Raw genomic sequence first — 111,074 nt, forward strand, 5'->3', positions numbered from 1 at the left:
GCTCCGCGTCGCCTCCGGCTCCGCTGCGCGGCCCCCAGTCGCGCAAGGAATAGTCCGTGAGGGTGATCTCCTGTAGGGAGCATTTACGTGAGGCAATGGCTATGCCGCTCGGGAACATCGCTTAATGAGGCAACACGACGTCATGAAGAAACTCGCCAAGGCCGAGGAGGAATTGCTGGGCGTGGTGGAGGTGATGGCCGACGGCAAGCTATGGCTGCGCCCGGTCGACAAGCGCATCCGAAAGGACACGCCGATCAGCGATGTCGGCAACGCCAAGCCCGGCGATCTGGTGCTGGCCGAACCCCATGGCCGCCCGCCGCGCATTGCCGCGCGCGTCACCGACATTCTCGGCGATCCCTTCGCCCCGCGCAGTTTCAGCCTGATCGCGATCCACAAGCACGGCATCCCCCATGTCTTCCCGGAGCGGGTGGAGGAGGAAGCGATCACCGCTTCCGCCCTGCCGCTGCACGAGGATAAGCGCGAGGATCTGCGCCACCTGCCGATCGTCGCGATCGACCCGTCCGATGCCCGCGACCATGACGATGCTGTCTGGGCGACCCCGGACGAGGATGAGGGCAATGCCGGCGGCTATAAGGCGATCGTCGCCATCGCCGACGTCAGCTATTATGTTCGCCCCGGCAGCGCGCTGGACAAGGAAGCGCGCAAGCGCGGCAACAGCGTCTATTTCCCTGACCAGGTCGTGCCGATGCTTCCCCACGACCTGTCGTCCGACATGTGTTCGCTCCGCTCCGGGCAGGACCGGGCGGCGATGGCCTGCCACCTCACCATCAACGCGCAGGGCAAGGTCACCGCCTGGCGCTTCACCCGCGCGGTGATCCGCGTCGCGGCAGTGCTGGCCTATGAAGATGCGCAGGCGGCGATTGACGGCACGGAGGTAGACGCTGCCCCCACGCCCTCGCGCAAGCAGGCGGACGAGCTACTGGACGTCGCCCTGAAACCCCTCTGGGCCTGCTGGGCGCTGCTGCGCAAGGCGCGGGAGGCGCGCGATCCGCTGGCGCTCGACCTGCCCGAACGGCGCGTAGTGCTGGACGAGCATGGCAAGATCGTCAGCGTCGCCGTGCGCGAACGGCTCGACGCCCATATGCTGATCGAGGATTATATGATCGCGGCGAATGTCGCGGCGGCCAAGGCCCTGGAGGCCAAGAAGGCGCCGGTCATGTACCGCGTCCATGAAGTGCCCAGCCGCGAAAAACTGGTCGCACTCAAGGACTATCTCGCCACCTTCGATATGGATTTCGCGCTGGGTCAGGTCATACGTCCCTCCACTTTCAACGCCCTGATCCGCAAAATCGCCGAGGCGGAGGAGAAGGAGCTGATCATGGTGCAGATTCTGCGCAGCCAGACCCAGGCCTATTATGCGCCGCAGAATATGGGCCATTTCGGGCTGGCGCTGGGCAGCTACGCGCATTTTACCTCACCCATCCGCCGCTATGCCGACCTGCTGGTGCATCGTGCCCTGGTCGGCGCACACAGCCTGGAACTGCCCGTACCAAAGGGCGGGACGATCCCCGACCGCACTGCGCTCAGCCAGGATGATTATGAGAATATGGGCCGGGTCGGCGAACTCATTTCCGGCCATGAACGCCGCGCGATGGAGGCGGAGCGCGACACGGTTGACCGTTATGTCGCCGCCTTCCTGTCCGCCCATGTCGGCGAAATCGTGAAGGCGCGCATAACCGGGGTCCAGAATTTCGGCTTTTTCGCCACGGTCGACGGGCTGGGCGGCGACGGACTGGTGCCTGTTTCCACCATGGGCGGCGAATATTTCCACTATGACGAAGCGGGCAAGGCGTTGCAGGGGGCCGATAGTGGCGATCGCTACACCGTCGGACAGCGGCTGGAACTAAGGCTGGCGGAGGCCGATCCCATCAATGGCTCGCTGCGTTTCGAACTGCCTGATAGTCCCGCGCCCCGCGGCGGCCCGATGAAGCGCGACCGCACGCGTCCCGGCACCCATCGCGGGCGGCCGATGAATATCCGCCACCAGGGCGCAAAACGCGGCAAGCATAAGCGGTAATATCGACGATCAACTCAACCGGTCGATCGCCTCGCTATCCAGCCCGCCCGGAATGATCATGAGCGGGCAGGGCAGCTTGCCCGCGTCCGCGCCCGCAAAATGCGTCACCAGTTTCCCCGGATTGCCGCTGGCCGCAGCGCCCAGCACAAGCGCGGCGACATCGTCCATCTCGTCCAATGTGCCGCGCACCACTGTCACGGCGTCGCCCTGGCGCACGGTGATGCTGGGACGGATGCCCGATTCATCGGTCAGCGTGCCCGCTGCGCTCGTCACCAGCGCCTCGGCGCGTTGCAGCGCCTCATCCTCCATCGTGGCCTGGACGCCACCCCATTGCACGAACTCGGCCGGCGGGATCAGCGCCAGGATGCGGACCGCGCCGCCGGTCTTGGCTGCGCGCCGCGCCGCGAAGCGCAAAGCGGTTTCCGCTTCCGGCGATTCGTCCACGACGACCAGATATGTCCGCACTTCTTATCGCCCCTCGCATGCAATTAATGGAGCAGGCTATCGGTAAAAGCGCCCAACTAACCATAAGGGTGAAATGTGCGGGATAAAAGCCTCTCTGGCAAGGCGTCGCTTGACCGATCCGGCGAATGGGTGAAAACGGGCATCAAAATGACCAAAGCCGTAAAGCCAAGAAGAGGCCCGAAAGCATGAGCAAGACGATCCAGATGCCCGCATTGTCCCCGACCATGGAGGAAGGGACGCTGGCCAAATGGCTGGTCAAGGAGGGCGATACGGTATCGTCCGGCGATCTGCTGGCGGAGATCGAGACTGACAAGGCGACGATGGAATTCGAAGCGGTCGATGAGGGCGTCATCGCCAAGATCCTGATCGCCGAAGGGGCCGAAGGCGTGAAGGTCGGCACCGTGATCGCCATCATCGCCGAAGAGGGCGAAGATGCTGCGACCGTCGCCGCTGGCGGTGCCAAGGCGGACGCTGCCCCCGCGCCCAAGGCTGACCCCGTTCCTGAAAAGGCCGACGCCGCAGCCGCCCCGAAGGCGGACGCCGCACCCGCGCCCAAGGCTGAGGCCGCCGCGCCCAAGCCTGCGATTGCATCGGACGATCGCGTGAAGGCCAGCCCGCTGGCGCGTCGCCTGGCGCAGGCCAAGGGCGTAGATCTGGCCAGCATCACCGGCACTGGCACCAACGGCCGCATCGTCAAGGCCGATATCGAAGGCGCACAGCCCGGCGCCGCTGCGCCTGCGGCTGCCCCCGCCGCACCTGCCGCTACCGCCGCCGCGCCTGCTGCTCCCGCACCGGTCGCTGCCGCCGCGCAGGATTTCGGCATCCCGCACGAAGTTGTCAAACTCAGTGGTATGCGCAAGACGATCGCGCGCCGCCTGACCGAGTCGAAGCAGCAGGTGCCCCACATCTACCTCACCGTCGACATCCAGCTCGACAAACTGCTCAAGCTGCGCGGCGAACTCAACGCCGGCCTCGCCAGCCGCAAGGTCAAGCTGTCTGTCAACGACCTGCTGATCAAGGCGCTGGGCGTTGCGTTGGTGCAGGTGCCCGAATGTAACGTGCAGTTCGCCGGCGACCAGATGCTGCAATTCCAGCGCGCCGACATCAGTGTCGCCGTGTCGATCCCCGGCGGCCTCATCACCCCGATCATCACCGACGCGGGCGGCAAGGGCGTCGCCGCCATTTCCAACGCGATGAAGGATCTGGCCAGCCGCGCTAAGGACGGCAAGCTCAAGCCAGAAGAATATCAGGGCGGCACCGCGTCGCTGTCCAACATGGGCATGTTCGGCATCAAGCAGTTCGAAGCGGTCATTAACCCGCCCCAGGCGATGATCATGGCGATCGGTGTTGGTGAAAAGCGGCCCTTCGTGGTGGATGACTCGCTCCAGATCGCGACCGTCATGTCCGCCACCGGCAGCTTCGATCATCGCGCCATCGACGGCGCAGACGGCGCGCGCCTGATGAAGGCGTTCAAGGAACTGGTCGAAAACCCGATCGGCATGCTCGCCTGATGCCCTATGCCGACGAAACCCCGCCGGACATTAGTCCAGCGGTTCGGGTCATCGCCATGCCGACCGATACCAATCCCTATGGGGATATTTTCGGCGGCTGGTTGATGAGCGTGATGGACTCGGCGGCCGGATCGGTCGCCGCCCGGCACAGCCATGGCCGCGCCGTGACCATCGCGGTGGAGGGGATGACCTTCCTCCGCCCGGTCGTCGTTGGCGACGAGGTTTCGGTTTTTGCAACGCTCAAATCCGTCGGGCGCACGTCGATGAAGATCTATGTAGAAGCGTGGCGTCGCGCCCGGCATGATGACCGGTCCTATCGCGTGACCCATGCGACTTTCAGCTTCGTGGCGATCGGAGAGGATCGCCAGCCCCGTTCCGTACCGCCGCTTCCGGCGGAATAAGTTTAGAGAGACTGACCATGGCTGATACTTATGACGTCATCGTTTTGGGCTCCGGCCCCGGCGGCTATGTCGCCGCGATCCGTTCCGCCCAACTGGGCCTCAAGACCGCGATCGTTGAGCGCGAAAATCTGGGCGGCATCTGCCTCAACTGGGGCTGCATCCCGACCAAGGCGCTGCTTCGGTCTGCTGAAATCTTCCATTATATGCAACATGCCAAAGATTATGGCCTCGCCGCCGACAACATCACTGCCGACATCGAAGCCGTGGTGAAGCGTTCGCGCGGCGTCGCCAAACAGCTTAATCAGGGCGTCACGCACCTGATGAAGAAGAACAAGATCGCCGTCCATATGGGCGACGGCAAGTTGCTGGGCAAAGGCAAGCTGTCTGTCACCAAGGATGGCAAGACCGAAGAACTGACCGCCAAGAACATCATCGTCGCCACCGGCGCGCGCGCGCGCGACCTGCCCTTCGCCAAGGCGGACGGCAAGCGCGTGTGGACCTATCGCCACGCGATGACCCCGGCGGAAATGCCGACCAAGCTGCTGGTCATCGGATCGGGCGCGATCGGCATCGAATTTGCCAGCTTCTATAACGACATGGGCGCGGACGTGACCGTGGTTGAGATGATGGACCGCGTCGTCCCGGTCGAGGATGCCGATGTCTCCGCCTTCCTTGAAAAGGCGCTCAAGAAGCAGGGCATGACCATCATGACCGGCGCGGGCGTCGAAACGCTGGACGTTGGCGCGAACGGCGTGAAGGCCGCGATCAAGGGCAAGGACGGCAAGGTGGTGAATGGCGAATACAGCCATGTCATCGTCGCTGTCGGCATCGTCCCCAATACCGAGAATATCGGTCTGGAAGAGCTGGGCATCAAGGCCGAGCGCGGCCACATCGTCACCGACCCGACCTGCAAGACCAATGTCGATGGCATCTGGGCGATCGGCGACGTGACCGCCCCGCCATGGTTGGCGCATAAGGCCAGCCATGAAGGCGTGATCGTGGCCGAAGCTATTGCCGGCAAGCATCCCCACGCGATGGATGTGCGCAACATTCCTGGCTGCACCTATTGCCACCCGCAGATCGCCAGCGTCGGCCTGACCGAAGCCAAGGCGAAGGAAGCCGGTTACGAGGTGAAGGTCGGCATGTTCCCCTTCATCGGCAATGGCAAGGCGATCGCACTGGGCGAAGCGGAAGGCTTCACCAAGACGGTCTTCGACGCCAAGACCGGCGAATTGCTGGGCGCACACATGATCGGCGCGGAAGTGACCGAGATGATCCAGGGCTTCACCATCGGCAAAACGCTGGAGACGACCGAGGCGGAATTGATGCACACGGTCTTCCCGCATCCGACCATCTCTGAATCAATGCATGAAAGTGTATTGGCGGCTTATGGCCGTGCGCTCCATATCTGATCGGCGCACATTGACGCTGAAAGGCGCGGGGGCTTTGGCTCTCGCGCTTTTTTGCGTTCTGGCGATTGCGCTGATGCAGCGGGCTGGATGGCTCGACGGCCTGAACGTCGGGCTGATGACCGCGGCCGGGCAGGCGCGGGAAACGGCGATAGGCGGCCCTGTCACCATGGTCATGAGGCTCGCATCGGCGGTCGGCGGAACCGCTGGGCGCATGGCGTTGCTGGCTGCGGCGTTGCTGCCCCTATTATGGTTCGGGCGTTGGCGCGCGGCGCGATGGCTCGCCTTGACGATCGCAGGTGGGACGCTGCTCAACCTTGGCTTGAAACAGATTTTTGCCGCGCCGCGGCCCGACCTGTTCCCTCATCTCGATATCGTCCACACCTATAGTTTTCCCAGCGGCCATGCGGCGGGCAACATGATGTTCTTCGGCGCCATTGCGATACTGGCGGGATCGCGCGCCGGCTATGCCGTCGCCGCTGCCATCATCGCCCTGATCGGCGTCAGCCGCGTCTGGCTCGGCGTCCATTGGCCCAGCGACGTCACCGCCGGCTGGATCGAGGGGCTGGGCTGGCTCGCTCTGTGTCGAGTCTGGTTACCAGCGCGGGGAGGGGAGCAACAGGGCGCGGGCGATGCTTTCATGCGGCGGCATCCCGTCGCTGGTGACGAAGCCATGCACCCAGAAACTGTCGAACACGGTCGCGGCAGCAATCAGCAATAGCACGATCGCGGCAACGGCGAAGATCCGTTGCGCGCCGCGTATCGCGCTGTCGGGCGACAGGGCGATGAGCACCAGCGGCAGCAGCGGCAGGAAATAACGCCCCTGCGTCCCCTGAATATAGTCCGCGCCCAGCGGCGTCCCCGTCAGATACATGGCCGTTTCGATCAGCAGCGCAACGCCTGCCGCAACCGCCAGCCACCACAGCCGCTGGCCAAAGCCGAAGCGCGCGCCGCTGCCATTGGCGACGCCCGCGCCGAGCATCAGCAGCCCCAACGGATAGGCGAACAACGGCAACAGGATGGCGTTCCATCCGAAACGCCCGACGATTTGCAGCGCATAGATCGGCGCGCGCTCGACCACGCTGCTGACGAGGATGCTGACATAACCGACCGGGTCATGCAGCAGGATGGCAAGCTGATCGCGCAGCGGCGCGGTCATCATCGTCTCGCCCGTCTTGCGCGACTGGATATGATAGAGCGCCTGGCTCCCGCCAGAATAGTGCATCCAGCCGACGAAGACGATCGCACCCAGCACCATCGCGCCCAGGATCACGCCCGCGCGCAGGTCGCGGCGATCCTGCGGCCAGCGCAGTCCCGCCGCCATGATCGGCAGATAGACGCCTTTGCACAGCGCCAGCAGCGGCCCCGTTACCAGCAAGGCCGCCGATCGCGCCGGTGCCGCCCCCATGAACCCGGTGCGCAGCGCCAGCGCCAGGCCCAGAAAGCCAAGCCCGTTAATGACCGCATCGGGCGACAGCGATCCTGTTTGATAGGCGAAGGTCGGCAGCAAGGCGGTGGCGAGCAAGGCGTTTCTGCCGAACGGCAACAGGCGTAGCGCCGCGATCAGCAGCGCCAGTCCGGTCAGAGCATTGACCAGCCGCCCGACATAGAAAGTATCGATCCAGGGCAGGTCCAGCGCGCGCCCCAGCGTCAGCCCCACCGCACCCGGTGCATAAAGGCTGGGCGCATAGCTGGCGACGTTGGGAAAATCCGCAAAGGCCGTGCCCGGACGACCGGCGTCGGCGGCTGCGCTGTCGACGATCTGCGCCCGGTCGAAGCGTCGCGGCGTCGGCGGCACGTCGGTCGGAAAATCTACGCCATGAATATCCAGCGCCGCCCGAGGCAGTTCTGCACCGATCGCTTCGCCGCGCTGTTCGGACAGGACGATGCCCTGCGTCAGCGCCAACGCCTTCATATAATGCTGGTTCTCGTCCGGCGCCTGAAAGGGCGGGGTGACGATGGCGAAGAAGAACGTGGCGATGCAGACGGACGTGAGGAGCAGCGTTTCGATCACCGTCCATGGCGCCGCAAACAGCATGTTGGCCGTGCCGGTAAATCTGCTCCGCTCGTTCCGCATGGCCGCACCCTATGCGGCGCAGCTTAACATTTCGCGACCGTAATCCTTTATTGCTGGGAAGATAGCAGGGGAGCGGAGGGTCTTTACGCCTCCGCCTCTTCCCGCTCGACCGGTGGATGCAGTCGCAGCCGGGTCACGCGGCGGCCGTCGCTCGCGACGATCTCCAACTTCCAGCCGCTAGGGCCATGGTCCAGTATCTCGCCCGGTTCCGGCACCCGTCCCGCGAGGACGAACGCCAGGCCGCCCAGCGTGTCCACATCTTCCTCGACCTCGCCCAGTCTCTCGTCAATCTCCTCTGCCACATCGTCCAGTTCGGCACGCGCATCGGCTTCCCACAGGCCGCCGTCCAGCGGCACCAGCATCGCTTCGGGCGCATCGTCATGCTCATCCTCGACGTCGCCGACGATTTCTTCGACCAGATCTTCGAAGGTCAACAGGCCCTCTGTGCCGGAATATTCATCCAGTACGATGGCGAGATGGGTGCGCTTGGCGCGCATTTCGGCGAGCAGGTCGAGCGCCCCCATGCTTTCGGGCACATAGAGCGGCTGGCGGATCAGCGGTTCCAGCGTCTCCGGCACTGGCGACTTGCCGGCCAGGATCGCGAAAGCGTCGCGAATGTGGATCATGCCGACGATGGTATCGAGCGTCCCGCGATAGACCGGCACGCGGCTATGCCCCGCCTCGGCAAACAGATCGGCCAATTCGGCAAAGCTCGCCGTCTCCTCGATCGCGACAATGTCCGCGCGTGGCACGGCGACGTCATCGACGGTATGTTCGGAAAAATGGAGCAGGTTGCGCACCATCTGGCGCTCGATCGCCGACAGGTCGCCCTTGGCCGGCGCTGCGCTATTCTCGTCCTGTTCGTCCTCGTCATATTCGTCGAGCGCTTCTTCCAACTCCTTGCGGAGACTGGTTTCCTCACCCTCGCCGAACAGGAGCGACTTGATGCCGCTCCACAGGCCGCCCTCGTTGCTACTTTCCCCTTCTTTCGAAGCGGTGCCGTCCTTGGGACTGCCGTCAGCCATAATCGCGTCTATTCCCCTGTCAGAGCGTTTTCTCTCGAGAAAACGCGACCATCAAACGCCGTCGCGATCCCCATAGGGATCGGAAAGGCCCATGCTCAATAGCGCTGCAATCTCCAGCGCTTCCATTGCCTCAGCCTCATTGTCGTCCATATGGTCATATCCAAGCAAATGAAAAGTCCCGTGGACAATCAGATGCGTGGCATGATCGGCGACCGATATCCCTTTTTCCGCCGCCTCGGCGATGCAGACCCCTTCGGCCAGCACAATATCGCCCAGCAATACTTCGCCATCGTCGGTATTGGCGGTTACCTCCAGCAGGTCGTCCTGTACCATTGGAAAGGACAGGACGTTGGTCGGCTTGTCCTTGTCGCGATAGGCGCGATTGAGGCTGTGGACCTCCTCGTCGCTGGTCAGCTTGACCGCGATTTCATACAGCGCCTCGTCGCTGGCAAAGGCGGCATAGGGGCTGTGCGCGATGGCGGCGGCCACGGCGCGCTGGGCCAGATAGTCCCAATCGACACCGGGCCAGCCCTCCTCATGCAGGACGGCGACTTCAATCATTGCGTACAACTCCACCTTTCGGTTCGAGCTTGTCGAGAGCCCGTTCTCGACAGGCTCGAACCGAACAGCATTATTTTAGAACTATGCATCCGGCCCCTCATAGGCTTCCACGATGCGCCCGACCACCGGATGCCGCACGACATCGGCAATGCCGAACGGCACCATCGCGATCCCCTCCAAACCCTGCAACCGCGCGACCGCATCGGCCAGGCCCGACGTGCCCGGCTGCGGCAGGTCGACTTGCTTGGGATCGCCGCAAATGACCATGCGGCTGCCTTCGCCGAACCGGGTCAGGAACATCTTCATCTGCGCAATGGTGGTGTTCTGCGCCTCGTCCAGCACGATGAAAGCGTTGGCCAGCGTGCGCCCGCGCATGAAGGCCAGCGGCGCGATCTCGATCTCGCCGCTCGCGATCCGCCGTTCGACCTGTTCGGCTGGCAGCGTGTCGTGCAGCGCGTCGTAGATCGGGCGGAGATAGGGATCGACCTTCTCCTTCATGTCGCCAGGCAGGAAGCCCAGCTTCTCGCCCGCTTCCACGGCGGGGCGCGACAGGATCAGGCGATCGACGCTACCGGTGATGAGCTGGCTGACCGCCTGCGCGACCGCCAGATAGGTCTTGCCAGTGCCTGCCGGCCCCAGCGCGAAGATGATGTCGTTGCGATTGAGCGCCTCCATATAGGTGACCTGCGTCGCGGATCGCGGGACGATCGTCTTCTTGCGCGTGCGGATCATCACCTTGGGCGGTTCGGCGACGTCGGTGCGGATGATGCCGTCCAGCGTCGGTTCGGACGACATGGCGATCACGGCTTCCACCGCGCCTGTGTCGATTTCCTGCCCCGCGACGATACGGTTGTAGAGGCCGGTCATCACGTCGCGGGCGCGCGCGGCGGCTTGCGCCTCGCCTTCGATCTGCAACTTGTTGCCGCGCGCGGCGATATAGACGCCCAGCCGGTTTTCGATCGCCACCAGATTGCGGTCATATTGGCCGAACAACGTGCCAAGCAGATGCGGCTTTTCGAAGGTCACTTCCAGCCTTGCCCGTTCAGCCGCGGGCTCGCGATGATGTTGGTTCGGTTTCTTGCCCATGGTCAGCCCCTTTTCCCATCCGTCATGCTCGCGAAGGCGAGTATCCATCTTCCGCCGTTCGATCCTGGTGGACAGGGGCGGAGAGGGGTTCCTGCATATGCCGGAACGACGGTTTTTTGGTTCAAGCGGCCTGCCTCCTGCTGGGTTCGCCGGCCAGACTATTCGGGCCGGCGCTGATGATATCGACTTCGACCATGTCGCCGATGGCAAGATCGGGCACGGTGACATGGACGGACTGGAGCCAGGGCGTCTTGCCGATCAACTGACCGGGATAGCGGCCCTTGCGCTCCAAAAGAATGTCGGTGCTGCGCCCGATCGTGGCGGCGTTGAAATCCACCTGATGTCGGTTGATCGCCGCCTGCAACCGCGCGAGCCGCTCGTCCATCACCGCCGCAGATATCTGATGATCCATATCTGCGGCCGGCGTGCCGGGACGGGGGCTATATTTGAAGCTGTAGCATTGGGCGTAGCGCACCTGATCCAAGATCTTCAACGTATCCTCGAACTCAGCATCGGTTTCACCGGGGAAACCGACGATGAAGTCGCCTGACACCGCAATGTCGGGCCGCACCGCCCGCACGCGATCGATGATGCGCAAATAGCTGTCCACGCTATGGCTGCGGTTCATGGCCTTGAGGATACGATCATTGCCCGACTGCACCGGCAGATGGAGGAAGGGCATCAGCTTCTCCACCTCGCCATGCGCGGCGATCAGGCCGTCGCTCATGTCGTTGGGATGGCTGGTGGTATAACGGATGCGCTTGAGGTCGCCGATCTTCGCCAAGGCGCGGACCAACCCGTCCATGCCCTGCATCGCGCCCTTGTCGTCTTCCCCGGTCCAGGCGTTCACATTCTGGCCCAGCAGCGTGATTTCGCGCACGCCGCCATCGACCAGCGCCTTGGCCTCGTCCAATATGGCGTCCCATGACCGGCTGATTTCCGCGCCGCGCGTATAGGGCACGACGCAATAGGTGCAGAATTTGTCGCATCCTTCCATGATCGTCAGGAAGGCGGTCGGCCGGGCCTGCTTGGTCCGGGCGGGGAGCGCACCGAATTTAGACGCCAGTGGCATATCGGTGTCGATCGCTTCCTCACCGCGCCCGACCTTGTCGATCAGGTCGGGCAGGCGATGATAGGCCTGCGGGCCGACGACGATGTCGACGGTGCGCGCGCGCCGCTGGATTTCGCCGCCTTCTGCCTGCGCGACGCACCCGGCGACGGCGATCATCGGGCGGCTACCATCCTCGCGCACCATGCGGCCGATATCGGAATAAACCTTGTCCACCGCCTTTTCGCGGATGTGACAGGTGTTAAGGATGACGAGATCGGCGTCGGCCCCTTCCGCCGCCGCGGTCATGCCGCGCGTGCCCAGCATTTCGGCCATGCGCTCGCCATCATAGACGTTCATCTGGCAGCCAAAGGATTTGACGTGGAAAGTCGCCGGGGCAGTCTTCGCAAGCTTGGGAGGGGTATCGTTACGATTCATCGCCACGGCTATACAGGGGGCAGGGGCGAAGCGGAAGGGCGCTGATGCTTCAGCGCATTTTGGACGATGCTTTGCGCGATCCGCTCTCGCGCCATCGCCGCTATGACCTTCCGGTCGGCGCATCCGGCGGGATCGAACGGCTCCAAAAAGCGCAGCGTGACCGGCAACGTCCCCTTGCGTCCCAATATGCGCATGGCGTTGGCCCCGGCCGGTTCCTCGCCATGCCAGGCGATCTCCGCCGTCGCCGCGCCATAATCGATATGCACCGGCTGGATCATCACCGCGCGCGGCGGCGGCAGCAATACGGCCAGCAAGGCAGGCTTGAATGGCAGCAGACCGCTGCCGTCGTTCGTCGTGCCTTCGGGAAAGAGCGCCACCGGCTGATGCCCCAGCAAAGCCTTGCGCAGCGCGTCGATCTGCCCCGACAGCGCGCCGCGCCGTTCGCGCGCGACGAACAATGTATTATTTTGCGCCGCCAGCCATCCTATCACCGGCCAGCGGGCGATGCCGTCATGGGCGACAAACGCCGCGCCAGTCGCGTCGGCCAGCGCCAATATGTCGATCCAGCTGACATGATTGGCGAGCAGGAACATGTCGCCATCATAAAGCCACCCGTCAATCCGCACCTTCGCGCCGACCGATCGTGCGGCCAGCGCCAGGAAGCGTCGCGGCCAGGGCGACGGGCGGCGCGCAAAACGCCAGAGCAGGTGCGGGATCAGGCAGAAGAGCAGGCTGGCGATCAGTGCCGCAATGCGGATCGTCCGGCGTAGTCCGCGCAATCTGTCAGTTCTTCCGTTCGAGCGCGACGCCGTATAATTCCATGCGATGATCGACCAGGCGGAAGCCCAGCTTCTCGGCGATCAGCTTCTGTAGCTGTTCCAGTTCCGGGTCAACAAATTCGATGACATTTCCCGTCTCGACATCAATCAGATGATCGTGATGCGATTCCGGCGCCGCTTCATACCGGGCGCGACCGTCACCGAAATCATGCCGGTCAAGGATGCCTGCTTCCTCGAACAGGCGCACCGTGCGGTACACCGTGGCGATCGAAATGCCTGGATCGATCGCTGCGGAACGGCGATGCAATTCCTCGACATCGGGATGGTCGGTCGCATCGCTCAACACCTGGGCGATGACCCGGCGCTGCTCGGTGATCCGCAGTCCCTTCTCATGGCACAGGGCTTCGACGTCGATTTTGCGGTTCATGCAGGCTCGCTTAATGGCTTGGTGCGACAGGTTGGATCAAGCCTAGCGGCTTTTCCATATACAGGAAAGGGGCGCGTCGGCGACGCACCCCTTTCCTTGACGGCTTTTTGAAAGGCTGACGGATCAGCCAGACGTATTACTTGCCGCGCGGGGGGGCTGTCCGGCGACGCTTGGTGCCCAAGCCGATCTTCTTCGCCAGGTTGCGGCGCTGTTCGGCATAATTGGGGGCTACCATCGGATAATCGGCGGGCAGGCTCCACTTGGCGCGATAGTCATCCGGCGTCATCTGATAATGGGTCATCAGGTGGCGCTTGAGCATCTTGAGCTTCTTGCCGTCTTCTAAGCAGATAATATAGTCTGGCTTGATCGACGAACGGACCGAAACGGCCGGCTCCGGCTTGACTTCAGGCACGGGCGCGGTCTGGCTCAGGCCAGACAGCGCAGCATGAACATTCTGGATCAGCGTAGACACGTCAGAGACAGCGACGCTGTTGTTCGAAACATGGGCAGCCACAATGTCCGAGGTCAAAGTAATGAGCAACTCGCTCTGGGCCGATTCGATTTCCATTTTCCTGTTTCCTACAAGGCTATATTGTTCTGCGACCCGCCCAAGGATTTCGTTTCAGGAGCGGTATATGGTCGCTAGACGTTGGCGGACGATTTCGCAAGACCCTAGTGGTTCATGCCAGCATGTCGATGCGAAAGCTCAGCGCATCGTGAAGTTGACCATCATTACCGCGATAGTAACCGGGGCGGCGATGTACATATTCGAACCCGGTTTTCTCGTATAGTTTGACCGCCTTATTCGTGGCCCGCACTTCCAGGTTCATGGAAGTGATGCCCCGCTGGCGCGCAGTGCGCAGGCTGTGGCGCAACAATGTCTCGCCGATGCCTCGCCCGCGCCAGATCGGATCGACCGCCAGCAACAGCAGTTCGCACTCGTCGAGCACCGACCGCACCAGCGCGAAGCCCAGCGGCGCGGCGTCCAGGCGAGCGATCGTCAGCCAGGTGCCCGGCATCATCATCACCCCGGCCAGTTGCGGCAACGTCCAGGCCTCGCCGAATACGGGATCGAACGCGCGGGCCATGACGTCCATCGCATCGCCCAGCGCGTTGCGTTCACCCTCGTCATAGACGCTCATATGCAGGTCGGGGATCATGACGCAGCGCGCTCCGCCATGGTCATCGCGTCCGCACCACGGCCATAGATCGGGCTGGGGGGTAGCGCCGCAAGCCCGGCGATCAGCGGATAGTCGGCCGCGTCGGGATAGAGGGTGATCGCTGCGCCGCCGCCACGCGCGGTCACCAGCGCTTCGGCACCGGTGCCATACAGGATTGGCGCATCAAGCAATTGCGCCAGTTGCGCAATCGGCGTGGAGGCGATTGCGCTCGTGGCGGTCATCCCGTCTGCGGTGAAGCATTGCCAGAATAGTTCGCCATGGCCGCCGGTGATCGTGACGGCGATCGGGCCGCCATCATGTTCCTGCGCCGCTTTCGCCGCGATCAGCGCTGGCGCGCTATAGCCATGCAGCGGGATATCCCAGGCCAGCGCCAGCGCACGGGCGGCGGCAATGCCGATCCGCACCCCGGTAAAGCTGCCCGGTCCAACATCCACCACGATCGCGTCAGCGCGTCCCCCATCGGGCAAGGCGGCGATCGCGGGCAGCAGCGCCTCGGCATGGCCGCGCCCGACGACTTCGTGGAACCGGCCGATCGGTGCCCCGTCCTCCAGCAGCGCGACGGACAGGGCCTGGGTGGCGGTGTCGATCACCAGAAGACGCAAGCAAACCCCCTCAAGCATCCGCCCCAAGCATCCATGCTTTGCGGATTCGTCTTGCGGTTAGTCGATCCTTGGGAATTTGCCAAATATCGCAGGCAGCTTCAGACTGCGCGGACCTCGGTCACTTCGGGCACATAATGTTTGAGCAGCTGCTCGATGCCGTTCTTGAGCGTGGCGGTCGAGGAAGGGCAACCGGAACAGGCACCCTGCATCTTGAGATATACGGTGCCCTTGTCGAAGCCGCGATAGATGATGTCGCCGCCATCATTGGCCACCGCTGGCCGCACCCGCGTATCGATGAGTTCGCGGATCTGCTCGACGATTTCGGCATCTTCCGGGGCGTCGGTGAAACTGTCTGCGTCGGACGGCACGCTGATCCCGGCGGCCGAGCCAGGCGTGAACAACGGCATGTTAGCGGAAAAATGTTCCAGCAACGTCGCCAGCACATCGGGCTTCACATCGGACCATTCCGATCCCGGCGCGATCGTCACGGAGATGAAATGCCCGCCGAAGAACACGCCGGTCACATCGCCCAGACCAAACAGCGCGTCCGCCAGCGGCGATGCTTCCGCCTCCTCCGGCGTCGCAAAATCGCGCGTACCGGTGCCCATGACTTCGCGTCCAGGCAGGAATTTGATGGTCGCCGGGTTGGGCGTCAGTTCGGTTTCGATCAGCATAGCCTTCATGTGGCGATTGCCGCAGCCAAGATCAAGCGCTTCGGGAACTTCGATCGATCCTGGCGATTGAAACAGGCAACGCAACAAGGAGACAGGATGATGAGCGACACCAACGATATTCGAGAGCGTTTCTGGGCCGAACTGTCCAGCAGTCCCTTCTTGATGCTGGGCCTGCAAAATAGCGCGGAACATAGCGCCCCAATGACGGCGCAACTCGATCCCAACGCCAATCATTGCTTCTGGTTCTACACGTCGCGAGACAATCGGCTTGCCCCCGGCGGCCCGGCGATGGCGCAATATGCGGCGAAGGATCACAATCTCTTCGCCTGCATCGAAGGGACGCTCTCGCCCGAAACCGATCCGGCCGTCATCGACCGCTATTGGTCGAAGGAAGTCGAGGCCTGGTATCCGGGCGGCCGCAACGATCCCAATCTGCTGATGCTGCGCTTCGATCTGGGCACCGCCGAAATCTGGCGATCGGACATGTCGATCAAGGGCGTCTTCAAGATGCTGTTCGGCGGCGATGTGCGCGATGAAATGAAGGGCAAACATGCCGAAGTGGCGCTCTGACGCCCTTTCCTTCGCTTGAAAAGCAGCGGCCGCGGTGCATATCCGCGGCCGCTTGCTATTTACCTGCAACTTCGCCATATGCGTTGCAGCGCAGCAGACGGGCCGTTTCGGCCCCCTAGCGATTGGCAGCGTGATCGTCCGCAATCCCAATTGGCCTCATGGGTCAGGTGAGGACCACGGACCGGCCAATGAGAGTCTGCGCCAAGCTTGAGGCTTCCCTTTTCACGCGGGTCGTTTCGTAACCCGCCTCGCGCCCTTCCTGCGTCCGCAGAGCAAGTTGGCGCATGGCTGACTTGTGAGTTTTCTAAATGCAATTCAACGAACTTGGTCTCGCCGAGCCCATCATGAAGGCGCTCGCCTCCAAAAATTATGTCACGCCCACTCCGATCCAGCAAAAGGCGATCCCCGTGCTGCTGGAAGGCAAGGATCTGTGCGGCATCGCCCAGACCGGCACCGGCAAGACCGCTGCCTTCGCGCTGCCCAGCCTCGATTATTTCGCCCGCAACCCGCGCGTGACGCCGGTCAAGGGCTGCCGCATGCTGGTGCTGGCCCCAACCCGCGAACTCGCCGCGCAGATCGCACAGAGCTTCCGCGACTATGGCCGCTTCCTGAAGCTGTCGGTCGAAACCGTCTTCGGCGGCGTGCCGATCGGCAAGCAGATCCGCGCGCTCAGCGTCGGCGTAGATGTCGTTGTTGCGACGCCGGGCCGCCTGCTCGACCTGATCGATCAGCGCGCCTTGACCCTCAAGGATGTCGAAATCTTCGTCCTCGACGAAGCCGACCAGATGATGGACATGGGCTTCATCCATCCCTTGAAGCGCGTCGCCAAGATGCTGCCGGCCGATCGCCAGAACCTCTTCTTCTCGGCTACCATGCCTAAGGAGATCGAGGCGCTCGCCGCGCAGTTCCTCAACAATCCGGTCAAGGTCAGCGTCGCCCCGCAATCGACCACTGCCGAGCGCGTCGATCAGCAGATGTATTTCGTGAACCAGGGTGAGAAGCAGGCGCTCCTCCATCTGGTGCTCCAGAGCGAAGAGATCGACCGCGCGCTGATCTTCACCCGCACCAAGCATGGCGCCGACCGCGTCGTCCGCTTTCTGGAAGGTGCCGGCATCGACGCCTTCGCCATCCATGGCAACAAGAGTCAGGGCCAGCGCACCACCGCGCTCCAGGCGTTCCGCCAGGGCAAGGTGAAACTGCTGGTCGCGACGGACATCGCCGCCCGCGGCATCGACGTGTCGGGCGTCAGCCACGTCATCAACTTCGAAATCCCCAATGTGGCCGAACAATATGTCCACCGTATCGGCCGCACGGCGCGCGCCGGTGCCGACGGCATCGCGATCAGCTTCGTGGCGGATGACGAGCGTCCCTATTTGAAGGCGATCGAGAAGACGACCCGCGTGAAGCTGGAAGTCACGCCTCTGCCGGAAAACTTCATGGACGCCGTGCGCGCTTTGCCCAAGCCGGCGGCGCCCAAGAAGGGACCGAGCCAGTCCCCGCAGCAGCAGGCGCGCCGCGCCGATGGCCAGCGGAAATATCAGGACGGCCAGCGCCAGCAGCGCGGCACCCCCGATCGCGCGCATCGTCCCGAAGGCGACGCGCCTGCCAAGCGGCCGTTCAACCGTCGCCGCAGCGGTGGTGGTGGCGTCGGCGCGCACAAGGGTGCCGTCCAGCGTACTGGCGCACCGCGCTAAACCATGTTGCAGGTTGGGATGAACATATCCCGACAGTTTTGACGTGAATTAAGTGGGCGGGTGGCAACACCCGCCCTTCTTTGTCAGTGGCCATTCAGGAATATGCCGTTAGGCTCCCTTGCCTATGTATTTTATCCCCCGCCGTTCGGCCGCTTCGCTTTCTGTCATCGCCCTGCTTTTGTCGGGGGCGCCGCTCGCAGCCCAAACCGATTCAACGCCCGCTGTCAGGCAGGGGGCTATCAGCGGTCAGGCGCAGACCCGGCCATGGCTTTACGACAATAGCGATGTGCCGATCGATCCGGCCTGGCGTTTCGGCACGCTCTCCAACGGTCTGCGCTACGCCATACGGCGCAACGGCGTTCCGCCGGGGCAGGTGTCCGTCCGCCTGCGGATCGACGCCGGCTCCCTGATGGAGCAGCCCGAAGAACTGGGCTATGCCCATTTCATCGAACATCTCTCGATGCGCGGATCGCGCCATGTGCCCGACGGCGAATCCAAGCGCATCTGGCAGCGGCTGGGCGTGACCTTCGGCAGCGACAGCAATGCGCAGACGACCCCCACCGGCACCACCTATGCGCTCGACCTGCCGCAAGCGACCCCGGTCAGCCTGACCGAGAGCATGAAGATTCTATCGGGCATGATGACCGATCCCAATATCGTGGACAGCGCCGTCGATGCCGAACGCGCCGTGGTGCTCGCCGAACGGCGTGAGAGCGACGGGCCGCAAATGCGCATGTCCGACGCCAGCCGACTGCATTTCTTCGCCGGCCAGCCGCTCGCCGATCATGCGCCGATCGGCACCGTGGCGACGCTGACCGCCGCAACCGCTGCCAAGGTGGAGGCCTTCCACCAGCGCTGGTATCGCCCCGAAAATGCCGTGATTTCGATCGCAGGCGACATTGACCCCGCGCAGGCCGAACAGCTCATCAAGGATAATTTCGCCAACTGGACGGTCCCCGGAAAGGGCGCGCCGCTGCCCGATTTCGGCGCGCCGGATGCCAATCGGCCCGCAACGCGCGTGGTGGTGGAGCCGGGCGTGCCGCTCGGCCTGACGCTGGCCTGGCTGCGCCCCTGGACACCCCATGCCGACACCATCGTCTATAATCAGGACAAACTGACCGACATGCTGGCGCTACAGATAATCAGCCGCCGGCTGGAGCAGGCGGCCCGCGCCGGTGGCAGCTTCCTGCAAGCGGGCGTCGAGCAGCAGGATGTCAGCCGCTCGGTCGATGGCACCTTCATGACCATCATTCCGACGGGCGAAAATTGGGAAAAGGCGCTGGCCGACGTGCGCGCCGTGGTGGAGGACGCAAAGGCCACGCCGCCCAGCATCGCCGAAATCGAGCGCGAATATGCGCAGATGGATACTGCGCTCAATATCCAGGTCGAAAATGCGGATACGGAGCCGGGCGCCAAGCAGGCCAGCGATCTCGTCAGCGCTGTCGACATCCGTGAAACCACGGTCAGTCCCCAGGCCGCCGTCGACATCTTCCGCGCGGGCAAGCCTGCGATGACGCCGGAAAAAATCCTCGACTCCACGCGCCGTCTTTTTTCCGCAGGCGTATTCCGTGCGCTGATGGTGACGGGCAAGATCCAGCCAGGCCTCGACGCGAAACTCGCCGCCGCGGTCGCCGCGCCGGTGAAGGCGGCCACCAATGCACGCCTTGCCGACAAGGCGGTGACGATGGACGATTTGCCCAAGCTCGGTCCGCCCGGAACGGTCGTGTCGCGCGCGCCGGTTGGCCTACAGGGCATGGAAAGCATCGCCTTTTCCAACGGCGTGATGCTCACCCTCTTCGCCAATGACGCGGAAACCGAAAAGGTGCGGATCAACGTCCGCTTTGGCCATGGCCAGCAGGCTTTCTCGCCGACCAAGCCGGTCGCTAGCTGGGCCGGCGATTATGCGTTGGTGGCGGGCGGCATCGGCAAGCTGGGCCAGCGCGAACTGGACGACCTGACCAACGGCCGCCGCATGGGCATGGATTTCTCGATCGACGATGACGCTTTTGAGATGCAGGCCGTGACCCGTCCCGCCGACTATCGCGACCAGCTGCGCCTCTTTGCGACCAAGCTGGCTGAGCCGGGCTGGGACCCGGCACCGCTCGCGCGGGTGAAGACCGGCGCGATCGTCGCCTATGACGCGATGTCGCGCGCGCCGGATTCCGTGCTGGGCCGCGATCTCAACTGGCTGTTGCATGACAAGGATGTGCGCTTCCGCACGCCCTCGCGCGCCGAGATTGAAGCGCTCACGCCGCAGGCGTTCCGCGCGACCTGGGAACCGATCCTCGCTTCCGGTCCGATCGAGGTGCAGATTTTCGGCCAGGTGAAGGCCGACGAGGCGATCCAGGCCGTCGCCGCGACCTTTGGCGCACTGCCCGCCAGGCCGGACGTGCCGGTCCCTGCGATCAACCGCGCGATGCGCTTCCCGGCCCATGTCGAAACCCCGGTCGTGCTTCGGCACAAGGGCGACAAGGAACAGGCGGCGGCGGTCATGGCCTGGCCCACCGCCGGCGGATTCGCGTTGCAGAAGGAAGCGCGGCAGCTGGAAATCCTGACCCAGATTTTCAACGACCGCCTGTTCGACAAGCTGCGCTCGACCGAAGGCGCGGCCTATTCGCCCAGCGTCCAGAATAACTGGCCCTTCTCCTACGAAAGCGGCGGCTACATCCTCGTCACCAGCCAGGTCCGGCCTGACAAGGTCGCCTATTTCTATAGCGTGGTGAAGGACACGGCGGCCGATCTCGCCAAGACCCCCGTCAGCGACGACGAGCTGCAACGGGCGGTTGCGCCGATGCGGCAATTGCTGATGCGCGCCAGCACCGGCAATGCCTTCTGGATGAACCAGATGGAAGGCGCAACCCATGATCCGCGCTATATCGAGGCGATGAAGAGCATGTCGCCGGACATGCTCACCGTCACGCCTGCGCAATTGCAGGCGCTTGCAGCCAAATATCTGGTGCCGGGAAAAAGCTGGTCGACGGTCGTCCTGCCCGAAGGGGTGGCGGCACGCTGATCGCGCCACCCCCGCATCACGCTGGTTCGTGAATCTCCATCAATTGTTCGTAGAGGCGGACATATTCCAGATGGAGGTCGCGAATGGCGGGATTGGTTGATTGCGCTGCGAGTTCGCGGTTCCTTTCCAGCCGCGCTGCGAAATAGTTTCGGTCGAAACATGGCGTCGTCGTCATTCAGTGCCTCCCTTATGGTTGGGCGGGTAAATGGACCGGACATCAATAAGTTGCGACGTATTGGCACAGGGGATGCGGGCTGCGACAAGGCGTGACTGAGATGCGGCAGGAAGGCGAGAGTGGATTTGCGCTTGCGCAATGCTCGTCTGGGTCGCTACCCCCTTGTTATAAGGCGGTTCTGTCTTGTTATGCGGGACCGCCGAACCCATGACCCTTCCTGCCTTGACCCAAAGTTGCGGGACGGTTCGTGCTCAAGCCCATTCAGAGCGGCGGGCATGAGCCTGCGCCTCATCCTGTCGGTAGAAGCCCTGGAGCCGCGCTTGTCGGGTATCGGCCGCTACAACTGGGCGCTTGCATCCCGCGTGGCGAACATAGCCGGCGTCGATGAAGTCCGCTTCTGGCGCGGCGGCCACTGTATCGCTGATCCGGCGGCTTTGCTGGACGCAGGGCGGGGACCGCCGCGCGCCTAGCGGCCACGCTGGGTGCGCGATCTCGCGCAGAGTCGCTTTGGCCGCACCCATCTGTTCCACGGCCCAAATTATTTCCTGCCCGATTGGGCCGAAGGAGGCGTCGTGATGGTTCACGACCAGTCGGTCTTGCGCTATCCCGACATGCATCCGGCGGACCGACGTGCCCATTTCGAACGGCGCTTCGCCCGGTCGCTGGCGATCGCGGGCCATATCGTCATCGACAGCGAAACGGTGCGGCGGGAGGCGTTGCCACGCTGAAACGCGGCCGGTGCTGGCCCGCTACGATCTTGCGCCCGGCAGCTATGCGCTATGCGTCTCCACCGTCGAACCGTGCAAGCGGATTCCCGAATTGCTTGGCGCCTTGTCGTGGCGGGCGGCTATAGCTGGGACCGGTGCGTGCGCGAAACGATCGACGTCTATCGCCGCCTGGATTGAATCAGCGAACCCCGCGCAGCGCAGTAACGATCATCTGCGCCGTGCGGTGGACGGCGTTGCTGGCGGATAGGCGCGGCCGCGACACGCTGCGATGGCCCAGGCCGAACAGGCAGGCGAGAATCATTTCCTCCGCTGCGTCCAGCGCTTCGCCGGACAGCTTGTCATTGGCGGCGCAGGCGAAATAGCGAATGAAGGTGCGGAATCGCTGGCACATGGAGCCGATCGTGTCGGCGACGGCGGGGTTACGAAAACTTTCGGCCAATATGTCGAAGGATAGGGCTTCGTCCTTCTCGTCGATCGTGTGGAGCAGCAATTGCTCGAATGTTTCGTCTATCGTCAGTTCGTCCGAATCCAGCCGCGCCTGAATCTCCGCCATTTCGCGGCACCATTGGTCGGCATCGTCATGGACCAGCGCCTCAATGATATCGCCCTTGCTCTTGAACAGCCGATATATCTGGCCAACCGAAACCTGGGCCGCGACCGCCAATTCGGCCATTGCGGTCTGGTGGAATCCATGGCTGTCGAATAAGGTACGGGCGGCCGTCAAGATACGAATGCGACCATTTTTTTCTTGCTGCACTGCAACCACGTCCACCCCTTCGGCGTTTTTTGCCTCTTGAAATCCCATAGCCATGATCGTACCTGCGCGGCAAGCGGAATGAATGTTCATTCCATCTCTTTGATCCCTATTTCGAAACGGATATTCAAGCGATGCAAAAGGGGACAATCATCGGGCTGCTGGCGTGTGCGTCGGCATTGGCGCTGAGCGCGTGCGGTGAAAGCCCGCCGCCTGCGCCGCCGCCGCCCGCCGTCGGCGTGCTGACGCTCAAGGTCGAATCCGCGCCATTGGTGAATGAATTGCCTGGCCGAATCGTCGCATTCGAAACCGCCGAGGTGCGCCCACAGATCAGCGGCGTGATCCGTCGCCGGCTGTTTCAGGAGGGCGGCACCGTCCGCGCCGGTCAGCTTCTTTACGAAATCGACGATGCGCCCTATCGCGCCGCGCTGGCCCAGGCGCAGGGCTCGCTCGCCCGCGCCAATGCCGCGATCCGGTCGACCGGGTTGCAGGCGCAGCGTTACAAGGATCTGGTCGGTATCAACGCCGTCAGCCGCCAGGAATATGACGATGCCGACGCCACCGCCCAGCAGGCGCGTGCCGATGTTGCGGCGCAGCGTGGCGCGGTTCAGGCGGCGCAAGTGAATCAGAATTTCACCCGTATCCGCGCACCGATTTCCGGCCGGATCAGCCGCTCGCTCTTTACGCCCGGCGCCTTGGTGCAGGCGGGGCAGGCGGATGCGCTCACGACGATTCAACGCACCGATACTGTCTATGTCGATGTCTCGCAGTCGGCCGCACAGATCATCGACCTCAAGCAGGCGATGAAGAGCGGCGGCGTCAGCCAGGCCGATGGCGCGCGCATCCAGCTGTTGCTGCCCAATGGCAGCGTCTATCCGATCGAGGGCCGCCTGCAATTTTCCGAAGTCACCGTCGATCCGACATCGGGCGCGGTGACCTTGCGCGCCACCTTCCCCAATCCCGACGGCCTGTTACTGCCCGGCATGTATGTCCGCGCCAAGCTCGTGGAGGGGCAGCGGACCCAGGCGATCCTGGCACCGCAGCAGGGCATCAGCCGCGACGCGCGCGGCCGGGCGACCGCTATGGTGGTGGGCGAGGATAACAAGGTCGAAATCCGCCAGGTTAAGGTGGACCGCGCCGTGGGCGACAAGTGGATCGTCACCAACGGACTGAAGCCTGGCGACAAGCTAATCGTCGAAGGGCTGGTGAACCTGCGTCCCGGCACGGTCGTCAAGCCAGGCGCGCCGCAGCAGGTGACCGCCGCCCAGGCCGGTGCGCAAAGTGGCGCGCAACCGGCGCAGGGCGGGGCGAACTAAGCCATGGCCCGCTATTTTATCGACCGACCCATTTTCGCATGGGTCATCGCCATCGTCATCATGCTTGCCGGCCTGCTCGCCATGCGGTCCCTGCCGGTCGCGCAGTTCCCGGAAATCGCGCCGCCCGCAGTCACCATCGCGACCAGCTATCCCGGCGCCAACGCGCAAACGCTGGAAAGCACCACCACGCAGATTATCGAACAACAGCTCAAGGGCATCGACAATCTGCGCTATTTCTCCTCGACCAGCGACGGGTCGGGCAATCTGAGCATCAGCCTGACTTTCGAACAGGGCACCGATCCCGACATCGCGCAGGTGCAGGTACAGAATAAACTGTCGCAGGCGACGCCGCTTCTGCCGCAGGAAGTGCAGCAGCAGGGGCTGCGCGTCGGCAAATCGACGTCCAGCTTCCTGCTCATCATGTCGGTTTATGCCGATGACGGCATCCACGACCAGGAGGACGCCGCCGACTTTATCGCGTCCAATCTGCAAGATCCGATCAGCCGTGTGACCGGCGTCGGCGATACGCAGTTGTTCGGCTCGCAATATGCCATGCGCATCTGGCTCGATCCCTACAAGATGGCTAATCTGGGCGTCACGACTGGCGACGTGAAGTCCGCGATCACCGCCCAGAATGCGCAGGTTTCAGCGGGGCAGATCGGCGGATCGCCCTCGCCCAAGGGTCAGGCGCTCAACGCCACCGTCACCGCCCAGTCGCGCCTGCGCACGCCGGAGGAATTCCGCAACATTCGCCTGCGCAGCAACAGCGACGGCTCCGTTGTGCTGATGTCGGATGTAGCGCGCGTCGAACTGGGCGCGGAAAATTACGGCTTTGGGGTGAAATTCCAGGGGCATCCGGCATCGGGTTTCGGCGTCAAGCTGGCACCGGGCGCGAACGCGCTCGATACGGTGGAAGCGGTCAAGGGCCGCGTCGATCAACTGTCGAAGAATTTCCCGAGCTGGGTGAAATATGATTTCCCGGTCGACAATTCGACCTTCGTGAAACTGTCGGTCGAACAGGTCATCCACACCCTGTTCGAAGCCGTCCTGCTGGTCTTCGTCGTCATGTTCCTGTTTTTGCAGAACTGGCGTGCGACGCTTATCCCGACGATTGCGGTGCCAGTCGTGCTGCTAGGATCGCTGGCGATCCTGAGCGCGGCCGGTTTCACCATCAACACGCTGACCCTGTTCGGCATGGTGCTGGCGATCGGCCTGCTGGTCGATGACGCGATCGTCGTCGTCGAGAATGTCGAACGTCTGATTCAGGACGAAGGCCTCAGCCCCAAGGAAGCCGCGCGCAAGTCGATGGATGAAATCAGCGGCGCGCTGATCGGCATCGGCCTGGTGCTATCGGCCGTATTCCTGCCGATGGCCTTCTTCGGCGGGTCGACCGGCGTCATCTTCCGCCAATTCTCGATCACGATCGTCTCATCGATGATCCTGTCGGTGCTGGTGGCTTTGATCCTCACCCCGGCGCTATGCGCCACCATCCTCAAACCGGCCTCGCACGGCCATAGCTGGAACGGGCCGATCGGCTCGATCTTCGGCCGCTTCTTCGACTGGTTCAACCGCACCTTCGACAAGGGCGTGGTCCGTTATGGCCAGGGCGTGGAGAAAGTGGAGCGGCGTTGGGGCCGCACGATGCTGGCCTATGCTCTCATCGTTGTCGGCATGGCCTTCATCTTCCTGCGCCTGCCCAGCGGCTTCCTGCCGGATGAGGATCAGGGCATCATCATCAACCAGGTTTCGCTACCCGCCGGCTCTACGCTGGAGGAAACGGAGCGCGCTTTGGCTAGAATGCGCGACCATTATATGGTGGATGAAAAGAAGAACGTCTCGGCGGTCTTCACCATCGCCGGCTTCGGTTTTGTCGGCCAGGGTCAGAATGTGGGCATCGTCTTTGCCCGCATGAAGGACTGGAAGGATCGCAAGGGTGCCGATAACCAGGTGCCTGCCATTGCCCTGCGCGCCAACAAGGCTTTTCAGAAAATCTCGTCGGGCATGGCTTTCGCCTTCGTGCCGCCTGCGGTGCAGGAACTGGGCAACGCATCGGGCTTCGACTTCCAACTGCTCGACCAGGCCAATCTGGGCCATGAGAAGCTGCTTGCCGCGCGCAACCAGTTGCTCAGCATGGCGATGGGCGACAAGCGTCTGGCGCAGGTCCGCCCCAATGGGCTGGAGGATACGCCGCAACTGAAGCTGAACGTGGATCAGGCGGCAGCTGGCGCTCTGGGCATCGCCCAGGCCGACGTCAACGACACGATCAGCACGAATCTGGGCGGCGCCTATGTCAATGACTTCATCGATCGCGACCGGGTGAAGCGGGTCTATGTTCAGGCTGATGCGCCATTCCGCACGTCGCCCGACGCCATCAACGCATTCCATGTGCGCGGCAGCAGCGGGGCCATGGCACCGCTGTCGGCCTTCTCCACGACGCAATGGGTGCAGGGGCCGGCCCGTCTGGAACGGTTCAACGGCGTTCCGTCAATGAACATTCAGGGCGCGCCTGGTCCCGGCGTGTCGAGCGGTACGGCGATGCAGGCGATGGAGGAATATGCGGCTAAGCTGCCCGCTGGTATCGGCTATAGCTGGAACGGCATTTCCTATGAGGAACGCACCTCCGGTGGCCAGGCACCTTATGTCTATGCGCTCTCCATGCTGATCGTGTTCCTCTGCCTCGCGGCGCTCTATGAAAGCTGGTCGGTTCCGATCGCGGTCATGCTGGTGGTGCCGTTAGGCGTGCTCGGCGCGGTGATTGCGGCCAGGCTCGCGGGGTTGGATAACGACATCTACCTGCAAGTCGGCCTCATCACGACCATCGGCGTGTCGGCGAAGAACGCGATCCTGATCGTGGAGTTTGCCGAGGAGAAGATGCGTGAGGGGATGTCGCCGGCAAAGGCGGCGCTGGAAGCGGGCAAGCTGCGCCTGCGGCCGATCCTGATGACCAGCTTCGCCTTCATCTTCGGCGTGTTGCCCCTGGCCCTGTCGAAAGGCGCGGGCGCTGGCGGTCAGAATGCGATCGGCTGGGCCGTGGTCGGCGGCATGTTGTCTGCCACGGTGCTGGCGATCTTCTTCGTGCCCGTCTTCTTTACCGTCGTGAAGCGGCTGTTCCGGGAACATAAGAACCATGAAGCGGAAGGCGATCGGGCAACCCCCAACGCCCCGCAGGAGGCTTGAAGACCATGCGCAATGTAAGAGCGCTGGGCGCCGTCACTCTCTCGCTGGCGCTGGCCGCCTGCGACATGGCGCCCAAATATGTGCGGCCCGAACTGCCGGTGCCCGCGACCAGCCCCCAGGGACCGGCCTATGCGACCGGCGACGGGCAGGGCGTGGCTGTGACGGCCGACACCGGCTGGCGCGATTTCTTTACCGATGCTCGTCTGGCGCGCGTGATCGAAACCGCGCTCGCCAATAATCGCGACCTTCGCCTTGCGGTCGCGAATGTCGAGCAGGCGCGCGCGCAATATCGGGTGCAGCGGGCCGACCTGCTGCCAACGGTGGCGGGTACGGGTACGGCGACCTTTTCTTCACAGCCGCTCGTCCAGTTCGGTCAAAGCGACCGGTTGCGGCAGGACGTCTATCAGGCGCAGGTCGGCATTTCAGCCTGGGAAATCGACCTGTTCGGGCGAGTGCGCAACCTGACCAAATCGGCGCAGGAGCAATATTTCGCCAGTGTCGAAAATCGCAACGCCGCGCAGGTCACGCTGATCGCCGAAATCGCCAATGCCTGGCTCACGATGGCGGCCGATCAGGAAAGGCTGCGTATCGCCCGCGATCTCGAAAGCGCGTTCGGCAAGACGCTGGAACTGAACAAAGCCCGCTTTGCCAAGGGCATTGCGTCGGAACTGGACGTGCGCCAGGCGCAGACCAGCTATGACAGCGCACGGTCGGACATTGCGCAGGCGACGACGCTGGTGGCACAGGATCAGAATGCGCTGAACCTGCTGGCCGGCACGACCGTCCCGGCGACGGATCTGCCCGACGCCCTGCCGCCTTCCGACGCGACGTTGGATAATCTGCCGTCGGGCGTGGGTTCGGACATCTTGCTGCGCCGTCCCGATATCGCGTCGGCGGAACATCAGTTGCGCAGCGCCAATGCGGATATCGGTGCAGCGCGGGCGGCCTTCTTCCCGCGCATTTCTCTGACCGCCGCGCTCGGCACCGTCAGCACCGGCCTTTCGGGCCTGTTCGCCGCGGACAGCGAAACCTGGTCGGTGGCCCCGACGGCCAGCCTGCCGATCTTCGACTTTGGCAAGAACAAGGCCAATCTGCGCTACGCGAAAGCCATCTATGATGCGATGGTGGCCACCTATGAAAAGAGTGTGCAAACAGGGTTCCGCGAAGTCGCCGACGCCCTCGCCCGGCGGGGCACGATGAGCCAGCAGCTGGAGGCGCAAACCTCGCTGCGCGATGCGTCGCGAGTCGCCTACACGCTGTCCGAAGCGCGCTTCCGCTATGGCGTCGATAGCTTCCTGACCACACTGGATTCGCAACGCTCGCTCTACAGCGCGGAACAGAGCCTGCTCGCCACCCGCCTGACCCGCGCCAGCAACATGGTCGAACTCTATCGCGCCATGGGCGGCGGCCTGAAATAGGCTTTGGCCGCAAGCGGCGGGAAGCATCGCTGATCGATCTCCGCTATGGACATGGGTGCATAGCGGAGACGATGATGACCCTGGCCCATCGCATTTTTCTTTCGCCGGTCGGCGCACTGACGCTGGTGGCGAGCGACACCGGCCTCGTCGCTATCTTGTGGCAGGATGACGATCCCGCCCGCGTCCGGCTGGCCGCGCGTGCGGAACGCAGCGATCATCCGATACTGGAGACGGTGGCGGCGCAACTGACCGACTATTTCGCGGGCCGGCTTCAGGCCTTCACCGTGCCGCTGGACTTTCGCGGGACGCCTTTCCAACAGACCATCTGGGCGGCGCTACTCGACATTCCCTTTGGCGAAACGCGCAGCTATGGCGACATCGCCCGCGCCGTCGGCCGCCCCACCGCATCGCGCGCGGTTGGTGCCGCCAATGGCCGCAACCCCATCTCGATCATCGCCCCCTGCCACCGCGTCGTCGGTGCGAACGGCGCGCTGACGGGCTTTGCCGGCGGCTTGGAAACCAAGCGCTGGCTGCTGGACTTCGAACAAAACATGTCGGTGATGAGATAGCGGCATCGCACATCGAACCCGTCAGGGTTCGTAAGGCCGAACGGCCGCCCGATCTTATGCGAGGATAGCCAAGCGGGCGGATGCCCGCGCCTACGCCTAAGGACTAAAAAAACTGGTGCACCCAACTGGATTCGAACCAGTGGCCTTTGCCTTCGGAGGGCAACGCTCTATCCAGCTGAGCTATGGGTGCATGACGCTGGTCAGGAGGGGCGGGTAGCAAAGTCCACCGCGCTGCGCCAGCGTCAAAATCGCCCTGAAGCGATTTCTAATCAGATGGAATCATCTGATGACTCGGAAATCGCGTATAAAAGCCCACCGATCTTATTTCGGCACCTTCTCCATCGGCTGGAATTGGCCCAGGCCGCAACTGGCACCCTGCTGTAATCCGGGGCCACCATTCCACAGCACGGTTATGATGTCGACGGAGCAAAGCTGCGACAGGCTGGTCTTGTAGAGGAACCGCTTTTCGAAGCCCAGGCTGGGGCAACTGTTGGGCAGTATGTTGCGATAGGCCTTGTTGCCATTCATGATGAAATCGATTGTGCGGTCGTCGCGGACATTGGTCGACCGGATCGACTGGATCTGGACGCAGTTGATCGGCTCGCCCTTCGCCACATAGGGGTCGGGCTTGTCCTTGGCGGTGGCGGGCAGGGCGGCGCAGGCAAGCGCCAGGCCCAGCGCAAGCCGGGCAGGGGCAACAACGGACATGGCTTCTCTCCTCATATCACGCCGAATCGACGGCACGACGCGCGTATTTCCGTCATGCTCCTAACGGACCGTGGCTGAACAGGAAGAGAATGGATGCCCGCTCAGGCAGCCTTGGGAGCCGCTATTTTGGGCGCGGGCGTCTTGGGCTTGAACCGGCACAGGTCGGCGACGATACAGCGCCAGCATTCGGGCTTGCGCGCCTTGCATACATAGCGGCCATGCAGGATCAGCCAGTGATGCGCGTCGCGGCGAAACGGCCCTGGCACATGCTTGTCCAGCTTCTGCTCCACCGCCAGCACGGTCTTGCCCGGCGCAAGGCCCGTCCGGTTGCCGACGCGAAAAATATGGGTGTCGACCGCGAACGTCTCCTGCCCGAAGGCGGTGTTGACCACGACATTGGCGGTCTTGCGCCCGACGCCGGGCAGGGTGGTCAAGGTGTCGCGATCCTCCGGCACTTCGCCACCAAAATCGCGCACCAATATCTCCGACAGGCCGATGACATTCTTCGCCTTGGTATTGAACAGGCCGATCGTCTTGATATGCGCCTTCAACTGTTCTTCGCCCAGGTCGACCATCTGTTGCGGCGTCTGGACCTCTCGAAACAGCGCGCGGGTCGCCTTGTTGACGCCGACATCGGTCGCCTGCGCCGACAGCGTCACCGCAACCAGCAACTGATAGGGGTTGCCATATTCCAGCTCCGTCACCGGCGCAGGATTGGCTTCGGCCAGCCGACTGAAAAAGTCGAAGATATCGGCCTTTTTCATCTACAGCCCCAACACGCCCTTCATGTCGTAACGCCCGGCCGGTTGCCCCACCAGCCAGCGCGCCGCCTTCACCGCGCCGCGTGCGAAGATGCTGCGGTTTTCCGCGCGATGGCCGATCTCGATCCGCTCGCCCTCGGCCGCGAAGATCACCTGATGATCCCCCGCCACCGATCCGCCGCGCAGCGCGGCAAAGCCGATCGCGCCCTGCGCCCGCGCGCCCGTAATGCCGTCGCGCCCGCGCTCGCTATGCTCCGCCAACGCGATCCCGCGCCCCCGCGCCGCCGCCTCGCCCAGCAGCAGCGCCGTGCCGGACGGCGCATCGACCTTGTGCCGATGATGCATCTCGACGATCTCGATATCCCAGTCATCGCCCAGGCCCGCCGCCGCCTGCTCGACCAGCGCGGCGAGCAGGTTGACGCCCAGCGACGTATTGCCCGTCTGCAACACCGGAATATGTACGGCCGCCTTGTCGATCAGGGCATGATGTACGGCCTCCAGCCCGGTCGTGCCGATCAGCACCGGCTTGCGCGCCGCGATGCAGGCATCCAGATGCGCACCCAGCGCGCCCGGCACCGAAAAATCGATCAGCACCTCGCTCGCTTGCGCCAGCGCCAGCGGATCGGCGGTCATGGCGATGCCCGGCGCGATCTCGCCTACGGAATCGCGATCGGTACCGCCGGCAATGCCCAGGCCAGCATCCGCCGCCGCCTGCGCAATCGCCCGGCCCATCCGCCCCGCCGCCCCGAAAATGCCGATCGTCGTCATGCTGGTCCGTTCCATTATCTATGGTCGCCCCGCCGATGCCAGAGCAGCGCGACTTTGTCATCCCTCCGCCTTGGCGCGGACGCGCTACGTCTCTAGAAGTTCAGCCATGAACCGCGACATCCACAACATCGTCATCCTCACCGGTGCCGGCATTTCTGCCGAGAGCGGCCTCGCCACCTTCCGCGGCCCCGACGGCTTGTGGGAAGGGCATCGCGTCGAGGACGTCTGCACCCCAGAAGCCTTGGCCCGCGACGAAGCGCTGGTGCATCGCTTCTATGACGAGCGCCGCGCGAAGCTGGCGGAGGTTCAGCCCAATGCTGCGCATCAGGCGCTGGCCGTGCTCGATGCGCAATGGCCGGGCGACCTGCTGATCGTCACCCAGAATGTCGATGACCTGCACGAGCGGGCAGGGGCCAGGCGCCTCATCCACATGCATGGCGAACTTAAATCGGCGCTCTGTGCGGCCTGTGGCAAGGCGACCCCTTGGGCCGAACCCTTGCCGCCCGGCGCCCCCTGCGAGGGGTGCCACCAGCCCGCCCTGCGCCCCGACATCGTCTTCTTCGGTGAAATGCCCTATGAAATGGACCGGATTGACGCAGCCGTGCGTGACGCCGACCTGTTCGTGTCGATCGGCACGTCGGGCGCGGTCTATCCGGCGGCGGGTTTCGTCCAGACCGCCCGCCATGTCGGCGCGCGCACGCTGGAACTCAATCTCGATCCTTCGGCCGGCAGTATCTATTTTCATGAAACCCGACTGGGGCCGGCCAGTGCGCTGGTGCCGGATCTGGTGCGCGACCTGCTGGCATGATCGGGCGAACCTCCGAAACCCCCTCGCATTGCCCGCCGCTTATAGTATAGCGCGGCCTTTCCCCATAAGTGCGCGGAGCGATAGGTGATTACTGTCCAGCGGGTGGCCAAGGCCGCCGGCAAGCATCTGACGAAAACGGCGCTGACGCTGCGCAAGGCCCTGGGGGCGCGCGCGACGCGCAGTTGCCCCGCCTGCGGTTCTGCCGTGGTCGGCTTCTTCCGCTATGGCGATAACGCAGAATGGGGCTGCCCCGCATGCGGGGCATCGCCGCGCGAGCGGCTGATGAACTGGCTGATCCAGCAAGGCACGCTCAAGGTGCCGTCGGACGGCGCGATCCTGCACCTTGCCCCCAATGAAGCCAGTCTGGTGCGCCGCTTCTCCGCTGCCGCTGACTACACCCCCGCCGATCTAGACCCGTCGCGCTACGCCGTCGCCAACATGCGCAGCATTGACCTGATGGACCTCTCCGACACCGATCGCTACGACCTGTTCTACGCCAGCCATGTAATGGAGCATGTGCCCGACGATAGGACCGTGCTGCGCAACATCCATCGGGCGTTGAAGCCCGGCGGCGAAGCCTGGCTGATCGTGCCATTATGGGACAAGCCGACTGAGGATGGCAGCTTCGCCATGCCTCCGCGCGAACGCGAGCGGCGCTTTGGTCAATGGGATCATGTCCGCCAGTACGGCCCCGATTTCGCCGATCGCATCCGCGCCGCCGGCTTCGATCTGGAAGAAATCGACGCTGCGGTGATCGACACCGACACGCGCCATTTCCATGGCCTCGGCGACCGTCTGTTCCGCGCCTGCAAGCCGGGCGGAGAGCCTGCACGGTGAGCCGCCTCGCGCGGCTGGAAGGGTCAGCCCGCTTCCTGGCTCTGGTGAAGCTCGCCAATGTCGGACTGGTGCTGATCTGGGGCTTCGCCGTCACCTTCGTCTTCGTGCGCGTCCTGCCGATCGCCGAGTTTCAGGCGTTCCTGTTGCTGGTTGCCTTCGGCAATTTCACTATCTCGGCGGAATTTGGTCTTACCAGCATTATCTACGCCCGGTTGCGCCGCCATTGGCTCAGCAACGGCGTGGACGACGATGATGGCGGCTTCCGGCTGGAGGAAATGGGCGTCCTCTTCCTCTTCCTTGGCCTGCTTGTTATGGGGGCGAGCCTGATCCTGCTTGTGGCATTAGCGGCGGGATGGCTCTCCACCGGCCTGCCATTGCTCTTCCTACTCTTCTTCCTCTCCGCCTGCCTCAACCTCCCGGCCTTGCTTGCCAAGCGCGCGCTGGCGGCGGTGGATGGCAATTTCCTGTGGGAAGGGCTGGATTGCGCGCGGCGCGTGGTGACGATCGGGCTGTTGCTGGCGATGCTGGCGGGCATGGACCCCCGCCTGTCGGTGGCGCTGCAACTCATCGTCAGCGTCGTCGTGATCGGCTACGCGATCGGCCACGTCCACCGTCGCCTCGCCATGAAGCGCAGCCACTGGCTCGCTTTCCGCGTCGGCGGCGGTCATGTCCGCGCCCATTATCTGCGCGACATCGGTGCCTCGGCGGCCTTCACCGTCTCCGACATTATCGCCTACAACGCGCCCTATTTCACCATCGCGCTGGCGACCAGCGATCCCCGGCCGATGCTGGTTTTCGATTTCTTCTTCAAGATGTCTCGTTCGCTGTCCATGTTGGTCCGCGCCACGGTGGAGGCCGCCCTGCCGCGCATCACCCGCGCCTATCATGCCGGCGACCGCGTCCGTCTGCGCCAGTTGCTGGGCCGCGCGCTCGGCGCGGCGATGATCTTCGCGGTCGGCCTGTCCGCCCTTCTGCTGCTGGCGGGCAACCGCCTGTTTGCGATCCTGTTCGACGGCCGCGCCACGATCAACCGGGCGGATATCATCCTCATGATCCTGGCGCTCTTCGCGCTGACGATATTGTGCGTTTCCGTCTACGTGCAGGCGGCGCTTGGCCGCTTTGGCGAACTGCTCGCCCGCTCGCTCCCTTTCCTCGCCGGGTCGCTGGCCAGCGCGCCGCTCGCCTTGCTGCTCTGGCCCGGCCGCTTCGATCTCGCCTTCCTCGGCTTCTACGCGCTCACCTTGCTGATCGTCGCCGGGGTGCATCTCGTCTCGCTGCGCAGGCTGGCGCGGGCATGAAGGTCGCGATGCTCGATCCCTCGCTCTTTACCGGGCGCTATGATGACAGCCTGTGTGCGGCGCTGGCGGGGGAGGGCGCAGACGTCACCCTGCTCGGCCGCCCCATGCGCCCCACCGATGCGATCATGCCGAAGGACTACGCCTACAAGCCCCACTTCTTCCGCCGCAGCGAAGCCCTGCGCGCCCGCCTGGGTGAAGGCCTCGCCTTCCGTATCGCCAAAGCGGCGGAATATGGCCTCGCCTGCGCGCTGGGCGAGATCGGCCCGCTCACCGACGCCGCCATCGTCCACGCCCAGTGGCTCCCGCTGGCTCCCGCCGACGCCCTGATGCTCAAACGGTTCAAAGGCCGCACCGCGCTGGTCCACACCGTCCATAATGCCGATGCTTATCATGCCGATGCCGGCGTGCAGGGCCGCGGCTATCGCGCGCTGCTCGATCTGTTCGACGCCCTGATCGTGCATGGCGCCACCACCCGCGCCGCGCTGGTCGGGCAGGGGATCGACCCCACGCGCATCCATGTCACCCCGCACCCGCCGATGCGCCTCGCCCCCGCAACCCCGGCCGACCTCGCCGCCATCCCCGCGCCCACGGTCCCGCGCCTGCTCTTCTTCGGCACGATCCGTCCCTATAAGGGCGTCGATATCCTGATCGACGCCTGCCTCGAACTCTGGCGCGCCGGGCACATGTTCGAACTGGTGCTTGCCGGCAAGCCCTTCATGGACGTAGCCCCTTTGCTCGACGCGGTAACCCAGGCCGGGTTCGCCGACCGCCTCGTCACCGACTTCGGCTTCCTCACCGAATCCCGGCTCGACGCCCATATGGTCCGCGCCGACATGATCGTCTTCCCCTACCGCCATATCGATTCCAGCGGCGCTTTCCTCTCCGCGCTCCACCACGGCAAGGCGATGGTAACGTCGGACGCGGGCATGTTCGGCCAGTTGCCCGACGATGTCGCCGTCCGCGCCCGCGCAGGAAATGCGCCTGCATTGGCCCAAGCCCTCTTGCCGCTGATCGAAAGCGCGGCCATCAGGCAAGGCCATGGCGCACGCGCGCGCGATTACGGGAATGAGATGGGAAGCTGGAAGGATATGGCGACGACGACGATCGGCATCTATGAAACCGTGCTGGCCGGTCGCGCATGAACCGCTATCTGCGCGAACTGGGCGATCGCGCCCTGGCCCTGCGCCTTGCTGCGGCCGGGCGGGTCCATCAATATCCCGAAATTCAGGCCTTGAAGCGTTTCCTGTCGGCCTTCGCGGTCGATTGCCTCTTCGACGTGGGCGCCAACCGCGGCCAATATGCCACGACGGCGCGCAGGGATGCGGGCTATAAGGGGCTGATCCTCTCCTTCGAACCCAACCCGGACGTCTTTGCCGAATTGCAAAAACAGGTGGCGTCCGACCGCCACTGGCATGTCTTCAACATGGCGCTGTCGGACTTCGACGGCACCGCCAGCTTCAACATCATGGCCGCCGACCAGTTCAGTTCGCTCAAAAAGCCCTCGGACGCGCAGGACGCGATCTTCGCCGACCGCAACAAGGTGACGAAGACGGTGGAGATGCAATGCCGCCGCCTCGACACGCTGCTGCCCGAATTGACGGCGCAGCATGGCTTTGCGCGCCCCTTCCTGAAAATGGATACGCAGGGCCATGACCTGTCCGTCTGCGAAGGCGCGGGCGATGTCCTGACCACCATGCTGGGCGTCCAGACCGAACTGGGCGTGCGCCCCATTTATGAAGGCGGCACGGGCTATCGCGCGATGATCGACTGGCTGGAGGCGCGCGGCTTCGTCCCCTCCGCCTTCTTTGCCAATAATAAGGGCCATTTCCCGCAACTGGTCGAAATGGACGGCATTTTCGTCAACCGGACTTTGGTTCAGGCCTGACCATGGGGCAGGGGAGCAGCATCGTCAGCGCCCGCCGCCTGTTTCTGGCGGGCGCGATCGGGCTGGCGCTGTGGCTGGGCGCGACCTTCCTGTGGCACGTCACCTATCGCCAAGGCGTCAGCCTGGCCGTGATCCTGCTGCTCGATCAGGACTTCCCCGCCCTGTGCGGATCTCTGCTGTTGCTGGCCTTGGCCGGACCTTGGGCGGAGGGGAAGGGGATCGCGCTGCCCCGGCCGACCGCCCGGATCGTCGTGCCGCTGATCGTGCTTCTGGGCATGGCCGCCTGGGCCGGTCATTATGCGCTGTTTCAGGATTATGCGATCAGCCGGGACGAAGAAGTCGCCCGCTTCGCCGCCGCCTATATGCGTGAAGGGCTGTTCGCGCGCCCCATCCCGATCGAATGGGAACCCTATCGCCGGGCGATCATGCCGGAATTTTTCTCCCCCTTCGGCGCGGCGGATTATTGGACGGCCGCCTATCTGCCAGTGAACAGCGCGATCCAGGCGCTATTCTGGCAATTGGGCGATCCCAACCTGGCTGGCCCGGCGCTGCTGATGGCGGGCCTGTTCGCGCTGTGGCGGGTGGCGCTGCACCTGATGCCTGATCGTCCCGACGCGGTGTGGGTCACGGTGCTTCTGGGGTTCTCGTCCAGCCAGCTGTGGGTCACGGCGATGACCCCCTATGCCATGACCGGCCATTTCGCGCTCAACATGGTCTGGCTGGCTCTGGTGCTGCGCGGCGGGGTGGTCGGCCATGTCGCCGCAGGCCTTGTCGCTCTGATCGCCGCCGGGCTGCATCAATGGCATTTCCCGCCGATCTTCATCGCGCCCTTCATCCTGTGGATGCTGCTCGCCCGCCGCTGGACCGTCGCGGCCTTCCACGCGCTGACATTGGTGGCGATCGTCATCATCTGGGCGAAGGTGTGGCCCGGCTTCCTGTTGCACGCGCTGGGCGCGCCCGCCGACGTTCGCCCCTCCGCCGGTGTCGCCGACAAGGTCGGCAGCCTGTTCCAGCGGCTCGGCGATCGCTGGCAGCCCCTCGTCAACCTTACCCGCTACGTCGCCTGGAACAATATATTGATGGTTCCGCTGGCGATGCTCGGCATTGCCGCGATGCGCTGGCGTACCATGATCCGCGGCCAGGAAATCGCCCTGCCGCTGGCGCTGGGCTGTCTCGCGGGCAGTCTGCTGGCGCTCGCGCAGGGCTATGGCTGGGGCTTCCGCTACGCCCATGGCTTTATCGGCCCCTTCTGCCTGCTCGCTGGCCTTGGCTGGGCGCGCTCCCGACCCCAGGGCGCGTTGAGGCCGCTGTTGATCGGCCTGGTCATCACCGGCATTGCCAGCAGTTTCCTGGTGTGGCGCACCCATGTCTTCGTCGAACCCTATGCCGCCAGCCATCGGCTGATCGATTCGAGCGAGGCCGATGTCGTGCTGGTCGATCCGCGTGGCGGCCTCTATGTCACCGACCTGGTGCGGGGCCGCAATGGCGTGCCGGGCAAGCCGATGGTGATGAATCTGGGCATGCTCACGCTGGAGCAGGTCGATGCGCTGTGCGAATCCTATGTCGTCCAACTGTTCGACCGCGCCGAATTTCGGCCCTTGGGCGTGCCGCTGGCGCGCTGGAACCTCGGCCGGATGGACGCGCTGCGCGCCCATATGAAGGAAGAAGGCTGCGACCGCCCGGTCCAACCGCCACTCCCTGAAAGCTTCGAGGATGCCCTGAACGTCGCCGACAACGCCATGTAAGGTTTAGAGGGTCGCGCTATTGTCCCCTGGCACCGGGTCTTCGTCGCGGTAGAGCAGCATCACCGATCCGTCTTCGCCATGGACAGCGCGGATAGGCAGGCTCAGTTGCAATGCCGACAAAAATTCCCGGCTATCGCTGGTGCGGAAGCGTCCGCCGATCCGCAACGACGACACGCGGGTATCGCCGATCAGGATGGGCGCGGCGCGGTAGCGGTTAAACTCGCCCGCTGCCTGCTCGACCGTCTCACCGTCCAGTTCAACCATCTGTTCGCGCCAGGCTGTGCGCTGGTCGATCAGCTTGGGAGCAAGTCTGGTCAGCGCAACATTGCGCGGCTGGATCACCGCGCCGCTGCCGGCCGCGACCTTTTGCGCCGCCCCGCCGCCCGAATGGACGGTGACCGTCCCCTGCGTCACCGTCAGTTCGACGATGGACGGGCGCATTCGCACGTTGAAGGCGGTGCCGACCGCGCGGATCATGGCGGACCGGGCCTCGACATCGAACGGGCGCTTGCTGTCGTGGGCGACGTCGAAGGATGCCTCACCCTTGACGATGCGGACTTTGCGACCGTTCGACGTGAAGCGCACCTCGGCTTCGCTGTCGCTGTTGAGGTGCAGGATGGACCCGTCGTCCAGCGCGATGTCACGATATTCACCGATGCCGGTCTGGTAGCGGTCGATCCCGCTGAAGGTCCGCACCGTGACGATCGCGGCTACCAGGAAGAAGAGAACCGCGACGGCGGCGGCGATCATGATGTTGCGCGACAGGCGGCGCTGCTGCTCTTCGCTGACGATTTCGGCAAGCGGGGGCAGGCTGATGTCGGCGGCGGCGCTTTTCAGCCGCTCGGCCGCTTCCCACGCGGCTTCGGCGCGGGCGAAGGCTAAGCCATGGCGAGGGTCGCTTTCGACCCAGGCGCATATCTCGGATTCGTCTTCAGATGTGGGGGCGCTGTTAAGCCTGGCCAGCAGGCGCGCGGCTTCCGCTTCGATCGCGTCCCTGTTCCCGCAGCTTGAACTTGGTTCCGACGCCTGCACGCTCGAAGTCCGTTTCTTCCCGTTCCGCCCAGGCCCGCATAACTATCGCGATGGCTTTGGCCAGATGTTTTTCAACAGTAGAAACGGACAGGGACATCTCCTCCGCTATTTCCAGCATCGATTTTTCGTGAATGCGGCGAAGAATGAAGACGCGGCGGCATTGGGTGGGCAACGACTCGACGATTGCCTCGACCTGGCGCAGCGCTTCGCGGGCATGCAACTGGGCTTCGATATTATTCTCGCCGCCTAGCAGTTCCAGATCGGCGATGGTTTCGAAGCTGACCACCTTGTTACGACGAGCGGTGTCGATGACGAGGTTGCGGGCAATGGTGAACAGATAGGCGCGGCCCGTCGTCACATTCTCCCAATTTTCCGTGGCATAGGCGCGGGTCATGACCTCTGCGACCATATCCTCCAGTTCATGGGTGGATGGCAATATCCGGCGCAAGCGACCGCGAAGCGCGGCTTCCTGCGGCAGGATCACCGTCTTGAACCATTCCAGTTTAGCGCGAACCCGTTGCACGACGACCCCCTGTTATTTCAGCCGGGCCTCTCCGCTTTTCTTTTCTATGTCATATTTCAATCATGGATGCAGGGGCCTGTCCAGACGCGGGATGGTCATAATCGAGGCGATCGACCAAAAAAGTTCCAGCTATCGTAAAAATATTGTGGATATGTGGCGGCAATCGCACAGTTGTTTCGTACGGGCTGCCCGCGGCCTCAATCGTGCACCCCAATCGCCACGCTTAATCAGGTGGCGGGGGAAGCTCTACCGGCGCGCTGTCGGGTTGGTCATAATCAGGGCCGACCGGCGTGATTTCGTCCGGCTCGGTCATAGGCGTCTCATCGGGGGTGTTGGGTGCGGGCATCTCGTCGGGCGATTGCGGCTGAATGGTATCGGGCGGGGGAACCCCATCGGGTCCGGTGTCAGGGCGGCTGGCCATCGCTGTCTCTCCTATGTAACGTATGACCTCTACGTTCGGGCGGCATGGGCGGTTCCGCACAGGCGCTCCACTATCCCTTGCCTCTTATCGCGCTTTTCTCTATGCCGCGCCGACCGGCGACCGATGCGGGCGTGGCGAAACTGGTAGACGCGCCAGATTTAGGTTCTGGTATCGCAAGATGTGGGGGTTCGAGTCCCTTCGCCCGCACCAGTATGCCGACCGCGGCAGCGCCACCGAAATTCAGCTGAAGAAAGCGTTTGAGAGAAGAGATGCAGACTGTCGAGACGTTGAACGAGGGCCTTAAGCGCGCCTACACCGTAACCATCACGTCGAAGGATATCGACGCCCGTGTCGACAAGGAAGTGAAGGCGATGGCACCGCAAGTGCGCATGCCTGGCTTCCGCGTCGGCAAGGTGCCTGCGAACCTCGTCAAAAAGATGCACGGTGAATCGCTGCAGCGTGACGCCCTCAACAATTCGATTCAGGAAAGCATCCAGAAGCTGATCGCCGATCAGAAGCTGCGTCCTGCCATGCAACCGTCGGTGGAACTCGATGAAGGCTTCGAATTTGGCAAGGATGCCGAAATCAAGGTTGCGCTCGAAGTGCTGCCCGACATCGCCGCGCCCAACGTCGAAGGTCTGAAGCTGGAGCGCCTGACCGTCGAAGTCGCCGACGCACAGGTCGATGAGGCCGCCGGCCGCATCGCGACGCAGCAGGGCGCGCTGGAAGAACATGACGCGGATCATGCCGCCGGGGAAGGCGACACGCTGAAGATCGATTTCGTCGGCAAGGTCGACGGCGAACCTTTCGAAGGCGGTTCGGCCGAGGGCATCAATCTCAAGATCGGCGCGGGCCAGTTCATCCCTGGCTTCGAAGAGCAGCTGACCGGCGTCAAGAAGGGTGAGGAGAAGACCATCGAGGTCACCTTCCCGGAGGATTATGGCGCCGAGCATCTGGCCGGCAAGGCCGCGACCTTCGACATCACCGTTCAGTCTATCCTGAACGGCGACAAGCCGAAGGTTGACGAAGAATTTGCCAAGTCGCTGGGCCTGGAAGGTCTCGACAAGCTCAAGGAGCTGCTCAAGGGGCAGATCGAGCAGGAACATAACGGCCTCACCCGCACGCACATGAAGCGCAAGCTGCTCGATCAGCTGGCCGCTGCCCATGATTTCGACGTGCCGCCGAGCATGGTGGAAGCCGAGTTCGAGCAGATCTGGCAGCAGCTTCAGCATGAAGCGACCCATGAGGAAGATCCGGCCGCCGCGATCGCCGAAATGGAAGCTGAAAAGGAAGACTATCGCGCGATCGCCGTGCGCCGCGTCCGCCTGGGCCTGCTCCTCTCGGAAATCGGTCAGGCCAATGGCGTTATCGTCAACGACCAGGAAATGAACCGCCTGATCATGCAGGCCGCGCAGCAATATGGTCCGCAGGACCGTGAGCGCTTCGTGCAATATGTCCGCCAGGACCCGATGGCCGCAGCCCAGCTGCGCGCGCCTCTTTATGAGGACAAGGTCGTCGACTTCCTGTTCGACAAGGCAGAAGTCACCGACCGCGCAGTGACCAAGGAAGAGCTGGAAGCGGCTATCGAAGCCGAGGACGGTGACATCAAGCCTCACGTCCATGGCCCGGACTGCGGTCACGACCATCATGACGAAAAGCCCAAGGCCAAGAAGGCTGCCAAGAAGGTAGAGGCTGACGCCGAAGCCTCAGCCGCCGACGAAGCGCCGGCCGCCGAGGAAGCACCCAAGAAGGCCGCGCCCAAGAAGGCCGCCGCCAAGAAGGACGAAGCCGTCGCCGACGAAGCGACCGCTGAAGAGAAGCCCAAGAAAAAGGCTGCTCCCAAGAAGGCCGCCGCCAAGGCCGAATAAGCCTGTCGATCCGATAGAATGAGCGCCCGCCTTCCCTGTGAAGTGCGGGCGCTTTTCATTTCGGGGCCGGCATGGCAGATGAAATATTAAGGATGATGTCCGATGCAGGCGGCATAGGGCAGCCAGGGTGGAACGGGGCAAGTCGCGACGATGAAGGAATATCCGCCAGTGAATGTCGCTGTGAATAGCGAAACGGCCATGGCGACTCCGCGTGTCGCTGTGATCCTGCCCTGCTATAATGAAGCCGGCGCGATCGTGCAGACGGTGGAGGATTTCCGCCGCATATTGCCCGCCGCCGATATCTACGTCTTCGACAATAATAGTAGCGACGGTAGCCGCGACCTTGCGGCTCGGGCAGGGGCGATCGTCCGCCGCGTCGGCCAGCAGGGCAAGGGCCATGTCGTCCGCCGCATGTTCGCCGATGTCGATGCGGACATCTATATCATGGCCGATGGCGACGCGACCTATGAGGCGGCCGCCGCCCCGGCGATGATTGCCGCCATGCTGGAGGATAATCTCGACATGGTGGTCGGTTGCCGCCGCGAAGAGGCGGACGCCGCCTACCGCCGCGGGCATCGCTTCGGCAACTGGGCGCTTACCAGCCTCCTGAAGCAACTGTTCGGCCGCAGCTTCACCGACATCCTGTCGGGTTACCGCGTCTTCTCCCGCCGTTTCGTGAAGAGCTTCCCGGTCCTGTCGGCTGGTTTCGAGATCGAGACGGAGATCAGCGTCCACGCGCTCGAACTCGCCATGCCGGTCGCCGAAGTGATGACCGCCTATGGTGCCCGTCCAGAAGGATCGGTCAGCAAGCTCAGCACCTATCGCGACGGGTTCCGTATCCTGCGCACCATCATCACCCTTTACCGCATCGAGCGGCCGGTCCTCTTCTTCGGCATCATCGCGGCCTTCCTGGCGGCGCTGGGCCTCGGCCTTGCCGCGCCGCTGATCGTCACCTATCTCGACACTGGCCTCGTCCCGCGGTTCCCGACCGCGATCCTGGTGACCGGCCTGATGATCCTGGCGACCCTGTCGGTGATGTGCGGCCTCATCCTCGACACAGTGGTCCGCGGCCGGCGGGAGGTGCGACGCCTCGCCTATCTCGCCTTCCGCGCGCCGTCCGACTTCGCCCGTCGCGACTGAAGCCGCACGCCAAGCGCCTTCCCCCTTGAACCATTCGCCTTTTGTGCCGATGTAGGGGTTGGGCAAAAGCACCTGACTGAAAGAGTATAATGACCAACATCATGCATGATCCCATGGCCGCGCTGGTCCCCATCGTCATCGAACAGTCGAACCGCGGCGAACGCAGCTTTGACATTTTTTCGCGGCTTCTGCGGGAACGGATCATCTTCGTCACCGGCCAGGTCGAGGATCATATGGCCTCGCTGATCGTCGCCCAGCTCCTGTTCCTCGAATCGGAAAATCCGAAAAAGGACATCTGGATGTATATCAACTCGCCCGGCGGCGTCGTTACGGCGGGCATGGCGATCCATGACACGATGCAATATATCCGGCCCCAGGTCGGCACCGTCTGCATCGGCCAGGCCGCATCGATGGGCAGCTTCCTGCTGGCCGCCGGCGAACCGGGCAAGCGCATCGCACTCGGCAATGCGCGCATCATGGTGCATCAGCCGTCCGGCGGCGCGCAGGGCATGGCGTCGGATATCGAGATACAGGCAAAGGAAATCCTGCGGATTCGCCGTCGCCTGAACGATCTCTATGTCAAATATACCGGGAAGAGCCTGGAGGCGGTCGAAAAGGCGATGGATCGCGACACTTTCCTCGAAGCGGATGAGGCCAAGGCCTTCGGTCTGGTCGACGCTGTGTTCGATCGCCGCCCCGCCGCGCCGGAATCTGCCGACGCTTAAAGACTATCTTTACCGGGTCGCGCCACTTTCTTCCCTTGTGGAACCAGCGCGCCCCGGTCTAATATGGCCTTTGGACCAGAAAATCCCTCACCGAACGCGGTTCTGGTGACTGTAGACCGGGGGGGAAGAGAGAATGGCGAATGACTAAGCTTACCGGTTCGGATTCGAAAAGCACGCTTTACTGCTCCTTCTGCGGCAAGTCCCAGCATGAGGTGCGTAAGCTGATCGCGGGGCCGACCGTGTTCATCTGCGACGAGTGCGTGGAATTGTGCAACGACATCATCCGTGAGGAGACCAAGGGCGGTCTTGTCGGGCGGAAGGATGGCGGCGTGCCGACTCCGCAGGAAATCTGCGATGTGCTCGACGATTATGTGATTGGCCAGAAGCGCGCCAAGCGCGTGCTCTCGGTCGCGGTCCACAATCACTACAAACGCCTCAACCACGGCTCCAGGCCGGGTGAGGTCGAACTGGCCAAGTCGAACATCCTGCTCGTCGGCCCGACCGGCTGCGGCAAGACGTTGCTCGCGCAGACGCTGGCCAAGACGTTCGACGTGCCTTTCACCATGGCCGACGCGACTACGCTGACCGAGGCCGGCTATGTTGGTGAGGATGTGGAGAACATCATCCTCAAGCTGCTCCAGGCGTCGGATTACAACGTCGAAAAGGCGCAGCGCGGGATCGTCTACATCGACGAGATCGACAAGATCAGCCGCAAGGCCGAAAACCCGTCCATCACCCGCGACGTGTCGGGGGAGGGCGTGCAGCAGGCGCTGCTCAAGCTGATGGAAGGCACCACCGCCTCCGTACCGCCGCAGGGCGGCCGCAAGCATCCGCAGCAGGAGTTTTTGCAGGTCGACACGACGAACATTTTGTTCATCTGCGGCGGCGCGTTCGCGGGCCTGGAAAAGATCATCGGTGACCGTCTGGAAGCCAAGTCGATCGGGTTCGGTGCCTATGTCGCCGCGCCCGAAGAGCGCAAGACCGGCGAACTGCTCAAGTCCAGCGAGCCGGAAGATCTGCTCAAATTCGGCCTGATCCCCGAATTTGTCGGTCGTCTGCCCGTCATCGCGACGCTGGAGGATCTGGACGTCTCGGCCTTGGTCAAGATTCTGGGCGAACCCAAGAACGCGCTGGTCAAGCAATATGGCAAGCTGTTCGACATGGAAAATGTCGACCTGAGCTTCACCGACGACGCATTGGTCGCTATCGCGAAGAAGGCGATCGAACGCAAGACCGGCGCGCGCGGCCTGCGTTCCATCATGGAGGCGATCCTGCTCGACACCATGTTCGACCTGCCCTCAATGGAGGGCGTCGGCGAAGTGGTGGTCGACAAGGATGTCGTGGCCGGCACCAAGGAACCGATTCGCGTGTTCAGCGAGAAGGAAAAGCGGGCCGAAGACGCAGCCTGATCCACCGCTACATTTGACCCATTTTTAAGGGGCCGGCGCGCAATCGCCGGCCCTTTTTCGTTACGCTTGCGTGCGCCGCACAAAAATTCTTGCTGCGTTGCAAAATTGCACCACCGTCAAACTATTGCGTCCGAACCGTATCTTGTCATTAAATTTCAATAATTTACGGACAGAGGCGGGGTGCCCTCAAGCGTGAGCCGACGGGGCAGGGGGGGATTGTGACAGTCCTGCGGGTGCATTGTAACATAAATGCAATCGACGCATCACAGGGCGGTCGTCAGCAGCCGCCAAAAAGCGGTGCTGGCTTGAAACAGCAAGACAGGTTTTTGGGGGCGCGGCCATGCGCTACTCTTGAAAAGGGACAAGGGTCATATGAAGCAATTTTTGATGGGCAGCGCCGCGATACTCGCCGTCGCCATCCCCACTGCAGCGTTTGCGCAGTCGACCGGTTCGATCGATTTCGAAGACACCATCGTCGTCACTGGCGGCAAGGTCGATCAGGGCATGGGCGGCATCGTCTTGCCCGACACGACCAAGGCCAAGGGTGTCCTGACCCAGGAAATCATCGCGAAGCAGGGTTCGGGCAACACCATCCTGAACGCGATCAACCTCATTCCTGGCGTGTCGTTTCAAAACAACGATCCATACGGTTCGTCGGGTGGTCAGCTCAACATTCGCGGCTTCGGTCCCGATCGCGTTTCGCTCACGTTCGACGGCATGCCGCTCAACGACACCGGCAACTACGCCATCTATTCCAACCAGCAACTCGATCCCGAACTGATTTCGGAAGTCAATGTTAACCTGGGTTCGACCGACGTTGACAGCCCCACCGCGGCGGCGTCGGGTGGCACGGTAAACTATCGCTCGATCGAAGGGTCGGACGATTTCAAGGTGACGATGGCGGGCGCTGGCGGCGAATATAATTTCTTCCGTCTGTTCGGCTTGGTCGAAACCGGCGTATTCACGCCCTGGGGCACGAAGGCCTGGTTCTCGGCCAGCACCACGCGAAACGACAACGTCTATAATAATTTCGGTGCGATCGATAAGCAGCAGTATAACGGAAAAATCTATCAGCCGATCGGCAGCAACGGCGATTTCATATCGATCGCAGGCCACTGGAACGCCAACCGCAGCAACTTCTTCGGTTCGTTGCCGCTTCGAGTCGATACCGACCAGGGTCGCGTTGTGGGATCGGCGGCCGGCAACCGATACCCGATCAACAAAGACGAGCGCTTCTACAACATCGCGCCTTGCACACGACCGGTCGGTGTAGGTGGCACCGCTCAGGCGGCCGGTACGTGCGGCACGCTGTTTGATTATCGCTTCAACCCGTCGAACACCGGCAACATCCGCATCAACTCGAAATTCTCGCTCAACGACAAGCTGACCCTGACGATCGATCCGTCTTATCAATATGTGAAGGCAAACGGCGGCGGCACGGTGGCCGGCAATGAAGCGGCGCGCGATATCAACCCCACGGGCGGTGCTGCCAACTGTGCTACAGCTGCCAATGGCGCAGCAGTATCCTGTACCCCCGGTTTCTTCGGCGGTGCCGCCTACTTCGGCCGCGACCTCAATGGCGATGGCGATCTGCTTGATATCGTCAACGTCCTGTCGCCCAGCCAGACCACGACCGATCGCTTCGCAGTGATCAGTTCGCTGCGGTACGACATCGATGACAACAACCGCATTCGCATCGCCTACACCTTCGACCATGGCCGTCACCGCCAAACCGGCGAAGTCGGCTTGCTCAGCCCTTCCGGCCAGACCGTCGATGTGTTTCCCGTAGATGCACCGCAGCTTGCTGCCAACGGCACCGTCCTGCAAAAGCGTGACCGCCTGTCCTACGCCATCTTGAACCAGGTTTCGGGCGAATATGTCGGCAAGTTCTTTGACAGCGCCCTGACTGTTCAGGCCGGTATCCGCGCGCCGTTCTTCAAACGCGAACTGACCAACAACTGCTTCACCAGCAGTGCTGGTGGCTTCGTCGAATGCTTTGGCACCGGTGCCACCATCCCGGCCAACGTGTCGACCCTGAACCCGACATGGGCCGTTCCGCAGAAGCGCACTTTCAAATATGACAAGATCCTGCCGAGTGTCGGCCTGAGCTACAAGGTCACCCCTGAAGCGAGCGTTTTTTGGAACTATTCCAAGGGGCTTCAGGTGCCTGGCACCGATCCGCTTTACAACAGCTTCTTCTTCGCGGAGGGCGTTGAAGGTTCGGTGCCTGAACCGGAAACCAGCGACAGCTTCGACCTTGGTGGCCGTTATACGACAGGCAAGTTCCAGGCTCAGGGCACCTTCTGGTATACCGCTTACAAGAACCGCCTGGCCTCGTCGTTCGATCCTGAACTCAACGTCAGCGTCTATCGTAACCTGGGCGATGTGAAGAAATACGGCTTTGATGGCAGCATATCCTACCAGCCTGTCGACTTCTTCAACATCTACGTCTTCGGTTCCTACCTGAAGTCGGAGATTCAGGACGATATCGCCATCGGCGCTCTGCCCAACGGCACGACCGTGTTCGCCCCGACCGCCGGCAAGCGTGAAAGCGGCGCGCCTGTCTACATGCTCGGCACGCGTGGCGAACTGAATATCGAAGGCGTCACCATCGGCGTTCAGGCCAAGCGGACCGGCAAGCGCTATGTCTACGACAACAACTTGCCGACCTTCCGCAACGCAGTTGGCGCATTGGCCCCGGTCCAGATTTACGGCGCGGCGGCTCCTGCCTACACGCTGGTCGATCTCGACGCGCGCTTCTCGCTGGAGAAGTTCGGTGCTGAAGGCGTCTGGGTACAGCTCAATGTCAGCAACCTGTTCGACAAATTCTATGTTGGCGGTTTCGGCGGCGGTCTGAACCAGACGGTCAACTACACGACTGGTGTTTATGGCAACCCCGGCTTCATCCAGCTGGGTTCGCCCCGCGCGGTTTCGGGTTCGGTGCACGTCAGCTTCTGATCCTTCCAGAACAGCCAAAATAGAAAGGGCGCGGAGCAATCCGCGCCCTTTTTTTGTTGGAGACAAATTGGACATCGGCACCTAGCGCCAACTTTCGCACGTCACACGCAAGAAGTTCGAGATTTTTCACCGCAAACAACTATCCAACCCATCCCGCTGCACCACGCCGATCCGCGCCGCGATCGTATTGCCATAGCGGCGGGTAAAGCCGCTGGGCGCCACCGCCGCGCGCTTCTTGGGCAGCGGTAGCACCGCGGCGATGCGCCCGGCCTCCGCCTTGCTCAACCTGCTCGCGCCATGGTGGAAATAGCGGATCGCGCCGGCCTGCACCCCATAGGTGCCGATCCCCGTCTCCGCGACGTTCAGATAGACTTCCATGATCCGCTGCTTGCCCCACATCGCCTCGATCAGCACGGTGAACCAGGCCTCCAGCCCCTTGCGCACGAAGCCGCCGCCCTGCCACAGGAACACATTCTTGGCGGTCTGCTGGCTGATGGTCGATCCGCCGCGGATGCGGCCGCCGCTGGCATTATGGATCGCCGCCTTGGCGATCGCGTCCACGTCGAAGCCGTGATGGCTACAGAACTTCCCATCTTCCCCCGCAATCGCCGCCCGCGCCATGTCCGGGTCTATATCGTCCAGCGACGTCCAGTCCTTCGTGATACCATTGGGATCGAACAGCATCGTCAGCGTCACCGGCGGCGGCACGAAGCGGTAAATCGCCACCATCAGCAGCGACAGGGCGATGAAGCCGAACAGGATCTTGATCGGGATCATGATCCAGCGGGAACGGCGGCGGTGCGATGCGATGGGTGCGGTCATGCCGCCTGTCGTAGCGCGGTCCGCTTGCCCGGTTCAAGCGGTCGCGAACGTCTCCCGCCTCTGATCGCGATTGATGAGGAGCACCAGGCCCGCACCGATCAGGCAGAGGATGCCAGCGCCGATGAACGCCGGCATGTAGCTCAGCCACACGGTCCGGGCGAGTCCGCCACCCAGCGCCGCACTGGCCGCGCCCAGCTGATGCCCGGCGAATATCCAGCCAAAAACGATATTCGCCCGCTCCGCCCCGAAACGCTGCGCCGTCAGCTTCACCGTCGGCGGCACGGTGGCTACCCAGTCCAGGCCATAGAAAATCGCAAAGATGGACAGGCTGTAGAGCGAAAAATCGCTGAACGGCAGGTAGAGCAGCGACAGCCCACGCAACCCATAATACCAGAAGAGGAGCCAGCGATTGTCGAACCGGTCGGACATCCAACCCGACGCCAGCGTGCCCCCGAAATCGAACAATCCCATCATCGCCAGCATCGACGCCGCGCCGACCGCGGCCAGCCCATAATCGCCGCACAGTGCGATGAAATGGGTCTGCACCAGCCCATTGGTGCTCGCCCCGCAAATATAGAAGGAAAAGAAGAGAATCCAGAACGTCGGCACCTTTGCCGCGTCCCGCAGCACGATCAGCGGCATCATCAGCAACGCGCCGAAGCTGGCGGGCTGAGCGACGGCAGGCTGGATATCCGTCTCGCCATAGGGTGCCAGGCTCAGATCGGCAGGTCGATCGCGCATCAGTAGCAGCACGACTACCGCCGCCACGACGATCGCCCCGCACACCAGCAGCAATGCCGCCCGCCAGCCATGACTGTCGGTCAGGCCCGCGAGCAGCGGCAGGAAGGCGAGTTGCCCGGTCGCCGTGCTGGCTGACAACAGCCCCATGACCAGGCCGCGCCGCTGCCCGAACCAGCGCGTCGCGACCGTCGCGCCCAGCACCATCGCGGTCAGCCCGGTCCCGATGCCGATGACCACGCCCCACAGCAGCATCAACTGCCACAACTGCGTCATGCCCAGCGACAACAGCATCCCGCCGATGACGATGGATAGCGAAATCAACATCATGCGCCGCACACCGAAACGGTTCATGAAGGCGGCGGCGAACGGCCCCATACCGCCAAACAGCAGGAACCGTATCGCGAGCGCCCCGCTGATATCCGCCGCGCTCCAGCCGAACTCCTTTTGCAACGGCACGATCAGAACGCCAGGCGCCCCGACCGCGCCGGCCACGACCAACATGGTGAGGAATGTCGTACCGGCCACCGCCCAGCCATAATGGATATTCCGCGCGGCCAAGTGGCGCGCAAACAGGGTCGACAGCATAAACGCCCCTTCTGGGTCATGATCGGACTGGCGTTAAATGATGGACATCATATATAAGGTCAAGGGGCCAGTTGGAGGAAGCAGGATATGAAGGTCAGCCGCGATCAGGCTGCGCGCAATCGGGAGAAGGTGGTCGATGCCGCATCACGCCTGTTTCGTGCGCGTGGGGTAGAAGGGGTCGGCATTGGGGAGGTGATGCGCGAATGCGGCCTTACCCATGGCGGTTTCTACAATCAGTTCGACTCGAAAGAGGCGCTGGCGGCCGAAGCCTGCGCCGCGTCGCTGGCGACCAGTGCCGAGCGGTGGCGGGCTGTGGCGGAGGCGGCCGGGGAGGGCGATGCGCCTGCTGCGATCGCCGATAATTATCTCAGTCCCCGCAATCGCGACGCGCCGGAAACCGGCTGCGCTCTCATCGCCCTTGCGCCGGACGCGGCGCGGCGCGGCGGCGATCTGGCGGACGCCTTCCGCCACGGATTTGAGGAACTGGCCACCATCTTGGAGCAGTCGGGGCCTGACGTGAACAGGCAGGACGCCCTAGCGCGCATGGCGCAAATGGTCGGGGCCATGGTGCTGGCCCGCGGGGTGGGCGACCTAGCGCTGTCGGACGAGATACTGGCCGCGACCCGCCAGGCTCTTGGGCTCCCCGCATGAGTGCCTGGCGCCCAATGCGCCCGGCCGACATCCCGGCGGTGGCGGCGATCTCTGACACTGTGCACGGCACCTATACCGAACACGCCGACATCTACGCCGAACGCCTGCAACTTTACCCGGCCGGATGCTGGATGCTGGAGCGTGCCGAGGAAGCGCTGGGCTATCTGGTCAGCCACCCTTGGCAGGGCGACCAGCCGCCTGCGCTCAATGTCCCCATCCTCGCCATCCTTGCGACGGTGGATCGCTATTATCTCCACGACCTGGCGCTATTGCCACGGGCGCGCGGCACCGGCGCGGCGGCGGATGCGGTGCAGTTGGTCATCGATCAGGCGGATACCGCGGGCTTCGCGCGCATCACGCTGACCGCCGTCAACGGTGCCGACGCCTTCTGGCGGAAACATGGCTTCCTATCTGTGAATAAAGGAGCCGGCTATGGAGAGGGCAGCATCGCCATGGAACGGACGATCTCCCGATAAATGCGCCGCCACGTTGGCCCGCCCGAACAACAAAGAAGCCCCGGATCGCTCCGGGGCTTCTTGGTTTCGGTCTATCGCAGGATCAGGCCAGGGCGAACCGCGCCATCTTGCCCAGCTTGTCGCCGGCTATGCGCATCATAGCCTTTTGCAGCTTTTCGAAGGCGCGAACCTCGATCTGGCGAACGCGCTCGCGCGATACGCCATAGACCTGGGACAGTTCTTCCAGCGTCTTGGGCTCTTCGGCCAGACGGCGTTCGGCCAGGATATGCTTCTCGCGGTCGTTGAGATCGGTCATCGCCTCAACCAGCATCTCATGCCGCTGGGTGCGCTCCTGCTCTTCCGCGACGCGCTCATCCTGCAACGGGTCGTTGTCCTGCAACCAGTCCTGCCACTGACCTTCGCCATCCTCGCGCATCGGGACGTTCAACGACGTATCGCCGCCCATCGCCATGCGACGGTTCATGGACACAACGTCCTGCTCGCTGACGCCCAGATCGGTCGCTATCTTGGTCACGTCCTCCGGCTTCAGGTCGCCATCCTCGAACGCTTCGATATTATTCTTCATCCGGCGCAGATTGAAGAACAGTTTCTTCTGCGATGCGGTGGTGCCCATCTTGACCAGCGACCAGCTGCGCAAAATAAACTCCTGAATGGAAGCGCGGATCCACCACATCGCATAGGTAGCCAGGCGGAAACCGCGTTCGGCTTCGAACTTCTTAACACCCTGCATCAGGCCGATATTGCCTTCGGAAATCAGCTCGCTGACCGGCAGGCCATAGCCGCGATACCCCATGGCGATCTTTGCCACCAAGCGCAGGTGAGATGTCACCAGTTGGGCGGCAGCCTCCGGGTCCTGATGTTCCTCATAACGCTTGGCGAGCATATATTCCTGCTCAGGCGTCAACAGCGGAAATTTACGGATTTCCGACAGATAGCGGTTGAGGCTGGCTTCACCGCCCAGCGCTGGAACCGCGGGGACATTGCTCTTGGCCATGTCGTCACCTTTCCCTTTCATTGCGCGGCGGGACCCAGAAGAGGCGTCTCAGGCGCCGTCGCAAACTTGTTGATCACTATACGTGGAGCTGGCTTAACAGTTCCTGCATGTCGGCGGGCAGTGTACTTTCGAACATCAGCCGCTCCGTCGTTACCGGATGTATGAACCCCAGGCTTTTGGCGTGCAATGCCTGCCTTTTGAAACCCAGCGTTTCCAGTATTGATTTGAAACCTTTTCTTTCTCTACCGTAAACCGGGTCACCGATCAAGGGGTGTCCGATATGGTGCATATGGACGCGAACCTGATGCGTGCGGCCAGTTTCCAGCTTGCATTCGACCATCGCCGCGTCGCGCAACCTCTGTGTCGTGCGATAATGGGTAACGGCGTGCTTGCCGCGTCCTTCCCGATGAACCGCCATCTTCTTTCGATCAGCGTCGGATCGGCCGATCCAGGTGTCGACTGTCCCTGTGCCCGGATTGGGCAAGCCATAGACGATGGCTGCATAAAGCCGGTCGATGCTGTGATCCTTGAACTGGCGGGCCAATCCTTCATGCGCCTTATCGGATTTGGCGACCACCAGCAGGCCCGACGTATCCTTGTCGATGCGATGGACAATCCCGGGCCGGGCGACCCCGCCGATACCGGACAGCCGCCCTTCGCAATGATGCAGCAGCGCGTTGACCAGCGTGCCGTCCAGATTGCCGGCGGCCGGATGGACGACCAGCCCCGCGGGCTTGTCGATCACGATCAGGTCGGCGTCCTCATGGACGATGGTGAGGGGGATATCCTGCGCCAACGTATCCAGCGGCACAGGCGGGGGGAGGGTGATGGTGAACATCTGCCCGGCCGCGACCTTCATCGATACGCTGATCTTGCCGACGTTGGCGGACTGTACCTGTCCCTCGCCGATCAGGCCTTTCAGCCGTTCGCGCGACAGGTCGGGCAAGATGTCCGCGAGCGCACGATCGAGGCGCCAGCCATGCTGCGCTTCGCCAATAGCTGCTTCGATGATGGAAACCCCCGGACCCATTGGCTAGAGATGTAGGAATGCGGGTCGAAATTTCAAGGATTCTGTTGGAACAGATCATGGCTCTGGCGGCCGCCGATGGTCATGAGGTGTGCGGGCTGTTACTGGGTTCGGACGACCGGATCGAGGCGATTGCCCCCGCCGCCAATGTGGCGCCTGATCCCGCCCGCCATTTCGAACTGGACCCGGTGGCGCTGATCGCCGCACACCGGGCGGCGCGATCAGGTGGGCCAAAGATCATTGGTCATTATCATTCGCATCCGTCGGGCATCGCCGCGCCATCCGCGACCGATGCGGCCTGCGCGGCACCCGATGGAAATTTGTGGCTGATCGTCGGGGCAGGGGGCGCGACTTTATGGCGGGCAGTGCCGGGGACGGCGGTTAATGTCCATTTCACCAAAATGCATCTCGACAGTCGGTGAGCGAAAGGCGGTAGGCCGGGCTTGCATCGGCGCGCGGCGCGGCGCATTAGCCAAAGACCCGTTCATTTCCTTCATAATCCGGTGACCCAGAGCTCGCATGACCAACCCGACCGACAGCATCGAATTTGCCAGCCTGCTTTGCTCGCGCCTGTGCCATGACCTGCTGAGCCCGGTCGGCGCGCTCAACAATGGGCTGGAGCTGATGGCGGACGAAACCGACCCGGAAATGCGCCAGCGTTGCCTGGACTTGCTGGGCGACAGCGCCCGCACTTCGGCCAACAAGCTCAAATTCTTCCGCTTGGCCTTCGGCTCCGCTGGCGGCTTTGGCGATGCCGTCCCGCCCCATGAAGCGAAGGTGGCGATCGAGGGCATGTTCGCGAGCACCGGCCGCGTCAAGGTCGGTTGGCTGGTCGAGGAACAGATGCTCGACAAGCTCGCCGCCAAGATATTGCTCAACCTGGCGTTGATCGCCGGCGACGCGCTGGTGCGCGGCGGGCAGTTGGACATTGGCGCGGAAAAGCGGCCGGGCCTGACCGAGATCGTGGTGCGTGGCGAAGGCCCCAAGGTCGTGCTCGATCCAGACCTGCGCGCCGCACTGGCCGGCACCTTGCCGATCGAAGGGCTGGCGTCCCGCACGGCCGCCGCCTGGATGGTGCGCCAGATGGTGGCGGAATCGGGCGGCGAGATCGCCCTGTCGCCGCCGGGCGAGCCGATCATATTGTTCGGCGCGTCGATCCCGGATCGCACGCGATAATCGCATACAACTGTCTTGCTCGCTGTCTCAGGAAAGGCCCTCATGCCGGGCTTCCCGCATTTCCGCGACCAATAGCGCCACCAGATCGGCGGCGGGCAATGCGCGGGCGAGCGGCGCGCCCTGTCCGGCCCATTGCGCGCCATAGCCGCCTTCACCGGCCGCCTTCGCCGCCTGGTTGAGCGCCTTGCCCGCATCATAGGCGATCGGATAATCGGGCGGCTGCCGGTCGCTTTGCTGCCCCCAGGCGGTAAACCGATTGGCGAGGCAGCGGGCGGGCCGTCCTGACACGACGCGGGTCATGACCGTATGCGCCGCCGCCGGGCTGAACAGTGCCGCGCGATAGGCCGCGTCTGCGCTACTTTCCGGGCAGGCGATGAAGGCCGTGCCCAATTGCGCCGCTACCGCCCCCAGGTCGATCGCCGCCTGCACGGCCCTACCGTCCATGATGCCGCCGGCCGCGATAACGGGCAGTCCGGCTTTTTCGACCAAGAGGCGGGTCAGCGCTACGGTGCCCAGGCTATCGTCGGGCGCATCGGGATCGAACATTCCCCGATGGCCGCCTGCCTCGAAACCCTGCGCCACAATGGCGTCCATGCCTGCCGCCTTGGCCGCCTGCGCTTCGTCCAGATGGGTCACGCTGGCCAGCAGCAGGCAGCCCGCCGCTTTCAACCGATCGATTTTTCGGCGGTCGGGTAATCCGAAATGAAAGCTGACAACCGCCGGCCGCGCATCGACCAGCATGGCCAGCATCGCGTCGTCTTCCGCAAAGCTGCGATAGATTTCGCGAAGCGATGGCGGGGGATGCGCGCCATATTCGCCGAACAGCGGCGCTAGCGCATCGATCCAACGCCGCTCCAACGCCGGTTTGGCTCTGGCGGGCGCATGGACGAAGAGATTGACGTTGAACGGCCGGTCCGTTCGCGTTCGCACGGCATCGATCATGGTACGCGCGGCAGAGGCATCGGCGGTGCCCACAGCGATTGACCCAAGCGCACCGGCATTGCTGACGGCCGCCGCCATCTCCGGCGTGGACACGCCGGCCATCGGCGCCTGGATGATCGGATGGGCAAGGCCCAGCATGGCGAGCGAGTTCATGCGCTCTATCTGGGGCCCTCGACCACAAAGCAAAAGGCCCGGCCGCTTGTCGCGACCGGGCCTTTTCCCGAAAACAGTGCTGAAAGGATCAGCCGCTGTAATACATGTCGAATTCGACCGGCGACGGCGCCATTTCCCACGCGTAAACCTCAGGCCATTTCAGTTCGATATAGGCATCGATCTGGTCCTTGGTGAACACGCCGCCCTTCAGCAGGAAGTCGTGATCGGCAACGAGGCTGTCCAGCGCTTCACGGAGCGAACCGCAGACGGTCGGCACCTGGCTCAGTTCTGCGGGCGGCAGATCGTATAGGTTCTTGTCCATCGGACCACCGGGATGGATCTTGTTCTCGATACCGTCGATGCCGGCCATCAGCAGCGCCGAGGTGGCGAGATAGCTGTTGGCGAGCGGATCGGGGAAGCGGAATTCGACGCGCTTCGCCTTGGTGCCGGCACCATAGGGGATGCGGCACGATGCCGAACGGTTGCGCGCCGAGTAAGCGAGCAACACGGGCGCTTCGAAACCGGGCACCAGGCGCTTGTAGCTGTTGGTGGTCGGGTTGGTGAAGGCGTTGATCGCCTTGGCATGTTTGATCACGCCGCCGATGAAGAACAGGCAGGTTTCGGAAAGCCCGGCATAGCCGTCGCCGGCAAAGGTGTTCTTGCCTTCGTTCCAGATCGAGATGTGGGTGTGCATCCCCGACCCATTGTCGGCCTTGATCGGCTTGGGCATGAAGGTCGCTGTTTTGCCATAGGCCTGGGCAACCATCTTCACGACATATTTGTAGATCTGGATACGGTCGCAGGTTTCAACCAGCTTGCCGAAGGTCAGGCCCAGTTCGTGCTGCCCGCCCGCGACTTCATGGTGATGCTTGTCCATGGGCAGGCCCATTTCCAGCAACGTGGATACCATTTCGGCGCGGATGTCGGTCGTGACATCGACCGGGCCGACGGGGAAGTAACCACCCTTGGCGCGCGGGCGGTGGCCCATATTGCCGCCTTCATAAGTGGTGTTGGTGTTGGTCGGCAGTTCGACATCGTCCAGCTTGTACGAACTGGAGCTGTAGGTGTTCTCGAACTTCACGTCATCGAACATGAAGAATTCGGGTTCCGGGCCGATATAAACCGTATCGCCAAGGCCAGTGGTCTTGAGGAAGGCTTCGGCGCGCTTGGCGGTCGAGCGCGGGTCGCGGGCATAGAGCGAGCCGTCTTCGGGTTCGACGATGTCGCAGACCAGGATGAGCATCGGCGTGGCGCTGAACGGATCGATGTAGACCGCGTCCAGATCCGGCTTCAGGATCATGTCCGATTCGTTGATTTCCTTCCAGCCCTCGATCGAGGAGCCGTCGAACATCAGGCCATCGGTCAGTTCATCTTCGCCGATCACGCCCGCGCACATGGTCAGATGGTGCCAGGCACCCTTTGTGTCGGTGAAGCGGACATCGACCCATTCGATCTCCTTTTCTTCGATCATCTTCAGGATGTCTTTTGGCGTATTGGCCATGTGCTTTTGCCCTTCTCTTAGAAATACCCCCCCGAAGGGGCAGTTGAAGACCGTATCCGCCCTAGTTCGGCGGAAACGCACGAAAACTCAGATGGCGTCGCTGTCTCGCTCGCCGGTGCGGATGCGTACAGCGCCCTCGACCGCGGAAATGAAGATCTTGCCGTCGCCGATGCGACCGGTCTGCGCCGCAGAACAAATCGCCTCGACCACGCGATCGGCCAGCGAGTCGTCGACGACGACCTCCAGCTTCACCTTAGGCAGGAAATCGACGACATATTCGGCACCGCGATACAGTTCGGTATGCCCCTTCTGGCGGCCGAAACCTTTAGCCTCGGTCACAGTAATGCCGGACACGCCTACTTCGTGGAGCGCTTCCTTCACCTCGTCCAGCTTGAACGGCTTGATGATCGCTTCGATCTTTTTCATTACTCGTAATCCCAACCCATGACGCACGTACAGAACGCGGGGGCGACCCGCATCCCTCTCTCCTTCAGGAAACGATCGTCATGCCCCCCAAGGCCGGCGCCGTTCCCCTTAACAATCAATTACCGTGCCAACTCGCGAATCGCTAGAACATGCTTTCGGCGATGCAGCAATCTTTGTCCATATTGCCCGGATTCAGGGCAATATCTTGGCTCGTTGCCCGTTTTTTGAGCAGCATTTTGATCGTCAGAGCGTGTAAGGCGGGCAGTCCAGGCCCGCCGGGCTCTTCGTGAATATCTCGCAGCCCGTTTCAGTGATGCCGATGCTATGTTCGAACTGCGCCGACAGCGTGCGGTCGCGCGTGACCGCGGTCCAGCCATCGTCCATCATCTTCACGCCGGGCTTGCCGATGTTGATCATCGGCTCGATCGTGAAGAACATGCCGGGACGCAGTTCAGGACCAGTGCCAGGGCGGCCGACATGGACGACTTCGGGGCTGTCATGGAACACCTGGCCCAGACCATGGCCGCAAAAATCGCGCACTACGCCATAGCGGTGCTTTTCGGCATGCCGCTGGATCACATAGCCGATATCGCCCAGATGATTGCCGGGCTTAGCCTGCTCAATGCCCAGCATCAGGCATTCATAGGTGACTTCGACCAGCCGCCGCGCCTTGATCGCAGCGTCGCCGACGATGAACATGCGGCTGGTGTCGCCATGCCAGCCATCGACCAGCGGGGTGACGTCGATATTCAGGATATCGCCGTCCTTGAGCCGATAGTCGCCCGGAATGCCATGGCAGATCACATTGTTGAGCGAGATGCAGCAGCTATGGGTATAGCCGCGATAACCCAGGGTCGCGGGCACGCCGCCACCGTCTAGCGACATGCGGCGGACGATATCGTCCAGTTCGCCAGTGGTGACGCCGGGCACGACATGCGGCACGAGCGCGTCCAATATCTCTGCGGCGAGCCGCCCGGCCTTGCGCATGCCGGCGAAACCGGATTCGTCATACAGCTTGATTGCAGCGGAGCGGGAAATCGGCGCATCGGCCGTCATGGTTATATAGTCAGTCATGCCCTATTTATAAGCGCAATAGCCGCATAATGCGAGAGGGCGACTAGGCAGGGCGTCCGGGGCAGGCTATGGGCTGGCGCATGGCCGATCCGACCCGCATCTGGACCGCAGCGCTGATCGTGATCGGCGACGAAATCCTTTCTGGCCGCACCCAGGACAAAAATATCGCCCAAGTCGCGAGTTGGCTGGGCGTTCAGGGTATCCGTCTGCGCGAAGTGCGCGTGGTGCCCGATGTGCAGGACGCGATTGTCGAGGCGGTCAACACGCTGCGCGCCCGCAACGATTATCTGTTCACGACCGGCGGCATCGGCCCGACTCACGACGACATTACGGTCGATGCGATCGCGGCGGCGCTGGGCGTAGAGGTGGAAATCCATGAAGGCGCGCGCGCTATCTTGTCGGGCTATTATGAGACGCGCGGCGGATTGACCGAAGCGCGACTGCGGATGGCACGGGTGCCGGCCGGCGCGGACCTGATCGAGAATCGTATGTCTGGTGCGCCCGGCATCCGCCATGGAAACATCTTCATCATGGCCGGCGTGCCCTATATCACCGCGGGTATGCTCGACTGCCTGACTGGCACGCTGGAAGGCGGTTTGCCGCTGCTGTCTGCGACGATCGGCTGCTGGGTGGCCGAAAGCGAAATCGCTGACCTGCTCGCCGCGACCGAACGCGCGCATGAAGATTGCCAGATTGGCAGCTATCCTTTTTTCCGCGAAGGCCGCACCGGCGCGAATTTCGTGATTCGCTCGACTAATGCAACTACGCTGGACGCCTGCACCGCCGATCTCAGCGCCGCACTGGAACGCGGCGGCTGGACCGTAACGGCGGGCGGAATCTAGCCCTCGCTTACTTGGCTTCGGCTTTAAGATAGGCGATCAGGTTGGCGCGATCGACCGGGTTGGGGACGCCGGCAAAGGCCATGCGGTTGCCCGGCACCAGCCCGCTCGGCTTGGTCAGGAACGTGTCGATGCTCTTTGCGTCCCAGCGAATTTTCGCCTTTTGCATCGCGGGCGAATAGGTGAAGCCCGCCATAGTGCCCGACGTGCGACCAAATATCCCGGCGAGCGACGGACCCATCTTCTTCGGTCCGGCCTTGACGTCATGGCATAGCGCGCAGCGTGCGAACACCGTCTTCCCTTTGACCGGATCTCCCGCCTGCGCGAATGCAGGGGAACTGGCAGCGCAAAGGGCAGTCAGCACGAACAGTCTCGATACGGTCGCAAGCGGCATGAAGAGTTTCCCTTGAAAGATGACACGGCGGGGCTTTGGCCTTTCTGCCGCTCATGCGCCTTTATGGCTTTATGTCTGAATGGGAGTTTAAGCGTATGGACGTCAACACGCGCCGCTTATAATCTGGCGCGCCGTTCGCCGGTGATATGCCGTCCCGGCCAACTTACTCCGGCGAAACGGCGCGTCCCGGACACTATTGGGCATCGTCTCGTAAAATGATGGGACATTTCATTGTTATGACCGATCATGAAGGTCGCGTCTCGATCATCGTGGGTCGCGAGCATCTAACGGGACGATCCTTACGCCTGCGCGCCTGACACCCGGCGTGCTCTTCATCCATGGCTGGGGCGGGTCGCAGGAGCAGAATATGGCACGGGCAGAGGAGGTCCGCAACTGGGCTGCATTCTGCTTCACCTTCGACCTGCGCGGCCATGCCAGGCACTAGCAGGAGCGTAACAGCGTAACCCGCGCCGATGGCTTGGCCGACGTCATCGCCGCCAATGATTTCTTGGTTGCGCGGGAGCAGGTCGATCCATCCGCGATCGCCGTTGTCGGCACCAGCTATGGCGGCTATCTTGCGACCCTGCTGACCGCGGAACGGACGGTCAACTGGCTGGCCCTGCGCGTCCCCGCCCTTTATCCCGACAGTCATTGGGACGTGCCCAAGGCGCTGATCAGCCGTGACGGGATCAATCAATATCGCCGTCACCTTCGCACGTTCATCAGGACCGCGCGTTTGCCGCCTGCGAGCAGTTCGGTAGCGACGTCCTGATCGTAGAATCGGAGCATGACGATTATGTGCCGCACGTCGCGATCACATCCTTCAGCTCCGCGTTTCAATGCAGCAATTCGCTGAGTCACCGGATCATGAAACGCCCCGACCATGCCTTGCGTAACGAAAGCTGCCGCCGCAGCTTATCGACGGGAGCCAGCGGCGCCTGACAATCTATGTTGCGGTCGATCGAAGGAATATGGTGGACGCACTTGGGCTCGAACCAAGGACCCGCTGATTAAGAGTCGTTTTAAGAAGATTCCGTCTGCTTCCGTCACCTTCCATCAAGGCTCGTGCGCATTGATTTATCTTGCTGAACTTACTGAATAATATCAGAGAACCTCTTCCATATTTCTCCGTCTGAATGTATGATCGAACACGGGCGGTCAAGGCCATTTTGACATCCATACGGCACCCATAGAAGCTCTATTCTCTCACTTTGCGAGTTACGTCCATGGCTATATCCTTGACAAAGAACGGCATTGAGGCTGCAATTGCCAAACTCCGCTCCGAGCCGGGGAAGCGTATCGAGCTTCGGGACGATAAGGAAGCCGGACTTCTTATCAGAGCCGGCGAACGCGGCGCGAGCTGGTCTCTCGCAGTGCGCCTGCAGGATGGCCAGCGCACTCGGATCAAGCTTGGAACCTGGCCGGGCATGGGGATCGCAGAAGCTCGTGCAGCTGCCCGCGTCGCCCGGACGCAAATCGACCAGGGTAGCAATCCCAACGAACGCAAGCGGGTCGCGCGGCGAACTGCGGCGATTGCTTCGCTCAACCGCAAAACCCTCTCCGAGGTGATCGAGGACTATGACAAGGCCGTGCTTTCGCAGCACCGTCGCGGCGCGCAGACGAAGCGAGCGCTCGACGGCAAGCGGGGGCTCCTGCGCACTCTGCTCAATCGACAACCCGAATCGATCATGAAGGCAGAGATTTCCGATCTCGTAAAAAAGCATGCCAAAACTGCCCCGATCGCCGCTAACAGGAATCTCGCCTACGCATCTGCCTTCTTCAACTGGTGCGTCGACGAAGGCGTTTTGGCCGAAAATCCGGCGGAGAAAGTGCGCAAGCCGTCCAAGGAAAATGAGCGCGAGCGGTTTCACACAATCGGTGAGCTCAAAGAGATATGGGCCGCCGCCGGCACATTGGGCTATCCGTTCGCCCAGCTTTTTCGGTTGCTGATCGTCCTCCCCAATCGACGCGAAGAGGTGGCCGCGATGCCGGTCGAGCATCTTGATCTTGCGAGTGATCGGGCGCCCGGCGACGCTGTGTGGTTGTTACCAGGTGCCCGCACCAAGATGAATAATGCGCTTCGCGTGCCGCTCTCCAGACTGGCGCGATCGATCATCATCGAAGCGATGGAGCATCCGGATCGCCCCAAGGACTCCAAGCTCGTTTTCACGACCACAGGTGATACGCCCGTTTCCGGTTTCACCAAGGGACGGCGCAGATTAGATCAAGCGATTCAGGCGGCTCGTATCAAACGGACGGGGGATGAAGAGACCCCCGAGATGCCACACTGGGTAGTTCACGATCTTCGGACGACCTTCAATACGCATGGCTGCGAAATTTTGGGAATTCCTCCCCATGTTGCGGATCGCATCCTTAATCATGTCGCGACCGCTACGCGATCCAAGATCATGCGGGTCTACAATAAGTCCGAACTATTCGAACCGCGCAAGGAGGCGCTCAGCGCTTGGGCCTCGCTGCTGGAGCAGCGAGTCATTCCTAGCAGCAAGCTCGTCGTATCATAACTCCATACGGCGGTTGCTGGGACACTGGCTCCCATTTCAGGATACGTCTAAAACAATTTTGCTATTCGTATCGGAGCAAGCCAAACAATCCATATCACGATACCGTGCTTTAGCGAGAAGCCCTTCATTTCAGCATCACGATTCATCCCGCGAATTTGCTGCAGATGCGCCCCTCGCTTCCCCACGAGAACCAACATATGGCATACGAAAGCGCGATCGTGATCGCGCAGAGCGCGTTAGGCTGGCGGGAGGTCCGAAGCCGTCATTGAGAGAGCGCGCTGTAGCCTTCGCACAAGACCGAGGCGAGGTGAGGACGAAGGATCTTGCAGATAACGGTATTCCCCGCTGCTATCTTTCTCGCATGTGCGACGAAAGGCTGCCTCGTGAAGGTCGGCCATGGCCGCTATCGCGCTGCAAGCGAATAAGCCATATGGGATGACTGTCTCGTAAGGATGCGGTACTTCATAATTCTCTGGCACATCCGCCCCTGAGCCACGGACCGCACCTCGCTCGTCGACCATATCAACATTTTCACAGAGCAGGCGGCGAGCCCTGATAGGCTTGGCGCCTTGGCCTTTCGATCAAGACTGGCAGTTCAGAAACCCGAAGGGCCTGTGGCACATCCAGTCTTTACGTTTCGTCCAGCACTGTGATGCATTACCCTGATTCGCGGCGCAAGGGGTAGGGCACTGAAGTGCCGATTACTCCATCATCCGCCCCCTTTGAGCTCAAAAGCGTCCTTTTCACCGTTTCGACGATGGGAAAGCAAAAGTGGCACTGAAGCGCCGCTTACGGCAAAATGAGCGTATTTGGACAGAACTGGCAGCACGCCAACAGCTTCAAAGCCAGAGGGTCGGTATCCGCTTCGTGTATTCCCGACGTGAAGCACGATCGTTGGATCTCAGTGGACGGCGCCCCGCGAGACTGCTCGACAACGGTTATCTCGCTCAAGTGGATTCGGTCGTGTGGTTCCCGTTGCAGGACACCTAGTTCAAGGATGGTGAACGACGGTCCTTCAAGGGCGCTTTTCGCATCCGCCGCAGGGTCGTTCCACGGCATCGCAAGTACGCATTCTTGCCAAAACGCGACCGCATCGTTTGTCCGACGCCATGAGCGCACGGAATTCCGGGTTCACGGCACGGCCTCTCCACCCGGCGGCACCGGCCGTTCCCGTTCGAACCCGTGCATACCGAGCCACCATTGAAGAGCGATGATCGCTCCCTTGGCGGGCTGGAGAAGGCCGATCATCAATATCATCGCCAGCGGCATGATGATCGCGACAAGAGCAGCCGTGGACAGATCGAAATCCCGGACCAGCGTGATGATGATCGGGGCCATCAAGTGACCGGTGAGCAGGATCGACACATAGGCCGGAAAATCATCGGCTCGCTGGTGCGTCCAGTCCTGTCCGCAAGCCGGGCAGTGCGGAATGGGCTTGAGGAAGCGCGCGAACAGCTTGGCCTGCCGGCATCTTGGGCAGCGATTGCGCGTGCCGCGCAGCACCGCTGCCCAACCCGATGAAGGCAGAACGATTTCGCCGCCAATCGTGCCGGCTTCGCGCGGGGGCATGGGATCAGGCATGGATGCGGGACGATCGAATGGATGCACGGTGAAGTCAGGCATCGAATATCCCGGGAAGTGCAGCTGCGCCGCCTTTCTCGATTCTTGTTGCTGCGAAGGCAAGGAGTGCTGCGGCGACCGCGGCGACCCAGACCGTGCCGAGCGCAACCATCTGGTAAATCCCGGCACCTGCCACAGCTCCCAAGACGAAGCCCAGCCAAAGGAGGAGATAATGGCTCCAGCCACGGCCGTTGCCCTCGTCCGTGCCGGCGATTTTCTCGCCCAGCTTTACCAGCGGCGCGGTAAAGGACGTCAGATCACTGTTGGCCTCATCGTCACGCTCGAAAACCGAGTTCGCGGCTCCCATGGCCAATGCCATCGCGACGATCGGACCATGCGCCACGCCGAAAGCGCTCAGGCTCGCGGCTATAAGCAACAGCATGCAGACCAGCACGAGAACCGCTGCGCGAGGATGGTGCCGGGCACGATGCAGCACGATCGAACCAGCCATCACACCGAGCACGAAGGTTCCGATCAAGCCCGCCGCGACCGCCGCCCGCGCCGACCCCTCGGCCAACCCGATCCCCAGGAGGGTGGTGTTGGCGCTCACCGAAAAGAGAAAAAATCCGCCCAGATGAATGAAGCCCACGGCATCGACAAACCCCGCCAGCGCCGACAAGCCGATGGCCAGGATCCCGAGGTGCTTGTCACTCCGAGTCATTGCCGGATTGTACCATAGGGGCAGGGCATGCCGAACGGCCACGATTGGATTGCGCGGGTCACGCTCTTGCGCATCCAGCCCCAACGCCGGTGTGCGCTGAGATGCTCACTGCGCCGGGCCATCGGGAGGGGTTTTCTCTTTAGTGTGGCGGTATTCGAAGGCGAGCAGAAGCCCTTTCGCAAGCCGAAGCGCGCCGATGACGAGGACGATCGTCAACGGCACCCACAAAATGATGTGCACCCAGAATGGGGGGTGCGCACTGAGTTCAGTGGTGATCGCCAGCGTGACGACGATGCCCCCGACGATCATGACCAACAAGGCCGCGGGGCCGTCACCGACATTGAACCTGGCGTAATCGAGGCCACAAGCCGAACAGCCCGGCGCGAAGCGCACCCAGCCAGCGAATAAACCCCTCGCCCCGCAGCGAGGACACAATCCGCGCGAAGCGGACAGAAGCGGTGTGGGCTCGACCATCTACGGACCTGCGTCCCGGGTTGAAGGTTGCATCATAATAGATATATAAAACATCAATATCATATCGTGGCATGTTATGATTGCTAAAGCAAACCTGATATCCTATCGTTGAAGACTGGCGGGGGAGGCCTGCGTATGATCGGAGCTGCCCAGTTGCGAGGGGCCCGCGCCCTGCTCGGGATCGACCAGCGCGAGCTGGCCGGCTTGTCCGGACTGTCGATGCCCACGATCCAGCGGATGGAAGCGAGCAAGGATATCGTCCGGGGCAACGTGGAGTCGCTGATGAAGCTGATCGCTGCGCTCGACAAAGCCGGTATCGAGTTTATCGCGCAGGGTGCGGCCAGCTCGGGCGGAGGCCGTGGCGTTCGGTTCAAGGCGCTCACTGGGACCGGTGGCTCCGGGCCATCGCTCCCGACGGGATCCAGGTTGGCATAGAGTGCGGGAATGACGCCGGTCATCCTGTTGCTGTGGCTCGTTGCGGCTCTTTTATTCACTGCCGGTTTGGCCGTGGCGATCAGGCGATCGGCGCTCGCACGACGGGTTGTGTACGGTTTCAGCATTGCCACCTGCGGTTTTGCCATAGCCGTCGCGCTGGTTCACCTCCTCGCAAGTCCGGCGATCACCTCGACGGCAGTCCTGCCGTTGGGGCTGCCGTGGATCGGCGCAAATTTCCGCCTCGACGCGCTCAGTGCGTTCTTCGTTCTCGTGATCAACCTCGGCGGCACGGCCGCCAGCCTTTACGGCCTTGGCTATGGCCGCCACGAGAGCGAGCCCCGGCGCGTACTGCCCTTTTTTCCGGCGTTCCTCGCGGGCATGAACCTGGTGCTGCTCGCCGACGACGCCTTCACCTTTCTGCTGTCCTGGGAGTTCATGTCGCTCGCGTCCTGGGCTTTGGTCATGACCCGCCACCGCGACGACGACAATCGCAGGGCGGGCTATGTCTATCTCGTCATGGCGAGCGTTGGGACGTTCGCGCTCCTGCTTGCCTTCGGTCTGCTGGCTGGCCCCGAGGGCGGATACGCCTTCAAGACGATACGCGCGCACGGTGCATCTAGCGGCCTTACGGGTCTGGTGCTGGCTCTTGCCCTGCTCGGGACCGGCTCCAAGGCCGGACTCGTGCCGCTGCATGTCTGGTTGCCGCTCGCCCATCCGGCCGCGCCCAGCCACGTCTCGGCTTTGATGAGCGGCGTCATGACCAAGGTCGCGGTCTACGGCTTCATCCGGATCGTGTTCGATCTGCTCGGGCCGCCGGCCTGGTGGTGGGGCGTCCCAGTGCTGGTCGCTGGCGCCGGCACGGCGGCGCTCGGCGTTCTCTACGCGCTCATGCAGAACGATATCAAACGCGTCCTAGCCTACAGCACGATCGAAAATATCGGATTGATATTCGTGGGGCTCGGACTCGCCCTCGCATTCGGTGGGAACGGAATGAAGGCGGCGGCCGCGCTCGCAATGACTGCCGCTCTGTTCCATGTCCTCAACCACGCGCTGTTCAAGAGCCTGCTCTTCTTCGGCGCCGGTGCGGTCCTTACGGCGACCGGAGAGCGGAGAATGGAAATGCTCGGCGGTCTGTTGAACCGGATGCCGGCGACGGGCCTGCTCTTCCTTGTCGGCGCCGCCGCGATCTCGGCGCTGCCACCGCTCAACGGCTTCGCGTCGGAATGGCTGATGCTGCAAGCCATCCTGCTCAGTCCCGACCTTCCACAATGGGCGCTGAAGCTGCTCGTACCGGTGGTCGGCGCCCTGCTTGCGTTGGCCGCGGCGCTGGCCGCGGCCTGTTTCGTCCGCGCGTTCGGAATCACCTTCCTCGGCCGGCCGCGTAGCGAGGCGGCAACAAATGCGCACGAGGTCGACCGCTTGTCGATTGCGGCGATGGCGATCCTGGCTCTGCTATGCCTGTTCACCGGGGTTTTCCCGGCACTCATCATCGATGCGCTCGCGCCTGTCGTGGATGCGCTGACGGGCACGCGGATGCCGGTCCAGACGCATATTGCATGGCTTTCGATCGTGCCGGTCGCCGAGAGCCGCAGTTCCTATAACGGCCTGCTGGTTTTCCTGTTCATCACCATTTCGGCGTCGCTGGCAGCCTTTGTGATCCATCGCGTCGCTTCGAACAGGGTGCGCAGGGCGCCTGCCTGGGATTGCGGTTTCCCCGACAGCAGCCCGGCGACCCAATATACGGCCGACAGCTTCGCCCAGCCCGTGCGGCGCGTGTTCGGCGGTTTCGCCTTCCGCGCGACTGAGCGTGTCGACATGCCGGCGCCGGGAGATGGTCGCCCCGCGCGCATGACCGTCACGCTGCACGATCTGGCCTGGGAGCTGGTCTATGATCCCGTCGTGCGCCTGGTCAACTTCCTCGCCGAACGATTGAACCATCTGCAGTTCCTCACCATCCGCCGCTATCTCAGTCTCGTCTTCGGCGCCCTTGTCCTCCTCCTGCTGATCATCGCATCATGGCCATGATCGACATGTCGCTGATCGACGGCTTGTCGATCCAGATTTCGCAGATGCTGCTGGTGCTGGTGTCGGCGCCGCTGCTGACCGGGTTGGTGCGCAGGGTGAAGGCGCGGCTGCTGCGCCGGCAGGGACCGCCGCTGCTGCAGCCCTATCGCGATCTGATCCGGCTGGTCCGCAAGGAAGCCGTCATCGCCGAGAGCGCGTCCTGGCTGTTCCGGATCGTGCCCTATATCGTCTTCGCCGCGACCTGGGTGGCGGCGGCCCTGGTACCGACCTTCGCTACCGGGCTGCTGTTCAGCTGGTCGGCGGACCTTATCGTCATCATCGCGCTGCTTGGAAGTGCGCGCTTCTTTCTCGCGCTCGCCGGCATGGATGTCGGCACCAGCTTCGGCGGGATCGGATCGAGCCGCGAGGCTATGATCGCGACGCTGGCCGAGCCGGCACTGATCATGATCGTGTTCACGATCGCTCTGGTCGCCGGCTCGACCCAGCTTTCAACCGTGGCCAATGCGATGCTGGCGGGTGTGGGTCTGCGCGTCTCGCTCGGCATGGCGCTGATCGCGCTCATCATTGTCGCGATCGCCGAAAACGGCCGCATTCCGGTTGACAATCCGGCGACGCATCTCGAACTCACTATGGTGCATGAAGCGATGGTCCTGGAATATTCCGGACGGCACCTCGCGCTGATCGAGTTGGCCTCCTCGATCAAGCTTCTGCTCTACGCGTCGCTGATCGCCTGCATCTTCGTGCCATGGGGGCTCGCCCCGGCTGGCGCGCCGCTCCATGTCCACTTGATCGGGGTTGCAGTCTATGCGGCCAAGCTCGGTGTGGCTGGCATTCTGCTCGCTCTATTCGAGACCATGATTGCCAAGATGCGGGTGTTCCGGGTGCCCGACCTTCTCGGAGCCGCGCTGATGCTGGGGTTCTTGGGCACGCTCCTGCGCTTCGTGTCGCGGAGCCTCTGATGGACAAGTTCGCCTTCGATATCGCCCATTTCCTTGCGGGCAGCCTGGTGCTGGTCAGCCTCATGCTGCTCTATCAGGATCGCCTGTCGGCACTGCTCAACGTCTTCGCCTTCCAGGCTGTGGTGCTCGCCTTGTCGGTATCGTGGCAAGCCTATGTGCAGGGCGCGCCACACCTCTATCTGACGGCGGCGATCGCGCTCATCGTCAAGGCGATCGTCATCCCGGTGGCGTTGCACCGTATGATCCGGCGGCTCGGCATCCACCGCGAGGTCGAAACAGCGCTCAATGTCGGCACGACCATGCTGGCGGGCCTCGCGCTCGTCGCCCTGTCGATCGTCGTCGTGCTGCGCGTCACCGCGGATGCCGGCACGCTCGCACGCGAGGATCTCGCCTTTGCCCTGTCGGTGGTTCTGCTCGGCCTCCTGATGATGGTGACGAGGCGCAACGCCGTCAGCCAGGTGGTCGGCTTCATGTCGCTCGAAAACGGACTGATCCTCGCTGCCACCGGCGCCAAGGGCATGCCTTTCGTCGTCGAGATCAGCGTCGCCTTCTCCGTTCTCGTCGCCTTCATCGTCATCGGCATCTTCCTGTTCCGCATCCGCGAGCGCTTCGACACGGTCGATCTCCAGGCGCTCGACGATCTCCGCGAGCGCCGCGGATGAGCGAAGCGATTGACTGGATCGCGGCGAACAATGTCGCGCTGATCCTCGCGATACCCTTCGCGACATCGCTGTTGCTGCTGTGCCTGCCGGGGTACAGGCTGTCCGCCCGGCTCAACGCGGGTTCGGCTTTTCTGACGCTGCTCTCGGCGCTGTCTCTGTTCATCCACAAGCCGGCGCCTGGATCCTATCTGCTGGTCGACGATCTCAACATCGTCTTCATCGTGCTCAATACTTTGGTCGGTTTCACTACCAGCGTGTTCAGCGCGAGCTATATCGCCCATGAACTGGAGATCGGACGCCTGACGACGGTCCAACTGCGCTTCTACCATGCCATGTATCAGATCCTGCTGTTCGCCATGAATCTGGCGCTTCTGGCGAACAATATCGGGTTGATGTGGGTCGCGATCGAGCTGGCGACGCTCACCACCGTGCTGATGGTCGGCATCTACCAGACCCATGAGGCGCTGGAGGCGGCGTGGAAATATTTCATTCTCGGCAGCGTCGGCATCGCGCTCGCGCTGTTCGGCACGATCCTGGTCTATATGGCGGCGCGCCCGGTGGTGGGCGAAGGCCCCGACGGCATGATCTGGACCGTGCTGATCGGCCATGCCGCCGCGCTCGATCCGGCATTGCTCAATCTCGCCTTCGTATTCCTGCTGCTCGGCTATGGCACCAAGGTGGGTCTGGCGCCGCTCCACGCCTGGCTTCCCGATGCCCATGCCGAAGGTCCGACCCCGATCTCGGCGGTGCTGTCGGGTCTGCTGCTCAACGTCGCGCTCCACGCCGTGCTGCGCTTCAAGCTGCTGCTCGCCGCGAATCCGGGCGCGATTGCGCCGGGTCCGCTGATGGCGACGATGGGACTGGTGTCGCTGATTTTTGCCGGCTTCATGCTGTACCGTCGGCGGGACATCAAACGGCTATTCGCCTACTCCTCGATCGAACATATGGGCATCATCGCCTTCGCGTTCGGCATCGGCGGGCCGCTCGCGAATTTCGCCGGGCTGCTCCACATGACGATGCACAGCCTCACCAAGTCCGCGATCTTCTTCGCGGTCGGTCATATCGCGCAGGCCAAGGGCACGCAGAAGCTCGCAGATCTTCGCGGCCTTACCGTCTCCCACCCGTTGCTCGGCTGGGGGCTGGTCGCTGGCGTCGTCGCGATCGCCGGCATGCCACCGTTCGGCATCTTCATGAGCGAGTTTCTGGTGGTCAGTTCCACCTTTGCGCGCCAGCCCCTGCTCGCGATCCCGCTGGTGATCGGCCTGCTGGTCGCGTTCGGCGCGCTCATGCTGCGGCTTCAGGGCGTCGCGTTCGGCGAACCCAGCGGACATAGCGAGCCGGTCAAGGCGTCCTATCTTCCCTTGGCGACCCATCTCATGCTGGTGCTGATCGCGGGGATTTACCTGCCGCCGCCGCTGGTCGCCTGGTTCCAGCATGTCGCGAGGCTGCTCCATTGACCGGGGAACAACCATGCCGAGTTTGATCGAAACGCTTTCCGGCGCGGTTCCGCTGCATCCTCACAAGCTTTGGCCGCGGATACCGGTCGATGCCGACACATGGTCGATGCTGATCGAGCAGCTTACCGAGGGACGCTGGACGCTGTCGGGGCTGTGGGGCGATGAAGGCACGGTCCATATGGCGGTGCTCGATGCGGAGCGTGGTCAGTTGGCGGTCGCAAGCCTTGCCTGCCAGGAGGGGCGGTTTCCCTCGGTCGCCCGGCATCATGCGCCCGCACATCGGCTCGAGCGCACGATCCGGGACCTGTTCGGGTTCGAGCCCGTGGGCGCGCCCGATGATCGTCCCTGGCTCGATCATGGCCGCTGGTCGGTCCGTCATCCGCTTGGCGTGCGGTCGGAGGCAACCGGCGAGGGAGGGGGCTACGACTTCCTCACTGCCGAAGGCGAGGGGCTGCATCAGATCCCGGTCGGACCGGTCCATGCCGGCATCATCGAGCCCGGTCATTTCCGGTTCACTGCCAATGGCGAAACCGTCGTGCGGCTCGAGGAACGGCTCGGCTACACGCACAAGGGGGTGGAAGCGCAGATGGCGGGCGCGGCGCCGGACCGCGCGGCGCAGTTCGCGGCGCGACTGTCGGGCGACAGCACGGTGGCCTGTTCGATCGCATTCGCCCGTGCGGTCGAAACCGCGCTCGGGATCGAGATCCCTGGCCGGGCGCACTGGCTGCGGGCGCTGATGGCCGAGCTGGAACGGATCGCGAACCATCTGGGCGACATCGGTGCGGTCTGCAACGACGCTTCCTTCGCGTTGATGCATGCCCACACCGCAGTGCTGCGCGAACGCGTGCTGCGCCAGGCCGATCTATGCTTCGGCCATCGACTGATGATGGACCGGATCGTTCCCGGTGGTGTGACCGTCGAGCTCGATCGCCCCGGTCAGGACGGCATAAGCGCGCTTGTGGCGATGATCCGCAAAGCCTTCCCGCCGCTGGTCGAACTGTATGACGAAACCGCATCGCTGCAGGATCGTACGGTCGGCACCGGTACGCTCTCCGATGTCCTGACGCGCCAATATGGCGCCGGCGGATATGTCGGCCGAGCGTCTGGACGTGCCTTCGATGCACGCCATGACCTTGCCTATGCACCCTATGACCAGCTTCGGTTCGATGTGCCGATCTTGGCAGAAGGCGACGTCAATGCGCGAGTCTGGGTGCGCATCCGCGAAGTGGAACAGAGCCTCGGCCTGATCGACCAGATCATTGAGGGCATGCCGCCCGGCGACATCGCGGTCGCGCTCCCCAAGGCGAAGCAAACATGTGAGGGCCTCGCACTGGTTGAGGGCTTTCGCGGCGATATCCTTTGCTGGCTCCGGCTCGGTCCGGACGGTACTGTCGAGCGCTGCCATCTGCGCGACCCGTCCTGGTTCCAGTGGCCGCTGCTCGAAGCCGTGATCGAGGGCAACATCGTCGCGGATTTCCCGCTCTGCAACAAATCGTTCAACTGCTCCTATTCGGGGCATGACTTATAGGCTCCGCCCATGCGCAAGCTCCTGTTCGAAAGCCTGATCCGACCGCCGCTCACCGAGCCGCGGCCCGATCCGGATCTGTCGATGATCGCGGATCTTGCTGGTCGGTTGGGGGGCGTCGCCCGGCAGAAGCTCGGTCGCAGCCTCTCGATCCGCGAGATCGATGCCGGTTCCTGCAACGGTTGCGAGCTCGAAATCCATGCGCTGGGCAATGCATTCTACGACATCGAGCGCTTCGGCCTGCGCTTCGTCGCCTCGCCGCGTCACGCCGATGTGCTGCTGGTGACGGGGCCCGTGACGAAGAATATGCGTGAGGCGCTGGAGCGGACCTACAACGCGACCCCTGCGCCCAAATGGGTCGTTGCCGCCGGAGATTGCGCGGCCGATGGAGGCTGTTTCGCCGGCAGCTACGCCGTCCTGGGCGGCGTATCGGCGGTAGTACCCGTCGATCTGCACATCCCAGGCTGCCCGCCTTCGCCGGTCATGCTCTTGAAAGGCCTCATCGCGCTGATGGAGCAGTCGAACCGGAAGGTCCCGTCCAGGTGACGATGCGCGTGCCGACGCTATGGCTCTTTCACGCCGGTGTCGTTGCCGCACTCCAGCAATTTGCGATGGTGGTCCTTGCCGTTTTGGGCTTTGCCCTGTTGTCGCGATACGATCTGACAGGGCCGATGCTCGTCGATCGCGCAGACCATGTCGACGTCTCTCCGCTCTTGTCATGGGCCTGTCTTCTCCTGGCGATGAACGTGGCTCTGACAAGTCGGCGGGTCATGGCACGGACCGCCGCCCGCATTCGACACATATCGCATGGTATGAACCCCGCTGCGCCGAATGCGGTGACCCGCGAACTGCTCGTTCGCGTCTGGTTGGCCGCGATCGCCATGGCCGTGCTCACGCTCGTGGCGCCGCCTCATATCGCAGTGGCTGCAGCCGACCTTCTTGGATGGCCGGTTATAGCGGCAGTCGGATGGCCTGCGCTGATGAGCATTGGAGTTGCCGGATTCGGTGCGGTCGGGTTTGCGGCTCGTCAGGCGCTTTAGGCATCGACTTCCCGAAATCGTGTGATGTTCAGTACATCAAAATGTAGTTGCATTGATCTATAGTCCATGTGTGAAATATGATTATCGGCTGAATCGACCAAAAGCGATTCCGTGACCAACCCCCTGATTGATGGATAGGCGATGACAGGTGAAACCGGCGGACTGCCGAAAGACAAGGGCCAAGCAGGGCGCCTGTCGCTTCGGTTCGACTCTGATCCGGAAAAGAACGCACCGGTCCGGCAGGTGCGCGTGCGGGCGCTACCGAATAGAGAGGGCGACGACGCCCGCATGCTCCTACTGGAAGCGCGCGTTGGGACGAGCACGGTCCGGCTACATCTGACAGCCGGCGAAGCCGCCGAATTGATGTTCGAGATTGGTTTCGCCCTCGAAGAAGCAGCCAGAGCCGCCAATGGGCAACCGCTCAGACGGCCGGTCTGATCGGATTGTCGCGCTCATTTCTCGAGGGCAGCACGGCCTCAGTTTCTGTCGTGTTGTGCGTAATATGGCACCGACTTCGCACGCTTCTCGGCTTCATTGATCTCGGCTCTGCGCCCGGTATCCTCGGCCGTCGTGCCATCTCCTCCCACCGCTGCGCGCTTCGCTCAAGCTGCTGCCTGCGCAAGGGTAGGGCTTCGATCGCGGCGGCCGCGCGTTCGGCGATGGCACGTTGATAGTAGATGTCAGCGGGGGGCAATTGGCAATCTCTCGTCGATGGTTGTCCAGCCGCCAGCGCGGGAACTGGAGAAGATGGCGTCCGGCACCGCTGGAAACCTTCGAGGCAATATAGTGATCCAAGACGACTATATACACATGGCTTATGCCTTGATAATAATCAGATATGATGTTTCATGCATCATGTTTGATGTGATTTGTCGTTTGCCTCGCCATTTGAGCGCGAAAATGAGGCGATGGAAATTCGGAAAGGTACAATCTTGCAGGACGTCGTCATTCTTTCAGGGGCACGCACCGCCATAGGCGATTTCGGTGGAAGCCTGAAAACCGTCGCTCCGGCTGAGCTTGGCCGCATCGTCATTGCCGAGGCGATCAGGCGCGCAGCGCTCCAGCCTGATGATATCCAGCATGTCGTGCTTGGCCAGGTTATCCAGAGCGAACCTGCCGATATGTATGTCTCGCGCGTGGCGGCGATGGCGGCGGGTATCCCGGATCGCGTGCCGGCCCTGACACTCAATCGTCTGTGCGGATCCAGCGTCCAGGCCATTATTTCGGCCGCGCAGATGATCGCCCTCTCGGAGTGCGAGATCGCGGTCGCGGGCGGCGTCGAGAGCATGAGCCAGTCGCCCCATGTCGTCAAAGGCCTGCGCTGGGGACGGCGTATGGGCGATGAGGCGATGGTCGATGCGATGGCCGCGGCACTGACCGATCCTTTCGGCGCCGGGCATATGGGGGTCACGGCGGAGAACATCGCCGAGCGGCATGATATCACGCGGGAGATGCAGGACGCGCTCGCGGTCGAGAGCCATCGGCGTGCGGCGCAGGCGCAAAGCGAGGGGCGGTTCGACAGCCAGATCGTGCCCGTGCAGATCAAATCGCGCGGGACCGTCAAGTCGTTCGACCGCGATGAGCATTTGCGCTCCGACGTGGATGCGGCTGGTCTGGCCGCGTTGGCGCCCGTCTTCCGCAAGGAGAAGGGCACCGTAACGGCAGGTAACGCCAGCGGATTGAACGACGGTGGCGCGGCGCTCGTCCTGGCATCCGGAGACGAAGCCAGGCGTCGCGGCCTTGTGCCGATGGCGCGTATCGTCGGCTGGGGTCATGCCGGTGTCGCGCCTGATGTCATGGGGCTCGGGCCGGTGGAGGCGGTGCCGATCGCGTTGCGGCGGGCAGGGCTCACGCTTGACGACATCGATGTGATCGAAGCCAACGAGGCCTTTGCGGCCCAGGCCTGCGCGGTGGCCAAGCTCCTCGACTTCCCGCCTGACAAGGTCAATCCCAACGGCAGCGGAATCGGCCTCGGCCATCCGATCGGCGCGACGGGCGCGATCATCACGATCAAGGCGATGTACGAGTTGCAGCGCATGGCAGGCCGCTATGCGCTGATCACGATGTGCATCGGTGGCGGGCAGGGGATAGCGCTGATCATCGAGCGTGTTTCGAGTTGAGCTATCCGGCCGTGACAATGAGAAATGCTGCTCCGATTGCATCCCTGACCGTGGTTGCACGCCAGTGGTCGTTCTTACGAAGGCCGATGCTATCTCATTTGCACAACCGTCGCGTGTTGGCGAGCCGGCTGGCGGAGAAAGGGCGTGCCTGACCGTTCCGATCAGGATTTCGACCTCGATCGGACGGACGTCTACAAGGACGACGTCGTGCGCGTCCTCGACGCCATCGCGGACTTCGACTGCGGTGGGGGTGGACATGAGGACGATCTCTATGCGGCGTTCGATGACGAAGGCTATGAACAACCCCCCTCCGAAATAAACATCGCTTTGGCAGCGCCGATCGGATCGAATGGGCCGCTGATCTTTGACCTGGGAGATATGCGCACCCTGTTGTTCAACTGGACCATCGTCCAGAGCGGGATGCGGATCAGCGATCCCTCAAGGCTGATCTTCGACTATACGCAAATGATGATGGGATTTCTCCTCTTCAACGAGGCGCCCACCGAGATCGAGATGATCGGGCTCGGCGGTGGTTCCCTGGCGAAATATTGCTATTCCCGACTGCCGGAGAGCCGGATTACCGCCATCGAAATCGATCCCGATGTCATCGGGCTGAGGGCCAGCTTCGAGATTCCCGATGACGATGATCGGTTCAGGGTAGTGTGTGCCGATGGGGCAGATCATGTCCGCAGCGATCCATCACGGCCTGACGTCATCCTTGTCGATGGCTTCGACGGGGACGGACAGCCGCCCCAACTCTGCTCGGCACGCTTCTATGACGACTGCTACAATCGACTGAAGCCTGGCGGGCTGCTCGTGGTCAATCTCTGCGAGGATCAGGAGGCCCGTTATCACTGGCCCATTGCTCTTGTCCGTCGAAGCTTCGGGAAAAATGTCCTCGCGGTGCCGACCGAATGCCGCGCGAACAGAGCGGTCTTTGCCCGCAAGGCCGCACAATTTCCGGCGTCGCCAGACAGGCTTCGAACAACCGCCCGCCGACTGGCACAGCTTCATTCCGTTCCGTTTGAAGCGCTGGCAAAGCGCATCTGCCAAGTGATGGGTTCATCCCGACCCGGTGGCGGAAAGGGGTAGAAGGAGCCGGAATTTTCGGGGGCAATGCTATTCAGGGTGTGTAGAAACATTCTGGCTTTCCGCTGCACATCGCGTGTCGCGCGCGCAAAGCGAGCGATCGGATGCTGCGTCATGAGCGGCGGCTATCGCAGAGCGCGCGCCGGAAACCTGCCAGTCCGAAAACCTGAATCGGCCAATGCGCGAAGCAGCTGCAGCCACCGTTCAAGCCGCGAGCGGGCCGGCGGGACACATCGAACAGCTCGTGCCGCATATCTCCCGCCGTCGCGGCTGGCCTCAGGCATGGCCACAACGGCAAGCACCGAACGTAGCTTGCTCCCCCGTTCGCAGGGATCGCTCCATTCCCAAACCAAAGCCGGCAAAATTCTGTGATAGACACCTGCTATCCCATACATCGTTTCCATGCTATAACTCTGTATATTGATATACTAAACATCATGCAAGAGGTACGGAAGGCGGCGGCTCAGAAAGACACCGGCATTCATCGTTGCCGCCGAGCCCTGCCTCGGTCTTCGGCAAGCGACATTTTGAAACTCCGCACAAGCGTAAGCGCATCGCGGACGGCACCATGCCGATAGCCGCAAGGGTGTCAGTTTGGCGCAAACAAGGACAACCAATGACCGATCCCGTCGTTATCGCCAGCTATGCTCGTACCCCCATGGGCCCGTTTCAGGGTGCTCTATCCGGGGCGACATCGACGCAGCTCGGAGTCGTCGCCGTGAAAGCAGCGCTCGAGCGCCGTGGTGATCGCAAGCGCGGCGCAAACCTGTGCACCGGCGGCGGCGAGGCCACGACGATTGCCCTGCAGCTTCTATGACCGAGCCGCAGCGCGCGATGATGGATGAGTTGGTATGGGCGCATCGCGACGCTGAGGCGCTTGCGGGCGACTTTGGGCTCGATCCTGACAGCATCAGCATGCTGCAGAGACTGGGGTTTTGGCCCCGCCCCGTTACTTCTCTACCGACCAGGCCCGGGAGCCCCTATGTCTGTCAGACCGGCGATGTTCGATCCTTGCATTTCGACTGGTCGAGCATTCAGAGCGGCATGAGCCTGAACGATCCGCTCGTGCTGCAGTTCGATTACACGCGAATGATGATGGGCTTCCTCATCTTCAACCCGTCACCTCGATCGATCGAAATGATCGGTCTCGGCGGCGGCTCACTGGCCAAATACTGCTACCACAAAATACCGAGCGCCCACATCGCCGTCGCCGAGATCGATGCCGATGTTATCGCCCTTCGGGATGCGTTTCTCATACCTCCTGATGGACCGCGCTTTCGTGTCGATTGTGATGACGGCGCCGACTTCGTGGCGCGGGCCGCCGGAAGCCCAGAGGTTATTCTCATCGATGGGTTCGACAGAGACGGCCAGCCGCCCCAATTATGCTCACAGGACTTTTACCGCGCCTGCTACGATCGGATGGCGCCCGCGGGCATATTGATCGCCAACCTTTGGGGCGACCATGAGGTCTATTCCGATCGCATCCGTCGGGTTTTCTTCGGTAACACCATCGTGGTGGAGACCGAGGGCGGCGGCAACCGCGCCGCGATTGCTCGCAAGGATGCTAGCCTCGATTTGTCGCCGAACCAGTTGGAAACGGCCCTGGCGGCTCTTGCACCGCATCACGATGGGTTCTTGTCTGCGGTCGGCCGTAGGATTGCGACCCAAGTCGACCTTGATCGACAAGCCTGTCGCAAAGCGCGGGCGCGGCCCCTCCCCGGTGTGTCGTCCTGCCACTATGTGAGCCGCCGATGATCGAGCCGCCCGAAACCCCGTTCCTCCTTATCGTTTTTGATGCCGCTCAAGCTACCTTCTCGCTGGAAGGCCCGGTCACCGATGACCGCGCATGGCGGGCCGCAATTGCCGCCGCAGGCGTCGAGCGCGCGAGCCTTGGATATCAGGCGTGCCTCAATGGCGGCGCACGGATGTGGCGCAGAACCGCTGCGCAGGAGTTTCGCGAACGAACCGGGTTCCGCCGCGTCGCGAGGGGATCGATCGTTCACATATAGTGTCAGCGTCTCGATGCGGAGGCGCCGCCGCACCGAGCGACGGCGCAGGCTTTGAAGATTTATGGAGCATTGAAAGTTGGTCGATAATGCAATGATTGTTCGGTACGATGCCGCAATCGCTAGGGGCGAGCTGAGCCCTGATGCGGCCCAGCGGCGTGTTGCCGAGAGACTCGGTGAACTCGTATCGGCATTCGACCATGAAGCAGGTCGGCCGTCGCTCTTGTCGCGGTTCGTCAAGCGCAAGCCGGTGGTGGTTCGCGGCGTGTATCTGTGGGGCGGGGTCGGACGCGGCAAGTCCATGATGATGGACATGGTTTACGACGTCATCCCGATCCGGGAAAAGCGTCGCGTCCATTTTCACGCGTTCATGCAGGACGTCCACGATCGCCTGCGCGTTGAACGCTCGCGTGAGGTGGCTGATCCCATAATCCCGGTGGCAGACGCAATCGCGCAAGAGGCCGGGCTACTCGCGTTCGACGAGATGATCGTCACCAACTCCGCCGATGCAATGATCTTGTCACGGTTGTTCATGCGTTTGATGTCCCGCGACGTCACTGTCGTCGCGACGTCCAATCGCGCGCCGGACGACCTCTACAAAAATGGCCTCAACCGTGAGCACTTTCTCCCCTTCATCGCAATGCTCAAGGACCGGCTCGACGTCCTGACGCTGGACGGTCCGACCGACTATCGCCTGCAGCGACTGGGTGGTTTCCAGACATGGTATGCGCCCAATGGTTCGCCCTCGACTGAAGCGCTGAGCCGCGCCTTCTTCCGATTGACCGACTTTCCGGTGGAAGACCGAGAACATGTCCCTGCCGAAGATCTGGCTGTGCAGGGCGGACGCACGATGTTCGTGCCAAAATCGTTGAAAGGTGTGGCGGTGTTCTCGTTTCGCCGTCTGTGCGGCGAAGCGCGGGGCGTGCCGGACTATCTCGCGCTTGCCCGCCGCTATCATACCCTCATCCTGGTCGGGATACCGGTATTGGGAGCCGATCGGCGGTCGGAAGCCGCCCGGTTCAAGATCCTGATCGACACCCTTTATGAACACGGCGTCAAGCTTCTGGCTGCGGCTGACGCAGAACCCAAGCATCTTTATGCCGACACGGATGACGCATTCGAGTTCGAGCGCACCATCTCGCGGCTCAACGAAATGGCATCGGCGGACTACCTCCAGAGTGGCCATGGCGCGTCGTACCGCCTCGGGCACGAGTCGACCTCGGCGTGAGCGTCATCGTCCGAAGGCGCCTTACTCTCAATGAGACGATGTGCTCCCGCATTGGGCAGCAAGGCCGCTGTCACGCGACGATCGCCGAAAAAGCGCCAGCCGGGTTGCGTCACATGGCCACGTCCATCCGCCGGTCCAGCGGTCCGCTGGTTGTAGAGGGGCTCGGTCTTGTCGGACGCTGAGACTCCGGGTGTCGCAGGCAAGCTGTTCAGTGGCTGGTCTGCCCTGCGCCATGACGCGTCGGATTGGATTGCAGACGTCAATCTGGCCTCGCATATTCAGACACTGCAGCGGCTGGGAGCCTGGCCAGGTCGCGCTACGATCGGTGACCCGTCTTCGGGCAAGCCCTTTGTGTCGGAGATCGGCGACTACCGCTCGCTGCATTTCGATTGGGGATGCGTGCAGAGCGGGATGAGCGTTGCCAACCCGTTGAAGCTATCGATCGATTACACCAAGGCGATGATGGGATTTCTCTTCTTCAATCCGGCACCGTGTGTCATCGAAATGATCGGGCTCGGTGGTGGATCCCTTGCCAAGTTTTGCCACCACGTTCTGCCCGGCGCGGATATCACGGTGGTGGAACTGGACGCAGACGTGATCGCGTTGCGCGACCACTTCTCCATTCCGGCCGAAAGCGAGCGCTTCCGCATCCTGTGTGGCGATGGGGCGACCCATGTCCACGCGTCGCCGAGCCGGCCCGACGTGCTGCTGGTCGATGGCTTTGACGCGCGCGGGCAGCCGCCTCAGTTATGTAGTCCTGAATTTTATCGGCACTGCTTTGAGCGGTTGGCACCCGATGGCCTGTTGGTCGTCAATCTATGGGGTGACGATCCCGGGCATTTTCGTCATGCCGCGCTTGTCAAAGACATCTTTTCGGGAAAGTTGATTTTGGTGCCTTCGATCGGAAGTGCCAACCAGACGGTGATAGCCCGAAAAGGCTCAGGTCTTATCCTGACGAAAACGCAGATGGAGGAGGTGATCCCTCTGTTCAGACAAAGCTGCGCCCGATTTCTTCCGGCGGTGGGGAAACGTATATTTCGACAACTGAAAATCGCCAGGAAGCATTAGCTCAATGCTGTCCCCATATCGCCGGCGACACGGGGCGGCAGCGCGAGGGCGCAGGCGCTATTTTCGCGGCTTACAGATAATGCACTCATCTGAAACGCACTGACCACCAGCGATGTTCTTCGGGATCCAGGAATCGAAGACCTTCGGGTCGGGGCTACCAGCCTTACGGTAGGCGCCCGCCGTGAGCGACCCGGATGCCTGGGTACTGACGGTGATCGTGCGGCAGCTCGCGCGGTGCAACACGATATAGTCGGCGCTGCGATTGGCCCGGAAATTGATGACATAGGCTTCCGGATGATCCTTGGTCCATTCGAGAAACTCATCGTCGTCTGCAAAAAGCTGTGCCGTGTTCATAGTCATCCGTTTCAATAAGAATGTGCCGACCGCCGCGTGCCGATCGGCGACAGGGCTCGGCTATTTCGAGCCCGGCGGTCCCTTTTTCCGAAGGCCGGCGTAAAGCAGAGCCGCTACGATTGCCGCAGACCCGATGCCACTGCTGACAAGGGGCAGCGTCGCCAATCGGCGGGCCCCGGCCGGCGGATGCGGCGCAGCGGGACCAGGCGATGACAAGCCTCCGTGCGCGTCCGCCTTCGGGCCATCGGCCGAGCCGGGACTATCGTCCTCACCGCTGCTCAATGCTGTTCTCCTCCATCTTGGACAAGCTGCGCGAACGCCCTGCGGGCGCATCCGCCGTCGAGTGCGATGGAAACAACCTGGCCGCTGCGCTCGCGGCGGCTATAGGTCAGTGCATCGCGCGGACCCCAGATCAGCACTTCGTCGGACAGGTGGAGCCGCAATCGCTCACCCGTCTTCATGCAAAGTGCCGCCCGAACCATTTCGAGGCTCAACGCAAAGCCGAGCGCATCATGATGATCAGCGGTTGGAATACTGACAAGGCGCGGATGACTCATCTGGCACGCCCACGCCCACGCTCAGGCGCGATAGCGCCCTTCGATGGAGCGGCCAGCGCGGCCAACATCATGGTTTCTTGTCCAGGTCGTTGGACATCTTCAGACGCTCCGCTTCTTCAGCCCGCTCCCGTATTGCCTTTTGCTCGTCATGGAAGCGGCCCCCCATGATGGTGGTCGCCATGAAAATGGCCATAAGGATCACACTGATCACGATAATGACGAATATAATCATTTAGACTTCCATGGCTCAGAGGTCGTCGCGGTCTGGTGTCAGATCCGCTCGATGATGATTGCTGGCGCCATTCCCCCCGCGGCGCACATTGTGACCAGACCGCGCTTGAGGTCCCGTCGCTCGAGCTCGTCGAGAAGCGTGCCAATCAGCATGGGGCCTGTCGCTCCGATCGGATGACCGAGCGCGCAGGCGCCGCCGTTCACGTTCACCTTGTCGCGATCCAGCCCGAGATCGCGCATGAATTTTTCAGCGACCACGGCGAAGGCTTCATTGATCTCCCAAAGATCGATGTCCTCGATCCGCAGGCGGGCCTTCTCGAGAACGCGCCTGGCGGCCGGGACCGGAGCGTTCAGCATGAGAGTCGGGCAGTCCCCCATATTGGCGGCCATCACCACCCGGGCGCGGGGTTTCCAGCCGTTGCGAGCGGCACAGTCGGGGGAGGCCAGGAGAATGGCCGAGGCGCCATCGACGACACCGGAGCTGTTGCCGGCATGGTGAATGCCCTGCCACTTTAGGCCAGGATATTTCTGGTTGATCATCTGCCGGAAGGTGACACCGTCCTCATACGGGGCATGGTCGGCAATGCCGTCGAAACTCGGTTTCAGATTTGCCAGAATGGCGGCAGTCGTTTCAGGCCGTGGAAACTCGTCGCGGTCAAGCGCGATGCTGCCGTCCTCGTTCAACACGGGGACAAGGCTTCGAGCGAAGCGACCTTCCCGGATGGCGATATCGGCGCGGCGCTGGCTTTCGAGCCCAAGCGCATCGACGGTCTCTCGCGAGATGCCCTCCATCGCTGCAATGGCGTCGGCGCACACCCCTTGGTGAGATTGGGGATGGATTGCCTGCAGCGCCGGATTTCCTGTCCCGACACCCAGCGCCTTCACGCCGTTCGCGGCGTCCTCGGCGGCGAGTTGGGCATGGTATGACATCATCTCGACGCCGCCCGCGACCACGCAGTCGGCCAGGCTCGAAATGATCTGGCCCGCAGCCAGATTGACGCTGGTGATCCCGCCGCCGCAGAACCGGTCGAGGGTCATGCCACTCGACCTGGGGTCATAATTTGCCAGCAATGCGGACATGCGGCCGATGTCGCTTCCCTGCTTGCCCTTCTGGGTACTTGTCGAAAAGATGACGTCGTCGACTTCGGATGTCGCGAGATCGTTGCGTTCCGCCAGAGCCTTCAAGACGGTCGCGCCGAGATGCTGCGGATGAAGGTGCGCCAGGGCGCCTTTGCCGGGCTTGCCGATCCCGCGTGGTGTGCGGACTGTGTCGATGATGTAGGCGATACCCATAGTCTGATTCCTGCTCATTGTGTTGTGCTCGGCTAGGTTGCCGGTCGTGATCGTGTGCGGGGCTTCATTCTTCCGGATCGTCCTGGCCAAGGCGTTTCGAGAAGAAAATTTGTTCGCCCACGTCGTAGCCGATCCGCCGTTAGAACTTCGCAATGTCATGGTCCTCGGAGCGGACCGTGAGCTGGATCTTCGCGATGCCCAGGTCCTCGATCCATGCCTCGCAGGCAGCCATTCATCTGCCGACCAAAGCCACAGCGTTGGCGGCCAGGAGACACGGCGAGATAGTAAACCCACCCCCTGTGGCCGTCGGAACCGACCACTCCCGTAGCGACGAGCTGGTCGTTCAGGAAGCCCGCCAAAATAGTCGAGGTCGGCGTCGCGAGGGCCCGTTCGGCATCGGCTTTTGGATCGTTCCAAGGCTTGAGCAGGTCGGTCACCCACCACAATGCAACAGCGGCTTTGACCTCGGCAGAACCGAGGCGACGTATTTGCAGTACCGACGCCATCAGGGTTGATCCGCGTTCTTCGCTGTCGTGTCGCGGCTCGCGAACCCACCCATGCCGTGCCACCACTGGTACGCGATCACGGCAGCTTTGACCGGCTGCGAGCGACTGTGCCGCAGGGGAATGACACCAGCGCTCCCCTTCGGCATGTGCCTTCCATCGTGCGACCTCTCGAAACCATCTTGGCGGAAAAACCTTGCGGCACCTTTTCTAAAGGATCATATATAGCGCATCGTTATCCACCGTTAAAGATGCATTTTGATGCATGAGACATCAATAATGCGCGACTGCAGATCGCCCAGCCCCTTCCTCGTGGCACCCCGCGCCGCAAGCAATTGATGAATCGGATATTCCAATGCCCGTGCCAGACGAACTTCGGTCTTCGGACCGGGAAGCCTTGCTGTTTCATTCCGAAGGTCGGCCAGGCAAGATCGAGATCCTCGCGTCCAAGCCGATGGCCACGCAGCGTGACCTGTCGCTCGCCTATTCGCCGGGTGTGGCCGTCCCGGTTCACGCCATCGCCGCCGATCCAGCGCGCGCCTACGACTATACGATCAAAGGCAATCTGGTCGCGGTGATCACCAATGGCACAGCGATCCTGGGGCTGGGCAATCTTGGGGCGCTGGCGTCAAAGCCGGTGATGGAAGGCAAGGCGGTCCTGTTCAAGCGCTTCGCCGACGTCGACTCGATCGATTTGGAGTTGGACACCGAAGACCCGGAGGCGTTCATCGCCGCCGTCGCCTTGATGGAGCCCTCGTTCGGCGGCATCAATCTGGAAGATATCAAGGCGCCCGAGTGCTTCATCATCGAACAGGCGCTGCGCGATCGGATGAACATCCCGGTCTTCCATGACGACCAGCATGGAACCGCCGTGATCATGGCCGCAGGCTTGATCAACGCGCTGTACCTGACCGGCCGGGAGATGAAAGATGTCAGGATGGTCGTGAACGGCGCGGGCGCGGCGGCGATCGCCTGTACCGCTCTTGCAAAGTCGATCGGCATTCCGGGCAACCAGGTCATCCTGTGCGATTCCAAGGGCGTAATCTATCAAGGCCGGACCGAGGGCATCAACCAGTGGAAGTCGGCCCATGCGGTGGATACGGAGGCGCGAACGCTCGCCGACGCAATGCGCGGTGCCGATGTCTTCCTCGGATTGTCTGTCGAAGGCGCTGTTTCAGCCGAGATGGTAGACTCGATGGCACCCAGGCCGATTATCTTCGCGCTGGCGAATCCCAATCCCGAGATCCAGCCGGAGGTCGTCAAAGCGATCCGGCCCGATGCGATCGTCGCGACCGGCAGGTCCGACTACGCCAATCAGATCAACAATGTCCTTGGCTTCCCCTACATCTTCCGCGGTGCGCTCGACGTCAGGGCAACGACCGTCAATGAGGAAATGAAGGTCGCCGCAGCCCACGCGATCGCCGAACTGGCCCGGCAGCGCGTTCCGGAGGAAGTCGCGGCCGCTTACGGTGGAAAGGCGAGCCGCTTCGGCCCGGATTACATCATTCCGGCCCCCTTCGATCCGCGTCTGATCGAAACCGTGCCGATGGCCGTGGCCCGCGCTGCCATGACGACCGGCGTGGCGCGGTTGCCCATCGCCGATGAGGCAGCCTATCGCAGCGCGCTCAGGGCGCGGCTCAATGCTACCACGGCGGTGCTTGCGTCGGCCTACGACGGTGCGCGCGCGCGGCCAAAACGAATGATTTTCGCCGAGGCCGAACAGGAAACCGTTTTGCGCGCCGCGATCGCCTATCGGGAAGAAGGCTATGGCAGCCCAATTCTGGTCGGTCACACCGAGCGCGTCACTGAAGGTTTGAAAGCGCTAGGTGCCGAGGCCGAAGGGTTTGAAATCCACAATGCGCGGATATCCCCCCTCATCCCGGATATGGCCGACCGGCTCTACGAGCGCTTGCAACGGCAGGGGTATCTCTACCGCGATTGTTTGCGGATGGTGAACCAGGATCGGAACGTGTTCGGTGCCCTGCTCCTCGACATGGGACACGGGGAAGCCATGATCACCGGGGTGACACGTCCGTTCGGTCAGACGCTCGAGCAGGTCAAACTGGTGCTCGATTCGCAAAAGGGTCGCCTTCCCTTCGGCTTCCACATCATCGTCGGGCGCAGCAGCACGGTGTTTGTGGCCGATACGACCGTGAACGAGCGGCCAGCGCCCTCGGACCTCGCCGATATCGCCGAGCAGATGGCCTCCATTGCCCGTCGCATGGGCCACGCGCCGAGGGTTGCTTTCCTTTCCTATTCAAATTTCGGCAATCCGCCAGGCGAGTGGCTCAAGCCCTCGCGTGATGCCGTTGCCTTGCTCGATACTCGCAAGGTCGACTTTGAATATGAGGGCGAGATGTCGCCGGACGTGGCGCTCAACAGTGCGCTCAAACGCCATTATCCGTTCAGCCGCCTGACCGGGCCGGCGAACGTCCTGATCATGCCCGGGTTACAGTCTGCCAATATTTCGGCCAATCTTGTTCGGGAACTTGGCGGCGTCGCCGTTCTTGGTCCCTTCCTGGTGGGCATGGAAAAGCCGGTTCAAGTCGCGGCGATGACGTCCACCGCTGCCGACTTGGTGACGATGGCGGTGCTGGCGGGCACCCTAAGCGTCTGAAAAGCACCCTCATTCGACATACGTACTTCGGCCGAAAGGCGGCCCCGGAGATAATTTATACCTTTTCTCTCATGCATGAAACATGTGTATACTGCTTTGTAGCATCAACCCGCGGCGTTGAGAGGTTTCAGACCATGTCACGCTCAATGTGTGAGCCATGAAAAAACCAGCGCCCCAGCCGCCCGCAGAAAGACCGGCCAACGGCTTTTACTGGTGGGAAGACACGACGCTCGTCCTCAACATCCTGGGCAAACCCAGCGCGCGTGGCGACGTCATCGGCAAGATCAAAGGCCATCAGTTGAAGGTCAGTGTCACGGCAGCGCCGAAGCTTGGACGGGCAACAGACCATATGGTGCGGTTTCTCGCTGGCGAATTCGGCGTGCCTGTATCTGCCATCACGGTCGTTTTCGGGCGTATGAACGTCAACAAGCAACTGAGGATCGAAGCGCCGACCCGGCTCCCCGCTGTTATCCAGCAGCTGGATCTGCTCTGAGGCTTGGCGCGCTTGCGATCGTTGCCAGCTATGGGCTATTCGACCGGTTGTCACACGACATTTCACCATCGCTACCATCACGTCTGGGCACCGAAATATCGGTTCAAGGTGCTGCATGGCGAAGTCCGGCTGCGGGTTCGTGAGATCATCCGGCAGGTCTGCGACGAGAAGGGCGTGACGATCGTCAACGGTGTCGTGTCGCGTGATCATGTCCATATGTTTGTCGAAATCCCGCCCCACGTCTCGGTCAGCGTCTTCGTGCTCAAGATACAGCAGGAGTTCGAGCACATCCGCAAGCGCTATTGGGGCCAACGCTTCTGGCAGCGCGGATACTTCTCCACCACATCCGGCAACATCACCGATGACGTCATCAGCCGTTATCTGAACAAGCATCTCCACAAATTGGGCTTCCAGCCATGGTGTCCACGCCCGTCAAGCGAGGGGCGATGACAGCGAGCACTTTCGACCGACGCAGTTTCACCACAACGAGGAGAGTGACACGATCCCTGTCCGGCCGGCCAAGACCTGCGCCCCCTCGGGCGCGCATGCGCGCAACCGTGCGATCCGCTATCGAACGTCCGCCTGCAAGGACTGTCGGCTGAAAGCGCAATGCACGCCCGGTGCCCAGCGGACCATCCATCGGCTGATCGACCAAGGAGCCCTCGATCGGCTGGAAAGGCGAATTAATGCCGATTCGGGTCTGATGAGGATCAGACGATACACCGTCGAACATCCGTTCGGGACGATCAAAGGAATGTCCGGCGGCGGCAGGTTCCTGATCCGAGGGCTAAGGTAAGGTGAAGGCGGAAGCGGCGCTATCGGTCCTCGCCTTCAACATCCTGCACGCCGTGAACGCCTTTGGTGCTGGGAAGCTGGCCGGAGCAAGCTGACACGGCCTTCTGCGCCTTGAATGTCGTTCTCCCGCGCGGCTTCATCGCGAGTTTCTACACCGCCTGAATTGTGGGCCGTCAGGTGGGGTCAGACCCCGCCAATTCCCCAATCCAGTAGACGTCCAGGGTTTCGGTCGCCGACAGGATACCCTCCACGCAGACAGGCCGACCCAGCAATTCGGGAACATTGTCCTCCATATTGAGCGGCCATAAAGCTCCATCGGCCTCGTGTCGCAGACACATTCCGCGGCCGCAGCGGATGAGTTGGCCTTTCAGGCGACACAGCTTGCCGATCTTTCTCATTGTTCCATTCCACATGATTTACGCGCCTGCCTGGCTCGCGACCGCATAGCGCGCTTCCATGAGGTCGATCTCCCGGATGAGCCTGCGCGCAGGTTCGCTGCCCAGTTCGCGCTTGCGAACCATTCGGAAGATCTGGGTTCGCTCGGCCTTGAGCGCAGCCAGGCGGAGGTTCCTTTCAATCGCTTCGGATTGCCGCCCCAGAGCGTTGCCTTCAGCATTTCTGGTCTGGCTCTCGATTCTATGCCGGTAAATATCCATGATACGGGCGGCGGCGGCGACATAGATATCCGCATCGCTCTTTCCTACCGCAAGGCCGTGCTGGACTTTCTCGATCTCGGCGATCGCTGCCTCGGCCGCCTTGATCCGGGCGGCGTCTTCCTCTGCCTGATGATCATGTTCCGCCGGCATCTCCAGTCCGGTGAGCAGCCAGGGCAGGGCGAAACTGGCAACGATCAACGAAACGATGATGACGCCCATCGCAAGGAAGATCGCGAGATCCCTTGCCGGAAACGGCGAACCATCGTTCAGCGCAAGCGGAAGGGTCAGGACACCCGCCAGGGTGATGGCGCCGCGCACACCGGCGAACGACATCGCGGCAACGATCCGCCAATTGGGCGTCGAGCGCCAATCACCCCGGCGAAAGAGGGTCAGGCGGAAGGAGAGCCAGACCCACAGGAAGCGCAAGGCCGCAAGGCCGATATTGATGGCGATGACATAGATCGCCAGCCACCACGGCTCTTGATGTCCGGTCATACGAACGGTTCCTGCCGCGCCGGCGAGGATGGCGGGCAACTGCTCGCCGAGCAGGACGAAGATGACCCCGTTCGCCGTGAACTGAATGACGTCCCACACCGTGCTCCGCCGGATCCGGGTGGTGGCCAGAAGCTCTCCGCTCGTTTCGACGAAACCCATGGTGAGACCGGCGGCGACGGCGGCGAGGATGCCCGAGCAGTGCAGATGCTCGGCGACCAGATAGGAGCCAAAGGGGATGAGCAGGCTGATCAGGATCTGGGTGCCGCCTTCTTCGCCGTAGCGGCGAGAGACCCAGCTTTTCATACGCGAAACGGACCAGGTAAGGCCGGCACCGACGGCGATGCCGCCAAGGGCCACCCAGAGGAAGCTGAGTGCCGCCTCATGGACCGAGAAGGCACCGGTCAGCGCAGCCGCGATCGCAAAACGCAGGCAAACAAGACCAGAGGCATCGTTCAGCAGCGATTCGCCCTCCAATATGTGCATCATCCGCTTGGGGATTGGCGCCCGCTGCGCGATGGCGGATACGGCGATGGGATCGGTCGGCGAGAGGACCGCTGCCAGGGCAAAGGCCACGGCGAGCGGCACGGCCGGGATCATCCAGTGGATGAAGAGGCCCATGCCGATCACGGTGACTATCACCAGGCCGAGGGCCAGTTCGACGACGGTCTTGCCGTCCTTGAACAGTTCCTCGCGCGGGATCCGCCAGCCATCGAGAAAGAGCAAAGGCGGCAGGAAGAGGAGGAAGAATATCTCCGGGTCCAGCGTTACCCGCCAATCGGCGCCGAGCCCGATCAACGCCCCAAGCGCTATCTGGAACAGTGGGCGCGGGAGCGGCAGGGGCAGCATGCGGGACAGAATGCCGCTCAGGATGACGGCGAGCAGGAGGAGCAGGATGATCGTGACGGTTTCCAACAGTCTTCCTCGTCGCGTATTGAAATAGCGTCCTTTCTTTCGTCTTGATGTGCTCAGCGCTTCCTGACGAACTCCGCGCGGAGTACCAGGCCCTTGATCCCTTCGTAGCGGCAGTCGATCTCCTGGGCATCGCCCGTCAACCGGATCGATTTGATCACTGTGCCGCGCCGCAAAGTCTGGTTGGCGCCCTTGACCGTGAGATCCTTTATCAAGGTCACGCTGTCGCCATCGGCCAGGAGATTGCCGACCGAATCCCGCACCTCAACCGTTTCCTCTGCTGCGTTCTTGGTGGCCGCTTCCGCAGCGCTGATCCATTCCCCTGTTGCTTCGTCATACACATAGTCGTCGTTCGTATCGGTCATCGTGGCAATCTCCAGGCGGGGCCAGTTGGGTCGTGTGACGGCGCGCTTTTCACATTCACGATGGGCGCCTTCAGGCTTGGGCAGAGTTCAGATCCGAACCGACGTCTTGACGTTGCCGGCAAGCCGCGCGCCCGTTTGACGGGCGAGTTGTCACACCGCTGGTCTTGGACAGCGGCACGGCCTGCCACATCCATCCCTAAACGATCAGGCTGGTATCGATTGTCCGAGCCGGTGCTCAGCAGTTGCTTGACGGCCGTCCACGGCGCGTCATGCAGCATCGCCACTGCCCAGCGACGCTTCGATCTGGTCGAACAGCATCGACGGCACGCGTTTTAGCGAACGCCCTGTAAGGGTCTCCTTCAACCGCACTCCGCGGCCGACGCCAACGCTCGGCGCGTTCTCCCCGATCAGTTCAATTCCGGCGCTCTCGAGTGCTGAGATCACCTTGACCAGCGTGTCCACCACGCCTCGCACCTGCCCGTCCGATGCTTCCATGCGCTGGATGGTCGGCAGTGACAGTTTCGCCAGCTCGGCAAGCTGGCGTTGGTCGATACCGAGAAGGGCGCGCGCTGCGCGCATCTGCTGTGACGTGATCATGGCCCCTCATGATGGATAAAACATCAAATAGCAATCTTAACAATCAGCGATATGGTATGATATGGCGGATATGGCCATTGGTGGCGCGTGAGAATGAAGCTTAGGAGATGCGAAAATGACGGCCTTCCCGATCCAGAGCCCGGAACTGGCGGTCAAGGACGGGACGCAACTCCATCGCAATCTCGGGACGGCCGAACTGGTGGAAAAGGCAATCCAGAACGGCGAGGGGGTGATGTCGAGGGACGGTGCCCTGGTCGTCGCGACCGGCAAGCACACCGGCCGCTCGGCCAGGGACAAGTTCATCGTCAAGGACGCCGAGACCGAAAATACGGTCTGGTGGGGCCCGACGAACGTGCCCATGACGCCCGAGCATTTCGCGGCACTGAAAGAGGATTTTCTTGCCGCGCTGGGCGCGAAGAAGACGGTCTTCGTCCAGGATCTTTTCGGCGGGTCACAGGCTGATCATCGCGTCAATGTGCGGATCTATACAGAGCTCGCCTGGCATAGCCTGTTCGTCAAGACCCTGCTCGTTCGTCCAAGCCCAACGGAGCTTGAAGGGTTTATCGCGGAGTACACGATCATCGACCTGCCGAGCTTCCCGGCAGACCCGGCCCGTCATGGCTGCCGCTCGGAGACGGTGATCGCGGTCAACTTCACCGAGAAGCTGATCCTCATCGGCGGCACGGCCTATGCCGGCGAGATGAAAAAGTCGGTGTTCTCGATCCTCAACTATCTGCTGCCGGCCAAGGGCATCATGCCGATGCACTGCTCGGCCAATATTGGCCCCAAGGGTGACACGGCGGTCTTCTTCGGCCTCTCCGGCACTGGGAAGACCACGCTCTCGGCCGATGCCAGCCGGACGCTGATCGGCGATGACGAGCATGGCTGGTCAGACACGGCGGTCTTCAATTTCGAAGGCGGCTGCTACGCCAAGATGATCAACCTGTCGGCCGAGGCCGAACCAGAGATCCATGCGACCACCAGGCGCTTTGGCACGGTGCTGGAGAATGTGGTGATCGACCGGGAGACGCGCGAGATCGATCTCGACGACAACAGCCTGGCCGAGAACAGCCGCGGTTCCTACCCGATCGACTTCATCCCCAATGCGAGCGTCGATAATCTGGGGCCGGTGCCGAAGAACATCATTTTCCTGACTGCCGATGCCTATGGCGTGCTGCCGCCGATTGCGAAGCTCACGCCAGAACAGGCGATGTACCATTTCCTCTCGGGCTATACTGCGCGTGTCGCCGGCACGGAGATTGGCGTAACAGAGCCGACGGCGACCTTCTCGACCTGCTTCGGCGCGCCGTTCATGCCGCGTCACCCGAGCGTCTACGGCAATCTGCTGAAAGAGCGGATCGCCAGGGGCAGGGTTACCTGCTGGCTGGTCAACACCGGCTGGACGGGCGGCAAATACGGCGTCGGTAAGCGCATGCCGATCAAGGTTACCCGCGCTCTGCTGAACGCCGCACTTAATGGCAGTTTCGAAGGGATCATCTTCACCAGGGATACGACATTCGGGTTCGAGGTTCCTGTGACAGCGCCGGGGATCAGCGGTGATATTCTCGAGCCGCGCGGGACCTGGGCAGACAAGGATGCCTATGATCAGGCTGCTTTGAACCTTGCGATGCAGTTCGCTGAGAACTTCAGGCAGTTCGAGGACAAAGTCGATGCGGCGGTGCTTGCTGCGGGGCCGCGGGTTCTCAATCAGGCATGATGTCGTCATCGGCACCATCGCGGAGCATCGACATCCACCTCACCGGCAACATGGAGCGGTCTATGTGGCCGATCGACGGTGAGAAAATGTCGGACGTGCACGAGCCAATCCCGTTCATCGAAGGCGAGCGGGTGCCGCAAATCTCATCGAAGACCGCATGATGGGGCACCCGATCCGCACCCATGATCACTTCTTCGAGTTGGTGACCGGGCATCGCGATCATCGCCATGAAGGCTCGACCCACTCTAATCGCGCACCAGGATGGTGTCGTTCAACTTCCGTCCGAGATCGAAGGCGGAGCCGCAGCGCCATATTGTTCCACGGCAAGCCTCGCGCAGATCTTGCGCGCCCGCTCACGGACATCGGAAAGATGCTCGTCGATGAAGCGTGTGGGCAGGCCTTCGACGATACTGCCGATGTGAAGATAGTCAGCCGATTTCATCGAAAAGGCCCGGAAGAGATATCGGCTCGATAATTCCCGCAGCGAGTCCAACTGCCCTTGTTCGTCCAGCCATGCGTCGCGGGCGCCCGATGTCGTGATCGTGATCATATGGCCTGCGGTCAACGGGCCTCGTCCTGCGCCATCCTGGACTTGATGCGGCGTGACGCCCGCGCCGATCACGCGATCGACGTAGCCTTTCATCATGGCCGGCGGCAGGCCGAACCAGATCGGATAGATGAGCGCCACAACATCACAACCTTCGATGGCTTCGAGTTCGGCACGCACGTCAGGCGCGATCTCGAAACCACGCCTGTCGGGCCGTTCTTCGCTCTTGAGTACCGGATCGAACTTCATCGCATAGAGATCACGCAGGATTGCCTCTTGCCCGCATTCCCGAACTGTCTCGCAATAGGCGTGTGCGATGGCGGCATTGAAGCTCTGTGGATCGGGATGGATGAGGATCGCCACATGTCGGGCATGCCCCTTTGCCGCGTCAGCCATCGAACGACTCCTTCAGCTGCAATGCTACCCTACCGCACGATGGCTCGCCCTTGGGGAAATTACGCAACGATGGACATCACTGACGAAGCGGCCAGTTGCTGTCCCGCCAGAATGTGGATGGCTTCGATCGCCCGATCGCTTGCGCGGGACAGGTGGTGGCTGACGAGAATCAGACGCTGCCGGTTATACATTCAGGTCCCTGTCCAGCCGTTCGACCACCAAACCCGCTTTCATAATTCAGGCCTTCTGAGGTTATCGAGAAGGAGCCCGTGCGCAGGAGTAAGATAGGTGCGACCCAGTGAGAGGCGCCGACGCTCCCCACCCGAAAATCCGATGTCATTCTCACCGACCCAGCGTTGAGGCCATCCAGAAGTGCTACCAGCCGATCATCGATCACGGCGACATGCAACACGGCCCATAGCTCGGCATCGGTCACGGCCTCGAGGGCCAGCGGTAGGTTGTCCCCGATCGTCTCGGCGAGCAGAACGGCGTCCTGCGGCACCGCCTGGGCCCACAAGATCATGTGGGGCCGTCTGACGACCGGGGTCGTTTCCACGCATCCGGATTACTACTGATAGCAGGCACATCGCCACATGGTATTTCGCTTGGGTTCTCGGGCTCGGCCTCGCGGTCGGCTTCAGTATCCTCAACGGCACCTGGCACGAGGTCCACTTGCCCAATGGGGCGACGGTGCCGGACGAAACTGAGCTTCCGAAACCGTTGCCGGCCTGAACTCTGGACTCCGCCGGCGTAGATGCGTGAGTGGGGATGAAGATGCTCGGTAGCCGCACAACCTTGGATTGGCCCGATGGTGAGGAGAGGTTTCCGACATCGGTTTGTATGGATTGCGCGGTTCGCCGGGACTCTTTGTGCGGAACGCTTGCGGGTGAAGACCTCATCATGCTGCACAAGCTTGGCCGGCGCCGCCGTTTACGTCGCGGCGAATCGATCGCCTGGGCAGGAGAGGAGAGCCGCGGTTGCGCGAACGTCCTTTCGGGCATCCTGAAAGTCAGCGCGTTGACCGCCGACGGCCGCGAACAGATTGTCGGCTTACTCTATCCGTCGGACTTCGTGGGACAGCCCTTCGTGGGCAGCTTCGAATTCACAGTGACGGCGTTGGGAGACGCGGAAATCTGCACCTTTCGTAAGTCCGATTTCGAAGGGTTTCTGTCGACGCGAAACGGGATGACCCAGGCTCTCCTGCGCCGTACCTTCGATACGCTGAGCGATGCGCGCAAGCGCATGCTTCTACTCGGTCGTCAAAGTGCCAGCGAGAGGATCGCAGACTTTCTGCTCCAAACTTTCGAGAGGATCGGGGGCTATAGCGCCAGCGCCAATGGACCGGTAACCTTCGATCTTCCTCTTTCCCGAGGCGCAATCGCCGATGTGCTGGGCCTCACCATCGAAACGGTCAGCCGGCAAATGACCAAGCTCAAGATGGCCGGCGTGATTGCCCTGCCGGGCGGTCGCGCGGTGACGATACTCAAGCGTGACGCGCTCAGGCGAATGGCCGACGCTGCCTGAATGATCGTGGCCGCTAGGCGCGACAGCGCCGGCCGAGGCTGTCGCGCAATAGTGTTCGTGCCGCGGGCGTAAGACGCTGCTCCGCGAGCCCGAGGATCGCCAGTTCCTCGAACGCCATATCGGCCCGGCACGCTTCGAAGAAGCAGCGAAGCATATATCCCAATGTTGTTGCAGGCAGTGGAGAGCATCCAGGCCGGAGAGCCGCGACGAGGTCCTGCGCTTGCACAACCTGTGACGCGCTGCGGCAGCGCATACGATCAATGACCGCTTCGCCGTTCGGCATCGTCCGTGGGGCGAAAACGGTTTCCAAAAACCTGCGCTCTCGAGCTTCATGGGTGGGAAGCCGGTTCTCAAGCTCGTGGCAAACCCAGGCTGCGTCATCTTCTTCCGGAAGGGTCGGCAGAGCGTCCGCAACCGATTCCAGCATATCGCAAAGACAGGCAAGCTCGGCGTGGTCGATGAGCAGCGCGATCAGGTCGATCTCGTCGATCATGTACCAACCCATCGGTGGGACCAAGTTCGTGGCGGCTTGCATTGCTCAGAACCGCATGCCGATGCCGATACCAGGCACCAGAGGGTCGAGGTGGACACGCTCGCGGTTGATCAGACTGCCCGTCGTCAGACGGGCCGTGGTATCGATGTCGATATATTTGAGGTCAATGTTGAGGAAAATGCGAGGGGTAATGTCGATATCGACGCCGGCCTGCAGGGCATAGCCGAAGCTGTCCTTCAGTTTCAGCTTCGTGTCACCAATAGCCGACTGGAGCGCATTGCTGGCCTTTTCCGAATAGAAGATCGTGTAGTTGACGCCCGCGCCGACATAGGGCCGAATATGTGCGTTGGGCGCAAAATGATATTGAAGCGTGAGCGTTGGCGGAAGCACCCAGGTTCGTCCTGCCTTGCCGAGCCCGTCAAGCGCGCCGCGTCCTTCGATGTGATGCTTCGTCGTGGCCAGGATCAGTTCGGCACCGATGTGCCTGGTCGCCATATAGGTGAAGTCCACTTCTGGCGCATAACTGTTTGTCACCGCCGTATGGGCGGTCGGAAAACTCGGAAGGATCGGGCCGGTCTCCTCGGTCGGCGTCACCCGGATCGCACGGGCACGGATGATCCAACGCTTGTCTGCTTCTTCGGCATGGGCCGGGACCGCGAGCGCGGCAACAACTGCGCCAATCGATACAAGGACTATCCTTTTCATGCCTATCTCAATGCCCTGTTAGATATGGATTAGGAGACTTGCCGACTTCGAACTTTGACCGAGCGCAAACATATGTGCGCGATCTGAGTTGGTTCCAATAGACCCGGTCGCATTGGTTTCGTCGGACTACAGAGGCGGAAATTATGTGCATTGGCGCGATAGATATCGCGCAGATTGCCGCGGATCCGATCCGCTCTCTGGCGCACTGTTCGAAGCGCGCCTGATAGGCTCTCTCAAGTGGTGGTGTCGCGGCCGTTCTCGAACAATACCGCCGCGTTGCTTGCGCGGGCCGTTCCGGGATATGATTCAACCGAACATGAATACTTCAAGGGGATGCGGAGGTTTGAGCTTCGTTTCCGCGATACGTACGAAAGGACGCCCCACCCGGTTGCCCGGAGGGGGCGAGTTCCGTTCGCGTGCGGGGAGGAGATGGCCCGCGTCCGGTATGGTGTTAGGCGAGGGTAGCGCTTCTCTCTTTGATCGTGGTCAAAATATGCAATGTGGGGCTGATATGCCCTTCAAGGAGTCATAGTGTAATTTGCGACTGCTTGCATGGCCACGGCGGCGCGAACCTCTGGATGACGGCAGTCGACCGTCGCACTTACGCGCACGGCTCCTTCAGTGCCCGAGCACCAGCGGCAGCTTGCTCTTGGTGAGCATCCGCTTCGTGACGCCGCCAAACGCTTCCAACAGTCGGCCGTGACTATAGGCGCCCATCAGCACATAGTCGGCGTGCCAAAGAGCCGCTTCCTCGGCGATCAACGCGTCCGGCGCGTGAAGTCCGTCGTCGACGATCTTCACGCTCGCGTGCACGCCATGGCGTGACAGATATTCGGCGGCTTCGGTCGGTTCGGTCTTCTCGGCGCCGTCGCGAGCCATGAAGATATGGACGTCGGATGCGAGCTGAAGAAGGGGCACGCAGGCGCGCATCGTGTCTGCCGCAGACGCCTGACCATCCCAGGCGATGAGCGCGCGACCGGCCGCGTTGAGCCGTTCCAGGTTCTCCGGAACAGCAACGATGGGCTTGCGCGCGTGCATCAGAATCCGGCTGGCGATCGTGCGCATATCGGGAAGGGGATAGGCGTCGAGCGTCCGATTGAGCACGATCAGATCCGCGAGCGTCGCCGCCTCGAGGACACAACTGGCGATATCGCCGGTCGCGTCGGTCCAGTCCCAGCGAACGTCTTCATGCGAGAGGCGCTCCGTCAGCGCAGCCCTGTTCTTTGCCTCGTTCTCCCGCTCGTCGGTCAGCATCACGGCTTCACCAAAGCCGGCATAGAGGTCGCCCGCGACCACCGGCGATTGCGTGACGTCGATACAGGTCAGATGCCCATCAAGGGCACGTGTCAGGTCGAGCGCCGTCTGCAGCCTGGCTTCCTGCCCATCGTCGGCGTGAACCAGCAAAAGAATGTTCTTCATCGTCGCCTCCATATTGATGGAGGGACTCTATTTGCGACCCACGGCTCAGAATATGCGGGACTATACTGATGCGAGACAGTCACATGGTGACTGCAGCGATCGCTGGATGGCTGTTCGCTCAGCAACCTGTGGCGGCAAAGCGGCTTCGCGTTGCGGCAAACCAAATGGATGGTGGCATTGTCGGTGGCGTACCCCCGGGGACTGGCCGCCGGCCGGCCGACGGCCTCCGATAGTTTGCGAGTTCAGCGTTGCTCAGATGAGGCCATGGCTTCCCGCGACGGCAGCCATGACCGTCAGGAGTGACAGGACCAGCACAGCATTATGCATCCGTTGCATGCGATCGAAGACGGCCGCCGGCGTCACCGGATCCGCCAGGCGCCGGTGAGCGACCAACGGCTCGGCTACAAAGAGCATGGCGGCAAATCCGATCCAGAGCAGCAGCATCGCATGCATCCACCAGAAATGCAGGTCGGCGAACCTTTCGAGCATGCCGCCGCGCCCGACCATCCAGCCGCCACTTAACCCGGCGAGCAGCACCCACAGTCGCGCCTGCGCCGCGAACCGCCCCTCGAATGCATGGAAGGTCGCGAGCCGCTCGCCAGGTGGATGGCGTCGCCGGATGGCCGGCATGAGCACCGTCGTGACGAAGGCGACGCCACCGATCCAAAGGACGACAGCTGCCACATGCAGAGTCCGCGCGAGGGCGAGATCGTCGATCACGACGCGTCCGCCGCGCGCCAGAATTCGACATAAAAGCGAACCGGGCCAACCGGGAGTACATGGTGAAGGATTGTCGGCTCGACGACACCGGGCGGCCCGCCAGAGGCCAAAAGCCGTTCGCCCGGCTGCCGGCGGGGATCGGTCACCCTGTAGCGCAACGCGCCTTCGGTCACATGGACGAGCCCCCATGTGCCAGGCTTGGTGTTGTGGTCCCGCAGTAGGGCCGCCGGGATCGTCTCCGACGTAAACTCGGCGGTCCGCCGATAGACGGCAAGCCCATCGGGCAAAGTGAGCGCTGCGGGAGCCAGCTCCATCGGATCAGGCCGCCTCGGCGTAGAGCGCCGCCTCACGCGCGATCAGCACGTCGGCAAGAAACCAATAGGCTTCGCCCCAGGCCGCGAGTACCTGTTCGTCGATCGCGTCACCGAGCACGTCCTTGATCGCCGGCAGCAGGGCATCGGCGACGGCCGGGTAATGCGCGGGCTTGATATGCGTCTCGACATGCCGACTCGCGATGCGCTCGATCGCGGAAGTCAGGACGTCGAGCTTGTCGACATTCTTGGCAAAAGCGAGGATGGCGTCGGCTAGGCGTTTCGGCTGCTCGCCCGACCGTTGCGCGGCCTGATTGAACAATGCCTTTATCTCGGGATCAACAAACAGGCGTTCATACATTCGTGTCGTGATCGCCAAGCCGTGCTGCTGAAGCGCGGGTGCGGTGGATTTGACGATAGCCATCGTTTCAGCCGACATCGTGCGTGCCATGAGATCTTCTCCAGATTGGGGCGTTGTGGTGGGATCGTCCGCATGCCCCTCGCTGCGGTCGAACCGGGAAATCAGGCCGCGAGGCGTATGTCTTTGGCATGCGCGGGATAGGGGGCGGGCTGCGTCTCCACGGGAAGCACGGACATGACGATACTCCTGGAGATCGGGCCGGCCTGCGGCCGGTCGGGGAAGGCGATGGCTTGAAGAACAGGGCGAGGCTCAAGCTTTCGGCAATGCGGGCGGCCTTGCCTTGCAACATATGCGCCGCTTCGGGCGTCATCAGCGCGTTCGTGGTTTCCGCCCACAAGGCGAGCCAACGGTCGAACATGGCCGGCGTGATCTGCGCGCGATAGCGTGCGTGCGCCGGCACCGGCTGCCCCTTATAGCGTCCGCTACCGAGCATGACCGAGGACCAGAAGTCGGCAAGCCTTGTCAGATCGCCTGGCCAGTCGTCGATCGCGCCGTTGAAGAGTGGGCCGATCAGCTTATCGGCCCGCACCCGGGCATAGAAAGCGTCGACCAACTGCCGCAGCCCAATTTCGTCGATATCGGTACGCTGCGCCACCGTCTCGTCCTCCAATCATGTATTGGAGATGCATCTATCGGGGCACAGAGAAACATGCATTTGGGATATATACTTATAGTGCTTGGACCGGCTTTCTCCCATATCTGGCGGCATGCGATTGACCCGTTACACCGACTATGCGCTCCGGGTGCTGCTGTATCTCGCCGAGCGTCCCGAACGTGTTTGCGCGATCGCCGAGATCGCCACCGCGCATGCGATTTCCAAGAACCATCTGATGAAGGTCGTCCACGAGTTGGGCAAGGCGGGCTATGTCCAGAGCGTGCGCGGCTGCCACGGCGGCATGCGCCTTTGCCGGCCGCCCGACGCCATCAATATCGGCGCTGTCGTACGGGAGATGGAAGGGGACTTCGACCTTGTCGATTGTGCTTCGTGCGTCATCACGCATCGCTGGGGCCTGCAGGGCGCGCTCGGCGAAGCCCTGGGCGCATTTCTTGCCGTCCTTGACGATTATTCGTTGGCGGACCTGTCCCGCCAGGCGCCAGCATCGCTGACGAATGCTCAGATCACCTCTCCAATGCTGGGGTCGGTGCAACGGCCCTTTGCGACGTCCTGACTGGGAATTCGGGGTGGCCGGACGCCCCCGATCGGTCAGTGCAAGAGGACGGGTAGCATCAGTAGGCTCGCTGCGACGCTCGCGATCAGGGCCAGGGCGGCAGATCTGCCCCGATGCCTCCCGGCCAGGCTGATCGTGGCCCCGGCCTTGACGAGGGTGTTGAGCATGACCGGGGCGGCCAGAACAAGGCCCGCCGTTCGTCCGTCCAGCACGCCCTTTGGCAACCCGCCCATCGTGATGATAGCGGAATCGACATCCACCATCCCCGACAGGGCCAGAACCGTGGCAAGGCCGGCATCGCCAAACCGACCGAGCACCCAACGCGAGGCCAGCGACAGAACCATCACCAGCGCCATGAGGCCGAGCGCCGGCGCGAGGTTGAACGGGTTGCGAACAGGAACTTCCCGGCTGGACGATGAGGGCAACAGCGCCGCTGCCCGGAGCTGCCAAGCCGTGGCGAGGGCACTGACCACCGCCGCCGGCGCGACCAGCAGCGCAAGCGCCGGCAGCGCAAATGGCGCCAGCACGCCCACTAGCACCAGCACGCGCACCAGCATGACCACGGAGGCGGTGGTGATCCCTGCTATCAGAATGGGAGCATTTTCCGTACCGTCGCGCAGCCGGGTCGCCAAAGCGGCGGCAACCGCCGTGGATGAGACCATGGCGCCGGCAGCGGCCGTTGCGAGTGTCCCGCGAGATGCGCCCAGGCGCTTGCTGGCCATATAGCCGGCGAAGGAAAAGCCCGAAACAAGGACGACCACCATCCACAGTTGCCGCGGATTCCAGGCATCATAGGGACCGTAAGGGCGATCGGGGAGGAGTGGCAGGATGGCGAGCGAGATCAGTGCGAATCGGGCGATGGCGCTTACCTCGACCTCGCTCAACCGCCTGATCCAGCCGTGAAGCTGCGATCGGAGCGCAAGCACCAGCGTCATTACCACGGCGATGATCGTGGCGAGGCGTTCCTCCCGGGTGGTTGCCAGGAATCCGCAGCCAAGCGTCAGCAGCCCGGCAAGGCTCGCCGTGCCGCTGATCGGGCCGCCCCGCCAGGCCGCTTGCGCATATCCCATCAGAACCAACATGGCCGCAGCAGCCATGAGGATGATCGCCACCCCTGGCTCGATCGGCCGAAGCGCGCCCGCGACACCTCCGGCCAGCCCCAGAAGTCCAAAGGTCCGGATGCCCGCGAAGCGGGAGCCGGCCGGTTCATGGCGCAAGGTCCAGCCACGCTGGACGCCGATGAGAAGGCCAAGGGCCAGCGCTAGCGCGATGCCGACTATGGTAGCAACGCCTCCGGCTATCGCAAAATCCATCTCAAACGCCGTCACTTATGTCCTCGGTTCTGAATGCAAGGTCGTCCAATGGCCTTGATGCGACCGTATGACCCAATCCAAATGCGAATATCTATTGGCTGCGGGTAGCGGCCAAGGCTCACGGCGCCAATCTTGGCGAGCATAATAGGATAACAGGAATGACGATCAGAGGAATCCGTAAGTACCCGTAATGTGCCGGTAGTCGGCTTGCACCAGAATGATCTTGAAGCAGGCCGGCGACGCAGCACGTCGCTCACTTCGAACAGGAAGAGAATGGATGCCGATCGCCACTGACCAGCGACCTACCGCGCCATCCCGGTCCGGGCTGACCGCAGCGGAGGCCCGGCGACGCCTTGATGCCCAGGGACCGAACGAACTGCCTAGAGCAGGGCGGCGCACGGTCCCGCACATTCTCGCTGAAGTGGTCCGGGAGCCGATGCTGGCGCTGCTGCTTGCGGGCGGCGTCGCCTATATGCTGCTGGGTGACCTTGGCGAAGCGCTCATCCTCCTTGGCTTCGCGACCTTTTCGATCGGCATCACGGTCATCCAGGAAAGCCGCACCGAGCATGTCCTAGAGGCGCTGCGCGACCTGTCGGCGCCGCGTGCGCTGGTGATCCGCGACGGGACCCGCATCCGCATTGCCGGGCGCGAGGTGGTCGATGGCGACCTGCTCGTCCTGGAGCAGGGGGACAGGGTCGCCGCCGACGCGATGCTGATCGCGGCGGACGATCTTCAGGCCGATGAATCGCTGCTTACCGGTGAGTCCGTACCTGTCCGCAAGCAGGCGGTGCTTCAGGGCGAGGAATCGTTGCGGCGACGGCCGGGCGGGGAGGACCAGCCGCTTGTCTATTCGGGCTCGCTCATCACCCGCGGCTCGGGGCTGGCGCTGGCGATCGCGACCGGCCCGCGCAGCGAGATCGGCAAGATCGGCCAGTCGCTCTCGACGCTCGATGCCGAGCCGCCGCGCCTACGCCGGGAAACCGCCCGGATCGTCCGGCTCTGCGCGATCGGAGGCGGCTTCGTCGCCCTCCTTGTCGTCCTGCTCTTCGGGCTCCTGCGCGGAGGATGGATCGACGCTATGCTCGCGGGAATCGCGATCGGCATGTCCATGCTGCCGGAGGAGTTCCCGGTGGTCCTCACGATCTTCCTCGCGATGGGGGCATGGCGCATTGCCCAAGCCGGCGTCCTCACGCGCCGGGCGGCCGCCATTGAGACGCTCGGTTCCGCGACAATATTATGCACCGACAAAACCGGAACTCTCACCGAGAACCGGATGGCCGTGACGGAGCTGTGGCTGGCGTCGGGCGAGACGGCGACGGTCGACGGCGTGACCGAGCCTTCGACCCGGTTTCACGAACTCCTGGATACCAGTATCCTGGCCAGCGCCCCGGTGCCGGTCGATCCGATGGAGGTCGCCTTTCACCAGGCAGGCGCGGGCATCCCGGACCTTGCAGAACGCCGTGCCAAGCTCAGTTTGGCCCACAGCTATGGACTGCGGCCTGAATTGCTGGCGATGTCGAACGTCTGGCAAGCGCCCGACCCCGAGGCGGCCTGCACGGTGGCGGCCAAGGGCGCGCCGGAGGCCATCGCTGCGCTCTGTCATCTGTCGCCGGATGAGCGCGCGCGCCTGAAGGCTGCCGTCGATACCATGGCTCTAAGGGGCATGCGCGTGCTGGGTGTCGCAACGGCATCGACTGGCCCGGGCGACAGCTTGCCGGAATCCCAGCAGGAGCATGATTTTGCCCTGATCGGTCTGATCGGCCTTGCCGATCCCCTGCGCGCCAGTGTGCCGGCCGCCGTGGCCGAATGCCGTAGCGCCGGGATCAGGGTCGTGATGATCACGGGCGACTACGCTGCCACCGCGCGAGCGATAGCGACGCAGGCCGGAATCATGGACGGCGATGTGCTGACCGGGACCGAGCTCGCTGCCCTGGACGACGCGGCGCTTGCAGAACGGCTGAAGACGGTGACAGTCTTCGCGCGGATCATGCCGGAGCAGAAGCTGCGGATCGTGGCGGCATACAAAGCGGATGGCGAAATCGTCGCCATGACCGGAGACGGGGTGAATGACGCACCGTCGCTCAAGGCCGCGCATATCGGCATCGCCATGGGTAAGCGCGGCACCGATGTCGCCCGGGAAGCCTCGGCGATCGTCCTGCTCGACGATGATTTCGGGTCGATCGTGAAGGCGGTGCGGCTCGGGAGGCGCATCTACGACAATATCCGCAAGGCGATGGCCTTCATCTTTGCCGTCCATGTGCCGATCGCAGGCCTCGCGCTGCTGCCGCTTGCCTTCGGCCTGCCCATCCTGTTCGGGCCGATCCATATCGCGTTGCTCGAGATGATCATCGATCCTGTCTGCGCGCTCGTCTTCGAAGCCGAGCGCGAGGAGCAGGATCTGATGAACCGTAAGCCGCGCCACCCCGAGGAACGGCTCTTCTCGCTGCGCATGATCGGCTGGAGCGTGTTCCAGGGCGGGCTGGGCTTTGTGCTGCTCGCCGGGATATTTCTGGCATCGAGCTATTCCGGCATGCCGGAAGCCGATGCGCGCGCGTTGACCTTCTTTTCGCTCATCGGCGTGATCCTGGTGCTGATCCTAGTCAATCGCTCGTTCGACACATCGCTCCTTCACGCGCTGGTCCGGGGCAATGCGGCCCTGCGCTACGTCCTGGGCGCGGTGGTTGCGGTCGCGGCCATCATCATGACCGTTCCCGCACTTCGTAGCCTGCTTAAATTCGGTCCGCTCCATGGCCCCGACCTCGCGATCACCATGGGGTCAGCAGCGCTGCTCCTGATCCTGCTTGAGGCGAGCAAGATGGTCGAGTTGCGGTGGGCGTCAAGCTTTGCACGGCAGCCGCGAACGTGACACGTGCCTATGATGCATCCGATTGAGGCTGGAATCGCGAGCGTGCAAATATATCCCATGCAGCGATGAACAAAGCCGCCGCCACCGGACCGATCACGAGCCCGTTGAAGCCGAGTACTTGCAGACCGCCGAGGGTGGAGATCAGGACGACATAATCGGGCATGCGCGCGTCCCGACCCACCAGGATCGGGCGCAGGAGATTGTCCACGAGGCCGATCACGAACAGGCCGCACAGGATCAAAATGACGCCTTCCCAGACCGCGCCGGTTACGAGCAGATAGACGGCGACCGGCGCCCAGACGATGCCTGTCCCGATCGCCGGCAGAAGCGACAGAAACGCCATCAGCACGCCCCAGAGCAACGCGCTATGGATGCCCAGCGCCCAGAAGACGATCCCGCCGATGGCGCCCTGGATGACCGCAACCACGAGGCTGCCCTTGATCGTCGCCCGAATAACGGCGGCGAATTTCACCAGCAGGGCGGCGCGCTGGTCCGGATCCAGCGGAATGGCCGTTTCCACCCGGGCAGCCACCTGCTTGCCGTCGCGCAAAAGAAAGAAAGTCAGGTAGAGCATGACGCCCAGGGCGACGACGAAGCCGAAGGCGCTCTGGCCGATGCTGAATGCTCGCGCCGTCAGGGTCTGGAAGCTAGCGGCGATCCCGGCGGTCAATTTGGTCCGGACGGAATCGAAATCGCTCAGGCCCAACCCTGTCAGCAGCGACTTCAGCCATTGCGGCAGATGTGCCTGGAACCGGAGGAAGTAGGTGCCGGGATCAGCCTCGCCGCTTTGCATTCGCGCGTAGACGCCCGCCACCTCCTGAAGCAGGAACGCAGAAAGCAGGATGGCGGGGAGGATTACCATCGCCATGATCACGAGCAGCGTCAGCAGAGCGGCAAGGTTGTTCCGCGTCGGCATCGCACGCAGCAGGCGATCGTTGAGAGGCGCGAAGAGGATCGATGCGATGACGCCCCAGAGAATGGCGCCGAACAGCGGTTGCACGATCCACGCGAAGGCCATCGACACGGCCAGGATGAGCACAGCAAAGCTCGTGTCCTCGATGCGGCGCATACGCGGTCCATCAGGCCCTGTCGTGCGCCGCCGCGCTTGCACATCGGATGCAATGTGCGGCGGCGGGCAGCGCCTCTAGCCGTGCCGGCGCTATCGGCTCCCCGCACGTGGTGCACAGGCCATAGGTGTCCGAATCCAGTCTTGCGAGCGCCTGTTGCGTGAGGGCGATTTCGGCCAACGTCGAGCGCTCGACAGCATCCAGTGCTTCATCATCCTGGCGGGCTATCGCCTGTTCTTCGAAATCGGCGTCGAGAGGTTGGCCCTGCTCCTCCTCGATGCGCTCGACTTGGGCGTTCAGTTCGGAGAGGCGATCGGTGAGACGCTGGCGCATAAGGTCGAAATCCATCACGCATCCTGCCTTTCCGCAATCATCGCTGCGACCTCATCGAGCAGGCTCAGGCGCTGCTTTTTCAGGTCTTCGAGTCGGTCATCGGAAGCGGGATCAAGTCCCGCCTCGATCCGGTATATCTGCTGGGCCAACTTATGATGGCGGTCGGCCAGGTCGCGGTAATGCGCGCTCTCCAGCTTCAGCGCGTGAAGGATCTCGCGCTGCGCGGGAAACAGCGCGTGCAGATCGTGGCCAAGTTCACTCATCTTTTCTCCGATCGAAGTTTGTCGTTGGGGACAGGTATATGGTTACCGCTCGTACACGGCGGCGCCAGCGCTTCGACCGGGCGGGCATCATGCGGCCAGCCGCTCGTGATACATCGGAGTTGCCGATGCGCGCGCGCGTCGCAGGGCAAGCAACCGCCGTTGGTAACTGCTGACGAACTGCTGATGAATGCAACGGGCTTCAGCACAGCTCGTGATACGGGCCAATGTCCGGTGTGAACGGCAGCGGCCTAGCAGGTAGGAAATGTCGGGATCATCCATGATGGCAGGCCTCCTTCCATGAGAAGGTGCCGCCTGACGGGGTAGATGTCGCTACGTGAATCTCCGCACCAGTTGGATCGATTTGTGCGTCTGCGGGAGGAAGGCTTCTACGCCGAGTCAGCATTCTGCCGCTGGGGCAAGGACCGACACACGGGACGTTTACGAGGGTTGCGCGGCTCCGACATCGGGCAGCTTGTCGCGCTGTGCAAGGGCAATGTCGATCAACGCGGGAAGGCTCGGCACCGCGAGCTTCCGCATCAGCCTCGCGCGATGGATTTCCACTGTCCTGTGGCTGATTCCCAGCTCCCGACCGATTTCCTTGTTGGTAAGCCCGTGCAGGAGCCAGGCCACGACTTCGCGCTCACGTGCCGTCAGCCGATCGATGTCCCTGGCATCGGGCGGCCGGTGAAGGTGTCCGCATTTGCTGGTCGCCAGCTGGATGGCATCCAGAAGACGCTGCTCGGACAGCGGCTTTTCAAGGATGTCGACAGCGCCGGCCCGAATAGCGGCAACGCCAAATGCGAAGTCCGGCGCTGCCTTCGCGAGCAACACAGCTTGCACCGATCCACGCTTGCGAAGGGTGGCGATGGCATCTGACACGTCATCCTGAACACTGTCGGCGTCGAACAGGACGATACCCGGCGCCAGCCGCGTCGAAGCCACAAGAAAGTCGTGAAGCGTCGCAAAGCAACGCGAAGCGACACCACTCAGCGCTGACATCAGTTCAGGGCGCAACTCGTTGCCGATACAGTAGACTGCGGGAGTTCCCGCAGCCGCCGATAAATCCTTCACCGTCCCGCCTTTCCACTCGTGCAACCTACGAAGGGGGCGGTGGGCATGTCATACGCAATGCTACGGACGCTCCCCGGGAGATTGCGCGTGGGCTCGGCCAAGCGAGGCACGGTCCTGGCAGGGGAAATATAGAGCCGCAAGGCAATGGCAATGCTCGTTGCTGCCGGGTCCACGGCAACGCTGCCGGTTTCATTCTGCTTGAGGACATCATCGCAGAGCCTTCCGGATCGCTGCGTCGAGGCCTTCAGACCCTTGCAAAGTTGGCGCGAGACGGCGGTGCCTGATTTCCGGCGATCAAGCGCCCGAAACCCTCGGCGGAATCATGGGCAGGCGATCCCGCCGGCAGGTCCTTCGACCGCCCTCAGACCTTGGTATCCACCAACATGGTCAGGAATCGATGCGGGCGATGATCGTCTCGGCATAGCGGTCATCACCTGCATCATAGCTATCGAACGGATTGAACGGCTCTGAGGTGATGACCGCACCGCGAAGACCCGAAAGCTTGAAGGTGCCCAGTTTCGTTTCGGTGGACCTGGCGCCATTGCGCTCGATAACCACAGCATCCGCGAACCGGTCGCCGTGCCGCGTGTAGAGGATGTGCGGCGCAAGGATCACCAGCCCACGATTGTAGCTTGCCCGCACACACAGCTGATGGGTGATCGCGTGGGCGAAGACGCTCTCTCCCTCATCTTCCGGCGCGTTTCCGCCGCCTGAATGGCGGAGCGTCAAGGTTTTGCGAATCTGCATCATGCCACTGGCTATTCACCGTCTCAGGTCGTTGCAAGAACGAACCTGAAGATATTGCGATGAGGAAATCCAATGCTGGACACATCCCGCATTTGGTGACCTCGCCATAGCATAACGATCGCGCGATAGTCTCGACCAATAGACGTTCGCGCGCGCGTGAGAGGGCACAGCGGGCGCGAACGGCGTTGTCGGAATGGCCGGTAGCGCCTGGAATCGTATCATGCACGCATGAGAATATCCACCCGCATCGCCGCCGAATGGACACGCAACATTCGAGGTCGTCTCGATTTCCGCCGCGGCGCGAGAGCCTGTTTCCGGTGGCGTCGAGCGGGACCGTAAGGCCCGTCCAGGTGCCAAACCTACTGAGCGATCCACGCGACGAGAGCGCTCATCGTCGCGCCTGTAAGTAGATGACCCGATAGGGAAGCAATGTCGCATAGCCTACGGATATCTTCTGTCGATACCTTGGGAATTCGTCCCGGCAACGCGACACATCGTAGGAGGCCCGCCAGTGAGTTACGCAACTTTGATGGTGCATCTGGAGCTCGGGCGGTCCAATGCCGCGCTGCTCAATGTTGCTGCCGACCTGGCCGAACGATCGCAGGCTGGCGTCATCGGAATTGCCGCGTGCCAGCCGTTGATGGCGACGGCATTTGCTGGCGCTTATGTTTCCGGTGAAGCGATCGAACTGGATCGTGTCGAAATTGAAAGCGAAGCCAAGGAGGCCCAGGCAGAGTTTCGAACTCTGCTGGACGGTCGAGTCGCGGATATTGAATGGCGCTGCGTGGAGATGGCCACGCCGCTTGCGGACTATTTCGCACGCGAGGCACGCGGCGTCGATGTCATCCTGACCGCACCGGATCGTGGCGGCTCGCTGCTTCCCGATACACGACGCGCAAATATCGGCGATCTGGTGATGCAGACCGGGCGACCGGTAATTGTCGTTCCTACGCACGCTAAGGGGCTGCGACCGGAGCAGGTGCTGGTGGCCTGGAAGGACAGCCGGGAAGCCCGGCGTGCCGCACTTGATGCATTGCCGCTACTGGAAATGGCCGGCCATGTGACTGTTGTCGAGGTCGCTAGGGAGGAGGACGAAGCTGTGGCCGGTCGGCGGCTGACCGATGTGGCCGCATGGCTCAAAAGACACGGTATTCTGGCGGAGACGCTGGTGGCGCCGTCGACCGGCGATGATGTGGCTGCCCTTGCGGCGGTCGCTCGCGCTCAGCACGCCGATGTCGTTGTCGCTGGAGCATATGGGCACGGCCGGCTCCGGGAATGGGCGTTTGGTGGCGTGACCGCCGATCTGTTGCTGGATCCCGTAAGATGCACAATGCTGTCCCATTGACCGCTGTCGACATAGGGGGCGGGCGGTCGCTGGCTCCAAAAGCAAACGCGCGATCAGCGCAAGTGATCGTGACGTCGCAAAAGATCGTGCTGATCCTGGTCACACTCGGCCTCGCAAGCTGTAACAAGATGGTGGATCCACGCAGCAATGACACCAACAGAAGGGCGGCCGCGGCGGCGGTGACCCAATATGAGATAAACACGGAAGGGGCCAGCGCGGCGGATCGGTGCCTACAGGCCGGGTTGGCGGCCGCAGCTTATCTGCAGGCCCAGGATGAAAGCAACTACGCAAAGTGGAGGGCACTGGAGGAGGCCAGCTGTGCTGAGACGAAGACAGCAAGATAGCACTGATCAATGCCTCAAGTGGCAAGCTGATGCGGAACGCGGCGGGTTGAGGCAAGGCTGAGCGGTCCGGCGGGCAGCCCGCGCCACAATCCGCCGCTCCGATTGAGATATACCGAGATGATGGACGGTCAACATGGCTTATGTTCCTTTGTGCCGCGGTCGTTTCGTAAGCACCGCCACCAAATTCTGCACCGCATCCCGCAACGAGACGATCGCCTCTGGAGAAAGGTCAAGGCCTTCGCCCAGAGTTGCGGGCACGCTGCTCGCCGGCACCCGCAGGCGGCGCCCGGCCTCGGTCAGCGCAACGATTACGCGGCGCTCGTCGGCGAGATCCCGTCGACGCGTGAGAAGTCCGGCAGCCTCCATCCGTTTCAGGAGCGGCGTGAGCGTTCCGCTGTCCAGATGCAGCGTAGCGCCAAGCTCGCCGACGGTGCGGGGCTCAGACTCCCAGAGCACCAGCATGACAAGATACTGAGGATAGGTGAGACCGATCTTTGACAGAACCGGACAATAAAGCCGGGTCAAAAGGTTCGATGCGGCATAAAGCGGGAAGCAGACCTGACGGTCCAGTCGCAGGGGATCGTCCTCCTTCATTACCGTTTCCGCCGAGATCTCGTCGGCGTCCGCTTCCCGCTTCGCCATCAGCGCGTGCTCACGCTTATCGCAACGTCCACATTACCCCGGACTGCGTTCGAGTAAGGGCAGACGGCATGCGCGGCTGCGATCAGCTCTTCGGCGGCGGCCTGCTCCAGGCCCGCGATCGAAACGTCGAGAGCGGCGGCCAATTTGAAACCGCCGCTGCCGTTGGGCAGAAGGCTGACCGTGGCGACCACTTCAAGATCATCATCGGCAATAGCGAGCTTCTTGCTCCGCGCGACGTGAATGGCCGCATTCTCGAAACAGGCGGCATAGCCGGCCGCGAACAGCTGCTCCGGATTGGTGGCTCCGCCCTTGCCTCCCAGCCCCGTCGGCAGGGCCAGGGAAAGTTCGAGCAGTCCGTCATCGCTGCGAACCGTGCCCGCACGGCCGCCCACGGCTTTGACTCTCGTCGTATACAGTGTGCTCATGATAATCCTCCAGTTGAAATGGTATGCACACCCGGCGTTCCATTGTTCTCGGAGCCGCTGCCCTCAATATCTTCGAGTCACGGGTGTGCCAGACAGCGTGGCCATGCCTATGACGAAGCGGTACTTCACGTTCGTCCGTGTCAAGCATTCGCGGGCGTCGCTGATATTGCCGATCACGATCGTCTCGCAGTCGGGACCGATGTTCTCTGCGGCACAGAAGCTGGGCAACTCCGGGGATGGAATGATCTCCTTCTCGTTCGATCGTAGTCACGTCCCGTGATTATCGCTCACGAGGCGCCAGGGTCCGTTCCCACGGATCCGACTCGGCGGGCGCGGATCATTCAATTGCACACGATATATTTTCAAACAATATATTTCTCTTATTCCAGGATGGAATCGCGTGAAGATGGCCGGTTCAGGTACGGGGTCAGCGGCAAGAAGGGGAGGCGGCCAAGGTCCAGCCCAGCCAAAGTCCAGCGAGGCCGACCCCGAAGCGACGCGAGGTACGACCGATTTTCTCCATTCCTACTCAATGCCGCAGATCGGCAGAGTCGACGCGGCCCGCCGGTCCGACCCTTGCCGGACCCGCACTCATATGCCAGCTATTGTCTGCTTGGCCTATGAAGAGTGTCGTCGAGTGGGGGGATGCAGGTTTCG

General features: G+C 62.5%; 115 protein-coding genes, 2 tRNA genes and 4 pseudogenes. 61 read left to right on the forward strand and 60 right to left on the reverse strand.

Translation table 11 applies throughout. The annotated features are described in order from the left end of the window. The first annotated feature begins 124 nt into the window (after positions 1-124). Positions 125-2,038 (forward strand): ribonuclease R family protein, encoded by a 1,914-nt coding sequence (locus HHL08_RS08265; RefSeq protein ID WP_268932693.1) that lies wholly within the window; start codon positions 125-127, stop codon positions 2,036-2,038. A 9-nt stretch (positions 2,039-2,047) separates the two neighbouring features. Here HHL08_RS08265 and HHL08_RS08270 read toward each other — a convergent pair whose 3' ends face one another. Then, positions 2,048-2,503 carry a universal stress protein gene (locus tag HHL08_RS08270; RefSeq protein ID WP_088182734.1) on the reverse strand — a complete coding sequence of 152 codons (456 nt, stop codon included), beginning with the start codon at positions 2,501-2,503 and terminating at the stop codon, positions 2,048-2,050. Between the two features lie 185 nt (positions 2,504-2,688). Between HHL08_RS08270 and HHL08_RS08275 the strand changes: the two genes are divergently transcribed. The 4 genes and pseudogenes from HHL08_RS08275 to HHL08_RS26110 all read left to right on the forward strand — a co-directional run. Beyond that, positions 2,689-4,014 carry a pyruvate dehydrogenase complex dihydrolipoamide acetyltransferase gene (locus HHL08_RS08275; RefSeq protein ID WP_169572313.1) on the forward strand — a complete coding sequence of 442 codons (1,326 nt, stop codon included), beginning with the start codon at positions 2,689-2,691 and terminating at the stop codon, positions 4,012-4,014. Next, entirely contained in the window at positions 4,014-4,415 is a 402-nt protein-coding gene (locus HHL08_RS08280; RefSeq protein WP_169572315.1) for an acyl-CoA thioesterase, read from the forward strand. Before HHL08_RS08275 ends, HHL08_RS08280 begins: the two co-directional genes overlap by 1 nt. Before the next feature lie 17 nt (positions 4,416-4,432). Then, positions 4,433-5,827, forward strand: coding sequence for a dihydrolipoyl dehydrogenase (gene lpdA / locus HHL08_RS08285; RefSeq protein ID WP_169572317.1), 1,395 nt, complete (start codon positions 4,433-4,435; stop codon positions 5,825-5,827). A 211-nt stretch (positions 5,828-6,038) separates the two neighbouring features. Beyond that, positions 6,039-6,371 (forward strand): annotated as a pseudogene (locus HHL08_RS26110) (phosphatase PAP2 family protein); the annotation flags it as partial. A gap of 48 nt (positions 6,372-6,419) precedes the next feature. On the opposite strand, the gene HHL08_RS25550 reads toward HHL08_RS26110, so the two are convergent. The 11 genes from HHL08_RS25550 to HHL08_RS08345 form a co-directional block, all read right to left on the reverse strand. Continuing rightward, positions 6,420-7,901: a DUF2142 domain-containing protein gene (locus HHL08_RS25550; RefSeq protein ID WP_328804604.1), complete on the reverse strand. Its 1,482-nt coding sequence runs from the start codon at positions 7,899-7,901 to the stop codon at positions 6,420-6,422. Positions 7,902-7,984: 83 nt separating this feature from the next. After that, positions 7,985-8,926, reverse strand: a complete 942-nt coding sequence (locus tag HHL08_RS08300; RefSeq protein WP_169572318.1) for a hemolysin family protein — start codon at positions 8,924-8,926, stop codon at positions 7,985-7,987. A 51-nt stretch (positions 8,927-8,977) separates the two neighbouring features. Continuing rightward, complete coding sequence (gene ybeY / locus HHL08_RS08305; protein WP_169572321.1) at positions 8,978-9,487, reverse strand: rRNA maturation RNase YbeY; 510 nt, start codon at positions 9,485-9,487, stop codon at positions 8,978-8,980. An 81-nt stretch (positions 9,488-9,568) separates the two neighbouring features. Continuing rightward, positions 9,569-10,573, reverse strand: coding sequence for a PhoH family protein (locus tag HHL08_RS08310; protein ID WP_169572625.1), 1,005 nt, complete (start codon positions 10,571-10,573; stop codon positions 9,569-9,571). A 121-nt stretch (positions 10,574-10,694) separates the two neighbouring features. Continuing rightward, entirely contained in the window at positions 10,695-12,059 is a 1,365-nt protein-coding gene (gene miaB, locus HHL08_RS08315; protein WP_169572323.1) for a tRNA (N6-isopentenyl adenosine(37)-C2)-methylthiotransferase MiaB, read from the reverse strand. An 8-nt stretch (positions 12,060-12,067) separates the two neighbouring features. Next, entirely contained in the window at positions 12,068-12,838 is a 771-nt protein-coding gene (locus HHL08_RS08320; RefSeq protein ID WP_169572325.1) for a lysophospholipid acyltransferase family protein, read from the reverse strand. 4 nt (positions 12,839-12,842) lie between these two features. Then, positions 12,843-13,265 carry a Fur family transcriptional regulator gene (locus HHL08_RS08325; RefSeq protein WP_169572327.1) on the reverse strand — a complete coding sequence of 141 codons (423 nt, stop codon included), beginning with the start codon at positions 13,263-13,265 and terminating at the stop codon, positions 12,843-12,845. A gap of 136 nt (positions 13,266-13,401) precedes the next feature. Beyond that, complete coding sequence (locus tag HHL08_RS08330) at positions 13,402-13,833, reverse strand: MucR family transcriptional regulator (protein WP_169572329.1); 432 nt, start codon at positions 13,831-13,833, stop codon at positions 13,402-13,404. 112 nt (positions 13,834-13,945) lie between these two features. Next, the gene (locus HHL08_RS08335) at positions 13,946-14,425 is read right to left on the reverse strand and encodes a GNAT family N-acetyltransferase (RefSeq protein ID WP_169572331.1); all 480 of its coding nucleotides are present in this window, start codon (positions 14,423-14,425) and stop codon (positions 13,946-13,948) included. Beyond that, entirely contained in the window at positions 14,422-15,048 is a 627-nt protein-coding gene (gene tsaB / locus HHL08_RS08340) for a tRNA (adenosine(37)-N6)-threonylcarbamoyltransferase complex dimerization subunit type 1 TsaB (protein ID WP_169572333.1), read from the reverse strand. Before tsaB ends, HHL08_RS08335 begins: the two co-directional genes overlap by 4 nt. A gap of 98 nt (positions 15,049-15,146) precedes the next feature. Further along, positions 15,147-15,722: a NifU family protein gene (locus tag HHL08_RS08345; protein WP_169572627.1), complete on the reverse strand. Its 576-nt coding sequence runs from the start codon at positions 15,720-15,722 to the stop codon at positions 15,147-15,149. Between the two features lie 99 nt (positions 15,723-15,821). On the opposite strand from HHL08_RS08345, the gene HHL08_RS08350 reads away from it, so the two are divergent. The 3 genes from HHL08_RS08350 to HHL08_RS08360 all read left to right on the forward strand — a co-directional run bounded on the left by HHL08_RS08350 (position 15,822) and on the right by HHL08_RS08360 (position 20,999). Continuing rightward, positions 15,822-16,292, forward strand: coding sequence for a pyridoxamine 5'-phosphate oxidase family protein (locus HHL08_RS08350; protein WP_169572629.1), 471 nt, complete (start codon positions 15,822-15,824; stop codon positions 16,290-16,292). A 308-nt stretch (positions 16,293-16,600) separates the two neighbouring features. Beyond that, positions 16,601-17,986 (forward strand): DEAD/DEAH box helicase, encoded by a 1,386-nt coding sequence (locus HHL08_RS08355; RefSeq protein ID WP_169572335.1) that lies wholly within the window; start codon positions 16,601-16,603, stop codon positions 17,984-17,986. A gap of 124 nt (positions 17,987-18,110) precedes the next feature. Continuing rightward, complete coding sequence (locus HHL08_RS08360) at positions 18,111-20,999, forward strand: M16 family metallopeptidase (RefSeq protein ID WP_169572337.1); 2,889 nt, start codon at positions 18,111-18,113, stop codon at positions 20,997-20,999. A 16-nt stretch (positions 21,000-21,015) separates the two neighbouring features. Here HHL08_RS08360 and HHL08_RS08365 read toward each other — a convergent pair whose 3' ends face one another. Then, positions 21,016-21,174 carry a hypothetical protein gene (locus HHL08_RS08365; protein ID WP_169572339.1) on the reverse strand — a complete coding sequence of 53 codons (159 nt, stop codon included), beginning with the start codon at positions 21,172-21,174 and terminating at the stop codon, positions 21,016-21,018. 275 nt (positions 21,175-21,449) lie between these two features. Between HHL08_RS08365 and HHL08_RS08370 the strand changes: the two genes are divergently transcribed. Beyond that, positions 21,450-21,644 carry a hypothetical protein gene (locus HHL08_RS08370; RefSeq protein WP_169572340.1) on the forward strand — a complete coding sequence of 65 codons (195 nt, stop codon included), beginning with the start codon at positions 21,450-21,452 and terminating at the stop codon, positions 21,642-21,644. A 12-nt stretch (positions 21,645-21,656) separates the two neighbouring features. Then, positions 21,657-21,902 carry a hypothetical protein gene (locus HHL08_RS08375; protein ID WP_169572342.1) on the forward strand — a complete coding sequence of 82 codons (246 nt, stop codon included), beginning with the start codon at positions 21,657-21,659 and terminating at the stop codon, positions 21,900-21,902. A 178-nt stretch (positions 21,903-22,080) separates the two neighbouring features. Here the strand turns inward: HHL08_RS08375 and HHL08_RS08380 are convergent, their stop codons facing one another. Then, positions 22,081-22,668, reverse strand: coding sequence for a TetR/AcrR family transcriptional regulator (locus HHL08_RS08380; protein WP_169572631.1), 588 nt, complete (start codon positions 22,666-22,668; stop codon positions 22,081-22,083). Positions 22,669-22,790: 122 nt separating this feature from the next. Here HHL08_RS08380 and HHL08_RS08385 point away from each other — a divergent pair, with 122 nt between their 5' ends. The 4 genes from HHL08_RS08385 to HHL08_RS08400 all read left to right on the forward strand — a co-directional run bounded on the left by HHL08_RS08385 (position 22,791) and on the right by HHL08_RS08400 (position 29,136). Then, on the forward strand, positions 22,791-23,972 hold the full coding sequence (locus tag HHL08_RS08385) for an efflux RND transporter periplasmic adaptor subunit (protein WP_169572344.1): 1,182 nt from the start codon (positions 22,791-22,793) through the stop codon (positions 23,970-23,972). A 3-nt stretch (positions 23,973-23,975) separates the two neighbouring features. Then, on the forward strand, positions 23,976-27,149 hold the full coding sequence (locus HHL08_RS08390) for an efflux RND transporter permease subunit (RefSeq protein WP_169572346.1): 3,174 nt from the start codon (positions 23,976-23,978) through the stop codon (positions 27,147-27,149). Positions 27,150-27,154: 5 nt separating this feature from the next. Continuing rightward, entirely contained in the window at positions 27,155-28,567 is a 1,413-nt protein-coding gene (locus tag HHL08_RS08395) for an efflux transporter outer membrane subunit (protein ID WP_169572348.1), read from the forward strand. Positions 28,568-28,641: 74 nt separating this feature from the next. Further along, the gene (locus HHL08_RS08400) at positions 28,642-29,136 is read left to right on the forward strand and encodes a methylated-DNA--[protein]-cysteine S-methyltransferase (RefSeq protein ID WP_169572632.1); all 495 of its coding nucleotides are present in this window, start codon (positions 28,642-28,644) and stop codon (positions 29,134-29,136) included. A 113-nt stretch (positions 29,137-29,249) separates the two neighbouring features. Here the strand turns inward: HHL08_RS08400 and HHL08_RS08405 are convergent. The 4 genes from HHL08_RS08405 to dapB form a co-directional block, all read right to left on the reverse strand. Next, positions 29,250-29,326, reverse strand: a tRNA-Arg gene (locus HHL08_RS08405). 131 nt (positions 29,327-29,457) lie between these two features. Further along, positions 29,458-29,844, reverse strand: coding sequence for a hypothetical protein (locus HHL08_RS08410; RefSeq protein ID WP_169572350.1), 387 nt, complete (start codon positions 29,842-29,844; stop codon positions 29,458-29,460). A 101-nt stretch (positions 29,845-29,945) separates the two neighbouring features. Further along, complete coding sequence (gene nth, locus HHL08_RS08415; RefSeq protein ID WP_169572351.1) at positions 29,946-30,608, reverse strand: endonuclease III; 663 nt, start codon at positions 30,606-30,608, stop codon at positions 29,946-29,948. After that, a complete protein-coding gene (dapB, locus tag HHL08_RS08420; RefSeq protein WP_169572635.1) occupies positions 30,609-31,373 on the reverse strand; it encodes a 4-hydroxy-tetrahydrodipicolinate reductase in 765 nt (254 codons plus the stop codon). A gap of 106 nt (positions 31,374-31,479) precedes the next feature. Between dapB and HHL08_RS08425 the strand changes: the two genes are divergently transcribed. The 6 genes from HHL08_RS08425 (at position 31,480) to HHL08_RS08450 (ending at position 37,946) form a co-directional block, all read left to right on the forward strand. Beyond that, positions 31,480-32,181, forward strand: a complete 702-nt coding sequence (locus tag HHL08_RS08425) for an NAD-dependent deacylase (protein ID WP_169572353.1) — start codon at positions 31,480-31,482, stop codon at positions 32,179-32,181. 84 nt (positions 32,182-32,265) lie between these two features. Beyond that, positions 32,266-33,018 (forward strand): class I SAM-dependent methyltransferase, encoded by a 753-nt coding sequence (locus HHL08_RS08430; protein ID WP_169572355.1) that lies wholly within the window; start codon positions 32,266-32,268, stop codon positions 33,016-33,018. Beyond that, the gene (locus tag HHL08_RS08435; RefSeq protein ID WP_328804605.1) at positions 33,015-34,316 is read left to right on the forward strand and encodes a hypothetical protein; all 1,302 of its coding nucleotides are present in this window, start codon (positions 33,015-33,017) and stop codon (positions 34,314-34,316) included. Before HHL08_RS08430 ends, HHL08_RS08435 begins: the two co-directional genes overlap by 4 nt. Then, positions 34,313-35,458, forward strand: coding sequence for a glycosyltransferase family 4 protein (locus HHL08_RS08440; RefSeq protein WP_169572357.1), 1,146 nt, complete (start codon positions 34,313-34,315; stop codon positions 35,456-35,458). The genes HHL08_RS08435 and HHL08_RS08440 overlap by 4 nt, the downstream gene beginning before the upstream one ends. Next, on the forward strand, positions 35,455-36,201 hold the full coding sequence (locus HHL08_RS08445) for an FkbM family methyltransferase (protein WP_169572359.1): 747 nt from the start codon (positions 35,455-35,457) through the stop codon (positions 36,199-36,201). The genes HHL08_RS08440 and HHL08_RS08445 overlap by 4 nt, the downstream gene beginning before the upstream one ends. Positions 36,202-36,203: 2 nt before the next feature. Then, positions 36,204-37,946 carry an MFS transporter gene (locus HHL08_RS08450; protein ID WP_169572361.1) on the forward strand — a complete coding sequence of 581 codons (1,743 nt, stop codon included), beginning with the start codon at positions 36,204-36,206 and terminating at the stop codon, positions 37,944-37,946. Between the two features lie 3 nt (positions 37,947-37,949). Here HHL08_RS08450 and HHL08_RS08455 read toward each other — a convergent pair whose 3' ends face one another. The 3 genes from HHL08_RS08455 to HHL08_RS08465 all read right to left on the reverse strand — a co-directional run bounded on the left by HHL08_RS08455 (position 37,950) and on the right by HHL08_RS08465 (position 39,922). Continuing rightward, a complete protein-coding gene (locus tag HHL08_RS08455; protein ID WP_169572362.1) occupies positions 37,950-38,978 on the reverse strand; it encodes a FecR family protein in 1,029 nt (342 codons plus the stop codon). Beyond that, a complete protein-coding gene (locus tag HHL08_RS08460) occupies positions 38,896-39,501 on the reverse strand; it encodes a sigma-70 family RNA polymerase sigma factor (RefSeq protein WP_169572364.1) in 606 nt (201 codons plus the stop codon). Before HHL08_RS08460 ends, HHL08_RS08455 begins: the two co-directional genes overlap by 83 nt. Before the next feature lie 223 nt (positions 39,502-39,724). After that, positions 39,725-39,922: a hypothetical protein gene (locus HHL08_RS08465; protein WP_169572366.1), complete on the reverse strand. Its 198-nt coding sequence runs from the start codon at positions 39,920-39,922 to the stop codon at positions 39,725-39,727. A gap of 125 nt (positions 39,923-40,047) precedes the next feature. Here HHL08_RS08465 and HHL08_RS08470 point away from each other — a divergent pair. The 6 genes from HHL08_RS08470 to HHL08_RS08495 all read left to right on the forward strand — a co-directional run bounded on the left by HHL08_RS08470 (position 40,048) and on the right by HHL08_RS08495 (position 48,022). Then, a tRNA-Leu gene (locus HHL08_RS08470) sits at positions 40,048-40,132 on the forward strand. 59 nt (positions 40,133-40,191) lie between these two features. Next, positions 40,192-41,790 carry a trigger factor gene (gene tig, locus HHL08_RS08475; RefSeq protein ID WP_169572369.1) on the forward strand — a complete coding sequence of 533 codons (1,599 nt, stop codon included), beginning with the start codon at positions 40,192-40,194 and terminating at the stop codon, positions 41,788-41,790. Positions 41,791-41,940: 150 nt separating this feature from the next. Then, positions 41,941-42,930, forward strand: a complete 990-nt coding sequence (locus HHL08_RS08480; protein ID WP_169572371.1) for a glycosyltransferase family 2 protein — start codon at positions 41,941-41,943, stop codon at positions 42,928-42,930. 89 nt (positions 42,931-43,019) lie between these two features. Then, positions 43,020-43,655, forward strand: a complete 636-nt coding sequence (gene clpP, locus HHL08_RS08485) for an ATP-dependent Clp endopeptidase proteolytic subunit ClpP (RefSeq protein WP_169572373.1) — start codon at positions 43,020-43,022, stop codon at positions 43,653-43,655. A gap of 140 nt (positions 43,656-43,795) precedes the next feature. Then, positions 43,796-45,064: an ATP-dependent Clp protease ATP-binding subunit ClpX gene (gene clpX, locus HHL08_RS08490; RefSeq protein WP_169572375.1), complete on the forward strand. Its 1,269-nt coding sequence runs from the start codon at positions 43,796-43,798 to the stop codon at positions 45,062-45,064. Positions 45,065-45,436: 372 nt separating this feature from the next. Beyond that, entirely contained in the window at positions 45,437-48,022 is a 2,586-nt protein-coding gene (locus tag HHL08_RS08495) for a TonB-dependent receptor (RefSeq protein WP_169572376.1), read from the forward strand. 126 nt (positions 48,023-48,148) lie between these two features. Here HHL08_RS08495 and mtgA read toward each other — a convergent pair whose 3' ends face one another. Continuing rightward, complete coding sequence (gene mtgA, locus HHL08_RS08500; protein WP_169572378.1) at positions 48,149-48,844, reverse strand: monofunctional biosynthetic peptidoglycan transglycosylase; 696 nt, start codon at positions 48,842-48,844, stop codon at positions 48,149-48,151. A 33-nt stretch (positions 48,845-48,877) separates the two neighbouring features. Further along, entirely contained in the window at positions 48,878-50,170 is a 1,293-nt protein-coding gene (locus HHL08_RS08505) for an MFS transporter (protein ID WP_169572380.1), read from the reverse strand. An 87-nt stretch (positions 50,171-50,257) separates the two neighbouring features. Here HHL08_RS08505 and HHL08_RS08510 point away from each other — a divergent pair, with 87 nt between their 5' ends. Then, complete coding sequence (locus tag HHL08_RS08510) at positions 50,258-50,821, forward strand: TetR/AcrR family transcriptional regulator (RefSeq protein WP_169572382.1); 564 nt, start codon at positions 50,258-50,260, stop codon at positions 50,819-50,821. Then, complete coding sequence (locus tag HHL08_RS08515; protein WP_169572384.1) at positions 50,818-51,297, forward strand: GNAT family N-acetyltransferase; 480 nt, start codon at positions 50,818-50,820, stop codon at positions 51,295-51,297. Before HHL08_RS08510 ends, HHL08_RS08515 begins: the two co-directional genes overlap by 4 nt. 82 nt (positions 51,298-51,379) lie before the next feature. Here HHL08_RS08515 and rpoH read toward each other — a convergent pair whose 3' ends face one another. Both rpoH and HHL08_RS08525 read right to left on the reverse strand, forming a co-directional pair. After that, positions 51,380-52,291 carry an RNA polymerase sigma factor RpoH gene (gene rpoH / locus HHL08_RS08520; protein ID WP_169572386.1) on the reverse strand — a complete coding sequence of 304 codons (912 nt, stop codon included), beginning with the start codon at positions 52,289-52,291 and terminating at the stop codon, positions 51,380-51,382. A gap of 76 nt (positions 52,292-52,367) precedes the next feature. Beyond that, positions 52,368-53,321, reverse strand: coding sequence for an RluA family pseudouridine synthase (locus HHL08_RS08525; protein ID WP_169572388.1), 954 nt, complete (start codon positions 53,319-53,321; stop codon positions 52,368-52,370). A 17-nt stretch (positions 53,322-53,338) separates the two neighbouring features. Here HHL08_RS08525 and HHL08_RS08530 point away from each other — a divergent pair, with 17 nt between their 5' ends. Continuing rightward, entirely contained in the window at positions 53,339-53,740 is a 402-nt protein-coding gene (locus HHL08_RS08530) for a M67 family metallopeptidase (RefSeq protein WP_169572390.1), read from the forward strand. Between the two features lie 97 nt (positions 53,741-53,837). Next, entirely contained in the window at positions 53,838-54,494 is a 657-nt protein-coding gene (locus HHL08_RS08535; protein WP_088185661.1) for a histidine phosphotransferase family protein, read from the forward strand. A 27-nt stretch (positions 54,495-54,521) separates the two neighbouring features. Here HHL08_RS08535 and HHL08_RS08540 read toward each other — a convergent pair whose 3' ends face one another. From HHL08_RS08540 to map, 4 genes are all read right to left on the reverse strand, one after another. Further along, the gene (locus tag HHL08_RS08540) at positions 54,522-55,589 is read right to left on the reverse strand and encodes an NAD(P)H-dependent flavin oxidoreductase (RefSeq protein WP_169572392.1); all 1,068 of its coding nucleotides are present in this window, start codon (positions 55,587-55,589) and stop codon (positions 54,522-54,524) included. 88 nt (positions 55,590-55,677) lie between these two features. Then, the gene (glnA, locus tag HHL08_RS08545) at positions 55,678-57,090 is read right to left on the reverse strand and encodes a type I glutamate--ammonia ligase (protein WP_169572394.1); all 1,413 of its coding nucleotides are present in this window, start codon (positions 57,088-57,090) and stop codon (positions 55,678-55,680) included. 87 nt (positions 57,091-57,177) lie between these two features. Then, a complete protein-coding gene (locus HHL08_RS08550) occupies positions 57,178-57,516 on the reverse strand; it encodes a P-II family nitrogen regulator (RefSeq protein WP_066601956.1) in 339 nt (112 codons plus the stop codon). A 243-nt stretch (positions 57,517-57,759) separates the two neighbouring features. Next, positions 57,760-58,590, reverse strand: coding sequence for a type I methionyl aminopeptidase (map, locus tag HHL08_RS08555; protein ID WP_169572396.1), 831 nt, complete (start codon positions 58,588-58,590; stop codon positions 57,760-57,762). Positions 58,591-58,670: 80 nt separating this feature from the next. On the opposite strand from map, the gene HHL08_RS08560 reads away from it, so the two are divergent. Continuing rightward, on the forward strand, positions 58,671-59,432 hold the full coding sequence (locus HHL08_RS08560) for a competence/damage-inducible protein A (protein WP_169572398.1): 762 nt from the start codon (positions 58,671-58,673) through the stop codon (positions 59,430-59,432). Between the two features lie 7 nt (positions 59,433-59,439). On the opposite strand, the gene HHL08_RS08565 is transcribed toward HHL08_RS08560, so the two are convergent. Then, on the reverse strand, positions 59,440-59,823 hold the full coding sequence (locus tag HHL08_RS08565; RefSeq protein WP_169572400.1) for a c-type cytochrome: 384 nt from the start codon (positions 59,821-59,823) through the stop codon (positions 59,440-59,442). A gap of 478 nt (positions 59,824-60,301) precedes the next feature. Here HHL08_RS08565 and HHL08_RS25555 point away from each other — a divergent pair, with 478 nt between their 5' ends. Continuing rightward, positions 60,302-60,595, forward strand: a complete 294-nt coding sequence (locus tag HHL08_RS25555; protein ID WP_235954989.1) for an alpha/beta hydrolase family protein — start codon at positions 60,302-60,304, stop codon at positions 60,593-60,595. 454 nt (positions 60,596-61,049) lie between these two features. Beyond that, on the forward strand, positions 61,050-62,345 hold the full coding sequence (locus HHL08_RS08575; RefSeq protein WP_169572402.1) for a tyrosine-type recombinase/integrase: 1,296 nt from the start codon (positions 61,050-61,052) through the stop codon (positions 62,343-62,345). 1,131 nt (positions 62,346-63,476) lie between these two features. Here HHL08_RS08575 and HHL08_RS08580 read toward each other — a convergent pair. The 3 genes from HHL08_RS08580 to HHL08_RS08590 form a co-directional block, all read right to left on the reverse strand. Next, complete coding sequence (locus tag HHL08_RS08580) at positions 63,477-63,914, reverse strand: DUF983 domain-containing protein (RefSeq protein ID WP_169572639.1); 438 nt, start codon at positions 63,912-63,914, stop codon at positions 63,477-63,479. A 46-nt stretch (positions 63,915-63,960) separates the two neighbouring features. Beyond that, positions 63,961-64,626 carry a YoaK family protein gene (locus HHL08_RS08585; RefSeq protein WP_169572403.1) on the reverse strand — a complete coding sequence of 222 codons (666 nt, stop codon included), beginning with the start codon at positions 64,624-64,626 and terminating at the stop codon, positions 63,961-63,963. A 105-nt stretch (positions 64,627-64,731) separates the two neighbouring features. Then, entirely contained in the window at positions 64,732-65,100 is a 369-nt protein-coding gene (locus HHL08_RS08590) for a DUF983 domain-containing protein (RefSeq protein ID WP_048577809.1), read from the reverse strand. Between the two features lie 135 nt (positions 65,101-65,235). On the opposite strand from HHL08_RS08590, the gene HHL08_RS08595 reads away from it, so the two are divergent. From HHL08_RS08595 to HHL08_RS08670, 16 genes and pseudogenes are all read left to right on the forward strand, one after another. Further along, positions 65,236-65,535, forward strand: a complete 300-nt coding sequence (locus HHL08_RS08595) for a helix-turn-helix domain-containing protein (protein WP_169572405.1) — start codon at positions 65,236-65,238, stop codon at positions 65,533-65,535. A gap of 9 nt (positions 65,536-65,544) precedes the next feature. Then, positions 65,545-67,560, forward strand: coding sequence for a hydrogenase 4 subunit B (gene hyfB / locus HHL08_RS08600; protein WP_169572407.1), 2,016 nt, complete (start codon positions 65,545-65,547; stop codon positions 67,558-67,560). Then, positions 67,551-68,519: a respiratory chain complex I subunit 1 family protein gene (locus tag HHL08_RS08605; protein WP_206377785.1), complete on the forward strand. Its 969-nt coding sequence runs from the start codon at positions 67,551-67,553 to the stop codon at positions 68,517-68,519. The genes hyfB and HHL08_RS08605 overlap by 10 nt, the downstream gene beginning before the upstream one ends. Next, the gene (locus HHL08_RS08610) at positions 68,519-69,181 is read left to right on the forward strand and encodes a hydrogenase-4 component E (protein ID WP_169572409.1); all 663 of its coding nucleotides are present in this window, start codon (positions 68,519-68,521) and stop codon (positions 69,179-69,181) included. The genes HHL08_RS08605 and HHL08_RS08610 overlap by 1 nt, the downstream gene beginning before the upstream one ends. Further along, positions 69,178-70,638, forward strand: a complete 1,461-nt coding sequence (locus HHL08_RS08615) for a hydrogenase 4 subunit F (protein ID WP_169572411.1) — start codon at positions 69,178-69,180, stop codon at positions 70,636-70,638. Before HHL08_RS08610 ends, HHL08_RS08615 begins: the two co-directional genes overlap by 4 nt. A gap of 13 nt (positions 70,639-70,651) precedes the next feature. Continuing rightward, positions 70,652-72,166 carry a hydrogenase large subunit gene (locus HHL08_RS08620; RefSeq protein ID WP_169572413.1) on the forward strand — a complete coding sequence of 505 codons (1,515 nt, stop codon included), beginning with the start codon at positions 70,652-70,654 and terminating at the stop codon, positions 72,164-72,166. A gap of 9 nt (positions 72,167-72,175) precedes the next feature. Then, entirely contained in the window at positions 72,176-72,709 is a 534-nt protein-coding gene (locus tag HHL08_RS08625; protein WP_169572415.1) for an NADH-quinone oxidoreductase subunit B family protein, read from the forward strand. Between the two features lie 2 nt (positions 72,710-72,711). Beyond that, positions 72,712-73,203 (forward strand): hypothetical protein, encoded by a 492-nt coding sequence (locus tag HHL08_RS08630; RefSeq protein WP_169572417.1) that lies wholly within the window; start codon positions 72,712-72,714, stop codon positions 73,201-73,203. 141 nt (positions 73,204-73,344) lie between these two features. Next, positions 73,345-73,641 (forward strand): hypothetical protein, encoded by a 297-nt coding sequence (locus tag HHL08_RS08635; protein WP_048577803.1) that lies wholly within the window; start codon positions 73,345-73,347, stop codon positions 73,639-73,641. A gap of 494 nt (positions 73,642-74,135) precedes the next feature. Beyond that, positions 74,136-75,323 (forward strand): beta-ketothiolase BktB, encoded by a 1,188-nt coding sequence (gene bktB / locus HHL08_RS08640; protein ID WP_082166266.1) that lies wholly within the window; start codon positions 74,136-74,138, stop codon positions 75,321-75,323. 144 nt (positions 75,324-75,467) lie between these two features. After that, entirely contained in the window at positions 75,468-76,415 is a 948-nt protein-coding gene (locus HHL08_RS08645) for a fused MFS/spermidine synthase (protein WP_328804607.1), read from the forward strand. Positions 76,416-77,028: 613 nt separating this feature from the next. Then, positions 77,029-77,157: pseudogene (locus HHL08_RS08650) on the forward strand (acetyl-CoA C-acetyltransferase); the annotation flags it as partial. Positions 77,158-77,225: 68 nt separating this feature from the next. Then, on the forward strand, positions 77,226-78,167 hold the full coding sequence (locus HHL08_RS08655) for a spermine/spermidine synthase domain-containing protein (protein ID WP_053085678.1): 942 nt from the start codon (positions 77,226-77,228) through the stop codon (positions 78,165-78,167). After that, complete coding sequence (locus HHL08_RS08660) at positions 78,164-78,421, forward strand: hypothetical protein (RefSeq protein ID WP_048577799.1); 258 nt, start codon at positions 78,164-78,166, stop codon at positions 78,419-78,421. The genes HHL08_RS08655 and HHL08_RS08660 overlap by 4 nt, the downstream gene beginning before the upstream one ends. A 91-nt stretch (positions 78,422-78,512) precedes the next feature. Continuing rightward, on the forward strand, positions 78,513-79,646 hold the full coding sequence (zapE, locus tag HHL08_RS08665) for a cell division protein ZapE (protein ID WP_169572645.1): 1,134 nt from the start codon (positions 78,513-78,515) through the stop codon (positions 79,644-79,646). Between the two features lie 168 nt (positions 79,647-79,814). After that, on the forward strand, positions 79,815-80,714 hold the full coding sequence (locus tag HHL08_RS08670) for a spermine/spermidine synthase domain-containing protein (RefSeq protein WP_235954990.1): 900 nt from the start codon (positions 79,815-79,817) through the stop codon (positions 80,712-80,714). A 57-nt stretch (positions 80,715-80,771) separates the two neighbouring features. Here HHL08_RS08670 and HHL08_RS08675 read toward each other — a convergent pair whose 3' ends face one another. From HHL08_RS08675 to HHL08_RS26265, 5 genes are all read right to left on the reverse strand, one after another. Continuing rightward, positions 80,772-81,068, reverse strand: coding sequence for a hypothetical protein (locus HHL08_RS08675; RefSeq protein WP_169572419.1), 297 nt, complete (start codon positions 81,066-81,068; stop codon positions 80,772-80,774). Positions 81,069-81,346: 278 nt separating this feature from the next. Continuing rightward, entirely contained in the window at positions 81,347-81,529 is a 183-nt protein-coding gene (locus HHL08_RS08680) for a hypothetical protein (RefSeq protein ID WP_169572421.1), read from the reverse strand. 163 nt (positions 81,530-81,692) lie between these two features. Beyond that, positions 81,693-81,857, reverse strand: a complete 165-nt coding sequence (locus HHL08_RS08685; RefSeq protein WP_158501009.1) for a hypothetical protein — start codon at positions 81,855-81,857, stop codon at positions 81,693-81,695. A gap of 38 nt (positions 81,858-81,895) precedes the next feature. Then, the gene (locus tag HHL08_RS08690; protein ID WP_169572423.1) at positions 81,896-83,149 is read right to left on the reverse strand and encodes an acetyl-CoA C-acetyltransferase; all 1,254 of its coding nucleotides are present in this window, start codon (positions 83,147-83,149) and stop codon (positions 81,896-81,898) included. Positions 83,150-83,304: 155 nt separating this feature from the next. Then, positions 83,305-83,655: a GNAT family N-acetyltransferase gene (locus HHL08_RS26265; RefSeq protein WP_408021762.1), complete on the reverse strand. Its 351-nt coding sequence runs from the start codon at positions 83,653-83,655 to the stop codon at positions 83,305-83,307. A 358-nt stretch (positions 83,656-84,013) separates the two neighbouring features. On the opposite strand from HHL08_RS26265, the gene HHL08_RS08700 reads away from it, so the two are divergent. From HHL08_RS08700 to HHL08_RS26270, 4 genes are all read left to right on the forward strand, one after another. Continuing rightward, positions 84,014-86,269, forward strand: coding sequence for an NADP-dependent malic enzyme (locus tag HHL08_RS08700; RefSeq protein WP_408021763.1), 2,256 nt, complete (start codon positions 84,014-84,016; stop codon positions 86,267-86,269). Positions 86,270-86,426: 157 nt separating this feature from the next. Beyond that, complete coding sequence (locus HHL08_RS08705; RefSeq protein WP_048576294.1) at positions 86,427-86,762, forward strand: DUF167 domain-containing protein; 336 nt, start codon at positions 86,427-86,429, stop codon at positions 86,760-86,762. 30 nt (positions 86,763-86,792) lie between these two features. Beyond that, positions 86,793-87,212: an IS200/IS605 family transposase gene (gene tnpA / locus HHL08_RS08710; protein ID WP_206377786.1), complete on the forward strand. Its 420-nt coding sequence runs from the start codon at positions 86,793-86,795 to the stop codon at positions 87,210-87,212. Positions 87,213-87,264: 52 nt separating this feature from the next. After that, entirely contained in the window at positions 87,265-87,558 is a 294-nt protein-coding gene (locus tag HHL08_RS26270) for a transposase (RefSeq protein ID WP_456242930.1), read from the forward strand. 172 nt (positions 87,559-87,730) lie between these two features. On the opposite strand, the gene HHL08_RS25560 is transcribed toward HHL08_RS26270, so the two are convergent. The 4 genes from HHL08_RS25560 to HHL08_RS08730 form a co-directional block, all read right to left on the reverse strand. Next, positions 87,731-87,970 (reverse strand): DUF5818 domain-containing protein, encoded by a 240-nt coding sequence (locus HHL08_RS25560; RefSeq protein ID WP_328804612.1) that lies wholly within the window; start codon positions 87,968-87,970, stop codon positions 87,731-87,733. Positions 87,971-87,973: 3 nt separating this feature from the next. Beyond that, complete coding sequence (locus HHL08_RS08720; RefSeq protein WP_048576298.1) at positions 87,974-89,620, reverse strand: Na+/H+ antiporter; 1,647 nt, start codon at positions 89,618-89,620, stop codon at positions 87,974-87,976. A 53-nt stretch (positions 89,621-89,673) separates the two neighbouring features. Next, the gene (locus HHL08_RS08725; RefSeq protein WP_169572427.1) at positions 89,674-89,982 is read right to left on the reverse strand and encodes an alkylphosphonate utilization protein; all 309 of its coding nucleotides are present in this window, start codon (positions 89,980-89,982) and stop codon (positions 89,674-89,676) included. Positions 89,983-90,249: 267 nt separating this feature from the next. Then, on the reverse strand, positions 90,250-90,579 hold the full coding sequence (locus HHL08_RS08730; RefSeq protein WP_048576300.1) for a helix-turn-helix domain-containing protein: 330 nt from the start codon (positions 90,577-90,579) through the stop codon (positions 90,250-90,252). Between the two features lie 115 nt (positions 90,580-90,694). Here HHL08_RS08730 and HHL08_RS08735 point away from each other — a divergent pair, with 115 nt between their 5' ends. Both HHL08_RS08735 and HHL08_RS25565 read left to right on the forward strand, forming a co-directional pair. Continuing rightward, positions 90,695-92,296: a phosphoenolpyruvate carboxykinase gene (locus HHL08_RS08735; RefSeq protein ID WP_048576301.1), complete on the forward strand. Its 1,602-nt coding sequence runs from the start codon at positions 90,695-90,697 to the stop codon at positions 92,294-92,296. Between the two features lie 11 nt (positions 92,297-92,307). Further along, positions 92,308-92,519, forward strand: a pseudogene (locus HHL08_RS25565) (copper-binding protein); the annotation flags it as partial. A gap of 48 nt (positions 92,520-92,567) precedes the next feature. Here the strand turns inward: HHL08_RS25565 and HHL08_RS08745 are convergent. Next, positions 92,568-93,239 carry an NAD(P)H-dependent oxidoreductase gene (locus HHL08_RS08745; protein ID WP_169572429.1) on the reverse strand — a complete coding sequence of 224 codons (672 nt, stop codon included), beginning with the start codon at positions 93,237-93,239 and terminating at the stop codon, positions 92,568-92,570. A gap of 169 nt (positions 93,240-93,408) precedes the next feature. Beyond that, the gene (locus HHL08_RS08750; RefSeq protein WP_048576303.1) at positions 93,409-93,762 is read right to left on the reverse strand and encodes an ABC transporter ATP-binding protein/permease; all 354 of its coding nucleotides are present in this window, start codon (positions 93,760-93,762) and stop codon (positions 93,409-93,411) included. A 62-nt stretch (positions 93,763-93,824) separates the two neighbouring features. On the opposite strand from HHL08_RS08750, the gene cydX reads away from it, so the two are divergent. Continuing rightward, positions 93,825-93,971: a cytochrome bd-I oxidase subunit CydX gene (cydX, locus tag HHL08_RS08755; protein WP_082166109.1), complete on the forward strand. Its 147-nt coding sequence runs from the start codon at positions 93,825-93,827 to the stop codon at positions 93,969-93,971. A 168-nt stretch (positions 93,972-94,139) separates the two neighbouring features. After that, positions 94,140-94,763: a Crp/Fnr family transcriptional regulator gene (locus tag HHL08_RS08760; protein WP_235954991.1), complete on the forward strand. Its 624-nt coding sequence runs from the start codon at positions 94,140-94,142 to the stop codon at positions 94,761-94,763. 13 nt (positions 94,764-94,776) lie between these two features. On the opposite strand, the gene HHL08_RS08765 is transcribed toward HHL08_RS08760, so the two are convergent. The 7 genes and pseudogenes from HHL08_RS08765 to HHL08_RS25570 all read right to left on the reverse strand — a co-directional run. Further along, entirely contained in the window at positions 94,777-95,256 is a 480-nt protein-coding gene (locus HHL08_RS08765) for a hypothetical protein (protein WP_169572431.1), read from the reverse strand. A 45-nt stretch (positions 95,257-95,301) separates the two neighbouring features. Continuing rightward, complete coding sequence (locus tag HHL08_RS08770) at positions 95,302-95,961, reverse strand: OmpW/AlkL family protein (RefSeq protein WP_048576305.1); 660 nt, start codon at positions 95,959-95,961, stop codon at positions 95,302-95,304. A 618-nt stretch (positions 95,962-96,579) separates the two neighbouring features. Continuing rightward, entirely contained in the window at positions 96,580-97,380 is an 801-nt protein-coding gene (locus HHL08_RS08775; RefSeq protein ID WP_043153872.1) for a universal stress protein, read from the reverse strand. A 252-nt stretch (positions 97,381-97,632) separates the two neighbouring features. Continuing rightward, positions 97,633-98,097, reverse strand: a complete 465-nt coding sequence (locus tag HHL08_RS08780; RefSeq protein WP_048576353.1) for a hypothetical protein — start codon at positions 98,095-98,097, stop codon at positions 97,633-97,635. Then, on the reverse strand, positions 98,097-98,414 hold the full coding sequence (locus tag HHL08_RS08785; protein WP_169572433.1) for a DUF1971 domain-containing protein: 318 nt from the start codon (positions 98,412-98,414) through the stop codon (positions 98,097-98,099). Before HHL08_RS08785 ends, HHL08_RS08780 begins: the two co-directional genes overlap by 1 nt. A 4-nt stretch (positions 98,415-98,418) precedes the next feature. Further along, entirely contained in the window at positions 98,419-98,862 is a 444-nt protein-coding gene (locus HHL08_RS08790) for a globin domain-containing protein (RefSeq protein WP_169572436.1), read from the reverse strand. A gap of 184 nt (positions 98,863-99,046) precedes the next feature. Further along, a pseudogene (locus tag HHL08_RS25570) lies at positions 99,047-99,427 on the reverse strand (group III truncated hemoglobin); the annotation flags it as partial. 112 nt (positions 99,428-99,539) lie between these two features. Here HHL08_RS25570 and HHL08_RS08800 point away from each other — a divergent pair. Then, positions 99,540-100,001, forward strand: a complete 462-nt coding sequence (locus HHL08_RS08800; protein WP_169572438.1) for an RrF2 family transcriptional regulator — start codon at positions 99,540-99,542, stop codon at positions 99,999-100,001. A 35-nt stretch (positions 100,002-100,036) separates the two neighbouring features. Here the strand turns inward: HHL08_RS08800 and HHL08_RS08805 are convergent, their stop codons facing one another. Beyond that, positions 100,037-101,314 (reverse strand): MgtC/SapB family protein, encoded by a 1,278-nt coding sequence (locus HHL08_RS08805; RefSeq protein ID WP_169572440.1) that lies wholly within the window; start codon positions 101,312-101,314, stop codon positions 100,037-100,039. Positions 101,315-101,591: 277 nt separating this feature from the next. On the opposite strand from HHL08_RS08805, the gene HHL08_RS08810 reads away from it, so the two are divergent. Further along, a complete protein-coding gene (locus HHL08_RS08810; protein WP_043153848.1) occupies positions 101,592-104,180 on the forward strand; it encodes a cation-translocating P-type ATPase in 2,589 nt (862 codons plus the stop codon). A gap of 7 nt (positions 104,181-104,187) precedes the next feature. Here HHL08_RS08810 and HHL08_RS08815 read toward each other — a convergent pair whose 3' ends face one another. From HHL08_RS08815 to HHL08_RS08840, 6 genes are all read right to left on the reverse strand, one after another. After that, on the reverse strand, positions 104,188-105,249 hold the full coding sequence (locus HHL08_RS08815) for an AI-2E family transporter (protein ID WP_043153847.1): 1,062 nt from the start codon (positions 105,247-105,249) through the stop codon (positions 104,188-104,190). Positions 105,250-105,259: 10 nt separating this feature from the next. Beyond that, positions 105,260-105,595, reverse strand: coding sequence for a TraR/DksA family transcriptional regulator (locus tag HHL08_RS08820; RefSeq protein ID WP_169572442.1), 336 nt, complete (start codon positions 105,593-105,595; stop codon positions 105,260-105,262). Next, positions 105,595-105,843 carry a YdcH family protein gene (locus HHL08_RS08825; RefSeq protein ID WP_169572444.1) on the reverse strand — a complete coding sequence of 83 codons (249 nt, stop codon included), beginning with the start codon at positions 105,841-105,843 and terminating at the stop codon, positions 105,595-105,597. Before HHL08_RS08825 ends, HHL08_RS08820 begins: the two co-directional genes overlap by 1 nt. An 87-nt stretch (positions 105,844-105,930) precedes the next feature. Further along, positions 105,931-106,122: a hypothetical protein gene (locus HHL08_RS08830; protein ID WP_169572446.1), complete on the reverse strand. Its 192-nt coding sequence runs from the start codon at positions 106,120-106,122 to the stop codon at positions 105,931-105,933. Positions 106,123-106,281: 159 nt separating this feature from the next. Continuing rightward, entirely contained in the window at positions 106,282-106,914 is a 633-nt protein-coding gene (locus HHL08_RS08835) for a response regulator transcription factor (protein WP_152542854.1), read from the reverse strand. A 387-nt stretch (positions 106,915-107,301) separates the two neighbouring features. Then, positions 107,302-107,664 carry a hypothetical protein gene (locus tag HHL08_RS08840; protein ID WP_235954992.1) on the reverse strand — a complete coding sequence of 121 codons (363 nt, stop codon included), beginning with the start codon at positions 107,662-107,664 and terminating at the stop codon, positions 107,302-107,304. A gap of 508 nt (positions 107,665-108,172) precedes the next feature. Between HHL08_RS08840 and HHL08_RS08845 the strand changes: the two genes are divergently transcribed. Next, on the forward strand, positions 108,173-109,006 hold the full coding sequence (locus tag HHL08_RS08845; protein ID WP_169572448.1) for a universal stress protein: 834 nt from the start codon (positions 108,173-108,175) through the stop codon (positions 109,004-109,006). Beyond that, positions 109,003-109,350 carry a hypothetical protein gene (locus HHL08_RS08850; RefSeq protein WP_169572450.1) on the forward strand — a complete coding sequence of 116 codons (348 nt, stop codon included), beginning with the start codon at positions 109,003-109,005 and terminating at the stop codon, positions 109,348-109,350. The genes HHL08_RS08845 and HHL08_RS08850 overlap by 4 nt, the downstream gene beginning before the upstream one ends. A 138-nt stretch (positions 109,351-109,488) precedes the next feature. Here HHL08_RS08850 and HHL08_RS08855 read toward each other — a convergent pair whose 3' ends face one another. Both HHL08_RS08855 and HHL08_RS08860 read right to left on the reverse strand, forming a co-directional pair. After that, a complete protein-coding gene (locus tag HHL08_RS08855; RefSeq protein ID WP_272481270.1) occupies positions 109,489-109,992 on the reverse strand; it encodes a MarR family winged helix-turn-helix transcriptional regulator in 504 nt (167 codons plus the stop codon). Further along, positions 109,992-110,417, reverse strand: a complete 426-nt coding sequence (locus HHL08_RS08860) for an organic hydroperoxide resistance protein (protein ID WP_169572452.1) — start codon at positions 110,415-110,417, stop codon at positions 109,992-109,994. The genes HHL08_RS08855 and HHL08_RS08860 overlap by 1 nt, the downstream gene beginning before the upstream one ends. Between the last annotated feature and the right edge of the window lie 657 nt (positions 110,418-111,074).

It is taken from the genome of Sphingobium psychrophilum, assembly GCF_012927105.1.
Lineage (GTDB): Bacteria > Pseudomonadota > Alphaproteobacteria > Sphingomonadales > Sphingomonadaceae > Sphingobium > Sphingobium psychrophilum.

Coding starts and splice junctions, on each gene's coding strand:
- HHL08_RS08610 (WP_169572409.1), top strand. CDS start 68,519: ATGGACAAGTTCGCCTTCGATATCGCCCATTTCCTTGCGGGCAGCCTG.
- HHL08_RS08425 (WP_169572353.1), top strand. CDS start 31,480: ATGAACCGCGACATCCACAACATCGTCATCCTCACCGGTGCCGGCATT.
- HHL08_RS08300 (WP_169572318.1), bottom strand. CDS start 8,926: ATGGCTGACGGCAGTCCCAAGGACGGCACCGCTTCGAAAGAAGGGGAA.
- HHL08_RS08580 (WP_169572639.1), bottom strand. CDS start 63,914: ATGCCCCCGCGCGAAGCCGGCACGATTGGCGGCGAAATCGTTCTGCCT.
- HHL08_RS08760 (WP_235954991.1), top strand. CDS start 94,140: ATGCTGCACAAGCTTGGCCGGCGCCGCCGTTTACGTCGCGGCGAATCG.
- HHL08_RS08495 (WP_169572376.1), top strand. CDS start 45,437: ATGAAGCAATTTTTGATGGGCAGCGCCGCGATACTCGCCGTCGCCATC.
- HHL08_RS08480 (WP_169572371.1), top strand. CDS start 41,941: ATGAAGGAATATCCGCCAGTGAATGTCGCTGTGAATAGCGAAACGGCC.
- miaB (WP_169572323.1), bottom strand. CDS start 12,059: ATGAATCGTAACGATACCCCTCCCAAGCTTGCGAAGACTGCCCCGGCG.
- HHL08_RS08775 (WP_043153872.1), bottom strand. CDS start 97,380: ATGAAGAACATTCTTTTGCTGGTTCACGCCGACGATGGGCAGGAAGCC.
- HHL08_RS08440 (WP_169572357.1), top strand. CDS start 34,313: ATGAAGGTCGCGATGCTCGATCCCTCGCTCTTTACCGGGCGCTATGAT.
- HHL08_RS08525 (WP_169572388.1), bottom strand. CDS start 53,321: ATGGGTCCGGGGGTTTCCATCATCGAAGCAGCTATTGGCGAAGCGCAG.
- tig (WP_169572369.1), top strand. CDS start 40,192: ATGCAGACTGTCGAGACGTTGAACGAGGGCCTTAAGCGCGCCTACACC.
- HHL08_RS08705 (WP_048576294.1), top strand. CDS start 86,427: ATGAAAAAACCAGCGCCCCAGCCGCCCGCAGAAAGACCGGCCAACGGC.
- HHL08_RS08860 (WP_169572452.1), bottom strand. CDS start 110,417: ATGAGCACACTGTATACGACGAGAGTCAAAGCCGTGGGCGGCCGTGCG.
- HHL08_RS08735 (WP_048576301.1), top strand. CDS start 90,695: ATGACGGCCTTCCCGATCCAGAGCCCGGAACTGGCGGTCAAGGACGGG.
- HHL08_RS08655 (WP_053085678.1), top strand. CDS start 77,226: ATGACCGAGCCGCAGCGCGCGATGATGGATGAGTTGGTATGGGCGCAT.
- zapE (WP_169572645.1), top strand. CDS start 78,513: ATGATTGTTCGGTACGATGCCGCAATCGCTAGGGGCGAGCTGAGCCCT.
- HHL08_RS08620 (WP_169572413.1), top strand. CDS start 70,652: ATGCCGAGTTTGATCGAAACGCTTTCCGGCGCGGTTCCGCTGCATCCT.
- HHL08_RS08345 (WP_169572627.1), bottom strand. CDS start 15,722: ATGCTGATCGAAACCGAACTGACGCCCAACCCGGCGACCATCAAATTC.
- HHL08_RS08530 (WP_169572390.1), top strand. CDS start 53,339: ATGCGGGTCGAAATTTCAAGGATTCTGTTGGAACAGATCATGGCTCTG.
- HHL08_RS08550 (WP_066601956.1), bottom strand. CDS start 57,516: ATGAAAAAGATCGAAGCGATCATCAAGCCGTTCAAGCTGGACGAGGTG.
- HHL08_RS08515 (WP_169572384.1), top strand. CDS start 50,818: ATGAGTGCCTGGCGCCCAATGCGCCCGGCCGACATCCCGGCGGTGGCG.
- lpdA (WP_169572317.1), top strand. CDS start 4,433: ATGGCTGATACTTATGACGTCATCGTTTTGGGCTCCGGCCCCGGCGGC.
- mtgA (WP_169572378.1), bottom strand. CDS start 48,844: ATGACCGCACCCATCGCATCGCACCGCCGCCGTTCCCGCTGGATCATG.
- HHL08_RS08605 (WP_206377785.1), top strand. CDS start 67,551: ATGGCCATGATCGACATGTCGCTGATCGACGGCTTGTCGATCCAGATT.
- HHL08_RS08750 (WP_048576303.1), bottom strand. CDS start 93,762: ATGATCTTGTGGGCCCAGGCGGTGCCGCAGGACGCCGTTCTGCTCGCC.
- HHL08_RS08800 (WP_169572438.1), top strand. CDS start 99,540: ATGCGATTGACCCGTTACACCGACTATGCGCTCCGGGTGCTGCTGTAT.
- HHL08_RS08615 (WP_169572411.1), top strand. CDS start 69,178: ATGAGCGAAGCGATTGACTGGATCGCGGCGAACAATGTCGCGCTGATC.
- HHL08_RS08575 (WP_169572402.1), top strand. CDS start 61,050: ATGGCTATATCCTTGACAAAGAACGGCATTGAGGCTGCAATTGCCAAA.
- clpP (WP_169572373.1), top strand. CDS start 43,020: ATGACCAACATCATGCATGATCCCATGGCCGCGCTGGTCCCCATCGTC.
- HHL08_RS08635 (WP_048577803.1), top strand. CDS start 73,345: ATGACAGGTGAAACCGGCGGACTGCCGAAAGACAAGGGCCAAGCAGGG.
- HHL08_RS08840 (WP_235954992.1), bottom strand. CDS start 107,664: ATGATGCAGATTCGCAAAACCTTGACGCTCCGCCATTCAGGCGGCGGA.
- HHL08_RS08660 (WP_048577799.1), top strand. CDS start 78,164: ATGATCGAGCCGCCCGAAACCCCGTTCCTCCTTATCGTTTTTGATGCC.
- HHL08_RS08790 (WP_169572436.1), bottom strand. CDS start 98,862: ATGGCACGCACGATGTCGGCTGAAACGATGGCTATCGTCAAATCCACC.
- HHL08_RS08595 (WP_169572405.1), top strand. CDS start 65,236: ATGATCGGAGCTGCCCAGTTGCGAGGGGCCCGCGCCCTGCTCGGGATC.
- rpoH (WP_169572386.1), bottom strand. CDS start 52,291: ATGGCCAAGAGCAATGTCCCCGCGGTTCCAGCGCTGGGCGGTGAAGCC.
- HHL08_RS08275 (WP_169572313.1), top strand. CDS start 2,689: ATGAGCAAGACGATCCAGATGCCCGCATTGTCCCCGACCATGGAGGAA.
- dapB (WP_169572635.1), bottom strand. CDS start 31,373: ATGACGACGATCGGCATTTTCGGGGCGGCGGGGCGGATGGGCCGGGCG.
- HHL08_RS08360 (WP_169572337.1), top strand. CDS start 18,111: ATGTATTTTATCCCCCGCCGTTCGGCCGCTTCGCTTTCTGTCATCGCC.
- HHL08_RS08805 (WP_169572440.1), bottom strand. CDS start 101,314: ATGGATTTTGCGATAGCCGGAGGCGTTGCTACCATAGTCGGCATCGCG.
- HHL08_RS08565 (WP_169572400.1), bottom strand. CDS start 59,823: ATGCCGCTTGCGACCGTATCGAGACTGTTCGTGCTGACTGCCCTTTGC.
- map (WP_169572396.1), bottom strand. CDS start 58,590: ATGACTGACTATATAACCATGACGGCCGATGCGCCGATTTCCCGCTCC.
- HHL08_RS08365 (WP_169572339.1), bottom strand. CDS start 21,174: ATGACGACGACGCCATGTTTCGACCGAAACTATTTCGCAGCGCGGCTG.
- HHL08_RS08385 (WP_169572344.1), top strand. CDS start 22,791: ATGCAAAAGGGGACAATCATCGGGCTGCTGGCGTGTGCGTCGGCATTG.
- HHL08_RS08745 (WP_169572429.1), bottom strand. CDS start 93,239: ATGGCTGACGCGGCAAAGGGGCATGCCCGACATGTGGCGATCCTCATC.
- HHL08_RS08830 (WP_169572446.1), bottom strand. CDS start 106,122: ATGGATGATCCCGACATTTCCTACCTGCTAGGCCGCTGCCGTTCACAC.
- HHL08_RS08815 (WP_043153847.1), bottom strand. CDS start 105,249: ATGCGCCGCATCGAGGACACGAGCTTTGCTGTGCTCATCCTGGCCGTG.
- HHL08_RS08465 (WP_169572366.1), bottom strand. CDS start 39,922: ATGGCCAGCCGCCCTGACACCGGACCCGATGGGGTTCCCCCGCCCGAT.
- HHL08_RS08400 (WP_169572632.1), top strand. CDS start 28,642: ATGACCCTGGCCCATCGCATTTTTCTTTCGCCGGTCGGCGCACTGACG.
- HHL08_RS08810 (WP_043153848.1), top strand. CDS start 101,592: ATGCCGATCGCCACTGACCAGCGACCTACCGCGCCATCCCGGTCCGGG.
- HHL08_RS08690 (WP_169572423.1), bottom strand. CDS start 83,149: ATGGGTATCGCCTACATCATCGACACAGTCCGCACACCACGCGGGATC.
- HHL08_RS08540 (WP_169572392.1), bottom strand. CDS start 55,589: ATGAACTCGCTCGCCATGCTGGGCCTTGCCCATCCGATCATCCAGGCG.
- glnA (WP_169572394.1), bottom strand. CDS start 57,090: ATGGCCAATACGCCAAAAGACATCCTGAAGATGATCGAAGAAAAGGAG.
- HHL08_RS25560 (WP_328804612.1), bottom strand. CDS start 87,970: ATGTGGAATGGAACAATGAGAAAGATCGGCAAGCTGTGTCGCCTGAAA.
- HHL08_RS08325 (WP_169572327.1), bottom strand. CDS start 13,265: ATGAACCGCAAAATCGACGTCGAAGCCCTGTGCCATGAGAAGGGACTG.
- HHL08_RS08335 (WP_169572331.1), bottom strand. CDS start 14,425: ATGATCCCCGACCTGCATATGAGCGTCTATGACGAGGGTGAACGCAAC.
- HHL08_RS08680 (WP_169572421.1), bottom strand. CDS start 81,529: ATGAAGACGGGTGAGCGATTGCGGCTCCACCTGTCCGACGAAGTGCTG.
- HHL08_RS08445 (WP_169572359.1), top strand. CDS start 35,455: ATGAACCGCTATCTGCGCGAACTGGGCGATCGCGCCCTGGCCCTGCGC.
- HHL08_RS08410 (WP_169572350.1), bottom strand. CDS start 29,844: ATGTCCGTTGTTGCCCCTGCCCGGCTTGCGCTGGGCCTGGCGCTTGCC.
- nth (WP_169572351.1), bottom strand. CDS start 30,608: ATGAAAAAGGCCGATATCTTCGACTTTTTCAGTCGGCTGGCCGAAGCC.
- HHL08_RS08730 (WP_048576300.1), bottom strand. CDS start 90,579: ATGATCACGTCACAGCAGATGCGCGCAGCGCGCGCCCTTCTCGGTATC.
- HHL08_RS08560 (WP_169572398.1), top strand. CDS start 58,671: ATGGCCGATCCGACCCGCATCTGGACCGCAGCGCTGATCGTGATCGGC.
- HHL08_RS08685 (WP_158501009.1), bottom strand. CDS start 81,857: ATGATTATATTCGTCATTATCGTGATCAGTGTGATCCTTATGGCCATT.
- HHL08_RS08450 (WP_169572361.1), top strand. CDS start 36,204: ATGGGGCAGGGGAGCAGCATCGTCAGCGCCCGCCGCCTGTTTCTGGCG.
- HHL08_RS08355 (WP_169572335.1), top strand. CDS start 16,601: ATGCAATTCAACGAACTTGGTCTCGCCGAGCCCATCATGAAGGCGCTC.
- HHL08_RS08280 (WP_169572315.1), top strand. CDS start 4,014: ATGCCCTATGCCGACGAAACCCCGCCGGACATTAGTCCAGCGGTTCGG.
- HHL08_RS08535 (WP_088185661.1), top strand. CDS start 53,838: ATGACCAACCCGACCGACAGCATCGAATTTGCCAGCCTGCTTTGCTCG.
- ybeY (WP_169572321.1), bottom strand. CDS start 9,487: ATGATTGAAGTCGCCGTCCTGCATGAGGAGGGCTGGCCCGGTGTCGAT.
- HHL08_RS08765 (WP_169572431.1), bottom strand. CDS start 95,256: ATGATCGACGAGATCGACCTGATCGCGCTGCTCATCGACCACGCCGAG.
- hyfB (WP_169572407.1), top strand. CDS start 65,545: ATGACGCCGGTCATCCTGTTGCTGTGGCTCGTTGCGGCTCTTTTATTC.
- HHL08_RS08785 (WP_169572433.1), bottom strand. CDS start 98,414: ATGGAGCTGGCTCCCGCAGCGCTCACTTTGCCCGATGGGCTTGCCGTC.
- HHL08_RS08825 (WP_169572444.1), bottom strand. CDS start 105,843: ATGAGTGAACTTGGCCACGATCTGCACGCGCTGTTTCCCGCGCAGCGC.
- HHL08_RS08310 (WP_169572625.1), bottom strand. CDS start 10,573: ATGGGCAAGAAACCGAACCAACATCATCGCGAGCCCGCGGCTGAACGG.
- HHL08_RS08265 (WP_268932693.1), top strand. CDS start 125: ATGAGGCAACACGACGTCATGAAGAAACTCGCCAAGGCCGAGGAGGAA.
- tnpA (WP_206377786.1), top strand. CDS start 86,793: ATGGGCTATTCGACCGGTTGTCACACGACATTTCACCATCGCTACCAT.
- HHL08_RS08630 (WP_169572417.1), top strand. CDS start 72,712: ATGCGCGTGCCGACGCTATGGCTCTTTCACGCCGGTGTCGTTGCCGCA.
- HHL08_RS08855 (WP_272481270.1), bottom strand. CDS start 109,992: ATGGCGAAGCGGGAAGCGGACGCCGACGAGATCTCGGCGGAAACGGTA.
- HHL08_RS08395 (WP_169572348.1), top strand. CDS start 27,155: ATGCGCAATGTAAGAGCGCTGGGCGCCGTCACTCTCTCGCTGGCGCTG.
- HHL08_RS08330 (WP_169572329.1), bottom strand. CDS start 13,833: ATGGAAATCGAATCGGCCCAGAGCGAGTTGCTCATTACTTTGACCTCG.
- HHL08_RS08505 (WP_169572380.1), bottom strand. CDS start 50,170: ATGCTGTCGACCCTGTTTGCGCGCCACTTGGCCGCGCGGAATATCCAT.
- HHL08_RS08390 (WP_169572346.1), top strand. CDS start 23,976: ATGGCCCGCTATTTTATCGACCGACCCATTTTCGCATGGGTCATCGCC.
- HHL08_RS08590 (WP_048577809.1), bottom strand. CDS start 65,100: ATGGTCGAGCCCACACCGCTTCTGTCCGCTTCGCGCGGATTGTGTCCT.
- HHL08_RS08820 (WP_169572442.1), bottom strand. CDS start 105,595: ATGGATTTCGACCTTATGCGCCAGCGTCTCACCGATCGCCTCTCCGAA.
- HHL08_RS08510 (WP_169572382.1), top strand. CDS start 50,258: ATGAAGGTCAGCCGCGATCAGGCTGCGCGCAATCGGGAGAAGGTGGTC.
- HHL08_RS08675 (WP_169572419.1), bottom strand. CDS start 81,068: ATGAACACGGCACAGCTTTTTGCAGACGACGATGAGTTTCTCGAATGG.
- HHL08_RS26265 (WP_408021762.1), bottom strand. CDS start 83,655: ATGGCGTCGGTACTGCAAATACGTCGCCTCGGTTCTGCCGAGGTCAAA.
- clpX (WP_169572375.1), top strand. CDS start 43,796: ATGACTAAGCTTACCGGTTCGGATTCGAAAAGCACGCTTTACTGCTCC.
- HHL08_RS08625 (WP_169572415.1), top strand. CDS start 72,176: ATGCGCAAGCTCCTGTTCGAAAGCCTGATCCGACCGCCGCTCACCGAG.
- HHL08_RS08370 (WP_169572340.1), top strand. CDS start 21,450: ATGAGCCTGCGCCTCATCCTGTCGGTAGAAGCCCTGGAGCCGCGCTTG.
- HHL08_RS08585 (WP_169572403.1), bottom strand. CDS start 64,626: ATGACTCGGAGTGACAAGCACCTCGGGATCCTGGCCATCGGCTTGTCG.
- HHL08_RS08350 (WP_169572629.1), top strand. CDS start 15,822: ATGAGCGACACCAACGATATTCGAGAGCGTTTCTGGGCCGAACTGTCC.
- HHL08_RS08725 (WP_169572427.1), bottom strand. CDS start 89,982: ATGACCGATACGAACGACGACTATGTGTATGACGAAGCAACAGGGGAA.
- HHL08_RS08770 (WP_048576305.1), bottom strand. CDS start 95,961: ATGAAAAGGATAGTCCTTGTATCGATTGGCGCAGTTGTTGCCGCGCTC.
- HHL08_RS25550 (WP_328804604.1), bottom strand. CDS start 7,901: ATGCGGAACGAGCGGAGCAGATTTACCGGCACGGCCAACATGCTGTTT.